The 113399-nt window shown below is 71.3% G+C and carries 97 protein-coding genes (2 of these 97 only partly in view); 53 read left to right on the top strand and 44 right to left on the bottom strand.

Annotated features, from left to right (window positions below; genetic code table 11):
- Together VM685_RS17735 and VM685_RS17730 are read right to left on the bottom strand one after the other, a co-directional pair.
- A protein-coding gene (locus VM685_RS17735) for an SDR family NAD(P)-dependent oxidoreductase (protein WP_325461510.1) crosses the window boundary here: on the bottom strand, window positions 1-791 show its 5' portion. 64 nt of this gene lie to the left of the window's left edge; the window shows 791 of its 855 coding nt (coding positions 1-791); it begins with the start codon at window positions 789-791; its stop codon lies beyond the left edge, outside the window.
- Between the two features lie 9 nt (window positions 792-800).
- Entirely contained in the window at window positions 801-1592 is a 792-nt protein-coding gene (locus tag VM685_RS17730; RefSeq protein WP_325461509.1) for an SDR family NAD(P)-dependent oxidoreductase, read from the bottom strand.
- A gap of 146 nt (window positions 1593-1738) precedes the next feature.
- On the opposite strand from VM685_RS17730, the gene VM685_RS17725 reads away from it, so the two are divergent.
- From VM685_RS17725 to VM685_RS17715, 3 genes are all read left to right on the top strand, one after another.
- On the top strand, window positions 1739-2947 hold the full coding sequence (locus VM685_RS17725; protein ID WP_325461508.1) for an acyl-CoA dehydrogenase family protein: 1209 nt from the start codon (window positions 1739-1741) through the stop codon (window positions 2945-2947).
- A 20-nt stretch (window positions 2948-2967) separates the two neighbouring features.
- Window positions 2968-4218 carry an acetyl-CoA C-acetyltransferase gene (locus tag VM685_RS17720; protein WP_325461507.1) on the top strand — a complete coding sequence of 417 codons (1251 nt, stop codon included), beginning with the start codon at window positions 2968-2970 and terminating at the stop codon, window positions 4216-4218.
- 87 nt (window positions 4219-4305) lie between these two features.
- Window positions 4306-6519 (top strand): tetratricopeptide repeat protein, encoded by a 2214-nt coding sequence (locus VM685_RS17715; RefSeq protein WP_325461506.1) that lies wholly within the window; start codon window positions 4306-4308, stop codon window positions 6517-6519.
- Here VM685_RS17715 and VM685_RS17710 read toward each other — a convergent pair.
- From VM685_RS17710 to guaD, 3 genes are read right to left on the bottom strand one after another with little or no spacing between them, the layout of a single operon-like run.
- Entirely contained in the window at window positions 6501-7820 is a 1320-nt protein-coding gene (locus tag VM685_RS17710; protein ID WP_325461505.1) for an NCS2 family permease, read from the bottom strand. The genes VM685_RS17715 and VM685_RS17710 overlap by 19 nt on opposite strands.
- Window position 7821: 1 nt before the next feature.
- Window positions 7822-8835, bottom strand: coding sequence for an adenosine deaminase (locus tag VM685_RS17705; protein ID WP_325461504.1), 1014 nt, complete (start codon window positions 8833-8835; stop codon window positions 7822-7824).
- A 3-nt stretch (window positions 8836-8838) separates the two neighbouring features.
- The gene (guaD, locus tag VM685_RS17700; RefSeq protein ID WP_325461503.1) at window positions 8839-10155 is read right to left on the bottom strand and encodes a guanine deaminase; all 1317 of its coding nucleotides are present in this window, start codon (window positions 10153-10155) and stop codon (window positions 8839-8841) included.
- 182 nt (window positions 10156-10337) lie between these two features.
- Between guaD and VM685_RS17695 the strand changes: the two genes are divergently transcribed.
- The 4 genes from VM685_RS17695 to upp all read left to right on the top strand — a co-directional run bounded on the left by VM685_RS17695 (window position 10338) and on the right by upp (window position 13766).
- Window positions 10338-10496, top strand: a complete 159-nt coding sequence (locus VM685_RS17695) for a hypothetical protein (RefSeq protein WP_325461502.1) — start codon at window positions 10338-10340, stop codon at window positions 10494-10496.
- Window positions 10497-10622: 126 nt separating this feature from the next.
- Window positions 10623-11879 (top strand): GTP cyclohydrolase II, encoded by a 1257-nt coding sequence (locus tag VM685_RS17690; RefSeq protein WP_325461501.1) that lies wholly within the window; start codon window positions 10623-10625, stop codon window positions 11877-11879.
- A gap of 130 nt (window positions 11880-12009) precedes the next feature.
- On the top strand, window positions 12010-13125 hold the full coding sequence (locus tag VM685_RS17685; RefSeq protein ID WP_325461500.1) for a DUF1688 family protein: 1116 nt from the start codon (window positions 12010-12012) through the stop codon (window positions 13123-13125).
- Window positions 13126-13136: 11 nt separating this feature from the next.
- Window positions 13137-13766: a uracil phosphoribosyltransferase gene (gene upp, locus VM685_RS17680; protein ID WP_325462038.1), complete on the top strand. Its 630-nt coding sequence runs from the start codon at window positions 13137-13139 to the stop codon at window positions 13764-13766.
- 4 nt (window positions 13767-13770) lie between these two features.
- On the opposite strand, the gene VM685_RS17675 is transcribed toward upp, so the two are convergent.
- Entirely contained in the window at window positions 13771-13932 is a 162-nt protein-coding gene (locus VM685_RS17675) for a hypothetical protein (RefSeq protein WP_325461499.1), read from the bottom strand.
- A 403-nt stretch (window positions 13933-14335) separates the two neighbouring features.
- On the opposite strand from VM685_RS17675, the gene VM685_RS17670 reads away from it, so the two are divergent.
- Window positions 14336-16177: a PBP1A family penicillin-binding protein gene (locus VM685_RS17670; RefSeq protein ID WP_325461498.1), complete on the top strand. Its 1842-nt coding sequence runs from the start codon at window positions 14336-14338 to the stop codon at window positions 16175-16177.
- Between the two features lie 61 nt (window positions 16178-16238).
- Window positions 16239-17522 carry an MFS transporter gene (locus tag VM685_RS17665; protein ID WP_325461497.1) on the top strand — a complete coding sequence of 428 codons (1284 nt, stop codon included), beginning with the start codon at window positions 16239-16241 and terminating at the stop codon, window positions 17520-17522.
- A 10-nt stretch (window positions 17523-17532) separates the two neighbouring features.
- Here VM685_RS17665 and pobA read toward each other — a convergent pair whose 3' ends face one another.
- From pobA to VM685_RS17610, 11 genes are all read right to left on the bottom strand, one after another.
- Window positions 17533-18711, bottom strand: a complete 1179-nt coding sequence (pobA, locus tag VM685_RS17660; protein WP_325461496.1) for a 4-hydroxybenzoate 3-monooxygenase — start codon at window positions 18709-18711, stop codon at window positions 17533-17535.
- 4 nt (window positions 18712-18715) lie between these two features.
- Window positions 18716-19555: a class III extradiol dioxygenase subunit beta gene (locus VM685_RS17655; protein WP_325461495.1), complete on the bottom strand. Its 840-nt coding sequence runs from the start codon at window positions 19553-19555 to the stop codon at window positions 18716-18718.
- Entirely contained in the window at window positions 19555-19941 is a 387-nt protein-coding gene (gene ligA, locus VM685_RS17650; protein ID WP_325461494.1) for a protocatechuate 4,5-dioxygenase subunit alpha, read from the bottom strand. The genes VM685_RS17655 and ligA overlap by 1 nt, the downstream gene beginning before the upstream one ends.
- A gap of 1 nt (window position 19942) precedes the next feature.
- Window positions 19943-20842, bottom strand: a complete 900-nt coding sequence (locus tag VM685_RS17645; RefSeq protein WP_325461493.1) for an amidohydrolase family protein — start codon at window positions 20840-20842, stop codon at window positions 19943-19945.
- On the bottom strand, window positions 20839-21861 hold the full coding sequence (locus tag VM685_RS17640) for an amidohydrolase family protein (protein WP_325461492.1): 1023 nt from the start codon (window positions 21859-21861) through the stop codon (window positions 20839-20841). The genes VM685_RS17645 and VM685_RS17640 overlap by 4 nt, the downstream gene beginning before the upstream one ends.
- Window positions 21858-22727 carry an NAD(P)-dependent oxidoreductase gene (locus tag VM685_RS17635; protein WP_325461491.1) on the bottom strand — a complete coding sequence of 290 codons (870 nt, stop codon included), beginning with the start codon at window positions 22725-22727 and terminating at the stop codon, window positions 21858-21860. The genes VM685_RS17640 and VM685_RS17635 overlap by 4 nt, the downstream gene beginning before the upstream one ends.
- Window positions 22724-23812 (bottom strand): 4-oxalomesaconate tautomerase, encoded by a 1089-nt coding sequence (locus tag VM685_RS17630; protein WP_325461490.1) that lies wholly within the window; start codon window positions 23810-23812, stop codon window positions 22724-22726. The genes VM685_RS17635 and VM685_RS17630 overlap by 4 nt, the downstream gene beginning before the upstream one ends.
- A gap of 4 nt (window positions 23813-23816) precedes the next feature.
- The gene (locus VM685_RS17625) at window positions 23817-24506 is read right to left on the bottom strand and encodes a 4-carboxy-4-hydroxy-2-oxoadipate aldolase/oxaloacetate decarboxylase (protein WP_325461489.1); all 690 of its coding nucleotides are present in this window, start codon (window positions 24504-24506) and stop codon (window positions 23817-23819) included.
- Window positions 24506-25447: a Gfo/Idh/MocA family oxidoreductase gene (locus tag VM685_RS17620; RefSeq protein ID WP_325461488.1), complete on the bottom strand. Its 942-nt coding sequence runs from the start codon at window positions 25445-25447 to the stop codon at window positions 24506-24508. Before VM685_RS17620 ends, VM685_RS17625 begins: the two co-directional genes overlap by 1 nt.
- 152 nt (window positions 25448-25599) lie before the next feature.
- Window positions 25600-26085: an RcnB family protein gene (locus VM685_RS17615; RefSeq protein ID WP_325461487.1), complete on the bottom strand. Its 486-nt coding sequence runs from the start codon at window positions 26083-26085 to the stop codon at window positions 25600-25602.
- Between the two features lie 97 nt (window positions 26086-26182).
- A complete protein-coding gene (locus tag VM685_RS17610; RefSeq protein WP_325461486.1) occupies window positions 26183-28678 on the bottom strand; it encodes a TonB-dependent receptor in 2496 nt (831 codons plus the stop codon).
- Window positions 28679-28865: 187 nt separating this feature from the next.
- Here VM685_RS17610 and VM685_RS17605 point away from each other — a divergent pair, with 187 nt between their 5' ends.
- The 7 genes from VM685_RS17605 (at window position 28866) to VM685_RS17575 (ending at window position 40573) form a co-directional block, all read left to right on the top strand.
- Window positions 28866-30425 (top strand): AlkA N-terminal domain-containing protein, encoded by a 1560-nt coding sequence (locus VM685_RS17605; protein WP_325461485.1) that lies wholly within the window; start codon window positions 28866-28868, stop codon window positions 30423-30425.
- Window positions 30406-30939 (top strand): methylated-DNA--[protein]-cysteine S-methyltransferase, encoded by a 534-nt coding sequence (locus tag VM685_RS17600; protein ID WP_325461484.1) that lies wholly within the window; start codon window positions 30406-30408, stop codon window positions 30937-30939. The genes VM685_RS17605 and VM685_RS17600 overlap by 20 nt, the downstream gene beginning before the upstream one ends.
- 133 nt (window positions 30940-31072) lie before the next feature.
- Window positions 31073-31297 (top strand): hypothetical protein, encoded by a 225-nt coding sequence (locus tag VM685_RS17595; RefSeq protein ID WP_325461483.1) that lies wholly within the window; start codon window positions 31073-31075, stop codon window positions 31295-31297.
- 150 nt (window positions 31298-31447) lie between these two features.
- Entirely contained in the window at window positions 31448-34483 is a 3036-nt protein-coding gene (locus tag VM685_RS17590) for a polar localization protein TipN (protein ID WP_325461482.1), read from the top strand.
- Entirely contained in the window at window positions 34480-35460 is a 981-nt protein-coding gene (dgcA, locus tag VM685_RS17585) for an N-acetyl-D-Glu racemase DgcA (RefSeq protein ID WP_325462037.1), read from the top strand. Before VM685_RS17590 ends, dgcA begins: the two co-directional genes overlap by 4 nt.
- A 177-nt stretch (window positions 35461-35637) precedes the next feature.
- Window positions 35638-37437: a CIA30 family protein gene (locus VM685_RS17580; RefSeq protein ID WP_325461481.1), complete on the top strand. Its 1800-nt coding sequence runs from the start codon at window positions 35638-35640 to the stop codon at window positions 37435-37437.
- Window positions 37438-37528: 91 nt separating this feature from the next.
- On the top strand, window positions 37529-40573 hold the full coding sequence (locus tag VM685_RS17575) for a TonB-dependent receptor plug domain-containing protein (RefSeq protein WP_325461480.1): 3045 nt from the start codon (window positions 37529-37531) through the stop codon (window positions 40571-40573).
- Between the two features lie 71 nt (window positions 40574-40644).
- Here the strand turns inward: VM685_RS17575 and VM685_RS17570 are convergent, their stop codons facing one another.
- The gene (locus VM685_RS17570) at window positions 40645-41358 is read right to left on the bottom strand and encodes a TetR/AcrR family transcriptional regulator (RefSeq protein WP_325461479.1); all 714 of its coding nucleotides are present in this window, start codon (window positions 41356-41358) and stop codon (window positions 40645-40647) included.
- A 452-nt stretch (window positions 41359-41810) separates the two neighbouring features.
- On the opposite strand from VM685_RS17570, the gene VM685_RS17565 reads away from it, so the two are divergent.
- From VM685_RS17565 to VM685_RS17555, 3 genes are read left to right on the top strand one after another with little or no spacing between them, the layout of a single operon-like run.
- Entirely contained in the window at window positions 41811-44552 is a 2742-nt protein-coding gene (locus VM685_RS17565) for a TonB-dependent receptor domain-containing protein (protein ID WP_325461478.1), read from the top strand.
- Window positions 44553-44584: 32 nt separating this feature from the next.
- The gene (locus VM685_RS17560) at window positions 44585-45898 is read left to right on the top strand and encodes an MFS transporter (RefSeq protein WP_325461477.1); all 1314 of its coding nucleotides are present in this window, start codon (window positions 44585-44587) and stop codon (window positions 45896-45898) included.
- A 35-nt stretch (window positions 45899-45933) separates the two neighbouring features.
- Complete coding sequence (locus VM685_RS17555) at window positions 45934-47487, top strand: hypothetical protein (RefSeq protein WP_325461476.1); 1554 nt, start codon at window positions 45934-45936, stop codon at window positions 47485-47487.
- On the opposite strand, the gene VM685_RS17550 is transcribed toward VM685_RS17555, so the two are convergent.
- Complete coding sequence (locus VM685_RS17550) at window positions 47484-48698, bottom strand: DUF3089 domain-containing protein (RefSeq protein WP_325461475.1); 1215 nt, start codon at window positions 48696-48698, stop codon at window positions 47484-47486. The genes VM685_RS17555 and VM685_RS17550 overlap by 4 nt on opposite strands.
- A 166-nt stretch (window positions 48699-48864) precedes the next feature.
- Here VM685_RS17550 and VM685_RS17545 point away from each other — a divergent pair, with 166 nt between their 5' ends.
- Window positions 48865-49578: a DUF4112 domain-containing protein gene (locus VM685_RS17545; RefSeq protein ID WP_325461474.1), complete on the top strand. Its 714-nt coding sequence runs from the start codon at window positions 48865-48867 to the stop codon at window positions 49576-49578.
- 39 nt (window positions 49579-49617) lie between these two features.
- Here the strand turns inward: VM685_RS17545 and VM685_RS17540 are convergent, their stop codons facing one another.
- The 3 genes from VM685_RS17540 to gcvA form a co-directional block, all read right to left on the bottom strand.
- Entirely contained in the window at window positions 49618-50136 is a 519-nt protein-coding gene (locus VM685_RS17540) for a VOC family protein (RefSeq protein WP_325461473.1), read from the bottom strand.
- A 68-nt stretch (window positions 50137-50204) separates the two neighbouring features.
- Window positions 50205-50627 (bottom strand): GlcG/HbpS family heme-binding protein, encoded by a 423-nt coding sequence (locus VM685_RS17535; protein ID WP_325461472.1) that lies wholly within the window; start codon window positions 50625-50627, stop codon window positions 50205-50207.
- A gap of 131 nt (window positions 50628-50758) precedes the next feature.
- On the bottom strand, window positions 50759-51694 hold the full coding sequence (gene gcvA, locus VM685_RS17530; RefSeq protein ID WP_325461471.1) for a transcriptional regulator GcvA: 936 nt from the start codon (window positions 51692-51694) through the stop codon (window positions 50759-50761).
- Between the two features lie 180 nt (window positions 51695-51874).
- On the opposite strand from gcvA, the gene VM685_RS17525 reads away from it, so the two are divergent.
- From VM685_RS17525 to VM685_RS17500, 6 genes are all read left to right on the top strand, one after another.
- A complete protein-coding gene (locus VM685_RS17525; protein WP_325461470.1) occupies window positions 51875-54100 on the top strand; it encodes a TonB-dependent receptor in 2226 nt (741 codons plus the stop codon).
- Between the two features lie 30 nt (window positions 54101-54130).
- Window positions 54131-54700: a VOC family protein gene (locus tag VM685_RS17520; protein ID WP_325461469.1), complete on the top strand. Its 570-nt coding sequence runs from the start codon at window positions 54131-54133 to the stop codon at window positions 54698-54700.
- Window positions 54701-54710: 10 nt separating this feature from the next.
- Complete coding sequence (locus tag VM685_RS17515; protein ID WP_325461468.1) at window positions 54711-56093, top strand: MFS transporter; 1383 nt, start codon at window positions 54711-54713, stop codon at window positions 56091-56093.
- 31 nt (window positions 56094-56124) lie between these two features.
- The gene (locus VM685_RS17510; RefSeq protein WP_325461467.1) at window positions 56125-56721 is read left to right on the top strand and encodes a carboxymuconolactone decarboxylase family protein; all 597 of its coding nucleotides are present in this window, start codon (window positions 56125-56127) and stop codon (window positions 56719-56721) included.
- Between the two features lie 25 nt (window positions 56722-56746).
- A complete protein-coding gene (locus VM685_RS17505) occupies window positions 56747-57037 on the top strand; it encodes a putative quinol monooxygenase (RefSeq protein ID WP_325461466.1) in 291 nt (96 codons plus the stop codon).
- A gap of 203 nt (window positions 57038-57240) precedes the next feature.
- On the top strand, window positions 57241-60201 hold the full coding sequence (locus VM685_RS17500) for a TonB-dependent receptor plug domain-containing protein (RefSeq protein ID WP_325461465.1): 2961 nt from the start codon (window positions 57241-57243) through the stop codon (window positions 60199-60201).
- On the opposite strand, the gene VM685_RS17495 is transcribed toward VM685_RS17500, so the two are convergent.
- The gene (locus tag VM685_RS17495; RefSeq protein WP_325461464.1) at window positions 60198-61547 is read right to left on the bottom strand and encodes a dicarboxylate/amino acid:cation symporter; all 1350 of its coding nucleotides are present in this window, start codon (window positions 61545-61547) and stop codon (window positions 60198-60200) included. The two genes, VM685_RS17500 and VM685_RS17495, sit on opposite strands and share 4 nt — an antisense overlap.
- A 157-nt stretch (window positions 61548-61704) precedes the next feature.
- Between VM685_RS17495 and VM685_RS17490 the strand changes: the two genes are divergently transcribed.
- Window positions 61705-62457 (top strand): sulfite exporter TauE/SafE family protein, encoded by a 753-nt coding sequence (locus tag VM685_RS17490; RefSeq protein ID WP_325461463.1) that lies wholly within the window; start codon window positions 61705-61707, stop codon window positions 62455-62457.
- 3 nt (window positions 62458-62460) lie between these two features.
- Here VM685_RS17490 and VM685_RS17485 read toward each other — a convergent pair whose 3' ends face one another.
- On the bottom strand, window positions 62461-63987 hold the full coding sequence (locus VM685_RS17485) for an NAD(P)/FAD-dependent oxidoreductase (protein ID WP_325461462.1): 1527 nt from the start codon (window positions 63985-63987) through the stop codon (window positions 62461-62463).
- Window positions 63988-64163: 176 nt separating this feature from the next.
- On the opposite strand from VM685_RS17485, the gene VM685_RS17480 reads away from it, so the two are divergent.
- Both VM685_RS17480 and VM685_RS17475 read left to right on the top strand, forming a co-directional pair.
- Window positions 64164-64664, top strand: coding sequence for a DUF3237 domain-containing protein (locus VM685_RS17480; RefSeq protein WP_325461461.1), 501 nt, complete (start codon window positions 64164-64166; stop codon window positions 64662-64664).
- Between the two features lie 8 nt (window positions 64665-64672).
- Entirely contained in the window at window positions 64673-65140 is a 468-nt protein-coding gene (locus VM685_RS17475; protein ID WP_325461460.1) for a MarR family winged helix-turn-helix transcriptional regulator, read from the top strand.
- Here the strand turns inward: VM685_RS17475 and VM685_RS17470 are convergent.
- Together VM685_RS17470 and VM685_RS17465 are read right to left on the bottom strand one after the other, a co-directional pair.
- The gene (locus VM685_RS17470; RefSeq protein WP_325461459.1) at window positions 65128-65790 is read right to left on the bottom strand and encodes a carboxymuconolactone decarboxylase family protein; all 663 of its coding nucleotides are present in this window, start codon (window positions 65788-65790) and stop codon (window positions 65128-65130) included. The genes VM685_RS17475 and VM685_RS17470 overlap by 13 nt on opposite strands.
- Before the next feature lie 29 nt (window positions 65791-65819).
- Complete coding sequence (locus VM685_RS17465; RefSeq protein WP_325461458.1) at window positions 65820-66950, bottom strand: hypothetical protein; 1131 nt, start codon at window positions 66948-66950, stop codon at window positions 65820-65822.
- A 57-nt stretch (window positions 66951-67007) separates the two neighbouring features.
- On the opposite strand from VM685_RS17465, the gene VM685_RS17460 reads away from it, so the two are divergent.
- The 4 genes from VM685_RS17460 (at window position 67008) to VM685_RS17445 (ending at window position 71638) form a co-directional block, all read left to right on the top strand.
- Window positions 67008-68612, top strand: a complete 1605-nt coding sequence (locus VM685_RS17460; protein ID WP_325461457.1) for a long-chain-fatty-acid--CoA ligase — start codon at window positions 67008-67010, stop codon at window positions 68610-68612.
- Complete coding sequence (locus VM685_RS17455; protein WP_325461456.1) at window positions 68609-69340, top strand: SDR family NAD(P)-dependent oxidoreductase; 732 nt, start codon at window positions 68609-68611, stop codon at window positions 69338-69340. Before VM685_RS17460 ends, VM685_RS17455 begins: the two co-directional genes overlap by 4 nt.
- Before the next feature lie 82 nt (window positions 69341-69422).
- Window positions 69423-70361, top strand: coding sequence for a DUF808 domain-containing protein (locus VM685_RS17450; protein WP_325461455.1), 939 nt, complete (start codon window positions 69423-69425; stop codon window positions 70359-70361).
- 5 nt (window positions 70362-70366) lie between these two features.
- Window positions 70367-71638 carry a DUF6880 family protein gene (locus tag VM685_RS17445; RefSeq protein ID WP_325461454.1) on the top strand — a complete coding sequence of 424 codons (1272 nt, stop codon included), beginning with the start codon at window positions 70367-70369 and terminating at the stop codon, window positions 71636-71638.
- Between the two features lie 3 nt (window positions 71639-71641).
- Here the strand turns inward: VM685_RS17445 and VM685_RS17440 are convergent, their stop codons facing one another.
- Together VM685_RS17440 and VM685_RS17435 are read right to left on the bottom strand one after the other, a co-directional pair.
- Window positions 71642-72220 carry an NAD(P)H-dependent oxidoreductase gene (locus VM685_RS17440; protein ID WP_325461453.1) on the bottom strand — a complete coding sequence of 193 codons (579 nt, stop codon included), beginning with the start codon at window positions 72218-72220 and terminating at the stop codon, window positions 71642-71644.
- 67 nt (window positions 72221-72287) lie between these two features.
- Window positions 72288-72773, bottom strand: coding sequence for a MarR family transcriptional regulator (locus tag VM685_RS17435; RefSeq protein ID WP_325461452.1), 486 nt, complete (start codon window positions 72771-72773; stop codon window positions 72288-72290).
- Window positions 72774-72898: 125 nt separating this feature from the next.
- On the opposite strand from VM685_RS17435, the gene VM685_RS17430 reads away from it, so the two are divergent.
- Window positions 72899-73951: a hypothetical protein gene (locus tag VM685_RS17430; RefSeq protein ID WP_325461451.1), complete on the top strand. Its 1053-nt coding sequence runs from the start codon at window positions 72899-72901 to the stop codon at window positions 73949-73951.
- Between the two features lie 3 nt (window positions 73952-73954).
- Here the strand turns inward: VM685_RS17430 and VM685_RS17425 are convergent, their stop codons facing one another.
- From VM685_RS17425 to VM685_RS17375, 11 genes are all read right to left on the bottom strand, one after another.
- On the bottom strand, window positions 73955-74647 hold the full coding sequence (locus VM685_RS17425; protein WP_325461450.1) for an alpha/beta fold hydrolase: 693 nt from the start codon (window positions 74645-74647) through the stop codon (window positions 73955-73957).
- Window positions 74648-75595 (bottom strand): 2-hydroxyacid dehydrogenase, encoded by a 948-nt coding sequence (locus tag VM685_RS17420; RefSeq protein ID WP_325461449.1) that lies wholly within the window; start codon window positions 75593-75595, stop codon window positions 74648-74650.
- Window positions 75592-76890, bottom strand: coding sequence for a phosphopyruvate hydratase (gene eno / locus VM685_RS17415; RefSeq protein ID WP_325461448.1), 1299 nt, complete (start codon window positions 76888-76890; stop codon window positions 75592-75594). The genes VM685_RS17420 and eno overlap by 4 nt, the downstream gene beginning before the upstream one ends.
- Window positions 76887-77891, bottom strand: coding sequence for an aminoglycoside phosphotransferase family protein (locus tag VM685_RS17410; RefSeq protein ID WP_325461447.1), 1005 nt, complete (start codon window positions 77889-77891; stop codon window positions 76887-76889). The genes eno and VM685_RS17410 overlap by 4 nt, the downstream gene beginning before the upstream one ends.
- A gap of 7 nt (window positions 77892-77898) precedes the next feature.
- A complete protein-coding gene (locus VM685_RS17405) occupies window positions 77899-78282 on the bottom strand; it encodes a nuclear transport factor 2 family protein (protein ID WP_325461446.1) in 384 nt (127 codons plus the stop codon).
- Window positions 78283-78313: 31 nt separating this feature from the next.
- A complete protein-coding gene (locus VM685_RS17400) occupies window positions 78314-78922 on the bottom strand; it encodes a VOC family protein (RefSeq protein ID WP_325461445.1) in 609 nt (202 codons plus the stop codon).
- Between the two features lie 106 nt (window positions 78923-79028).
- Entirely contained in the window at window positions 79029-80423 is a 1395-nt protein-coding gene (locus VM685_RS17395) for an MFS transporter (protein WP_325461444.1), read from the bottom strand.
- Window positions 80420-80917, bottom strand: a complete 498-nt coding sequence (locus tag VM685_RS17390; RefSeq protein WP_325461443.1) for a nuclear transport factor 2 family protein — start codon at window positions 80915-80917, stop codon at window positions 80420-80422. Before VM685_RS17390 ends, VM685_RS17395 begins: the two co-directional genes overlap by 4 nt.
- Before the next feature lie 61 nt (window positions 80918-80978).
- Window positions 80979-83171 (bottom strand): TonB-dependent receptor, encoded by a 2193-nt coding sequence (locus VM685_RS17385; RefSeq protein ID WP_325461442.1) that lies wholly within the window; start codon window positions 83169-83171, stop codon window positions 80979-80981.
- A gap of 172 nt (window positions 83172-83343) precedes the next feature.
- Complete coding sequence (locus VM685_RS17380) at window positions 83344-83715, bottom strand: EthD domain-containing protein (RefSeq protein ID WP_325461441.1); 372 nt, start codon at window positions 83713-83715, stop codon at window positions 83344-83346.
- 91 nt (window positions 83716-83806) lie between these two features.
- Window positions 83807-84256 carry a MarR family winged helix-turn-helix transcriptional regulator gene (locus VM685_RS17375; RefSeq protein WP_325461440.1) on the bottom strand — a complete coding sequence of 150 codons (450 nt, stop codon included), beginning with the start codon at window positions 84254-84256 and terminating at the stop codon, window positions 83807-83809.
- Between the two features lie 267 nt (window positions 84257-84523).
- Here VM685_RS17375 and VM685_RS17370 point away from each other — a divergent pair, with 267 nt between their 5' ends.
- From VM685_RS17370 to VM685_RS17360, 3 genes are all read left to right on the top strand, one after another.
- On the top strand, window positions 84524-87163 hold the full coding sequence (locus VM685_RS17370; RefSeq protein WP_325461439.1) for a TonB-dependent receptor: 2640 nt from the start codon (window positions 84524-84526) through the stop codon (window positions 87161-87163).
- A 4-nt stretch (window positions 87164-87167) separates the two neighbouring features.
- Window positions 87168-88541, top strand: a complete 1374-nt coding sequence (locus tag VM685_RS17365; RefSeq protein ID WP_325461438.1) for an MFS transporter — start codon at window positions 87168-87170, stop codon at window positions 88539-88541.
- Window positions 88542-88647: 106 nt separating this feature from the next.
- A complete protein-coding gene (locus VM685_RS17360) occupies window positions 88648-90825 on the top strand; it encodes a TonB-dependent receptor (RefSeq protein ID WP_325461437.1) in 2178 nt (725 codons plus the stop codon).
- Window positions 90826-90833: 8 nt separating this feature from the next.
- On the opposite strand, the gene VM685_RS17355 is transcribed toward VM685_RS17360, so the two are convergent.
- A complete protein-coding gene (locus tag VM685_RS17355) occupies window positions 90834-92108 on the bottom strand; it encodes a Rieske 2Fe-2S domain-containing protein (protein WP_325461436.1) in 1275 nt (424 codons plus the stop codon).
- 102 nt (window positions 92109-92210) lie between these two features.
- Between VM685_RS17355 and VM685_RS17350 the strand changes: the two genes are divergently transcribed.
- The 16 genes from VM685_RS17350 (at window position 92211) to VM685_RS17275 (ending at window position 108148) form a co-directional block, all read left to right on the top strand.
- Window positions 92211-93371: a Gfo/Idh/MocA family oxidoreductase gene (locus tag VM685_RS17350; protein WP_325461435.1), complete on the top strand. Its 1161-nt coding sequence runs from the start codon at window positions 92211-92213 to the stop codon at window positions 93369-93371.
- Window positions 93368-94360, top strand: coding sequence for an ABC transporter substrate-binding protein (locus tag VM685_RS17345; protein WP_325461434.1), 993 nt, complete (start codon window positions 93368-93370; stop codon window positions 94358-94360). Before VM685_RS17350 ends, VM685_RS17345 begins: the two co-directional genes overlap by 4 nt.
- A gap of 12 nt (window positions 94361-94372) precedes the next feature.
- Window positions 94373-94834 (top strand): MarR family winged helix-turn-helix transcriptional regulator, encoded by a 462-nt coding sequence (locus VM685_RS17340; protein WP_325461433.1) that lies wholly within the window; start codon window positions 94373-94375, stop codon window positions 94832-94834.
- Complete coding sequence (locus VM685_RS17335; RefSeq protein ID WP_325461432.1) at window positions 94834-95541, top strand: glutathione S-transferase family protein; 708 nt, start codon at window positions 94834-94836, stop codon at window positions 95539-95541. The genes VM685_RS17340 and VM685_RS17335 overlap by 1 nt, the downstream gene beginning before the upstream one ends.
- Before the next feature lie 99 nt (window positions 95542-95640).
- Entirely contained in the window at window positions 95641-97545 is a 1905-nt protein-coding gene (locus VM685_RS17330; RefSeq protein ID WP_325461431.1) for a methyl-accepting chemotaxis protein, read from the top strand.
- Window positions 97538-99058, top strand: a complete 1521-nt coding sequence (locus VM685_RS17325) for a chemotaxis protein CheW (RefSeq protein ID WP_325461430.1) — start codon at window positions 97538-97540, stop codon at window positions 99056-99058. Before VM685_RS17330 ends, VM685_RS17325 begins: the two co-directional genes overlap by 8 nt.
- Entirely contained in the window at window positions 99055-100149 is a 1095-nt protein-coding gene (cheB, locus tag VM685_RS17320) for a chemotaxis-specific protein-glutamate methyltransferase CheB (protein WP_325461429.1), read from the top strand. The genes VM685_RS17325 and cheB overlap by 4 nt, the downstream gene beginning before the upstream one ends.
- Entirely contained in the window at window positions 100140-100748 is a 609-nt protein-coding gene (locus tag VM685_RS17315) for a HEAT repeat domain-containing protein (protein ID WP_325461428.1), read from the top strand. The genes cheB and VM685_RS17315 overlap by 10 nt, the downstream gene beginning before the upstream one ends.
- Window position 100749: 1 nt before the next feature.
- Window positions 100750-101601, top strand: coding sequence for a protein-glutamate O-methyltransferase CheR (locus VM685_RS17310; protein ID WP_325461427.1), 852 nt, complete (start codon window positions 100750-100752; stop codon window positions 101599-101601).
- Window positions 101594-101983, top strand: coding sequence for a response regulator (locus VM685_RS17305; protein WP_325461426.1), 390 nt, complete (start codon window positions 101594-101596; stop codon window positions 101981-101983). The genes VM685_RS17310 and VM685_RS17305 overlap by 8 nt, the downstream gene beginning before the upstream one ends.
- Window positions 101980-104157 (top strand): chemotaxis protein CheA, encoded by a 2178-nt coding sequence (locus tag VM685_RS17300; RefSeq protein ID WP_325461425.1) that lies wholly within the window; start codon window positions 101980-101982, stop codon window positions 104155-104157. The genes VM685_RS17305 and VM685_RS17300 overlap by 4 nt, the downstream gene beginning before the upstream one ends.
- Window positions 104154-104396: a hypothetical protein gene (locus VM685_RS17295; RefSeq protein WP_325461424.1), complete on the top strand. Its 243-nt coding sequence runs from the start codon at window positions 104154-104156 to the stop codon at window positions 104394-104396. The genes VM685_RS17300 and VM685_RS17295 overlap by 4 nt, the downstream gene beginning before the upstream one ends.
- 76 nt (window positions 104397-104472) lie before the next feature.
- The gene (locus VM685_RS17290) at window positions 104473-104856 is read left to right on the top strand and encodes a response regulator (protein WP_325461423.1); all 384 of its coding nucleotides are present in this window, start codon (window positions 104473-104475) and stop codon (window positions 104854-104856) included.
- Window positions 104853-105512, top strand: coding sequence for a chemotaxis protein CheC (locus VM685_RS17285; RefSeq protein WP_325461422.1), 660 nt, complete (start codon window positions 104853-104855; stop codon window positions 105510-105512). The genes VM685_RS17290 and VM685_RS17285 overlap by 4 nt, the downstream gene beginning before the upstream one ends.
- A complete protein-coding gene (locus VM685_RS17280; protein ID WP_325461421.1) occupies window positions 105499-107454 on the top strand; it encodes a PAS domain S-box protein in 1956 nt (651 codons plus the stop codon). Before VM685_RS17285 ends, VM685_RS17280 begins: the two co-directional genes overlap by 14 nt.
- 73 nt (window positions 107455-107527) lie before the next feature.
- Window positions 107528-108148 carry a chemotaxis protein CheX gene (locus VM685_RS17275; RefSeq protein ID WP_325461420.1) on the top strand — a complete coding sequence of 207 codons (621 nt, stop codon included), beginning with the start codon at window positions 107528-107530 and terminating at the stop codon, window positions 108146-108148.
- Here VM685_RS17275 and cobA read toward each other — a convergent pair.
- The 4 genes in view from cobA to nirB are tightly spaced (at most 5 nt apart) and all read right to left on the bottom strand, a layout consistent with a single transcriptional unit that may run on beyond the window.
- Window positions 108126-108896 (bottom strand): uroporphyrinogen-III C-methyltransferase, encoded by a 771-nt coding sequence (gene cobA, locus VM685_RS17270; RefSeq protein WP_325461419.1) that lies wholly within the window; start codon window positions 108894-108896, stop codon window positions 108126-108128. The two genes, VM685_RS17275 and cobA, sit on opposite strands and share 23 nt — an antisense overlap.
- Window positions 108886-111537, bottom strand: a complete 2652-nt coding sequence (locus VM685_RS17265; RefSeq protein WP_325461418.1) for a molybdopterin-dependent oxidoreductase — start codon at window positions 111535-111537, stop codon at window positions 108886-108888. Before VM685_RS17265 ends, cobA begins: the two co-directional genes overlap by 11 nt.
- 5 nt (window positions 111538-111542) lie before the next feature.
- The gene (gene nirD / locus VM685_RS17260; protein WP_325461417.1) at window positions 111543-111881 is read right to left on the bottom strand and encodes a nitrite reductase small subunit NirD; all 339 of its coding nucleotides are present in this window, start codon (window positions 111879-111881) and stop codon (window positions 111543-111545) included.
- On the bottom strand, window positions 111878-113399 hold the 3' portion of the coding sequence (nirB, locus tag VM685_RS17255) for a nitrite reductase large subunit NirB (RefSeq protein ID WP_325461416.1). Its footprint extends 932 nt past the window's final position; only the last 1522 of its 2454 coding nucleotides appear in the window; the start codon falls outside the window, past its right edge — the gene reads right to left on this strand; it ends in the stop codon at window positions 111878-111880. Before nirB ends, nirD begins: the two co-directional genes overlap by 4 nt.

Below are 113399 nucleotides of genomic sequence, written 5' to 3'. Positions count from 1 at the left end.
GACAGGGCCGGGCGGTTCTCGATCAGGTCGCCGATGGCCCAGGCCATCCGTTTCTCGTCGGTGGCGCGGTCGACGTCGTTGTCCGGGCACAGGATGTAGAAGTCGCCGCGGCCCAGGCTCTCCAGCATGAAGTCCACGACCTGATCGGCGGTCCAGGCGGCCGGCGGCTTCTGCTTGGCGCCGGTGATGCCGGTGAAGGTGAAGCCCGGGATCAGGAGGTGGGCGCTGATCGGGCAGCCGTCCGTGCTGCGCAGCTCGTGCTGCAGCGCCTCGGTATAGGCCTTCAGCGCGGCCTTGGAGACATTGTAGGCGGCGTTGCCCGGCGGGGTGGTGATCCCCTGCTTGGAGCCGGTGTTGATCACGAAGGCCGGGCGGCGGGCCTCCACCATCGCCGGCAGGAAGGCCTGCACCCCATTGATCACGCCCCAGAGGTTCACCTCCATGAGGCTGCGCCACGCGTCGAGGTTCTGCCAGGTCCCGCCGGGGTTCAGGCCGACGCCGGCGTTGTTCATCAGCACGCCCACGTGGCCGAAGTGCTGCAGGGTGAGGTCGCGCAGCCGCTGCAGGTCGGAGGCCTTGGCGACGTCGGTGGGCACGGCGGCCACGCGGCCGCCGGCCTCGCGGATCGACGTCTCGGCGGCGCGGAGCTTCTCGCCGGACAGGTCGGCCAGCACCACGGGCATGCCCATGGCGGCGAAGCGGCGCGCGGCCGCCAGGCCGATGCCGCTGGCCGCGCCGGTGATCACCGCGGCGCCGCCGCCTGTGAAGGGGGGAAGGTCGGTCTTGCTCATCGGCCCAGCCTAGCGCGGCGGCATGCGGATCGCGCCGTCCAATCGCACGGTCTCGCCGTTGAAATAGCCGTTGCGCAGCATGGTCAGCGCCAGGTCGGCGTACTCCTCCGGGTGGCCGAGGCGGCGCGGGAAGGGGACCGACCGCGTCAGGCCCTCGAAGATCTGCGGCGCGCGGTCCTTCACCCCCAGCATCGGCGGCGTCGCCATGATGCCCGGCAGGATGGTGTTGATCCGGATGCCGTCGCTGGAGAGGTCGCGGGCGATGGTGAGGGTCATGCCCTTGATCGCCGCCTTGGCGGCCGAATAGGCGACCTGGCCCACCTGGCCCTCCTCGGCGGCCACCGAGCCGGTGTTGACGATCGCGCCGCGCTCGCCGTCGGCGTTGGGCTCCAGAGTCGCCATGCCGGCCGCGCTCTTCACGATGCAGCGGAAGGTGCCGACGGTGTTCAGGCCCAGCACCCACTCGAAGTCGGCGACGTTGAACGGCTTGATCTCACCGGTCTGCTTGTCGCGGGAAATCGTCTTGCCGCCCCGGCCGCCGCCGGCGCAGTTGACCAGGATACGCTCCTGGCCGTGGGCGGCGCGGGCCTTGGCGAAGCCCGCGTCGACGGACGCCTCGTCCATGACATTGACCTCGCAGTAGAGGGCGCCGATCGCCTCGGCGGTTCTGGCCCCGTTCTCGCGGTTGAGGTCGAAGATCGCGACCTTCACGCCAAGGTCGCGCAGCGCGGTGGCGGTGGCCCGGCCCAGGCCGGACGCCCCGCCGGTGACCACGGCGGCGACGGAGCTGTCGAGTTTCATCTTGCCGTTTCTCCCTGTGAACCTTTGCCCTGCGGCATAGCACGCGCTCAGCCTTCCCCTGCGGCCGGAGGGCGCCCTAACGGCGCCTGCAGTTGGGGTTATGGTCGGCGCAGTTTTTGATTTGTGAGACCGGACGGAGAGACCGAATGGCGGATTTCGGCGGCGACGTGGAGCTCGAGGCGTTCCGGGCGGAGGCGCGCGCCTGGCTCGACGAGAACTTCCCCAAGAGCCTGAAGGGCCAGGCCGGCCTGGCCATGGCGATGATGGAAGGGCTGAAGCCCACCGGCGACCTGGCGCTCTGGAAGGAGCGGATGGGCGCGAAGGGCTGGGGCACGCCAACCTGGCCGACGGAGTACGGCGGCGGCGGCCTGTCGACCGCCCAGGCCCGTGTGCTGCAGCAGGAGATGGGCCGGGCCGGCGCGTTCAACCCGCTGACCTTCGGCATGGGCGTGACCATGATCGGCCCGACCATCCTCGACTACGGCACGGACGAGCAGAAGAAGAAGCACATCCCGCCGATCGTGCGCGGCGACGTGCGCTGGTGCGTCGGCTACTCCGAGCCCAACGCCGGCTCCGACCTCGCCAGCCTGCAGATGCGCTGCGAGGACGCGGGCGACCACTGGAAGATCAACGGCCAGAAGACGTGGACCAGCGGGGCCCAGTGGTCCGACTGGTGCGGCGCGCTGGTGCGGACCGATCCGTCGGCGAAGAAGCACGAGGGCATCACCTTCATCCTGATCGACATGCACCAGCCGGGCATCGAGCCCAGGCCGATCTCGTTGATCAGCGGGGCCTCGCCGTTCTGCGAGACCTTCTTCACCGACGCCGTGGCGCCGAAGGACGCGGTGCTGGGCAAGCTCAACGAGGGCTGGACGGTCGGCAAGCGGCTGCTGCAGCACGAGCGGGCCAGCCAGACGGCGGCGTCCGGCGGCGGCCGCGCCGCGGCGATCGAGGACATCGCAAAGCGCTATGTGGGCGTCGACGAGAAGGGCCGGATCGCCGACGGCGAGCTGCGGGTACGCATCAACCGCCACCTGATGGACGCCCGGGCGCACAACCTGACGCTCGCCCGCGCCATGGCGGAATCCAAGGGCAACGGGGCCACCAACGCGGCCTCCGTCCTGAAGAATTCCGCCACCAGCGTCGCCCAGACCCGCGCCGAGCTGCTGCTCGAGATCATGGGCCACCAGGGCCTGGGCTGGGAGGGCGACGCCTTCTCCGCCGACGAGGTCGAGGCGGTCCGCAGCTGGCTGTGGGGCAAGGCCATGTCGATCTACGGCGGCTCGTCCGAGATCCAGAACAACATCATCTCCAAGCGGATCCTGGGGCTGCCCGACAGCACCCAGTCCGCCTGAGCGTCATCGAAGGAAGCACCATGTCCGAAGCCCTGATCATCGACGCCTGCCGCACGCCGCGTGGCATCGGCAAGGTCGGCAAGGGGGCGCTCGCCGAGCACCACCCGCAGCACCTGGCGGCCACCGTCCTGGCGGCGATCGCCCAGCGCAACAGCCTCAACACCGCCGAGGTGGACGACATCATCTGGGGGACCTCGTCCCAGCGCGGCAAGCAGGGCGGCGACCTCGGCCGCATGGCGGCCCTGGACGCCGGCTACGACACCCGCGCCTCGGGCGTGACGCTCGACCGGTTCTGCGGTTCGGGGATCACGGCGGTGAACCTGGCGGCGGCCCAGATCATGTCGGGCATGGAAGACCTGGTGATCGCCGGCGGCACCGAGATGATGAGCTACACCGCCGCCACGGCCAGCATGCAGGGACCCGACGGTGGCCCGGCGCTGATCGACAGCGGCAACACGCGCCTGCGGGCCAAGCACCCGCAGAGCCACCAGGGCGTCTGCGCCGACGCGATCGCCACCATGGAGGGCATCTCCCGCGAGGCGCTGGACGAGCTCGCCTATGTGAGCCAGCAGCGGGCCGACAAGGCGATCCGCGAGGGCCGCTTCGACCGCTCGCTCGTGGCGGTCTACCGCGAGGACGGCTCGGTGGCCCTGGACCGCGAGGAGTTCCCGCGCCCGCAGACCACGCTCGAAGGGCTGGCCGCGCTGAAGCCCTCGTTCGAGGCCATGGCCCGCGCGCCGCTGAACGAGCAGGGGATGACGCTCGCCGGCCTCATCAACCAGGTCTATCCGGACCTGGAGATCAAGCACTTCCACCATGCGGGCAACTCGTCCGGCGTGGTTGACGGGGCGGCGGCCGTGCTGCTGGCCTCGCCGGAATACGCCAGGAAGAACGGCCTGAAGGCCCGGGCGCGCATCGTCGCCACGGCGAACGTGGGCGACAGCCCCACCCTGATGCTCAACGCGCCGGTGCCGGCGGCGAAGAAGGTGCTGCAGAAGGCCGGCCTGACGCCCGACGACATCGACCTGTGGGAGATCAACGAGGCCTTCGCGGTCGTGGCCGAGAAGTTCATCCGCGACCTCGGGCTCGACCGGGAAAAGGTCAACGTCAACGGCGGGGCCATGGCGCTCGGCCATCCGATCGGCGCCACCGGCTCGATCCTGATCGGCACCGTGCTCGACGAGCTGGAGCGCCGCGACCTGAAGCGCGGCCTGGTCACCATGTGCGCCGCCGGGGGCATGGCGCCGGCCATCATCATCGAGCGCGTCTGACCCGACGAAGTCCTCGACCGGCGAAACGGCCCTCGCGCAAGCGGGGGCCGTTTTCGTATGAGGGACTCCGGGAGGAGTCGCGGCGGCATGGACGAGAAGGCAGGGGGCTCGGACGCCGCGGCGGAGCGCGCGAAGGTCGTCGCACTGATCCGCGCCGGCCGCCTCGTGGAGGCGGAGGCCTGCAGCCAGGCGGCGGCGGCGCGAACACCGCAGGATGCCGAGCTATGGGGCCTGCGTGGCGTGGCCCTGCGCAGGCTCGGCCGGCGCAACGAAGCGCGGGCGGCGTTCAAACGGGCGCTGCAGCTGCGGCCCGAGGATGCGGCGGTGCGCTACAGCTACGGGCTGCTGCTGATGGAGATCGGGGACTTCGTCGCAGCGGAGGCGACGTTCGCCACCCTCCTGGCGGCGCAGCCCGGTGCGTCCGAAGTGCACCGTCAGCTTGCGCGGGCGCGGGTGAAGCTCGGGCGGACCGAGGCCGCGCTGGCCAGCCTGCGCGAGGCGGTGGCGCTCGATCCCAAGGCGATGGACGCCTGGCTCGACCTGATCGGCGTCAGTGCGGATGGGGCGGACGGCGCGGGCGCCGAGGCGGCGTTCCAGGCGGCCGCCGCCGCGAACCCCGGCGAGCCGCGACTGCTGCGGGCCTGGCTGATGGCCCTGAAGCGCCTCGGCCGGCCGAGGGACGCCGAGGCCTTCCTGCTCGAGCGCCTGCCCGGACTGGACGCGGGGGCCTGGGCGCATTTCGAGCTGGCGCTGCTGGTCCGGGACCCCGGCGCGGCGCTCGACCACCTGCGACGCGCCGTGGCGCTGGAGCCGGGCAATCTCGACTACCGGGCGGCGCTGAGCGCCCACCTCCAGGCGTCCCGCACGGCCGACGAAGGCGCGCGGGTGGAGGAGAGCTACCGGATAATACGGGAGGCGCTCGACCGCGGCGAGGCGTTCGGGGCCGGCCACGCCCAGGCCGCGGTGGAGGCGCTGCAGCGGGTCTGCGCCTTCGACGACGTGGAGCGGCTGGGCGACTTTCGCGCGCTCGGGCGCCTGTGGGCTTCGGCCGGCCTCCATGCGGCGCTGCTGCGGCAGTTGCCCCGTGTGCGGACCGACGAGGACCGGCGGGAACTGCTCGAGCAGCACCGGATCTGGGGGCGGGCGGCGGAGGCCGAGGCGGCGCGGCGGCCGATCCGCCGTGCGGGACGGGCGGCGGCGGGGGAAAGGCTCCGCGTCGGCTTCCTCTCGTCGGTGCTGCGCGGGCACGTGGCGGCCTATTTCGCCCTGCCGCTGTTCGAGCACCTGGACCGCTCGCGGTTCGAGGTCTTCTGCTACGCCACGCATCGGGGCCCGGAGCATCCGGTCCAGGCCCATATCGCCGAGCGCGTCACGGCCTACCGCTGGGCGCCCGATGCGCCGGCACGCGATGTCGCCCAGACCATCGCCGACGACGGCCTGGACGTGCTCGTGGAGATCGGCGGCTCGACGGACGGCAACCGGCTTGCGGCGCTCGCCTATCGTCCGGCCCCGCGTCAGGCGAGCTGGCTGGGCTATCCGCACTCCACGGGGCTGGCGACCGTCGACCACCTGATCTGCGACCCCTATTGCCGGCCGCCGGACCCCGGGCTGCTGGCCGAGCAGCCGCTGGTCATGCCCGCGACCTGGCTGACGCTCGCGGAGGAGGCTTTCCCGCTGCTGCGCCCGATGCGCGCCGAGATTCCGGAGGACCGGAACGGCTTCGTCACCTTCGGCACGGCCAACAGCCCCTACAAGTTCACGCCCATGGTGCTACGGGCCTGGGCGCGCGTGCTCGCCGCCGTGCCGGGCTCGCGCTTCGCCTTCGTCCGGCCGGAGGCGGGCGCTCCGACCTTCCGGCGCAATGTGCTGGCGGCGTTCGCCGAGCAGGGCGTGGACGAGGCGCGCATCGACTTCCATGCCGTGCGCGGCCAGCACATGGCCTACTACGACGAGATCGACATCACCCTGGACACCTTCCCGCTGACCGGCGGCACGACCACGGCCGAAGCGCTGTGGATGGGCGTGCCCGTGGTGAGCCTCGTGGGCCCGGCGATGTTCGAGCGGCTGAGCTATTCGCTGCTGACAAACGCGGGGCTTGTGGACCTCTGCGCCTGCGACCTGGACACCTACCACGCCACGGCAGTGGCCCTCGCGGCGGAGCCCGAACGGCGGCGGCGGCTGAAGAGCACGCTGAGGGGCGAGATCCGCTCGGGCCCGCTGGGCCGGACGGAGGACTTCGCCCGCGACTTCTACGCCCTGCTTGCCCGCGCCGCGGGGCGCGATCACCCGGCCGACATATAGGCGAAGCGGGCCAGGAACAGGGCGGCCAGCGCATAGAGCAGCCAGTCGGCCGGGCTCGTGCGGCGGGCGACGAGCTTGAGGATGGCGTAGGCCAGCACGCCGAAGGCCAGGCCGTTGGCGATGGAGAAGGTCAGCGGGATGGTTATGAGCGTCAGGAAGGCTGGGATGCCGACGACCGGGTCCTCCCAATCGATCTCCGCCAGCGGGGCCATCATCATCGCGCCCACCAGGATCAGGGCTGGGGCGGTGGCGGCGGCGGGCACGAGCTGCGCCCAGGGGGCCACGAACAGGGTCGCCAGGAAGAGCAGGCCCACAACGATGGCCGTCAGCCCCGTCCGGCCGCCGACCGAGACGCCCGAGGCGCTCTCGATATAGCTGACGACGGTGCTGGTGCCGGCCAGCGAGCCCACGACCGTCGCGGTGGCGTCGGCCAGCAGGATGCGGTTGAGGCGCGGGATCGAGCCGTCGGGGGCCATCAGACCGGCGCGCTTCGAGACGGCGACCAGGGTGCCGACATTGTCGAACAGGTCCACGAACAGGAAGACGAAGAGGATCTCCAGCAGGGCGAAGCCGAAGCCGTGGCCGCCGATCCCGAGCGCTGCGGGGATGTCGAGCTGGAAGGCCGTCGAGGTCATGGCCTCGACGCTGTAGGGCTGCGGAGTCCACTGGGCGAGGCCGAGCGCCCAGCCGAGAACCGCGGTTACGACGATGCCGATCAGAATGCCGCCGCGCACCTTCAGCACCTGCAGGGCCGCGACGATCACCAGGCCCAGGATGGCCAGGAGCGCGGTCGGGCTCTTGATGTCGCCCAGACCCACGATCGTACCGGGACTGGCGGTGACGATGCCGGCGCTGCGCAGGCCGATGAACGCGATGAACAGGCCGATGCCGGCGGCGATGGCGGCGAACAGGCTGCGCGGGATGGCGTTGACGATGAGCTGGCGGACGCCTGCGAAGGTCAGGACCAGGAAGGCGACGCCGGAGATGAAGACCAGCCCCAGCGCCGTCTGCCAGGGCACGCCCATGGCCCCCACCACGGTGAAGGCGAAATAGGCGTTGAGGCCCATGCCCGGCGCGAGTGCGATCGGATAGTTGGCCAGGAAGCCCATCAGGAAACAGCCGACCGCGGCGGCCAGACATGTGGCCGCGGCGACGCCGGCCACCGGCATGCCGGCCTGGCCCAGGATCGCCGGGTTGACCAGGACGATGTAGGCCATGGTCAGGAAGGTGGTGAGGCCGGCGAGCACCTCGGTGCGGACGCTCGTCCCGCGCTCGGAGAGCTGGAAGAGCCGCTCCAGCACCTCAGGCCTGCGCCACGTAGGCGTCGATCGCCGCCAGATGGCGCTGCTTCTCCTCAGGCTCCAGGAAGGCGCCGGTGAAGCTGTTCTTCGCCAGGGTGACGAGCTCGTCGCGGGTCAGGTCGACGGCTCCGGCGACCTGCACCCAGTTGTCGCCGAGGTAGCCGCCGAAATAGGCCGGGTCGTCGGAGTTGACGGTGGCGTGCAGGCCGAGCGCCAGCATGCGCTTCAGCGGGTGGGCCTTCAGGTCGTCGACGACGCAGAGCTTCAGGTTGGACAGCGGGCAGACGGTCAGCGTCATGCCCTCGCGGACCAGGCGCTCGACGAGCTTCGGGTCCTCCAGGCTGCGGTTGCCGTGGTCGATGCGGTCCACGTGCAGCACGTCGAGCGCCTCCCAGACATACTCCGGCGGGCCCTCCTCGCCGGCGTGGGCGACGAGCTTCAGGCCGCGCTCGCGGGAGGCCTGGAAGGCGCGGGCGAACTTGGACGGCGGGTGGCCGACCTCCGACGAATCCAGGCCGACGCCTGCGATGCGGTCGAGATAGGGCTCGGCCTGCCGGAGCGTCTCCAGGGCGGCCTCCTCGGGGAGATGGCGCAGATAGCAGAGGATCAGCCTCGAGGTGATCCCGAGGCTGATCCCGGCCTCGGCCATTCCCGCGAGCAGGCCGTCGGCGACGACGGCGAACGGGACGCGGCGGTCGGTGTGGGTCTGAGGATCGAAGAACAGCTCCACGTGGCGGCAACCGTCGGCGGCCACGCGGCGGAAGTAGGCGAGCGCGAGGTCCCTGAAGTCCTCTTCGGTCAGCAGGACCCGGGCGCCTTGGTAGTAGATGTCGAGGAAGTCCTGCAGGTTCGAGAACGCGTAGGCGGCGCGGACCTCCTCCACGCTCCGGAAGGGCAGGGCGACCCTGTTGCGCCGGGCCAGCTCGAACATCAGCTCGGGCTCGAGGCTGCCCTCGATGTGCAGGTGGAGCTCGGCCTTCGGCAGGCCGCGGATAAAGGCGGTAAGGTCGCTCATGGCCTAATCCTTAGCGCCATCGCGCGCGTGCGCCAGCCGGCCCATGAGGTAGGTGCGCTCCACCACCCGGTCGTCGCCCAGGATGGAGAGCGCGAAGAGCTTGTCGCGCAGCGACCGCGCCGCGGCGGCCCGGCGGGCGAGGAGGGGCGTGGCGGCCGGGTCGAGGACGACGAAGTCCGCCTCCCTGCCGGGGGTCAGGCTGCCCACCCGGTGCTCGATCCTGAGGGCCCGGGCCCCGGCCAGGGTGGCGAGGTAGAAGGCGTGCAGCGGGTCCAGCGCCTCGTGCTGCAGCTGGCCGACCTTGTAGGCCTCGCCCATGACGTGGAGCAGGGAGAAGCTGGCGCCGGCGCCGACGTCGGTGCCGAGCGCCACGCGTGTCCCGCAGGCGCAGGCCTGCTTCAGCGAGAACAGCCCGGAGCCCAGCATCAGGTTGGACGAGGGGCAGAACGCCGCCGAGGCTCCGGCCTCGGCCAGGCGGCGCAGGTCCGCGGCGTCGGTGTGGACGCAGTGGGCGAAGACCGAGCGAGGGGTGACCAGGCCGAAGCGGTCGTAGACGCCGAGGTAGCTGCCGTGCTCGGGGAACAAGCCCTCCACGGTGGCGATCTCCTCAAGGTTCTCGCTCATGTGGGTGTGGACGAGGATGTCGGGGTGGGCGGCGGCGAGCTCGCCGGCCATGGCCAGCTGGGCGTCGGAGGAGGTGACCGCGAACCTCGGCGTCACGGCGTAGCCCAGCCGGCCGCGGCCGCGCCAGGCGCGGATCAGGGCCTCGGAGTCCGCCCGGCCGCTCGCCACCGTGTCGCAGAGCGCCGGAGGCGCGTTGCGGTCCATCAGCACCTTGCCGCCGATCAGCCGCATGTTGCGGGCCAGCGCCGCCTCGAACAGGGCGTCAACGGACGTGCGGTGGACGGTTCCGAAGACCAGGGCGCTGGTGGTGCCGTTGCGCAGCAGCTCGTCGAGGAAGAAGGCGGCCGCCGCGTCCGCATGCGCCCGGTCCTCGAAGGCCTGCTCCACCGGGAAGGTGTGGGACGCCAGCCAGTCCAGCAGGCGCGCGCCCCAGGCGGCGACGACGTCGGTCTGCGGATAGTGGATGTGGGCGTCCACGAAGCCGGGCGCGATGATCCGGCCGGGCAGGGCCTCCACGGCCGTGCCCTCGGGCAGGCCGCCGGCGAGCTCGTCCCAGGCGCCGAACGCGGCCACGTGGCCGTCCTCCACCAGCAGCAGGCCGTCCTCGTGCCAGACGACCGCCTCGTCGCCGGCGATGGACGGGTCGTCCAGCAGGTGCAGGAGGCTCGCGCGGAAGGCCTGGAGGTTGGTGCTCACCCGAGCGTGATGCGCACGCGCGCGGTGAAAGGCAACGGTCGCGCCCGCTCCGGTTTATCCCTGCATGTGGTTCTTCCTGCTCTTCGGCTCGCCGCTCGGCGCGCTTTCCCTCCTGACCGAATTCCGTCCCGCCCGGAGCCCGGCCGTCCCGCCGGAGCCCGGCGACTGACGCGGAGGCCGCCATGACCGATCCGGCCCAGCCCAACCTGCCACGCGAGGACGAGAGCTCCGCCGGCGAGAACCTGTGCCCGAAATGCGGCGGCAGCGGCCGGCTCGAGGGTCAGCCGTGCCCGGAGTGCGACGGCACGGGGAAGGTGACCGAGGGCATCGGCGGCGCCTGAACGCTCGCCGACCGCCGTTCAGCATTTCTTGCCAAGTCCGGAGCCTAGGATCACAGTTCGCTCTCAAAGGCCCCGCGCCGGCGAACCGGCGCGGGGCCTTCTCGATTCTGGAGGTTCTTCAGACACATGTCCGGAAACAGGACATCCCACATCCGGCTCACCTCGCACCCCGGCGCGGGCGCGGCGAGCCGCTTCCCGATCCGCTGGGACGCGCCCACGGCGCGCGAACGCGGGCCCGTGGTGGCCACCGCCAACGCCGGCTCCGACCGCAACGCGATCGGCGCCCACGGCGGCGCCTATTCGGTCTACCGGGCGCTCGCCATCTCGGCCGGGGCCATGAACCCGCTGGCCCGCCCCGAGCTCAACAACACCTACCCGGTGGTGGAGATCGGGCCCCATCCGCAGTGGAGCGAGCCCGGCCGGATCGTCAGCCTCGACCCCTGGGGCCACCGGGTGGCGGAGGACTTCGCGCCGGAGCTGGCCGAAGGCGTCGACATCCGCCCGACCATCGCCGTCACCAAGGCGCGCATCGACCTGCCGGAGATCCATGAGGCCATCGCCAAGGGCCGGCTGAAGGTCGATGGCGAGGTGGTGCACGAGGGCGGCGACGTCTCGGTGACCAAGGCCGCGATCGATCCGGTCTGGTGGCTGCCCGGCATCGCCGAGCGGTTCGAGGTGGACGAGCAGACCCTGCGCCGCACCCTCTTCGAGCAGACCGGCGGGATGTATCCGGAGCTGGTCACCCGGCCGGACATCCAGGTCTTCCTGCCGCCGATCGGGGGCATCACCCTCTACATCTTCGGCGACCCGACGAAGCTCGGCGACCGACGGGTGAGCCTGACCTGCCGGGTGCACGACGAGTGCAACGGCTCCGACGTCTTCGGCTCCGACATCTGCACCTGCCGGCCCTACCTGACGCACGGCATCGAGGAGTGCGTGCAGAGCGCCCAGACCGGCGGCACGGGGCTGATCGTCTACAACCGCAAGGAGGGCCGGGCGCTGGGCGAGGTGACCAAGTTCCTGGTCTACAACGCCCGCAAACGCCAGCCGGGCGGCGACCAGGCGGCGACCTATTTCGAGCGCACCGAGTGCGTGGCCGGCGTCCAGGACGCGCGCTTCCAGCAGCTGATGCCCGACATCATCCACTGGCTGGGCATCCGGCGGATCGACCGGTTCGTGTCGATGTCCAACATGAAGTACGACGCCCTGGTCCACGGCGGCATCGAGATCGGCGAGCGGGTGCCGATCCCCGACTGGCTCGTGCCGCCCGACGCCAGCGTCGAAATGGAGGCCAAGAAGGCCGCCGGCTACTTCACGCCCGAAGGCCCGCCCTCGCAGGACGACCTGACGAAGGTGGTCGGGCGCGACCTGGACAAGTTCTGAGGCGCAAGCCCTCCAACTCCGCTCATCCCCGCGAACGCGGGGACCCAGGTGTTTTTCTTCAAGGAGCGCCGGCGTGTCCGGAATGAACACAACAAGCCTGGGTCCCCGCGTTCGCGGGGATGAGCGGGAAATGGTGAAACACCTCCTGACGGCCCGCGCCGTCCGCGAGACCGCGCATGAGTTGCTGGCCATCGCGCTGGCCGAGGGGCTGGCCGAGTGGCGCGTCGACCTCGGCCGGCTGGACGCCGCGGCCGACCTCACGGCCGAGACCGTGCGGACCAACTACCCGGACCTCAAGGTCCCGTTCCATGCGCGCTGGCGGCACTTCAGCGCGAACGGCCGTGACCTGTGGGCGGAGGCAGAGAAGCCGACCGCCCCGGCGGCGCTCGGGCGGGCCGGGTTCGACCTGGTGATCCCCTCGGTCCTGCTGGACGCCGGCGCCGGCCCGGCGTGGCGGTACCGCGACGCCACCGGCGCGGATCTGGCCCGGTCGGAAGGCCTCGGCGTGGCCTCGCTGCGGATGTGGGAGTCGGGCGCGCTCGACGACCTGTCAAAGGTGACCGCCGCGTCGGTGGCCGAGCACTTCCAGGTGTCGGACGACAATCCGCTGGTCGGCGTCGACGGCCGCGCGGCCCTGCTGCGGCGCCTGGGCGAGACGGTCGGCAGGCCGGCCCGGCTGTTCGACCTGATCGCGGCGCGCGCCACGGACGGACGATTGCCCGCGCCGGTGATCCTCGAGGTGCTGCTGAAGGAGCTCGGGCCGATCTGGCCGGGGCGGCTGAGCCTCGCAGGCGTTCCGCTCGGCGACTGCTGGCGGCATCCGGCGGTGGAGGGTTTCGTGCCGATCCACAAGCTCAGCCAGTGGATGAGCTATTCCCTGATCGAGCCGCTCCAGTGGGCGGGGATCGAGGTGACCGACCTCGACGGCCTCACGGGGCTGGCGGAATACCGCAACGGCGGGCTCTTCGTGGACACGGGCGTGCTCGTGCTGAAGGATCCCGCCGACCGGGCGCGCGAGCATCCGGTGGACGGGCCGCTGGTGGTCGGCTGGCGGGCGCTGACGGTGGCGCTGCTGGACCGGCTGGCGCCCCTGGTGCGAGAGCGCCTGGGCGTCAGCGCCGAGGCCTTCCCGCTGGCCCGGGTGCTGGAGGGCGGCTCCTGGGCCGCGGGGCGGCGGATCGCGCGGGAGCTGCGCGCCGACGGCGGGCCGCCGCTGAAGATCCTGAGCGACGGGACGGTATTCTGATGGGGACGAAGATGAAGGGCGTCACGGTCGTCGACCATCCGCTGGTCCGGCACAAGCTCACCCTGATGCGGAAGAAGGACACCTCGACCAAGAGCTTCCGCCAGCTCCTGAAGGAGATCGGCAGCCTGGTCTGCTACGAGGTGACCCGCGACCTGCCGCTTGAGACGGTGGAGATCGAGACCCCGCTGATGCCGATGAGCGCGCCGACCATCGCCGGCAAGAAGCTGGTGTTCGCCGCCATCCTGCGCTCAGGGATGGGCATGCTGGAGGGGATGCTGGAGCTGGTGCCCGCCGCGCGCGTGGCGCACGTGGGCCTGTACCGCGATCCGGTGACGCTGGGCTGCGTGGAGTACTACTTCAAGGCGCCGGCCGACCTGGCCGACCGGCTGGTGATCGTGGTCGACCCGATGCTGGCCACCGGCAACACCGCCATCGCGGCCATGGACCGGCTGAAGGAGGCGGGCGCCCGGGACATCCGCATGGCCTGCCTGCTCGCCTCCCCGGAGGGGATCTCGAACTTCCACGGCCACCATCCGGACGTGAAGGTCTGGACCGCCGCGATCGACGAACGGCTCAACGACCACGGCTACATCCTCCCGGGCCTGGGCGACGCCGGCGACCGGATGTACGGCACCCGCTAGGGCGTCAGAACACCGGCAGGGTCAGCTTCAGCACCACGACGCAGGCCGCCAGCGACCACATCACCGTGCGGCCGATCAGCCTCTGGCGGTTCGGCGAAGGTCTCCTGTGGGGGGCGGGGTTCGGCATGGCGGCGATCGGGGTCTTGGGGCTGGCGACAGGGCTCATATGAGCCTTCATGGCCGAGCTTCAATGAGCGGCCATGCAGAGCCGGTATGCGTTTTTCGCAGAGGCCGCTGTGACCTGGAGCACAGGGGCGACAGGCGCCGGCGCCGCTTTTCTGGGCGCCTGGCGAATCCTGTCCCGGGATCGGCGCGGCGCGCTTGCGGCGGGCCCTGAGTCCCGGCCACTCCTTGGGCGTCCCGTCAGGGGCGTTTCCTCCCTAGACTTCGGGCCGCGCGGGGCCGCGCGGCCTTTCTTTTTGCCCCCGGGCGTCTCCACCGCGACTGCACACCGCGTGGCCGAGGCCTGCATTACCGCGAATTATGTTGGCCGGCGTCGCGTCCCCGGCGAGAAGGGGGCGCGTGTCGACCGGCGCTTGAGGGAGCGCCGCTCTGGAGAGCCTGTCCGCGTGCTTACCCTGCTTGCCTCCGCCTCGGTCCTCGCCGCCGGACCGTCGCTCGCCGCGCCCGAGCTGCCCGTCCTGCCGCCGATCCGGCGCGAGGCGCAGATCACCTATGTGGACCGCACGGGCGCCGTGATCGGCGTGCGCGGCGGCCGCTTCGCGCCGCCCGTGGACCTGGCGAAGCTGCCCGCCCACGTGCCGGCCGCGTTCGTGGCGATCGAGGACCGCAGGTTCTGGGAGCACACCGGCTTCGACCCCCGCGGCATCGCCCGGGCGATCGTGGTGGCGGCCGGCGAGGGGCGGGCGACCCAGGGCGCGTCCACCATCACCCAGCAGCTGGCCCGCCACCTCTACCTGAGCCAGGACCGCACCCTGGAGCGGAAGGCGACCGAGCTGCTCTACGCCGTGCAGCTGGAGCGGACCTACAGCAAGCGCCAGATCCTCGGCATGTACCTGAGCCGGGTCTACTTCGGGTCCGGCGCCTACGGCCTTGAGGCCGCGGCCCAGCGCTATTTCAACAAGCCCGCGGCGAAGCTGACCATCGCCGAGGCGGCCATGCTGGCGGGCGTCCTGAAGTCGCCGGTGAACTACCACCCGATCGAACAGGCCGACGCCAGCTGGAGCCGGGCCAGGCTGGTCATGGACATCATGGTCGAGACCGGCGCCATCACGCCCGCCCAGCGGACCCAGGCGGCGGCCAAGAAGCCGACCGTGTGGAAGACGGCGCCCAACGCGCCGGCGCAGTACTTCATCGACTGGCTGGACGGCGAGACCCGCCGGCTGGTGGGCAATCCCAAGCAGGACCTGGTGATCGAGACCACCCTCGACGGCCAGCTCGAGCGCGCCGCGGCCAGCGCCGCGCGCCGGGTGGTGGGCGCCAGCGTCCCGGCCGCCGCTCAGGCGGCGGTGGTGTCCGTGGACGGCGCGGGCCGGGTGCGGGCCATGGTCGGCGGCCTCGACTATGCCAAGGCGCCCTACAACCGCGCGGCCGTGGCGAAGCGCCAGGCGGGCTCGGCCTGGAAGCCGTTCGTCTACCTGACGGCGTTGGAGGCGGGCTGGACGCCGGACATGCCGGTGGTGGACGAGCCGGTGACCATCGGGACCTGGAGCCCGCAGAACTACGACGAGGGTTTCCAGGGCCCCATCACCCTGGAGCGGGCCGTCGCCTCCTCGGTGAACACCGTCGCGGCGCGCACCGCCGACCTAGTGGGCCGCCCCGCGATCGCCCAGACCGCGCGCCGGCTGGGGATCGCGTCCAGCGTCAACACCGACCCGGCCATGGCGCTCGGCACCAGCCTGGTGACGCCGCTGGAGATGACCCAGGCCTATGCGGTGTTCGCCAACGGCGGCCATCGGGTGCAGGCCTACGGCATCGAGCGCATCCGCACCCCGGCCGGCAAGCTGCTCTACCAGCGCCGGCCGCCGACGTGGACGCCGGTGACGGCCAATCCCGCGCTCAGCAACCTGAACCGCATGCTGCGGGCGGTGATCACCACCGGCACCGGCCAGCGGGCGGCCTTCCCGGGATACGACCTGGCTGGCAAGACCGGCACCACCTCGGACTACAAGGACGCCTGGTTCTGCGGCTACACCGGCGGCTTCGCGACCTGCGCCTGGATGGGCCGGGACGACAATGCGCCGATGGGCCGGATCACCGGCGGCGGCGCGCCGGCCGAGCTTTGGAAGGCGGTCATGACCACGGCGGTCAAGCGCCTGCCGATGCAGCCGATCCCGGCCGGCCGCGCCCCGCCGCCCCCCGAGCCGCAGATCCTGCAAGCCTCCGCCCCCGAGGCGGCGGAGTCTATCGAGGAGCCCGACGCCGAGACGGAAGTCCCCGCCACCAACTGACGCGGCCTTGACCCGGGGCGTTCCTGCGGCCAAGCCGGAAAGAACCTTGGGGGAGGGGAACATGACGATAGCGGCGGCGCCGGGCGGCGCGTCTCACCGGCGGATCCTGGCGGCGAGCCTGGTGGGGACGGCGGTCGAGTTCTACGACTTCTACATCTACGCCACCGCGGCCTCCCTGGTGTTCGGTCACCTGTTCTTCCCGAAGGCCTCGGTGTCGGCGCAGCTGATGAGCGCCTACGCCACCTTCGCGCTGGCCTTCTTCGCCCGGCCGATGGGCGCAGCCTTCTTCGGCCACTTCGGCGACCGGATCGGACGAAAGTCGACGCTGGTGGCCTCGCTGCTCCTGATGGGCGGATCGACCGTCGCCATCGCCTTCCTGCCGACCTACGAGACGGCGGGCTGGCTCGCGCCCTTCCTGCTGTGCGTGCTGCGCTTCGGCCAGGGCTTCGGCCTGGGCGGCGAGTGGGGCGGGGCGGCGCTGCTGGCGGTGGAGAACGCGCCGCCGGGCTGGCGGGCGCGGTTCGGCATGTTCCCGCAGCTCGGCGCGCCGGTGGGTTTCATCGCCGCCAACGGCCTGTTCCTGATCCTCGGCTGGCTGCTGACGCCGGCCCAGTTCATGGCCTGGGGCTGGCGGATCCCGTTCCTGCTGAGCGTCGTCCTCGTCGGCGTGGGCCTGTGGGTGCGGCTGAAGCTGACCGAAACCCCGGCGTTCGCCGCCGCGCTGAAGGCGGCCCCGCCGCCCCAGGTGCCGTTCGCCGAACTGTTCCGCCGGCATGCGCTGGCGACGCTGGGCGGGACCTTCGCGGTGGTCGCCTGTTTCGCGATCTTCTACCTGACCACCGCCTTCGCGCTCGGCTACGGCACGACCAAGCTGGGCTACGGCCGCGAGACCTTCCTGGGCGTGCAACTCGGGGCCATCGGCTTCATGGCCGCGGGCATCGTGCTCGCCGGCTACTGGGCCGACGCCACCTCACCGCGCCACGTCCTGATGGCGGGGTGCATCCTGACGGTCGGGACCGGGGTCCTGCTGGGGCCGATGCTGGGCTCGGGCTCGCTGTTCCTGATCTGGGCCTTCCTGTCGCTGGGGCTCGTGATGATGGGCCTGGTCTATGGTCCCCTGGGCGCCTTCCTGCCCAGCCTGTTCCCCGCGCGGGTCCGCTACACGGGCGTCTCGATGGCGTTCAATGTCGGCGGGATCCTGGGCGGCGGCCTGACCCCCATGGCGGCCCAGGCGCTGGCCGACCGCGGTGGGCTCACGCCCGTCGGCCTCTACCTCAGCGCCGCGGCTCTGATCAGCTTCCTGGCCCTCATGGCCCTGAAGCCGAAGCCGGACGCGCTCGACTAGCCCCCGTGCCTCAGGCGAAGCGGCCGACGTAGTTCTCGGCGAACAGGGTCTGGGCGGCGCGGGATGTGCGGAGCTGGTCGAGTTCGGCGCGCTGCAGCTGCAGGTCGAAGGGATCGGCGCCGGCCGCGCGGTGGGTGAGCCCCGTGAACCACCAGGAGAAGCGCACCGCCTTCCAGGCGCGGGCGAGGGCCCGGCCGGAATAGGTCGCGAGCAGGCTGGCCCCGCCGCCCTTGTGCCACGCGATCAGGGCGTCGGCGAGCAAGCCCACGTCGGCGGCGGCGAGGTTCAGGCCTTTGGCGCCCGTGGGCGGGACCACATGGGCGGCGTCGCCCGCCAGGAACAGTCGGCCCCACTGCATCGGCTCGATGACGTGGCTGCGCAGGGGGACGATCGAGCGCTCCAGCGCATAGTCGGGCGTCAGGTGGGCGGCGGCGTCGGGCCCCAGCCGCCGGGCCAGCTCCTCCCAGAACCGCGCCTCGGGCCAGTCCTCCAGCGCGTCGTGGGCGTCCACCTGCAGGTAGTAGCGGCTTCGGGTCGACGAGCGCATGGAGGCGAGCGCAAAGCCCCGCGGGCTCTCGGCGTAGATCAGCTCGGGCGCGCAGGGGGGCACGTCAGCCAGCACCCCGAGCCAGGCCGCGCTGCCGTGGCGCTCGAAGAGGTGGGTGACGCCCGTCGGGAGGGCGGCGCGGCTGGCGCCGTGCTGACCGTCGCAGCCGGCGACGTGGTCGCAATCGATGCGGTGGTCGACGCCGTGCTTCTCCCAGGTGACGTAGGGCCGCTCGCCGTCGAGGTCGTGGAGCAGGACGTGCTCGGCCTCGTAGACGATGGGCGAGAGGTGGGCGTCGGCGGCGGCGAACAGGTCGTGGGTGATCTCCGTCTGCCCGTAGACCGTCACGCAGTCGCCGGTGAGCTCGCGCAGGTCGATGCGGAAGCGGCGGCCGTCCACAGCGAGCTCGACGCCCTCGTGCACAAGCCCCTCGCGGTGCAGGCGTCCGGCGACGCCGGCCTTCTCCAGCAGGGCGACCGTGCCGGGCTCCAGGACCCCGGCGCGGATCCGGGCCTCCACGTGGGCGCGGGTCTGCCGCTCGAGGACGACGCTCTCCACGCCGCCCAGGCGCAGGAGCTGCTGCAGCAGGAGGCCGGCGGGCCCCGCGCCAATGATGGCGACCTGGGTGCGGTCGCTGTGCACGCGGCTAGGCGTTTTCGAGGATCAGGTGTCCCACCGCCGTGTTGGAGGCGGGCACGTGGTAGAAGCGGTGGGCGACCCGGACCTTCTCGTCCAGCGCGCCGCGCATGATCAGCCACATGACCAGTTCGATCCCCTCGGAGCCGGCCTCGCGCACATAGTCGATGTGCGGGACCTTCGACTGGCCCACTGGATCATCAATCAGCCGGTCGAGGAAGGCGTTGTCGAAGTCCCGGTTGATCAGGCCCGCCCGGGGCCCCTGCAGCTGGTGGCTCATGCCGCCGGTGCCGAAGACCACGACCTTCAGGTCCTGCGGGAAGCTCTCGACGGCCTTCCGGATCGCCCTGCCGAGGTTGAGGCAGCGGTTGCCGGTGGGCGGGGGGTACTGGACCACGTTCACGGCCAACGGGATCACCTTGCACGGCCAGGCTTCGGGCTGGCCGAACATCAGCGACAGCGGCACGGTCAGGCCGTGGTCGACGTCCATCCGGCTGACGATGGTCATGTCGAACTCGTCGAGGATCAGGCTCTCGGCCAGGTGCCAGGCGAGTTCCGGATGGCCCTGCACGACCGGCACGGGGCGCGGACCCCAGCCCTCGTCGGCCGGCTGGAACTCGTCCGCGCAGCCGATGGCGAAGGTCGGGATCAGCTCCAGCGAGAAGGCCGAGGCGTGGTCGTTGTAAACGAGGATGACGACGTCCGGCTTCTCCCGGGCGATCCAGGCCTTGGAGGCCTCGTAGCCGGCGAACACCGGCTGCCAGTAGGGCTCGCCGGCCTTGCCGTTGTCGAGGGCCGCGCCGATGGCGGGCACGTGGCTGGTGGCGACGCCGGCGGTGATCCTGGCCACTAGCGCGGCTCCTTCTTCGAGCGGTTGCCCTCGATGGAGCGGCCGCCCTTCAGCATCATCTCGGCGTACTCCGGCTGGGTGACGCCGCTCATGAGGGCGGCGATCTGCTGGAAGGAGAGGCCGTCGGTCGCGGCGATCTTGGAGGTGAAGTAGATGTTGCCGCCCAGCGCGATCATGCCGTTCCAGTCGCGGTCCAGGACCGCCTGCTTCTGCGCCTCCGTCATCGGCCAGCGGTCGAGGTAGGCGCGCTCGTCGGCCTTGAAGGCCGCCCGGTTCTCCGCCTTCATCAGCGACATGCAGAACTGGTTGAGGTGGAAGCCGCGCCGGGACTGCTCGGCGTCGAAGACCGTGGTGCCCGGGATGTCGTGGTAGGGCTTCTCGGTCATCTCAGTCGGCCCAGTAGAGGCGCATGGGATTGTCCACCAGGAGCTTGCGCCGGAGCTCTTCGGTGAGCGCGAACCTGGGGATCTGGTCCACCAGGACCCCGTCGTCGACCATGTGGCCCTTGAGGTTCGGGTGCGGCCAGTCGGTGCCCCAGAGCACACGGTCGGGGAAGGTCTCGACGATCTCACGCTGGAACGGGACCACGTCGCCGTAGGGCGGGCCCGCGAGGCTCAGCCGCTCGGGACAGGAGACCTTCGACCAGACGTCCTCGTCCTCCGTCATCCAGTCCACGAAGGCGCGCCACTGCGGGTGGTCGGTCCCGAGCCGGACATCGGGCCGGCCCATGTGGTCGACCACGACCTTCGTGGGCAGGGAGGAGAACAGCGGCTTCAGCTCCGCCAGGTCCGGGGCCTCGAAATAGACCACCACGTGCCAGTCGAAGGGGGCCACCTTGTCGGCGATGCGGCGCAGCACCTCGTGCGGGGTGAAGTCGGCCAGCCGGCGCAGGAAGTTGAACCGCACGCCGCGAATGCCGGCCTCGTGCAACTCGGCGAGCTCCGCCTCGGTGATCTCCTCGCCAACGGTGGCGACGCCGCGCGCCAGGCCGTTCGCCGCCTTCACGGCGTCCACGGTCGCGCGGTTGTCCTTCCCGTGGCAGGTGGCCTGGACGATCACGTTGCGCGAGAAGCCCAGGTGGTCGCGGAGCGCGAAGAGCTGGGCCTTGGACGCGTCGCAGGGGGTGTACTTCCGCTCGGGGGCGAAGGGGAATTCGGCGGCGGGCCCGAACACGTGGCAGTGGGCGTCCACCGCGCCGGGCGGCGGGACATAGGCGGGCGTCTTCGGGCTCTGATGCCAGACCAGCCAGTCCGGATCCATCACCTGGGGCCTGTCGGCGACGCTCATCGGCCCTGGGCCTTCAGGATGGCGTCCAGCCGCGGGTAGACGCGCCGGGCATTGCCCTCGAACACCTTGTGCTTGTCCGCCTCCGGGATCGACAGGGCGTCGATGTAGCGCTTGGTGTCGTCGAAGAAGTGGCCGGTCTCCGGATCGATGCCGCGCACCGCGCCGACCATCTCCGAGCCGAACAGGATGTTGTCGATGTCGATCACCCGGAACAGCAGGTCGATGCCCGGCTGGTGGTAGACGCAGGTGTCGAAGAACACGTTCCTCATCACGTGCTCGCGCAGCGGCGGCCGCTTCAGCATGTCGGCCAGGCCCCGGTAGCGGCCCCAGTGGTAGGGCACGGCGCCGCCGCCGTGGGGAATGATGAAGCGCAGCGTCGGGAAGTCCTTGAAGAGGTCGCCCTCCAGGAACTGCATGAAGGCGGTCGTGTCGGCGTTGATGTAGTGGGCGCCGGTGGCGTGGAAGTTGGCGTTGCAGGATCCCGAGACGTGGACCATGGCCGGCACGTCCAGCTCGACCATCTTCTCGAAGAATGGATACCAGGCGCGGTCGGTGAGCGGCTGGCTCGTCCAGTGGCCGCCGGAGGGGTCCGGATTGAGGTTGCAGCCCACGAAGCCCAGCTCGGTGACGCAGCGCTCCAGCTCGGCGATGGAGTTGGCGATCGGCGCGCCCGGCGACTGCGGCAGCTGGCAGACGCCCACGAAGGTCTCGGGGAAGAGGTCGACCACCCGCTTGATCAGGTCGTTGCAGCGCCGGGTCCAGGCCTGGCTGACCGCCTCGTCGCCGATGTGATGGGCCATGGTGGAGGCGCGCGGCGAGAAGATGGTCATGTCCGCGCCGCGCTCGCGGATCAGGCGCAGCTGGTTCTTCTCGATGGTCTCGCGGATCTCGTCGTCGGAGATCTCCGGATAGGCGGGGTCGATGTCGCCGCCCCCCTTGAAGGCGGCCTTCTGGGCGTCGCGCCAGGCGTCGTGCGGCGCGGGCGCGGTCGTGTAGTGGCCGTGGCAGTCGATGATCACGGGGCGAGGTCCCTGTTGATGGCGTCGAGCATGGCGGCGAGGTCGCCGGAGAGCGCGCCCCGGTGGTGCGCGGCCCAGTCCTGCCGCTCCGCGATCGCCTCGCTCATGGTGGGGGGCAGCCCGGCCTCGGCCACCGTGCGGGCGGCCTCGCGCATCTCCTCGGCGCGGCGGGCCCCGTGCTCCAGCGAGCGCGAGATCATGTACTGCGCCGTGCGGTTCCAGTCGGGCAGCGGCAGCAGGTCGGAGAGCGAGTCCAGCACCACCTGCTCCACCCCGTAGTGGCGGGCGGCCAGGAGGGACTCTGTGAGCAGGGCCTCGACGCCCTTGATCATCACCGAGCGGCAGAGCTTGGTCGCCGCCGCCTGGCCGATCACCTCCGAATAGGCCGTGGCGCCGGCGAGGCCGAGACCGTCGGCGGCCTGCAGGAAGGCGCGGGCGTGCGGACCGCCCAGCAGCATGGGCGAGGCGATCCGCTTCGGCGGGAACGGGCTCATCACCGCGGCCTCGACGTAGCGGCCGCCGGCGGCGTGGATGGCGTCGGCCGAGGCGGTCTTCTGGCCCGGCGAGCAGGAGTTCAGGTCGAGGAAGAAGGCGCCGGGTTCCAGGCCGGGGCCGACGCTGCGGGCCGCCTCCAGGTCCTGCGCGGCGGTCACCGCGCTGATCACCAGCCGGGCGCCGCGGGCCGCGTCGGCGGCGTCCCGACCCTGGCGGACCGGCTGCCGCGCCAGCGCCTGGCTGGGCGCGGAGGCCGTATCGGCGAAGGCGACGTCCCAGACGGCGAGCTCGGCCTTGCCGGCGAGGTCCTCGGCCAGGATCTGGCCCACCTCGCCGAAGCCGATCAGGGCGATGCGGGAAAGGCCGCTCACCGCGAGCCGTCCCAGACGGCGCGGGGCACATAAACCTCGCCGCGCATCAGCCGCCGCGCGGTGCGCAGAAGGGCGGCGCGGCGAACCTTGAGGGCGCCTTCCTCCATCGCCGCCTCCATGGCGACGGTGAAGAAGCCCGTCGGGTGCTCCACGTCGATCGAGCCGGGGTCGGTGACCTGCGCCACGCCCTCGGCCACCGAGCCCGGCAGGACGCAGGCCGTGGCGACGCTCACCGCCCCGAACACGCCGATCGCCTCGTGAACCCGGTGCGGGATGAAGTTGCGGGTCGAGACCGCGCCGCCGTTCCGCGGGGGCGCGATCAGGCACATCTTCGGCACGGTCTTCTTCGCCACGTCGCCGAGGTTCATCATCGGGCCGACCTGCAGGCGGATCGCCTCGACCCGGGCCTTGAGGGCGGTGTCGGCCTCCAGCTCTTCCGGCGTCTCGTAGCCGCTCTTCCCGAAGTCCGCGGCGCGCATGACCACGACCGGCATGCCGTTGTCGATGGCGGTGAGCTCGATCCCGTCGACGATGTCGCGGGCGTTCCCGGTGGGGAGCAGGGCGCCGCAGGACGAGCCGGCGACATCCAGGAAGTCGATGGGAATGGGCGCCGCCGTCCCCGGAACACCGTCGATGCGCGCCTCGCCGTCGTAGCGCACCCCGCCGCCGGGGGTCTGGATCGCGGCGGCGGCCAGGCTCTTGGTGTTGAGCATGTTGATCCGCACGGTGGTGACGCCGTCCTCAGCCGCGACCAGGCCCTCCTCGATGGCGAACGGGCCGACCCCGGCCAGCAGGTTGCCGCAGTTCTGGCCGGCGTCGATGCGCGGCTCGTCCACCACGGCCTGGAGGAACAGGTAGTCCACGTCGGCGTCGGGATGGGTGGAAGGGCCGACCACGGCGATCTTGCTGGTCAGCGGATGGGCCCCGCCCAGGCCGTCGATCTGCCGCGGGTCGGGAGAGCCCATGGCGGCCAGCAGCACGGCGTCGCGGGTGGCGACGTCCGCCGGCAGGTCCTGGCTGCGGAAGTAGAGGCCCTTGGAGGTGCCGCCGCGCATGACCGTGCAGGGGATCGCCGTCTGGGTCATGGGTTCAGCCTTCCGGCGCCTCGTCGACGTAGCGCAGGCCCTTCTCGGCGAGGCGCTCGCGCATGCCGTAGATGTCCAGGCCGAGCTCGCCGGCCTCGAAGCGGGCGCGCTTGTCGCCCTCGTTGGCCTCGCGCTTGCGGGCCGCCTCGGCGACGGCTTCCGCCTCGCCGCGGCGCACCACGCAGACGCCGTCGTCGTCGGCCACGATCACGTCGCCGGGGTTGATGAGCGCGCCGGCGCAGACCAGCGGCAGGTTCACGTCGCCCAGGGTCTCCTTGACCGTGCCCTGGGCGAAGATCGCCTTCGACCAGACCGGGAAGCCCATCTCGGTCAGCACCGCCACGTCGCGGACGCCCGCGTCGATGATCAGGCCGCGCACGCCGCGCGCCTTCAGGGACGTGGCCAGGAGGTCGCCGAAATAGCCGTCCTCGCAGGGCGAGGTGGGCGCGACCACCAGCACGTCGCCGGCCCGGCACTGCTCCACCGCCACGTGGATCATCCAGTTGTCGCCGGGCGCGACCGAGCAGGTGACCGCCGACCCGGCGATCGCCGCGGGCCGATAGATGGGCCGCATGTAGCTGGCCAGCAGTCCCTTGCGCCCCTGCGCCTCGTGCACCGTGGCGACGCCGTAGCCGGCCAGGGCGTCGACCACGGCGGGCTCGGCGCGGCGGATGTTGCGGACGACGAGGGCCATCAGAGGAGGCTCTTCTCGATGACGTCGAGGGTGCGGTAGGCGGGCAGCACCTGGGCCACCGAGCCGTTGGGCTCGCGGCCTTCGCGGATGGCGGCGAAGAACTCCCGGTCCTGCAGCTCGATGCCGTTCATGGACACGTCCACCCTGGAGACGTCGATCGGCTGTTCCTTGCCGTCGACCAGGTCGTCGTAGCGGGCGATGTAGGTGCCGTTGTCGCAGATGTAGCGGAAGAAGGTGCCGAGCGGCCCGTCGTTGTTGAACGAGAGGCTGAGGGTGCAGATGGCCCCGGAGGCGACCTTCATCTGGATCGACATGTCCATGGCGATGCCGAGCTCCGGATGCATCGGCCCCTGGACCCCGCGGGCGACGCTGACCGGCTCGCCGGTCTGGTAGCTGAACAGGTCCACGGTGTGGGCCGCGTGGTGCCACAGGAGGTGGTCGGTCCAGGACCGCGGTTGGCCCAGCGCGTTCAGGTTCTTGCGGCGGAAGAAGTAGGTCTGCACGTCCATCTGCTGGACCTTCAGCTCGCCGGCCCGGATGCGCCTGTGGACCCACTGGTGGGACGGGTTGAACCGGCGGGTGTGCCCGGCCATGGCCACGAGGCCCGAGCGCTTCGCCACCTCGGCCAGCCGCTCGGCGTCGGCCAGGTTGTCGGCCATCGGGATCTCCACCTGCACATGCTTGCCGGCCTCCAGGCACTGGATGGCCTGGGCGGCGTGCATCTGGGTGGGGGTGGCCAGGATCGCGGCCTCCACGCCGGGCTGGGCGAGCGCCTCGGCGAGATCGGTGGTCCAGTGCGGGATCGAGAACCGCTCGGCGACCTCGCGGGTGGAGTCCGGGCTGCCGCCGGCGAGGCTCACGACCTCGAGGCCCTCGATCTTCTGCATCGCCTCGAGGTGCTTGATCCCGAAGGCCCCTTGCCCGGCCATGACGACTTTCACGGTCGCGTCTCCCTAGGTGTCGCCGGTCTCCGCCGGCTTCCGAGATCGACATACTACGCAGAGCCGGCCCGGTAAGCGAAAGGGACCGCGGCGGGGAGGTCGCCGCGGTCCCGAAGAGTTGGCCCGCTTGAGCGGAAGGAGGGGCCTCGCTGCTACCAGCGGCGATCGTAGCGGTCGTAGCGATCGTAGCGGTAGTCGCGGTGGTCGTTGTCGTTCAGGGCGTCGGCGATGATCAGGCCGATGATGCCCGTGGCGATGGCCGCCATGACGATGTCGCCGTTGTCCGAGCGGTAGTAGCGGTAGCCCGGACGCGGCGGCGGCAGCCGGTAGCGGTGGTAGTCGCTGATGTAGTACCCGCGGTTGTTGTAGTACGGGTAGCGCTGGCCGGTGCGCCAGCGGTTCGAGCGATGGCCATAGGCGTGGCCGCGGCGGTTGTCGTAGCGGTCGTACTGGTCGGGGCGGCCGTCACGGTCGCGGTCGCGGTTCCATTCGCGGCGGTCGGGGCGCCCGTCGCGATCGGAGTCGCGCTCGTAGCGGCCGTAGCCGTCATAGCCGCCATATCCGTAGGGCTGGGCGGAGGCCGCGGCGCCGGCGAAGGTCATGGCGGCGGCGGCGGCGATCAACAGGGCTTTCTTCATGGCGGTCTCCTCAGTTGAAGGGAGCTTCGCACAGCCTCGCTGAACGGACCTGGGCCGGGTCGTTCACCTGGGCTTCAGGTCCCTGAACGGCCAGGCCTCAGAAGAACAGCTTCCGCACGCTGAGCCGGACCGTCCGGCCGAGCGGGTCGATCAGGTCCGGCTGGTAGCTCACCGGCGTCACCCCGGCGGCGTCGCGGACCTCCAGCCGCTCGTCGAACAGGTTGTCGACCGACAGCGTCGCCCGCGTCCCGCGCAGCCAGCGCTTGCCCCTGGCCCAGGGCTGCTGGCCCAGGTCGGCGAACAGCCGCACGTTGACGGTGGTGAGGTCGGAGAACTCCAGGTCCCGGCCGCCGAAGCGCGCGCCGTTCACCTCGGTGCCGCTCTGCCAGCGGGCGGTGACCCGCGCGCCGAGGCCGTTCTTGGAATAGCCCGCCTGGGCTTCCACCTCGTGCCGCGGCTGGCCGCCGCCGGAACCGACCGCCGAGCCGTCGAGCAGGTCGAGCACCGGCACGCCCGGCCGGATGAAGATCTCCTCCTGCAGGCGGACCGTGTGGAAGACGGCGAGCTGCAGGGCGCCGGCGCCGCGTCCGCCGAAGCCGCCGCCGCGGAAGCCCCCGCCGCCTCCGCCGGGCCCCCGGCGGGGTCCGTCGCCTCCGGCGCGCGGGCCGGCGCCCTCGGGCGGCGGGCCGCCGGCGGGAGCCTGGGCGCCTTCGCCCTGGGCGGCGCGCTGGCGCGGGAACCCGCCGGGTGGGCGCGTGGGCCCGAGCGGCTTGGAGTAGTGGAAGCCCCAGCGGACCTCCTCGCGGTCCTGCCGCTCGAAGTTCACCGGCCGGCTGTCGATCCGTTCAAGCTGTCCGGCCACGCGGCGGAAACGGCCAGGGAACGCCCGCTCGATCTCCGCCGTCGCCGTCGGGAATGACGCGATCACGTCGTTGATGCGGGTGCGCACATAGTCGGCGCGGAAGGTGAGGTCGTGGTCGTCCAGCGGCTTCCAGTTGACCCCCAGCTTCACGACGCGCCGGTTGTCGGCCAGCAGGAACGGGTTGCCCCCCTCGACGCGGGTGACCTCGACCGTCTGGCCCGTGAGGTAGTCGAAGACGCGCACGTTCTCGGTCTCGATCTCCGGGTCGCCGAGCTGCTGCATGGTCGGCGCGCCGTCCTCCTCTGTGATCGACGCGATGACCCGGAAGTCCTCGAACGGCGACCAGTTCAGGCCCGCGCCCACGGTGGTGAGCGTGCCGAAGTCGGAGAGCTCCTCGACGGCGGCGTTGAGGTTGGCCGACAGGTTGCCGAGCGCGCCGAGGAACTCGCCACGGCGGGTGAGGGGGATGTCGAGGTTGGCCTGGGCGCGGGCGATGTCGCGCGACAGGTCCGCGTCCCGAAGCTCGCCGCGGCGGACGGATTCGCTTTCGAGCTGGCGGGTTTCCAGGCCGACGGTGAAGGCGGTGGTCACCTGGCCGGCGGGCAGCTCGAACAGGGAGCCGTTCACCAGCGCCTCGGCGTCGGCGGAGGTGACGACGGAGCGGGCCTGGTCGGGCGCGCGGTAGGCGAAGGTGTCCGGGTCGATCTCCCGCTCGGTGACCGTCTGGCTCTCGCTGCGGTCGGCGTTGGCGGTCAGCGACCAGCGCCAGCCGGAGACCGCACCGTTGGCCGCGGCGCCGAGGTGGGCGCTCCAGGTGTCGCCCTGGCGGGTCAGTACGTCGAGGCCGAACGGATTGGCGGGCGGCAGGACGAGGCCGCCGGCGGCGAGGCCCAGCCGGCCTTCGCTCTCGGTCATCTCGAGCCGGCCGTTCAGCGTGCCGGAGACACCCTCGGCGAGGGGCCGCGTCAGGACCGCGTTCAGCGAGGCCTGGTTGGACTCGCCGAGCAGGGTGCGGAATGGCGCCTCGTCGGGGGCGCCGGGCACGAGGTCGTCGGCCGGGCGGATGTTCCGCTCGCTCTCCAGCAGCGGGGTCGAGCGGGCGGCTTTCAGGTCCACCTGCAGGCGGGTGTCGCGCTGGATGCGCAGGGCGTTGACGTTGGCGTCGAAGCTCTCGCGGCCCCCCTCCGTCGCGACGCGGACGCCAGCCTCGGTGGTCAGCGCGCGGAAGCGGGGGCGCAGGACGAAGTTCACGACCCGCTGGTCGGCCCGGTAGCCGTACTTCAGCGCGACCTCCTCGGGCAGGATGTCGACCCGGAGGATCGCTTCCGGCGGCAGGTCGCGGATCTCGGCGAAGGAGGAGATGCGCTGGCCGTTGACGAGGGTGATCGGCCGGCCGCCGCCGCGGCCCCGGGCGCTTCCGGTCTGGGGCGCGAGGGCGTCGAGCAGTTCCGCGACGGAGCTGACGCCGAGCGCGCGGATCTCCCGCGGCCCGAGCTGGATCTCGGGCGGGATGTCGCCGACGACGGCGCCGCGCTGTTCGCGCGTCTCGGCGACGACGACGAGCTCCTCGACGACGGCGTCGACGTCCTCGTCGGCGTAGGGCGCGGCCGGCGGGGCGGCGGGAGCGGTCGCCTGGGCGAGGGCCGGGCCGGCGAAAGCGACGGCGGCGGCGCAGCTCATCAGCGACAGCCGGAGGCGCGCGCCCGCGCCGGGCGTCTTCTGCTCGATCACTCTCTCTACTCTCCTCGGTGACTTGGGCGCCGGCGCCGCGGCATTCCCTCGGCCGCTGAAACTCGCGAGCATCGGAAGGGATCACGCGCGCTTCGCCCTGGTGTGTCGGCTACGTATCCATGCGTTGCAGAAATGCGCCGGACCCGTGGCGCTTCACCGTCCGAAAACCGCCAGCGCCCGCCCATGAGTGTCCGAAAACCGCGAGACTTGCCGCGGCGAGGCGCGCATCTTCGCCGTCATGGACATGGATTTCGCAGCCTGCCGACGCGCCTTCCTGACCCGGGACCCCCGGTTCGACGGCCGCATCTTCGCGGGCGTGAAGACGACCGGCATCTACTGCCGCCCGATCTGCCCGGCCAGGACGCCGAAGGCGGAGAACATGACCTTCTTCCCGACCGCCGCGGCGGCCCAGGAGGCGGGCTTCCGCCCCTGCCTCCGCTGCCGGCCGGAATCCTCGCCGGACCTCGGCGCCTGGCGCGGGACCTCCAACACGGTGAGCCGTGCGCTCGCCCTGATCGAGGCGGGGGCCATGGACGCCGGCGACGTGGAGGCGCTCGCCGACCGGCTCGGCGTCGGCGACCGGCAGCTGCGGCGGCTGTTCAAGCAGCACCTCGGCGCCTCGCCGGTGGCGGTCGCCCAGACCCGCCGCGTCCTGCTCGCCAAGCAGCTGATCCACGAGACCCAGCTGCCGATGAGCGAGGTCGCCCTGGCTTCGGGGTTCGGTAGCGTGCGGCGGTTCAACGAGACGTTCCAGCAGCTGTTCGGCCGCCCGCCGGGCGTCCTGCGCCGGAGCCAGGCGCCGGAGGCGAGCGCCGCGGCCGGCGGCATCACGGTCCGGCTGCCCTATCGCGCGCCCTACGATTGGGACGGGATCATCGGCTTCCTGAGCGCGCGGGCGATCCCCGGCGTGGAGGCGGTGGAGCCGCGGCGCTACGCCCGGACCCTCGCCGTGGACGGCGCGCGCGGCGTGGTCGTCGTGACCCCCGGCGCCGGCGACTACCTCGTGGCGGAGATCAGGTTCCCGAGAGTGCAGGCCCTGCCGGCGGTGATCGCCCGCGTGCGCCGGGTCTTCGACCTCGCCGCCGACCCGGCCCTGATCGGCGCCCACCTCAGCCAGGACCCGGCGCTCGCGCCGCTCGTCGCCGCGCGGCCCGGCCTGCGCGCGCCCGGTGCCTGGGACGGCTTCGAGCTCGCGGTGCGGGCGATCCTCGGCCAGCAGATCACCGTCACCGCCGCCCGCAGCCTCGCCGCGAAACTCGTGGACGCCTACGGCGAGCGGATCGAGGATCCAGCCGCCCTCGCGCTCGGCCTCTCCTGCGTCTTCCCGACGCCGGACCGGCTCGTCGGCCAGGATATCGCCGCGCTCGGCATGCCCCGGGCCCGCGGCGCGGCGCTCGAGGCGCTCGCCCGGACTGTCGCCGACGACCCCACCATTTTCACGCCCCGGGCCGACTTGGAGAGCGCGATCGCCGCGCTCTCGGCCCTGCCGGGGGTGGGGGAGTGGACGGCGCAGTACATCGCGCTTCGGGAGCTCCGCGAGCCCGACGCCTTCCCGCACGCCGACATCGCCCTGATGCGGGCGCTCACCGACGACGAGGGGCGGCGGCCGACCGCGCAGGAGCTGCTCGCCCGATCCCAGGCGTGGCGGCCCTGGCGGGCCTACGCCGCCCAACACCTGTGGGCCGCCGACGCGGTCCAGCCGCAGCAGATCAAGAGGACGAAGACCGATGCGAAACGCGCAGCCTGAGACGCTCACCCTGGACCGCCTGCAAACGCCGGTGGGAACCGCGCTCCTGGTCACCGACGAGGACGGGGTGCTGCGCGCCTTCAACTGGACGGACTACGAGCCGAAGATGCTGGCCTGGATCGCCCGCCACTATCCGAAGGCCCGGCTCGGAGAGGGCCGCTCGCCTGTCCGGCCGGCGTTCGAGGCTTATTTCGCCGGCGACGCCCGCGCGCTCGACCGCACGCCGTGGAAGGCGTCGGGCACGGCGTTCCAGCTGAAGGTCTGGGAGGCGCTGTGCACCATCCCGGCCGGCGAGACCCTGAGCTACCGGGGCCTCGCCGAGCGGATCGGCCGGCCGAGCGCCGTGCGCGCCGTTGGCCTGGCGAACGGGGCGAACCCCGTGGCGGTGGTCGTGCCCTGCCATCGGGTGATCGGGACCAACGGCTCGCTGACCGGCTACGGCGGCGGCCTGCCGCGCAAGAAGTGGCTGCTGTCCCACGAGGGCGCGAGCTTCCGGGAACAGCTTGCCGCCTGAGGCCGCCGGGGCGGGCGCGCGTACCTGAACGCCGCTAACCTTTCGAATAATTCATGCGTCCGGTAGTCGCACACTGGTAACGCTTCCCGTATAACCAGGGTCGACGGAATCGCATCGTGGCGGGGAGGTACCGATGTCGACATTGACGGACATGGTCGCCGCCGTGGTGATGCATTCTTCCGCCGTCGCCTTCTCGCATTTCGGCGTCTCGGTGGAGCCGCTGCAGGTGGAGAAGCCCCAGGCGCCGGTGGAGCGGGTGATCGCCCGCACGCCCCGCAAGGCGGCCCGCGCCGCGAAGCTCTCGGACTGTCCCGAGACCCGCCGCCTGCAGCAGGGCGCGACCGTCGTCCGGGCCTGAAGACGTCCCGCGCAAGCCCTTGCGCGGCCGCGACAATCCATACCTGACCTGAGGTTTTCCACAGGCCGCTGTTTGCGTCCGCGCGGCCGGCGGGTAATCCTTCATGGCGGGCCCCGCGGGGCTTGCGTGAACGGAAGGGGACGGCCGCGCATGAAGATCCGGGGACGGCGGGCGCCGACGGATTTCGGAGCTTCCGGCGACGAGGCCAGGCTGGCGGCGAACGCCGAGCCTGCGCGCGAGGCCGTGACCGAGCCGCTCGTCGCGCCGGTGACCGAGGCCGTCCCGCCGCTCGAGCCGCCTCGCGCCGGCGCCGAGGTGACGGCGAGCGGAGCCCGCCCGCCCGCCCGGCGGCCACAGTCCCTCGGCGAGGGTCCTGCGCCGGCGGAGGTCCGCGCCCCGCCGGCCTGGCCGATCTATCTCACCGCGCTTGCGGTCTCCGTCCTGTGGGCCGTGGCCCCGATCGCTTTCGCGGTCGGCTACCGGAGCAACGTCGCGCCGCTGACCGACGACGTCTTCGCGCTCGCCGTCTTCGCCCTGCTCGCCATCGGCCCGGCCGCCTTCGTCTGGGGCGCGGCCTACATGATCCGCCAGGGGCAGAAGCTTTCCGCCGAGGCGAGGCGGGCCAAGGCGATGGCCGAGGACATGCTGGCCCCGGCGCTCAGCGCCGCGGCCCGCGCCGGCCACGTGGTGCAGGGCGTGCGTGACGAGATCGCCGCGGCGGGGCTCGCCGCCGACCAGGCCCGGGAGACCCTCCTGGCGCTGCGGCAGGCCATGGCCGAGGAGACCCTCAAGCTCACCGACGCCACGCGCACCTCGGTGCGCACGGCCCAGGACCTGGCCGGCGCGCTCGGCAAGGAGCGCACGGAGATCGGCGCCCTGGCCGAAAGCCTCGACGCCCGGGCGGCGCAGGTGGCCGACGTGATCGGCGAACACGCCCGCAGGGTGGTGGACGCGACCGACGCGGCCGGGGCGCGCCTGAAGAGCGCCGAGGCGGAGATCGCAGAGACGCTGGAGAGCCGCGCGGCGCAGATGGCCGACATCGTCGGCGAACAGGCCCGTCGCGTCGTCGAGGCCACCGACACCGCCGGGGCGCGGCTGAAGGCCGCCGAGGCGGAGATCGCCGAGACCCTGGAGAGCCGCACGGCCCGGATGAGCGAGACGATCGACGGCCAGGCGCGCCGCGTCCTGCAGGCGGCCGACGAGGCCGCGAACCGGCTGAAGACGACCGAGGCCGAGCTCGCCGAGACGCTCGACGCCCGCGCGGCCAAGGTCACGGAGGCGATCGGCAGCCAGGCCCGCATGGTCGCCGAGGCCGCCGACGTGGCCGAGACCCAGCTGCGCGAGGCCGAGGCCGTGCTCGCCGCCCGCGCCGCCGACCTGGCCGCCGCGGCCGGAGAGGTGGGCGACGCCGCGCGCACCGCCGGCGAGGACCTGACCCGCCACATCGCCCGGCTGGAGACCGCCGGCACGGGCGTCGCCGACCAGATCCGGGCCGTGGAGGGCGGGCTTTCCGACCATCGCGCGGCGCTGATCACCCTGTCCCAGGCGCTGCGTGCGGACCATCAGGGTTTCGCGGCTGAGGCTCAGACCCACGCCGAGACGCTGGCGGAGTTCATCAGCCAGGCCCGTCTGTCGGCCGCCGAGATGAGCGAGCGGGCGACCCGCGGCAGCGAGACGCTGAAGGCCCTGATGGCCGACGCGGCCGAGCAGTTCCGCGACCTCGCCGAGACGGCGCGCGCCGAGCGCGAGGAGTTCGGCCAGTCGACCCTGCAGTCGCTGGACGCCGTCTCCCAGGCCGCCGCCGAGCAGCGCGCCCAGCTGGAGGCCCAGACCCGCGCCGCCATCGACGCCCTGGCCAAGGCGGCCGAGGAGACCCGCGAGGCCGCCGCCAGCCACGCCGCCACCGCCCGCGAGCAGGTGGACCAGCTGTCCGAGGCCGCCTTCACGGCCGGCCAGAAGGCCAACCAGGTGTTCGAGGCCCGCCTCGCCGAGGCCCGCGCCCTCGTCGAGCAGTCGTCGCAGATGGTCGAGCAGGCCGGCGTCGCCACGGCGAAGAAGCTGGACGAGGGGGCCGCCGCCGCCCGCGCCACCCTTGCGGAGCTGGGCGCCATGCTGGGTGAACTCGAGGAACGCGCGCAACGCCTGCCCGCCGCCGCCCGCGGTCAGGCCGAGCAGGTCCGCGAGACCGTCGTCCAGGGCATGGACGAGCTGATGGAGGCCGCCCGCCGCACCGCCGAGGAGGCGCAGGCGATCGACGCGGCCTTCCAGGAGCGTGTCCGCCGCAACTTCGAGATGCTGAGCGAGGCCGTTCGCCTGATGGGCTCGGTGGCCGCGACCCCGCCCGCGCCGCTGACAGCCGCAGCGCCGGCCCGCCCCGCGACTCCGCCGCCGACCTTCTCCGCGTCCGCCGCCTTCACGCCGACCCCGCGGCCGGTCCGCGCCCGGACGCCGGAGCCCGCGCCGCCCGCGCCGGAGCCCGAGCCGCCGGCCATCGAGCCGGAGGTCGTCGAGGCCGCCGCCGAGGCGCCGCCGCTGGAGGCCGTGGAGCCCGAGGACTTGGTGCTGGACGAGATCGCCGAGCCGACGCCAAGGCCGGCAAAGGGCAAGGCCAAGGACGAGCCGGAGAAGGCGTCCGGCACGCCGCTCGCCGCGCGCCTCGGGCTGCGGCCGCGCCTGAAGCTCACGCCGACCGCCACCGACGAGGAGTTCAGCCAGGTGTTCGAATCGGCCGCCGGCCGGCCGGTCCCGGAGCCAAAGGCCGAAGGCGACGGCGAGGGCTGGACCTGGAAGGACCTGCTGTCCTCCATCGACGGCGGATCCGCGGAAGGCGAGGCGCTGGAGCAGACGCTGGGCGCGGAACTCGCGAAGATGGGCGTCGACCCGGAGAAGCTGTTGCCCAAGCCGCGCATCGACGAGATCGCCGCGGCCGTGCAGGTCGGCGACCTGGATGGGGCCCGGCAGGTGGTGAAGCGCCTGGCTCCGGCCGCCACCCGCCGCATCGTGCGGCGCCTGTTCACCGACGAGGCGCTGCGCGGCCAGGTGACCGGCTACATCCGCCGCTACCAGGGCCTGGTGGATGACGCCGTGGTGCGCGATCCGGAGGGCTTCCTGATGGCCGAGCTGCTCGGGGCCGAGGCGGGCCGGCTCTACCTGCTGCTGGACGCGGCCGTGGGGGACATGGCCTGAGGCGTCTTGCCGTCCGCGAGGAGCGCTGGCCGCTCCGCGAGGCCTTCGTCATCGCCCGCGGGGCCAAGACCGAGGCGCATGTGGTGGTCGCCGAGATCGCCGAGGGCCCCCACGTCGGCCGCGGCGAGGCGGTGCCCTACGCCCGCTACGGCGAGGAGATGGCCGGCGTGCTGGCGGAGATCGACTCCGCCCGCGCCGCGATCGACGCCGGCGCCGACCGCGCCGCCCTGCAGGACCTGCTGCCTGCAGGCGCCGCGCGCAACGCGCTGGACTGCGCCCTGTGGGACCTCGCCGCCAAGCAGGCCGGCGTGCGCGCCTGGGAGCTCGCCGGACGGCCGCGGCTGGATCCGGTGAAGACCTGCTACACCCTCAGCCTGGACGCGCCCGAGGCGATGGCCGAGGCGGCGCGGCGGCACGCCCGCCGGCCGATGCTGAAGCTGAAGATCGGCGGCGCCGACGACCTCGACCGGGTGGAGGCCGTCCGCGCGGCCGCGCCCCGCACGCGGCTGATCGTCGACGCCAACGAAGGCCTGAGCTTCGAGGACCTGACCCGGCTCGCACCGGAGCTGGCGCGGCTGGACGTGCAGCTCGTGGAGCAGCCCCTGCGGGTCGGCGAGGACGCCGTGCTGGAGGGCTGGGAGAGTCCCGTGCCGCTCTGCGCCGACGAGAGCCTGCACACCCGCGCCGAGCTCGCCGACTGCGCCCGCCGCTACGCCTGCGTGAACATCAAGCTCGACAAGGCCGGCGGCCTGACGGAGGCCCTTGCCACCGCTGTCGAGGCGCGTGCGCGCGGCCTGGAGGTGATGGTGGGCTGCATGGTCGCCACGTCGCTCGCCATGGCGCCGGCGATGATCGTCGCCCAGGGCGCGCGCTTCGTGGACCTGGACGGGCCGCTGCTGCTGGCCCGCGACCGCCAGCCGGGCCTGGCGATTACCGGCTCCATGATCGAGCCCCCGCCGGCCGCCCTCTGGGGCTGACGCCGCTCTGCGAACCTCGGTCGCCCGCCTGGAGGCGCCGCTGCCGGGATAACACCGTGTGGGGCGGAATTGTCGCAGTGGGGCAGGATTTGTCCCTCGGCGGCTTGCGGACATGCCTCCGCTGGAGTGAATGAACCCCGTCCGGACCGCGAGGGCCGGGGAGTCGGGGGATTTTCGATGTTGCGTTGGACGAAACTTGCGCGGGCCGCGGGCGTGATGGCGATGGGCGTCGTCCTGGGCTCGGCCGCGCAGGCCCAGTCCTCCGGCGAGGCCACGGCGATCATGGGCGCGACGGTGTTCGACGCCACCGGCGCGGCGCCCCGGATCGCCAACGTCGTGATCCGCAACGGCCGCATCGCCGCCGTGGGGCCGAAGGTCCGTGCGCCACGCGGCGCCAGGGTCATCGACGCCAAGGGGCTGGCGCTGCTGCCCGGCTTCTTCGACGTGCACACCCACTGGACGCCGGCCGGCGCGCCGGCCGTGACCCCGCAGATCGCCAACGCCTACATCGCCGCCGGCGTCACGACGGTGAACGACTTCCACCAGTCGCCGGAGAGCTGGGCCCCGCGCCGGCAATGGCTGTCGACGCTCTACGCCCCGCACGTGAACATGACCGCCCGCACCTCCACGCCGGGCGGCCACGGGGCGGACTGGGCCGACCAGAACACGACGAAGTGGGTGAACACGCCCGAGGCCGCCCGCCAAGCGATCCGCGAGCTGGTCCCCTACAAGCCCGACGTGATCAAGGCCTTCGCCGACGGCTGGCGCTACGGCACGGCGCCGGACAACACCAGCATGGACGTGGGCACGCTCGCCGCCCTGGTGGACGAGGCCCACAAGAACAACCTCAAGGTCGGCACCCACACGGTGACGGTGGACCGTGGCGCGGTGGCCGCCCGCGCCAAGGTCGACTTCATCGCCCACAGCCTGCAGGACCGCGAGATCGACGCCGAAACCGTGGCGCTCATCAAGCAGGCCGGCACGGTCTACGCCCCGACGCTCGCCGTCTACGAGCCGGTGAAGCCAGGCCAGAAGCCGCCGGAGAACCCGCAGGAGCCGCGCTTCCAGCAGTCGGTGCGCAAGTTCGGCTACGCGCTGAAGAACGTGAAGGCGCTCTCCGACGCCGGCGTGCCGATCGCGCTCGGCACCGACGCGGGCATGCCCAACACGCCGCACGGCGTCTCCACGCTGCGGGAGATGGAGCTGCTGGTGCAGGCGGGCCTGACGCCGGCCCAGGCGTTGATGGCCGGGACGGCGAACAGCGCCCTGGTGCTGGGGCTGATCGAAGACCGAGGCACCGTCGAGGCCGGCAAGCGGGCTGACCTGGTGCTGGTCGCCGGCCGCCCTTGGGCCGAGATCTCCGATGTGCGCAAGACGGTGCGGGTCTTCATCGACGGCCGGGCCGTGCACGGTCCCGGCGTGACCCTGCCGAAGGCCAATTCCGAGGCCGCCATGCCGGTGGTCCGGGTGAAGGCGCTCGTGGACGACTTCGAACGCGCCGACGGCCGCACCAACCTCGACACCCTGCGCACCGACGACATGGACGGCGGCATCGACCGCACCGTGCAGGTCAGCCAGGTGATCGACCGCGCGGGCGGCGGCAAGGCGCTGGCGCTCGCGGCCCGCATGGCCGTGGAGCCCGATCCGCAGGCCGCCGTGATCCTGCCGCTGACGCGCGGCTCGGTGCAGCCGGCCGACGTCACGGCCTTCCGCGGCGTGCGCATGGAGCTGCGCGGCGACGGCGGCCCGTACAAGGTCATGCTCAACACGCTGAACGGCCGCTGGGCCGCGGAGGTGAAGGCCGGTCCCGCCTGGACGACGGTCGAAGTCCCGTTCAGCGCGCTCGCCCGGATGGCGGGCCGGGGCGCAGGGGCGGGCCCGTGGACCGGTACTGACGTGGTCGAGGTCGAGGTCGGCGGCTCGCGCGATGGCGGCCGCAGGCTGTGGCTCGAGCTGGACAACGTGACTTTCTACTAGCGGTCAGGGAGCCGCACATCCTGAGGATCCCGCGGGGGAAGACGGCGCAGACCGTCCCGCGGCGACCGGACTGAAACGAGGGGGTACCAGAATGAATATCGGAGTTTCGCTGCGCAGCCTGATGCTGGGCACGACCGTCCTGTGCGGCGTCGCCATGGCCGGCCAGGCCGTGGCCCAGACGGCGGAGGAGACCGCCGTCGAGGAGATCGTCGTCGTCGGCTCCCAGATCGAAGGCTCGAAGGTGACGGCGGCCCTGCCGGTGACGGTGGTGGGCCAGGAGCAGATCGAGACGATCGCCGCCACCTCCGGCGACGACCTGTTCCGCTCGATCCCGCAGATGGGCGACGTGAACTTCAACTCGGCCTACCTGCCGAACTCGTCGAACTCGGCGCGTGGCGACGTGGGCTCGGTGAACCTGCGCAACCTGGGGGTCGGCAACACCCTGGTCCTGCTGAACGGCCGCCGCGTGGTGGCGCACCCGACCAGCCGCGCCGACGAGAACCTAGTGCCGGTGCTAACCTACAACACCAACGCCATCCCGGTGTCCGGCCTGCAGCGGCTGGAAGTGCTGCGGGACGGCGCCGCGGCGCTCTACGGATCCGACGCCGTGGCCGGCGTGGTCAACACGGTGCTGCAGACCAACTTCGAAGGCCTGCAGGTGGAGGCCCAGTACGGGGCGGCCGAGGGCACGCACCTCACCGAGACCGAATTCAACGTCCTGGCCGGCAAGAACTGGGACCGCGGCAACCTCACGCTCTCGCTGAGCTATGTTGACCGCACGGCGCTGAACGCCTTCGACCAGGACTACACGTCCTCGGCCGACCGGCGCGGCTTCTTCGCCGGCACCGCCTATGCGACGGCGGGCGTGCTCGACTCGCGGACCACCACCATGCCGTGGGCCTCGCTGCAGACGGTGGGCAACGTCGCGGTGCGGCAGGGCACGCGCTCGATCACCTCCAGCGCCGGCGCCTTCCACATCCAGCCCACGACGAGTGCCGGCTGCACGGCCACGCTCGGCGCCGGCTACTGCATCGACGACGCCGCGCCGGCCACCAGCGGCGACGACCGCAACCTCCGCTTCGACCCGAACAGCTTCAACACCTCGGTCATGCCGGACACCGAGCGCTTCAATGCGTTCCTGAGCGGCAATTGGGACCTGACCGACGGCATCGAGGCGTTCGGCGAGGCCGGCTACTACAGCGCCGTCACCCGCAGCGTGCAGGGGCCGACGGCCACCCTGACCTCGCTGCCGCTGACCATCCCGGCCACCAACTACTGGAACCCGTTCGGCCCGACGGTCTTCGCCAACGGCCAGGCCAACCCGAACCGCCTCGCCGGCACCACCGCGCCGGCGGCGGGCCTCGGGGTGACGCTCCGCGGCTACACCTTCGCCGACGTGGGCCCGAACATCGTCGACGTGAACCTGTCGCAGACCCGCTTCCTGGGCGGCGTGCGGGGCGAGCGGTTCGGCTTCAACTGGGAGAGCGCGCTGCTCTACTCCCACGCCAGGGCCAAGGACGTCTCGGACGGCATCAGCGCCACCCTGCTGCAGCAGCAGCTCGCGCTGTCCACGCCCGACGCCTACAACCCGTTCAACGGCGGCACGGCGGACAACCCGAGCGTCGGCGACGCCACGCCGTCCAGCCAGGCGGCCATCGACGCGATCAGCATCGAGACCCAGCGGATCTCCACCAGCTCCCTGATGCTGGCCGACCTCAAGGTCTCCAAAGCCGACCTCTTCGCCCTGCCGGGCGGTAACCTCGGCTTCGCCGCGGGCCTGGAATGGCGGCGCGAGACCCAGCAGGACGACCGCGACCCGCGCCTCGACGGCACGATCCAGTTCCGCGACGCTGTGACCGGCATCCTCTACGGCAACGACCTGATCGGCTCCTCGCCCTCGCCCGACACCAAGGGCAAGCGCAAGGTCACCTCGGCCTACCTCGAGTTCGCGGTCCCCGTGGTCTCGCCGGAGATGGCCATCCCGTTCGTGCGCAACCTCGAGTTCCAGCTCGCCGGGCGCTATGAGGACTTCTCCGACGTGGGCGACGTCGCCAAGCCGAAGGTCGCCGGCGCCTGGGACATCTTCGACGGCCTGCGGCTGCGCGGCTCCTGGGCGCAGGGCTTCAAGGCTCCGAACCTGGAACAGATCAACGCCACCCTGGTCACCCGCTCCAACACCCGCACGGACTGGATCCGCTGCGAGGCCGACCTGCGGGCCGGGCGGATCGCCAGCTTCAACGCCTGCTCGCGCTCCAACGCCACCACGGCGCGGCGCGCCGGCAATCCGGACCTGAAGCCGGAGGAGAGCGAGACCTGGGGCGCGGGCGTGGTCTTCCAGCCGCGGTTCCTGCCGCCGGAGGTCGGGAACTTCACCTTCACCGTCGACTACTGGCGCGTGAAGCAGGAGGGCATCGTCGGCCTGTTCGGCGAGGGCAACGCGCTGATCCTCGACTACCTGGAGCGCGTCCAGGGCCGGTCGAACCCGAACGTGGTCCGCGCCGCGCCGACCGCCGACGACATCGCCGCCTTCCAGAACACCGGCCTCACGGCGGTGGGGTCGGTGCTCTACGTGAACGACCAGTACCAGAACCTGCTGCCGCAGGAGGCCCGCGGCGTGGACTTCGGCGTGATCTGGAGCCTCGACACCGAGCGCTTCGGGAACTTCGACGTCAACTTCAACGCCGCCCACCTGATCAAGTTCTACCGCTCGCCCTCGCCGGACATCGCCGCCCTCATCGAGGCGCGGTCGGCGGGCACGATCAACGCCGGCACCACCATCACCGGCGGCGGCGACCTGATCCGGCAGAACGGCCGGCCGGAATGGAAGTGGTCGGCCTCGCTCAACTGGCGCTACGGCCAGTTCGGCGTCGGCGCCTTCACCCAGTACATCGGCGACGTGGAGGAGACCGCCCTCGTCGACAGCGCCGGGACGCCCTGGGTGATCGACAGCCAGGTGACCGCCAACCTCTACGCCCAGTACGAGTTCGTCGACGGCTGGGCGAGCGACACGCGCCTGCGGGTGGGCGTGCGCAACCTCACCGACGAGAAGCCGCCGCTGTCCTCCAACGGCTACTTCGGCGAGCTGTACCAGCCGTACAGCCGCTACTGGTACGTGAGCGTCCGCAAGACGTTCTAGGACGGAAGCGTCGGCCCCGCGCCCGGCTCCCAGGGAGTCCGGGCGCGGGGCGGCGCGTTTCGAAGGCTCCCCTATGTGGCGGGAGGTTTCGGCGTTCGCTGGCAGATGGCGCGGATGCCGGAGGCGATGAGCACCGGGAGCCGGTCGGCGATCGCGATCATGTCGCTCGAGGAGACGCGGCCGCCGGAGAGATGGTCGATCCGTCCCGTCTGGCCGAGGGAGAAGGTGAAGGCCCCGGTCAGGAAGTGGTACCCCCAGTAGATCTCGTCCTCCGAGGCGTCCGGGAGGATGACCCGCATGTCCGCGATCAGTTCGCGCGACACATGGTCGAAGGTCTCCGACATCAGCTGGTCCAGCGCCCCGCGGGAGCTGTTCACATAGGCCACGATGGCCATGTAGTTGCGCCAGCCCTCGTCCTCGGCGGCCTTCTCCAGGGAGGGGCGGACGAAGGCGTCGATGATGCCCTCGAGCGTCATGGCGCCGCCGCTGGCCCGCCGGTACTCGGCCATGGCTTTCAGGCGCAGATCGTTGATCAGCGGACCGCGGCGCTTGAAGACGGCGCGGAACAGCCCCTCCTTGTCGCCGAAGTAGTAGCGCAGCAGCGCCGTATCGACGCCGGCGTGCTGGGCCACCTCGCTGAGAGGGACGCCGTAGCCCCGCTCGGCGAACAGGGCCTCGGCGTGGTCCATGATCAGCGCCGTGGACGCCGCGCGCCGCGCCGCCTGCACCTTGCCGGCCGTGCGCCGGGGCCGCCGCTGGACGGCCGGACTGTCGGGTCTGGTCACTCTGCCTGTTTCGCCGCTCGGGCCGGATCTTCCGCCAACCTACCGCCCCTCTGTCAGCGTCTGCGGGCCGGCTGACAAGTCGTGGCGTGCGCGCGCCAGCCGATCCTGCAGCCGCTGCAACATATTCCCTCTATCGGGAATGAATTGACAAGGGGCGCGGCCGAGATCATCGTTCGACCCACAAGAGGCAGTAGGGCAGGAGCCACGATCGAGCGCCGCTGAACGGCGCCGTCGCTGGAAACGATCAGGTCGACGACAGGAAGACCGGCGCGCCGGTCGTCCGTGCGGGGCGCCGCGAGGCCGTTCGCGCCCGTCGATCCGTCATGCCCGCCCACCGGCCTCGCGCGGATCTGCGGCGATAGGGCCGCGGCAGGGAGGGGAACGTGCGGCGGACAACGAGCGAGGCAGGCGCGGACGGGGACTGCGCGAAGGGGGCGGCGAGGGGACTGAGGTTGGCCCTGCTGTCGTGCGCAGCCTGGGAGATCGCGCCCGCGGCCCTTGCGCAGACTGCGCCGGCGTCGGCGAGCGTGGAGGAGGTGGTGGTGACCGGCTCACGGATCGCCGCCGATGGCTTCCAGCAACCCACGCCGGTCACCGTCCTGGGCGCGGCCGAGATGCAGCGCGACATGCCCACCACGGTCGCCAACTACCTCAATACGCTGCCGGCGTTCGGCGCGCCGGTGTCGAGCGCCAATCCGGGGCCGGGCGTCTCCGGCGGCGGGGCCTCGCTGCTGAACCTGCGGAACCTCGGCGTCACCCGCACCCTGGTGCTGCTGGACAACCGCCGCGTGGTGAGCTCCTCGCCGGGCGGCGGGGTGGACATCAACACCCTGCCCACCGGCCTGATCCAGCGCGTCGAGGTCGTCACCGGCGGGGCCTCGGCGGCCTGGGGCGCGGATGCGGTGGCGGGCGTCGTCAACTTCGTCCTGAACCATGCCTACACCGGCCTGACGGTGGACGCCTCCACGGGCATCTCCGAGGAGGGCGACAACTGGACGGCGAAGATCGGGGCGACCTACGGGCGGGCGTTCGCGGACGGGCGCGGCCACGTGCTCGCGGCGGGCGAGTTCTCCCGGGCGCCGGATATCGTCCGGATCGGCGAGCGGGACTGGTGGCGCAACTGGGCGGTGGTGCCGAACCCGGCCTTCCGCGCCGGCAACGGCCAGCCGGTGCGGATCACCGTGCCCTTCGCCGGGCCGGCGGAGCTGGCCGAGGGCGGGGTGATCACCTCCGGGCCGCTGCGGGGCACGCAGTTCGTGGGGCCGAACGGGACACCCGCGCCCTACAGCTTCGGCAACAACGCCGGCGTGCTGCAGTGGGGCGGGGACGCCGCCTACGGCACCTCGCGGATGCGCAACCTGACCAACGGCCTGGACTACGGGACGCTGTTCACCCACGTGCGCTACGACCTCACCGAGCGGGTGACGGTCTACGGGGAGGCCTCCTACGGCCGGTCGGTCGTGCAGACGGACTCGCTCTACTACAACCGCGGCGGCAACCTCACGCTGCGGACCGACAACCCCTACCTGGACCCGGGCGTGCGCAACCAGCTCGCCGCGCTGGGCCAGACCTCCTTCAACATCGGCAAGATGTTCACCGACACGGCGCCGCCCGGCAGCCGCAACGAGCGCACCCTGTGGCGCGGCGTGATCGGGGCGGAGGGCGAGTTCGGCGAAAGCTGGAAATGGGACGCCTACTACCAGCACGGCGACTTCCACGTGGACACGCGGACCTACAACAACCCGCTGGTTCCCCGCTTCAACCAGGCAGTGGATGCGGTGCGGGACCCGACGACCGGCCGGATCATCTGCCGTTCGACCCTGACCGCGCCCAACAACGGCTGTGTGCCGCTGAACGTGCTGGGCAACGGCGTGGCCTCGCAGGACGCGATCGCCTGGGTGTTCGGCACCGTACCCTACCAGATCACCGACCTGCGACAGGACGTGGTCTCCGGCAGCCTGAACGGGGAGTTGTTCGACCTGCCGGCCGGGCCGGTCTCGGTGGCGCTGGGCGGGGAGTACACCCGCGAGGAGGCCGAGGCGACGCAGGATGCGGCCTCTGCGGCGCGGCAGTACTTCACCGGCAACTTCCAGCCGTTCGAGGGCGAGCGGAACGTCAAGGAGGCCTTCGCCGAGACCGTCGTTCCGGTGCTGCGCGACCTGCCGCTGATCCGCAGCCTGGAGCTGAACGCCGCGGCCCGCCTGACCGACTACAGCACCAGCGGCTCGGTCACGACCTGGAAGCTGGGGGCCTCCTGGCAAGTGAGCCCGGACCTGCGCCTCCGGGTCACCCGCTCGCGGGACATCCGCGCGCCGAGCCTCTCGGAGCTGTTCACGCGGGGCTCGACCGGCACCCAGTTCGTGTTCGACCCGCAGACCAACCGGCAGGTGTCCGTGCTGGCCAACACCACGGGCAATCCGGCGCTGACGCCGGAGGTGGCGAAGACCTGGACGGCGGGGGTGGTCTACCGGCCGTCCTGGGCGCCGGGCCTGGGCTTCTCGGTGGACTACTACGACATCCGCCTGACTGATGCGATCGCCGCGGTGACCGCGCCGCAGACCGTGCTGCTGTGCTTCGGCGCGGCGCCGGCGCTGTGCAACAACATCATCCGGGACGCGTCCGGGACCATCACCCAGATCAACCTGCTGCCCACCAACGTGGCCTTCCTGGAGACCTCCGGCTGGGACGTGGAGGCGAGCTACCGGCGCGAGCTGGGGCCGGGGGCGGTGTCGGTGCGGGCGCTGGCGAGCTACCTCAGCAAGCTCGACCGGGTGGACCCCGACGGCACCGTCCGCCAGCTGGCCGGCGCGATCGGCGACTTCTACGGCGGCCAGCCGAAATTCAAGGCGCAGGTCTCGGCGACGTGGGACCAGGGGCCGTTCTCGGGCACGGCGAAGGTGCGGGTGCTGGGTGACGCGAAGCTCGACAGCGCGTGGGTCCACGGCGTGGACGTGGACGACAACACCGTGCCGCGCATCGGCTACCTGGACCTGCGGGCCGCCTACCGGTTCACGATCTCGGGGGCGGATTCCGAGCTGAGCCTGGCGGTGGACAATGTGCTGGACACCGACCCGCCGCGGGTCTCGGCGGTGCCGAGCACCGTGCCCTACGTGGTGGTCGCCCCGCACACGCGGCTTGATCTCTACGACGCCATCGGCCGGAGCTACCGCGTCGGCCTGAGGGCGCGGTTCTGAGGCCGCGCCGGGCGCAGGGAGACGGGGGGACGATGACACAGCCCAGGAGCAGCAGGTCGATCTACAAGGTGGCGCTGACGGCCGCGGCCGGCGCCACCATCGAGTGGTACGACTTCTTCATCTACGGGACGGCGGCGGCGCTGGTCTTCCCGAAGCTGTTCTTCCCCGCCGACATCCCGCCGTTCGCCGCCCAGATCGCGGCGTTCTCGACCTTCGCGGTGGGCTTCATCGCCCGGCCCCTTGGCGGGGTGGTGTTCGGCCATTTCGGCGACCTGTTCGGGCGCAAGCGGGCGCTGGCCATCGCGCTGCTGGTCATGGGCATAGCGACGGCGGCGATCGGCCTGCTGCCGTCCTACGCCACCGCGGGCGTGCTGGCGCCGGTGATGCTCGTCCTCCTGCGCTTCGTGCAGGGGCTGGCCGTGGGCGGGCAGTGGGGCGGGGCGGCGCTCTTGGCCATCGAGAGCGCGCCGGCCGAGCGGCGGGGCTTCTACGGCAGCTTCGTCCAGGTCGGCGTGCCCCTGGGCGTGCTGCTGGCCAACGTCGTCTTCCTGGTCGTCGGGGCCCAGATGGAATCGGAGGTCTTCCTCGCCTGGGGCTGGCGCATCCCGTTCCTGATCAGCCTGGCCCTGGTGGGCATCGGCCTCTACGTCCAGTTCCGGCTGGAGGAGTCGGCGGAGTTCGGGGCCGCGGTGAGCCCGACGGAAGGGCCCGCGCCGGAGGCCCTGGCGCGCTCGCCGATCATCGCGGTGATCCTCAGCCACCCGCGGGAGATCCTGCTGGCCGGCGGCGCCTTCGTGGCCAACAACACCTGCTTCTACATCGCCATCACCTACGCCGTGGCCTACGGGACCTCGACGCTGAACCTGTCCCGCGACCTGATGCTGGGCGCGGTGATGGCCGGCAGCCTAGTGATGGTCCCGGCCCTGATCGCCTGCGGCTGGATTTCCGACCACTGGGGGCGGCGGCCGCCGTTCATGCTGGGCGCGGCGCTCACGGGCCTGTGGGCCTTCGCCTTCTTCCCGCTGATCGAGACCGGCGCGCCGGGGCTCGTGGCGCTCGCCATCGGCGTCGAGCTGGTGCTGATCAGCCTGATGTACGGGCCGCAGGCGGCGCTGTTCGCCGAGCTGTTCCCGGTGGAGGTCCGCTACTCGGGGGCCTCGCTCGGCTACCAGCTCGGCTCGGTGGTGGGCGGCGGCTTCGCCCCGATCATCGCCACGGCGCTGTTCGCGCGCTTCGGATCGACGCAGCCGATCGCCGTCTACCTCGCCGGGATGTGCGCGATCTCGCTCGCCTGCACCGCGATGCTGAGCGCCCGGGCGAGGGCGGAGCGGCTACGGGCCGCATAGGACAAGACACGCGGGAGGAGGGCCAACAGATGGGCATGCCGCGAAGGACAGTGCTTTGGGGACTGGGCGCCATGGGCGGCCTGGCGGGGCTGCCGGCCCGCGCGCAACCCGCGGCGGCGCTCACCCGGCCGAACCCGGCGTGGGTGATCTCCGAGGAGGAGGCGGTGGCCTGGCACCGGCTGAAGGACAGTCACGGCCCGACGCTCACCGGCAGCCCGTCCTGGCGGGCGTTCATGCAGTTCCTCGAGGGGAAGCTCGGCGAGTACGGCTGCGTGGACATCCACCGCTCGTCCTGGACCTTCAAGCGGATGGTCACCAGCATGTGGCCGGACGACTCCAAGTGGGGCCTGGTCTCCAATGGCCGGCCGGTGCGGGTGGCGAACGTGGGCGCCAACTGCGGGGCTACGGGGCCGGGCGGCGTCACGGCCGAGCTCGTCCTGTGGGACCCCGACGCCAAGCCCGACGTGAAGGGCAAGATCGTGGTCTTCCGGCCGCGGCCGCGGCCGGAGTTCCGCGAGGCGTTCAGCAACAGCGACTACGAGTACATGACGCCCTTCGACAGCTGGCCCGCGGAGGGCCGGCCCGTCCCGCAGGCGCAGAACGGCACCGGGGCGATGGCCGCCAAGGTCTGGGACGACATGACCGCCTCGGCCAACTTCATCGCCGAGATCCGCGAAGCCGGCCCGGCCGGGGTGGTCTTCGCCATGAACCTCAACCGGGCGCTCACCGAGGGGCTCTACACCTTCCCCGTCCCGACGGACTACGGCTTCCCCTCGGTCTACCTCGACCGCGCGGTGGGCGACGGCCTGGTCGCCGACGCCCAGGCCCGGCGGTCCGCGAGGATCCGGGTGGAGGCCGAGCGGGTGGACAGCGAGGCCTACCAGCTCATCGCCTACCTGCCGGGGAAGGACTACGGCACGGACAGGGACGAGCAGGTTCAGCTCCGCACCCACACCGATGGGCCCTCGATCAGCCAGGACGATGGCGCGCTGGGGCTGCTCGCGGTGGTCAAGTACATGGCCCGCATCCCGCGCGCCGAGCGGCCGCGGTCGCTGATGATCGAGATGGACTGCCGCCACTTCATGCCGGGCCTGGAGCGCGCCTGGCCGGCCCAGGACTACTTCGTGAAGAACCCCCGCGCCCGGGACAAGGTCGTCGCCATGATCGCCATGGAGCACCTCGGCCAGATCGAATACGTGGAGGACGGCGACGCGATCCGGCCGACGGGCCGATCCCTGCCCACCTGGCTCTACGCCACCACCAACCAGGCGGTGATCGACTACGCCTACAAGGCGGTGCGCGAGAACGGGGTGCGTTCGGCGGTGATCCGCTCGCCGGGACGGCCGGGCGTGAACGGCAAGTCGCAGGGGCCGTGGTACGGCATGGGCAGCGGCGCGCGCTATCTCGGCATCCCGGGCTACGGGGTGCAGGGGGACCTCGGAGCCTACTGGGCGCACTCGGCGCGGCTGAACCGGTTCGACGCCCGCAGTTTCCGGCGGCAGATCGCGACCTTCTGCCAGCTCACCGGCTTCCTGATGAGCTCGGACCTCGGCCGGCTGCAGGCCCCGAAGGTCGAGCGGCCGGCCTAGCCGCCGCCCCGCGCGGCGTAGGCGCGCGCCTGCCGGCCCACGATGCGGATGAGGTCGCCCATGGAGTGGTCCACGTCGATCAGGTGGAGCCCCCAGGAGCGGTCGACGCCGGTGGAGCGGATGATCTCGCCCGCCACCTCGTCGGTTCGCGGGTCGCTCGGATCCGCGTTCACGTGCAGCTCGAGGTAGTCGAAGTCGCCGTTGGAGACGCAGCGGGTGGTGATCAGGCCGGGCGTCTTGACGAACGGCGTGGCGATCGGCCTGACCGGCCGGACCCAGTCGGGCTGCGCATAGCCGCCGGAGCCGTTCAGGAAGCCCCGAGTGAGGAAGTAGGACTCCGGCTGGCCGGAGCCGCCCGCCAGCCGCGCCGGATTCACGCAGGCGACCCGCAGATCCTTCTGCGCCCGGCCGAAGCGGGCGTTCGGCGGCGGCGGAACCCGGTCGCGGAAGGTGGCGTAGCTGATCACGCAGCCCAGCTGGTCCTCCGCGCGGCAGAGCGGAATCGACGAGAAGGTCCCGCCCACGTCCCGTCCCGGCGGGACGAGCACAGGGGCGCCCAGGACGAGGGCCGAGACGAGCCGGCGCTGCACGGGCTTGCTCTCGACCTCCTGGGCGAGCAGGCGCGCGATCATCGCGCCGCCCTGGCTGTGGCCGATCAGCACGACGCCGCGGCCGTTGTTCTCGTGCTCCAGGTACCACCGCCAGGCGTCGACGACGTCGCTGTAGCCGCCGCGGCCCGGCGGCGGGCGTTCGCCCACAGGGGCCGGCCCGCCGCCGGACATCCTCAGCGCCCGCAGGGTGCCCTGGCGGTAGAGGGGCGCGAACTGCCGGCAGACCTTACCGAAGCGGGCGAACTGCAGCTTGATGTCGTCCCACTCCATCTCGTCCGCGACGAAGTCCGACTGCCAGGTCGGATCCATGGAAACCGTCGGATAGACGAAGAAACAGTCGATCCTCGGGGCCTTGGCCGGCGAGAAGCGCTCCACCGTCAACCTGCCCGTCGGCGCGACCACGGTCGCGTCGAGATCGACCCGGCAGCGGTTCTCCACAAGGTCCGGTCGGCAGAGCCACAGGGCGGGATCGCCGTAGTCGGCGTGCGCCACGGTCGGGTCCGGCGCCTGCGCCGCCACCGTCAAGGGGGCCAGGATCGTCGCCAGCAGCACCGCGCAGGCCAGCCCTGCGCCGCGCGCAAGCTCAGAACGGATTCCCATCGGCGCGCTCCCTCGGCTCTCGTTGGTCTCGAAGGAAGGTTGCGCCGTCGCCGGACGGCCTGTCAATTTCATCCCTCACGCAGGAGTGAATGATGCGAGAAGGCGACGCGCCGCCGGCGGCGAGCGCCGCCGGGAGCCGGGGCGCAGGGCGGCGCGTTTCCTTGCCATGGACGATCCCGCCCGCGACCGCGCGCACCGCGCCTGGCGCTCCGCCGAGCGCATCCGCAAGCTCTCCGACCGCGTCGTCGGCGTCGGCCCGTTCGGCGTCGGCCTCGACGGCGTGCTCTCGTGGGTGCCGGGGGCGGGAACCCTCTATTCGGTGGGGGCCGGCGGCCTCCTGCTCTACGAGGCCGTGCAGGCCGGCGCCTCGAAGGCGACCATCGCCCGCATGGCCGCCTACCTTGCCCTGGACAGCGCGAGCTCCGGCGTGTGGGGCATAGGCTCCATCATCGACACCTTCTTCACCGGCCACGCCTTTGCCGCCCGTCTCTTCGAGCGCGCAGCCGACTCCCGCGCGAGCGTCGGCAAGCGGTTCAACCTGGCCGCGGCCTATGAGGCGACGGGACGTCTGCCGGAGGCGGTGACCATCTACCGCACGCTGGTGGACGACGGACAGTACGTGACCATGAGGTCCAACCGGCCGATGAACAATCCGGACGTCCCGGTCCGCCGCTACAACATCGCCGAGGAGTCTGCTCGCCGTCTGACCCGGGTCATGGTGGAGAACCCGCTGATGTTCCCGCAGCAGAGCGGCGGCGCGCTCGCCGCGACCGGCTTCGCAACCCCGGTGGCCGCGACGGTCGGCGGCACGACCACCTCGGGCCGCATCTCCGACGCTCAGGCGATGCAACTGGACCGCCTCGCCACCGGCGGGGAGTGATCTTCCGGGCGGTCGGGTTCGTCCCGGCCGCCCCTTCGCTCAGCTATTCGCCGGCGCCAGGCGCACGTCCGCCGGCGTCAGGGCTCGCGTCCAGGCGGCGAACTCGAGGCGGATTCCGTCCGGGTCATGGAAGTAGATCGAGCGGATGAAGACCGGGTCCTCTCCGGGGAGGGGCTCGGCGTCGCGGTGCTCCACGACCTCGGTCACCTCCACGCCGCCCTCGCGCAGTCGCTGGCGGTAGATGTCCAGGTCCTCGGGCGCGACGTTGATCGCCAGGTGGTTCATCGAGCCGTGGGCCGAGACGCCGCCGCCGCGCGGCGCCTGCACGACGCCCGGCTGGGCCTCCGGCGCTTCGGGGAACCAGAAGAAGGCGATGGTGGAGCCGCCGCCCACGTCGAAGAAGAAGTGCTGGCCCTTGCCGCCGGGCAGCTCGAGCGTCTTGACCAGCGGCATGCCGAGGACGTCGCGGTAGAAGCGAACCGTGGCGGCCATGTCCCGGGCCACCAGGGCCACGTGGTTGACGCCCCTCAGGTCGAACTTCGGATTGGCCGGCCGCATGCTCACCTCCGCCCGCGCCCGCGCAGTCTGCGGCATACGGCGTGCGGCGCAAGCAACCTCAGGTCGGGTCAGCCCAGCGCCGCCAGCGCCGCCTCCGCCACCTGCATGTCCTGGTCATAGTGGCCGCCGCTGACGCCGAGGCCGCCAACCACCGCGCCGTCCACCTGCACCGGGTAGCCGCCGCCGAACACCACGAGGCGGGGCGTGTTGACGATGCCGTGCAGCAGGGGCGGGTCGTCCTTGATGAAGTCGAACCAGCCGTGGGTCGGGATGCCGAAAGAGACCGCCGTGTAGGCCTTGTCCTGGGCGATCTGGACGCTGAGCAGGGCCGCGCCGTCCATGCGCGAGAAGGCTTTCAGCACGCCGGACTCGTCGACCACGGCGAGCACCATGGGGATGCCCATTTCGCGGGCCTTGGCCTCGCCGGCGCGCAGCAGCTGCTCGGCCGCCTCGGCCGTGATCGATGTCTTCGTCAACGTCTTGGCGGCCACGTCCGTCCTCCTGCCCCGCGGCCGCCGCCCTCTGCCGGGGCCTCGCCTGACCTTGCCGATCGGTAGCGGACGACCCGGCGGAAGCTCCAGGCAAAAAGATTTGCCGGGCGCCTGAAAACAATTTGGCGGCCTCAGGCGGGGAGTGGTTCGGCAGGCAGCCTGAGTTCGGCCCGCAGCCAGGCGCGGAAGGCCTGCAGCCGGTCCATCCGCGCGGCGCCCGGCGGGTAGACCAGCCAATAGGCGATGCGGCTGGTCACCTCGATGGAGAAGGGCGCCACGAGCAGGCCGGACTCCAAGTAGTCGTCAACCAGCGGCCGGCGGCCGATCGCTACGCCCATGCCCTCGACTGCGGCCGTCAGTGCGAGCTGGACCGTATCGAACCGCGGGCCGTGGCGGGCGTCCACCTCATGCAGGTCCCAGCCGGCCGCGGTGGCGGCCTGCAGCCATTCGGGCCAGCCCTCCGGGGTGCGTGAGACGGTGATCAGGGTCTGGCCGGCGAGGTCCTCAGGCGTGCGGATCGCGTGCGGTCCCCGCAGCAGCGAGGGGGCGCAGACCGGGAACATCACCTCGGGCACCAGCCGCTCGGCGGCCATGCCGGGCCACGCGCCCTCGTGCAGCCCGCCGCGGATGGCCACGTCGGCGCCGAGGTGGCGCAGGTCCAGCGGCTCGCCGAACTTGCCGGCGGTGTTCACCTCGATTTCGATCTGCGGGTGGTCGGCGTGGAACTGGGAGAGCCGCGGCACCAGGAAGTTGGAGGCGAACGAGGGCAGGCTGTTCACCACCAGCCGCTCACGGCCGCACTCGTGGTTCAGCCGGTCGGCGCCCTCGTGCAACAGGTCGAAGGCCGCGGTCACCGAGCTCAGGAACTCCGCGCCCCGACGGGTGAGCTGCAGGACGCGGGCGGTGCGGGCGAAGAGCTCCACGCCCAGGTGATCCTCCAGCGCCCGGATCTGATGGCTGACGGCCGCAGGGGTGACGTTGAGCTCGTCGGCGGCCTCCCGGACGTTGCCCAGCCGGCCCACGGCCTCGAAGGCGCGCAACGCGGTGAGGGGCGGCAGACGCCTCATGAGCGGACCCGAAGCTCGACGTGGCTCATGAGCAAAGAGCTACGACAAATCCAATTTGCTTAGAATCCAAATTTTTCTGCTTTGGCCGCCGCGAGGGCGTCCGCCTAGCATCCTCCCCAACGAGATAAGGACCGGGACACCCGGTCCGCAGGGGGGAATGGACCGATGAACATCAGGGGTTTGCTCAGCACTGCTTCCCTGGCCGCGCTGGTCGGCGCGACCGCGATCCCGGGCGCAGCCCAGGCGCAGACGCCGGCGCCCGGCAGCGAGATCGAGGAGGTCGTGGTCACCGCCCGGATGCGGGCGGAGTCGCTGCAGGAGACGCCGGTCGCGGTGACCGCGATCACCGGAGCCCAGATCGAGAAGATGGTCGTCCAGGACCTCTCCGATTTCACCCGGGCGGCCCCGAACTTCACAATCGAGGGCGTGGGCGCGATCCACCGCAACGCCTCGGTCGCCTACTCCCGGGGCATCGGCTACCAGGGCGTCGACCAGGCCATCGACCCCAGCGTCGGCATCGCCGTGGACGGGGTGTTCTACACCCGCAACATCGGCGCGCTGCAGAGCACCTTCGACATCCAGCAGGTGGAGCTGCTGCGCGGGCCGCAGGGCACCCTGTTCGGCAAGAACACCACCGGCGGCGTGGTCAACATCACCACCAAACAGCCGGCCGACCACTACACCTTCAGCGCCCTGGCCCGGGTCGGCAATTTCGGGCGCGTGGACGCCTCCATGGCCGCCGACCTGCCGGTGAACGACCGGCTGTCGTTCCGCATCTCGGCCACCAGCCAGTATTCCGACGGCTACATGCACAACCTCTACCGGGCGCCGAACGGCCTGAACCCCTCGGAGGAGTGGCTGGCTGGCGACGACGTCAAGGCGGTCCGCGGCGCGGTGAAGTGGCGTCCGACCGACGAGCTGACCCTCAACCTGAGCGCGGCCTATGTGAAGGACCGCAGCGACTCCGTGGGCGGGGTGAACGCCTCGTTCCCGACCGACGCCCTGTCCCGGGCCGGCCGCCCGGGGTTCGGCTTCCCCGGCGGGCCGACCGACCCGTTCGTGGCCATGCGCAACTTCCCGAGCGGCGACTACCAGGACACCTGGGCCGGGACCCTCAACGCCACCTACGAGGGGCAGGGCTACCGCATCGTCTCGATCAGCGGGATCGTGCGCAGCTCCAACCTCTCCTACAGCGACTTCGACGTCACGGACCTGGCGTTCTTCGAGACCCTGGCCACCAAGCGGCACAAGCAGCTGTCGCAGGAGGTGCGGATCGAGTCCGCCACGGACGGTCCCCTCCAGTGGGTGGCCGGGGGGTACGCCGGGCATACCGACTGGGACACGACGCAGATCTTCTTCCTGGCTTCGGTGACCGAGGAGGGGGCCGAGCAGAAGGACAAGACGGCAGCCGGCTTCGCCCAGTTCGACTTCAGCCTCACCGAGCAGCTGACCCTGACCGCCGGCGGCCGCTACACCTGGCAGGAGAAGGAATTCACGCGCTTCCTGCAGGTGCCCGTCGCGCAGTTTCCGCGGCCGCCGCTGCGCGCTGCGGAGGAGTGGTCGGACTTCACCTACCACCTTGGCGCCAACTACCAGATCAATGACGACGCCATGCTCTACGGAAGCTATTCGACGGGCTTCAAGAGCGGCGGCTTCAACTCCCGCGCGGCCACGGCTTCCGCGATCGGTCCCTTCGATCCCGAGAAGGCCAAGGCCTGGGAGATCGGGCTGAAGTCCGACTGGTGGGACCGCCGGCTGCGGCTGAACCTCGCCGCCTTCTGGAACAAGTACGAGGACCTGCAGGTGTCGATCTTCCGCCCCGCCGCGAGCGGCACGGGCGAGGAGCAGGTGGTGGCCAACAACGCCGACGAGCGGGCGCGCGGGGTCGAGGTCGAGCTCACGGTGCTGCCGGTTCCGAACCTGACGCTCAACGCTTCGGTGGGCTATCTCGACGCCGAGTACACCAGCTTCGTGGCCAACCTCACCGGCCGGCCCGCCAGCGCCACCAATCCCTGCGGCGGGACCATCGACCGCTCGCAGAAGGGCCCCTGCTATCTGGAGCCGACCCGGGTGCCCGACTGGACCAGCCGGATCGACGCGACCTACGACATCGAGCTGGCGGGCGGCGGGCGCATCTCGCCGTTCGTGGCCTGGTCCTACGAGGACGCCCACTTCACCGACACCTTGAACGCCCCGCAGGGCTTCCAGAAAGCCTACCACGTCTGGGACGCCAGCCTGACCTACGAGGCGCCCTCGGGGCGCTGGCAGGCGACGCTCTGGGGCAAGAACCTGGGCGACGTGGCCCACCGGCTGTCGGTGGTGCCCACCGCCGGCGTGCTCACCCAGCTCTATTTCGCCGAGCCCCGGACCTACGGCGTCGAGCTCCGGATGGTCCTGGGCGAGTAGGCGCGATCCGGCGCGCCAAGGAGGACGACAATGGCCGAAGACCCGATGCGCTACTGCGGCGTGAACCACGTGGCCCTGGTCTGCCGCGACATGGCTGAGACGGTCGACTTCTACGAGAACGTCCTGGAGATGCCGCTCGTGAAGACGATCGATCTGCCCAACGGGCGGGGCCAGCACTTCTTCTTCGACTGCGGGGGCGGCGACACCATCGCCTTCTTCTGGTTCCCCAACGCGCCGGCCTACGCGCCCGGGATCGCCTCCATGCACCCGGACTACCAGAAGGTGGGCTCGCAGACGGCGCACGCGTCCATGAACCACCTGGCCGTGTCGATCCCGCTCGAGAAGTTCGACGAGTACGCCGAGCGGCTGCGGAAGAAGGGTGTGGCGCTGCGGGTCCTCAACCACGACGACGGGGAGAACCACTCCTCGGAGGTGGTGTCCGACAAGACCTGGATCCGGTCCATGTACTTCCGGGATCCCAACGGCATCCACATGGAACTGGCGGCGCTGACCAGGGCCTACGGCCCCCAGGACATCCGCCACGATCCCTTGAACGCCCAGGGCGAGCGCGTGCCGCGCAAGTCCCGCGCGCCCGCCTGACGGAACCCTCATGAGCACGTCCGAAGCGGCGGCCCCTCCGGTGGGCCTGGCGGCGCCTGCGCCCTTTCCGAACCGGGCCTACGCCTGGTTCGTGGTGGGGGCGCTGTCGCTCGTCAACATGGTCTCCTACGTGGAGCGGCAGATCCTCACCCTGCTGTTCACGCCGATCAAACGCGACTTCCAGCTCACGGACACCCAGGTGAGCCTGCTGGCCGGCGCGGCCTTCGTGATCTTCTACGTGCTCTTCGGTCTGCTGTTCGGCCGGTTGGCGGACCGCTCCAACCGCAAGCGGATCATCATGGCCGGGGCGGTGTTCTGGGGCCTGGCGACCACCGCCTGCGGGCTGGCGCAGAACTTCACCCAGCTGTTCCTGGCGCGGATCTCGGTGGGGGTGGGGGAGGCCTCGCTCGGGCCTTCGGCGCTCTCCACCATCAGCGACTACTTCCCGCGCGAGCGGCTGGCGCGGGCGATCAGCTTCTACACCGGCTCCCAGTACGTGGGCGCGGGCCTGGCCCTGGTGGTCGGCGGCTTCGCGATCCAGATCGTCTCGGGCCTGCCGCCGCTGGAGGTCCCGTTCGTCGGGCCGCTGCGGCCCTGGCAGATGACCTTCCTGATCGTGGGCCTGGGCGGGCTCCTGGTGCTGATCCCGATGTCCTTCGTGCGCGAGCCGGCGCGGCGGGGCGTGGCGAAGGCGCCGGCCCCCGGCGGCAAGGCCGACCGCTCCCAGCTCCTTGGCTTCCTGGGCGCGAACCGGCGGATGTTCCTGGCCCATTTCACGGCCTTCTCGATCAGCTCGATGCTGGGCTTCGGGACGGTGGCCTGGGCGCCGACCTTCTTCATCCGGGTCCACGGCTGGGCCCCGCAGGACATCGGCTATGTCTATGGCGCGATCCTGGCGGTGATGGGCTGCGCGGGCGTGCTGGCGGGCGGCCGGATCGCCGAGTGGATGGAATCGAAGGGCGTCGCCGACGCCTACTTCGTCCTGCCGATGATCTCGCTCTCGGCCACGGCGGTGTTCTTCATCTCGGCCATGTTCGCCCCGACCGCCGAGCTGTCGCTGGCGCTGATCTTCTGCTCGACCTTCCTGTCGAGCTTCCCGGTGTCGCTGATCATCACTGCCCTGCAGGCGGTGGCGCCGAACCAGCTGCGCGGGCAGCTCGTGGCCCTCTACTACTTCATCGCCAACGTCCTGGGCGTGGCGTCGGGGCCGACGGTGGTCGCCCTGCTCACCGACTACGTCTACCGCGACGAGATGGCGGTGGGCCTGTCGCTGGCCACCGCCAGCGCGGTGATCACGCCCATCGTGGTGACCATCCTGGCGCTCGGCCGCGCGGGCTTCCGCGACAGCCTGGCGCGGGCCGCCCAGCTCTACGCCGCGCCGGCGGGCGCGTGAGGGCGGCCGTGACCCTTTCCGGAGCCCGACGATGCCGCGACTGAAGCAAGTCTCCCGCGCGGAGGCCCCGCCCGAGGTCCTGCCGTTCTACGAGCAGATGTTCGGCGACCGGGACCCGGTCGCGGAGCCCGGCACCGCCACGGGCACGCCCGGCGACTGGTGGACGGTCTGGGCCAATGTGCCGGGGATCCTGAAGGCCTTCAGCGCCTATCCGATGCGCGACGCGCCGCTGGACGCCCAGCTTCGCGAGCTGGCCATCGTGCGCACCGGCTATGCCAGGGCCAGCCAGTTCGTCTTCTCCCAGCACTGCAAGGCGGCGCGGCGGGCCGGCGTTCCGGAGGCCAAGATCCAGGCCATCCCGTACTGGACCGTGGCCGAGGTGTTCACGCCGCTGGAGCGGGCCGTGCTGGCCTATGTCGACGGGATGATCCTCGAGGGCGGTCGGGTCCACGACGAGGTGTTCGGCCGGCTCCGGGCGGGCCTGCCCGACGACCAGATCCTGATGCTCACCTACGTGGTCAACATGTACCAGCTGCACGCCACGGCCACGAAGGCGCTCCGCCTCGAGTACGACGACGTGCCCGAGCGGGTGGTGGAGATCCCCGAGCCGGCCGGTCCGGCGCGCTGACCCCCTTCTTGAGACGGAGAGTTCGATGACCATCGGAGTGATCGCGCGCGTGAAGATCGCGCCGGGCCAGGAGCAGGCCTTCGAGGCGCTGTTCGCCGAGCAGGCGGAGCAGGTGCGCGCCAACGAACCGGCCAACCGGCTCTACCGGCTGTTCCGGGACCGGGCGGAGCCGGGCGGCTACATCGTCATGGAGATCTACGACGACGAGGCGGCGCTGGAGGCCCATCGCGCCGCGCCGCACATGCAGGCGAACCGCCCGCGCATGGCCCCGCTGCTGGGGGGCAAGACGGTGGTCGAGATCTACGACGCGGCCTGACGGGACGGCCTCGCGTCAATCCGGACTGGCGGCCCTTCCTTCCCTTTCTGGCCGCCGCATGGCCCAGGGAGCGCAGGCTCCCTGGGTCCTTCTTCCGGCTCCCGCGCACAGCGCTCGCGTCCGCCTGCGCAACTCAGCATAGTGGGTGGATGTGATTCACGTCCGCCGCCCCGCAGAGGCGGCGACCAGGGGGAGCACCCAAGATGTCGAGACTTCGCGCCAGCCTGCTGTCCGCCACCGCGCTCGCGGGGCTCCTCGCCGTGCAGGCCGCGCCGGCCGCCGCCCAGGAATCCGAGGTCGGCGAGGTGGTGGTCACCGGCAGCAGGATCGCGCGCCAGGACTATGTCTCCGAGAGCCCGATCGTCACGGTGAACTCCGACCAGATCGCCGCCGTGGGTTCGGTGACGGTGGAGAACACCCTGAATCAGCTGCCGCAGTTCACGCCGTCGAACGGCGCGGGCACCAACTCCACCAACTTCGTCACCACGCCCGGCCAGGCCTACGCCAACCTGCGGGGCCTCGGACCCACGCGCACCCTGGTGCTGATCGACGGCCGCCGCGTGGTCGCTGGCAACCCGAACAACGTCGTCGACCTCAACACCATCCCCACCTTCCTGGTGGAGAACGTCGAGACGATCACCGGCGGCGCCTCGGCGGTGTACGGCTCCGACGCCGTGGCCGGCGTGGTGAACTTCCGCCTGAAGCGGAACTTCGAGGGCCTGCAGGTCGACGCCCAGTACGGCATGACCGATCGCTCCGACGCCGAGCAGGGGACGGTGTCCGTGGGCTATGGCCGCGAGTTCGCCGAGGGGCGGGGCCACATCGCGCTGGCTGGGACCTGGGACAAGCGCGAGGGCCTGCTGGCCGCCGACCGCGACTGGTCGGCTGTGGGCTACACGGTGCTCACGACGGGCCTTGCGCCGTCGGGGGCGGCGACCATCCTCGAGGGCCGCTACGATCCGGCGTCGAACGCCGGCGGGGCGGGCAACCTTCCGAGCCAGGCGGCCCTGAACGCGGTCTTCGGCCAGTACGGCGTGGCGGCGGGCGCGGTGGCCCGCAACTCGAACATCGGCTTCAACGCCGACGGGACGCTGTTCACGACGGCGCCGGTGCGCAACTTCCGCGGGGAGCAGACGCCGGGCTTCTCGCCCACCAGCTACACCTTCAACTCCGCGGGCTACCGCTACCTGTTCCTGCCGCTGGAGCGCTGGAGCCTGTTCGCCAACGGCCGGTTCGAGGTGAGCGACACCATCGAGGCCTACGGCACGGCGAGCTATGTGACCTACGACGTCTCGCGCCAGCTCGGCCCGGCCTCGGCCTCCGACGGCGCGCCTCCCGGGCCGGACATCGTCGTGCCGGTGACCAATCCCTTCATCCCGGCGGACCTGCGCACCCTGCTGGCCTCGCGCAGCGACCCGACGGCGGCCTTCTTCCCCCGCCGGGCCTTCAGCGAGGTGGGCGGGCGGCTCTCCGAGAACACCTACGAGACCCTGCAGATCGTCGGCGGCCTGCGCGGCGAGCTGGGCTTCCGGGACTGGAAGTGGGACGCCTACGCCAGCTACGGCCGGATGGACCACCGGGAGGACCAGTCGGGCAACGTCAGCCGGGCGGCCATGCGCGAGCTGACCTTCGCGCCAGACGGCGGCGTCGCCATCTGCGGCGGCTTCGACATCTTCGGCGCAGGCCAGGTGAGCCCCGGCTGCGCGCGCTACATCGCCCGCGCGGTGGAGAACGACACCGAAATCCAGCAGCAGGTCTACGAGGCCAACCTGACCGGCGGCCTGTTCGACATCTGGGCCGGCGAGGTGAAGTTCGCGGCCGGCCTGCAGTACCGGCAGGACGAGTTCGACTACAGCCCCGACCTGCTGCTGCAGGGGCCCGACATCGTGGGCTTCAACCCGGCCGTGCCGGTGAACGGCAAGATCAAGTCGAAGGAGGCCTATGCCGAACTGCTCGTGCCGCTGCTCGACGGCGGCGAGGGCGGCATGGATCTCGACCTGTCGCTCGGCGCGCGGGTGGCCGACTACAACACAGTGGGGACCACGGAGGCCTACAAGGCCGACGTGCTGTTCCGGCCGGTGCGCAGCGTCCTGTTGCGCGGCGGCTACCAACGCTCGGTCCGCGCGCCGAACATCGCCGAGCTGTTCTCGCCGGTGTCGCTGGGCTTCTCCAGCATCGGCACGCCCGGCCTGACCACGACCGCGGGCGACCCCTGCGACGTGCGCTCCTCCTACCGCAACGGCCCGAACGCCCAGGCGGTGCGATCGCTCTGCCTCGCACAGGGCGTGCCGGCGGCGATCGTCGACAGCTACCAGCAGGCGTCCACCCAGGTGGAGATCCTGGGCGGCGGCAACCCCGACCTGCAGGAAGAGGTCTCCGACAGCGTCACCGTCGGCATGGCCTGGTCGCCGGCCATCGACCAGCCGTTCGTCCGTCAGTTCCGCATGTCGCTGGACTGGTACCGCATCGAGATCGAGGACGTGGTGGGCACGCTCAGCGTTCCCACCATCACCGGCGGCTGCTTCAACACCGAGGGCAGCAATCCCGGCTTCTCGGCGGACAATTTCTACTGCGGCCTGTTCAGCCGGCTGGGCTCGGGCAACATCACCAACGTCCAGGTGAACCAGGTGAACCTGGCGGCCTGGAAGGTCTCGGGCGTGGACTTCCAGCTCGACTGGGCTTTCGACCTCGCCGACTTCGGCCTGCCGGAGCGGCTCGGCCGGCTGGAGAGCAACCTGGTGCTTTCGCACCTCGACACCTTCAAGAAGCAGGCGCGGCCCGGCGCGCCCTACCTGGAGAACGCCGGCACGATCGGCGGCGACCTCTCCGGCGGGGCCTATCCGGAATGGAAGTGGGTGGCGTCCTTCACCTGGCGCGTGGAGCCGGTGCGGGTGACGTTCCGCTGGCGGCACATCGATTCCATGCTCGACTTCCGCAACGTGCCGGTCTTCTCGCCGACCGCGGTGAACCCGCCGACCTACAACGCCTACGACCTCGTGGGCTGGTGGGCGCTGAACGAGAAGGTGAGCTTCCGGCTGGGCGTGAACAACCTGACGGACAAGGAGCCGCCGCTGTTCACCAGCTACTCGAACTCCAACACCGATCCGTCCACCTACGACGTGCTTGGGCGGCGCTACTTCGTGGGCGTGTCGGCGCGGTTCTAGGCCTGGAGCACCGGCTCGGGCCCGGCGACGGCGTCGTCGGGCTCTCGCCGGCCTTCGTACACCGCCTGGTCGAGCAGGCCCTGCCGGCGGGCGACGAGGGTCGGGACGAGCGCCTGGCCGGCGACGTTCACGGCCGTGCGGCCCATGTCGAGGATCGGGTCGATGGCGAGCAGCAGGCCCGCGCCCTCCAGCGGCAGGCCGAGCGTCGAGAGCGTCAGGGTCAGCATGACTGTCGCCCCGGTCAGGCCGGCGGTGGCCGCCGAGCCGATCACCGAGACGAAGACGATCAGCAGGTAGTCGGTGACCCCCAGCGGCAGGCCGAAGAACTGGGCCACGAAGATCGCCGAGATCGCCGGATAGATCGCCGCGCAGCCGTCCATCTTGGTGGTGGCGCCGAGCGGCACGGCGAAGGCGGCGTAGGCCCGCGGTACGCCGAGGCTGGTTTCGGTCACCGTCTCGGTGACGGGCAGGGTGCCGATCGAGGAGCGCGAGACGAAGCCCAGCTGGATCGCCGGCCAGGCGGCGCGGAAGAAGCGGACGGGGCTCAACCCGTGGAGGGCGAGCAGCGCCGGGTAGACGACGAACAGCACCAGCCCGAGGCCGATGTAGACGGCGAGGGTGAACTGGCCGAGCTGGCCCAGTGCGTCCCAGCCGTACTTCGCGACGGCCGTGCCCAGCAGGCCCACGGTGCCGACGGGGGTCAGGCGGATCACCCACCAGAGCACCTTGCGGACCACGGCCAGCGCCGAGGCGTTGAAGGCCAGGAACGCCTTCCCGGCCTCGCCCGCCTTCAGGGCCGCCGCGCCCACGACCAGGGAGATCACTAGGATCTGCAGGACGTTGAACGAGACGCTCGTGGTCGCCGAGCCGTCCGCGAGCTTGGTGGAGGCGGTCAGGCCCAGGAAGTTGGCCGGGACCAGGCCGGTCAGGAAGTCGAGCCAGCCGCCGGTGGTGGCCGGGGCCTTGGCGTCGGCGGCGACGACGCCGGCGTGCAGGCCGGGCTGCAGCAGAAGTCCGAGGGCGATGCCGATGCCAACGGCGATCAGGGCGGTGATCGCGAACCACAGCAGGGTTCGCCAGACGAGGCCCGCGGCGTTCTGCAGCTCGCGCAGGTTCGCGATGCTGGCGACGATGGCGGTGAACACCAGGGGCGGCACCAGGGCGCGCAGGAGCTGGATGAAGCTGGAGCCGGTGATGCGCAGGGCCTCGGCAAGGGCGAAGCCGGGCTCGCCCTCGTCCGCGCCGAGGCTGCGGGCCAGGAGGCCCAGCGCCAGGCCCACGACCATGCCGGCCAGCACCTGCCAGCCGAAGCTGCCGATGAACCGGGACGAGCGGGCCGAAGCCATGGGCGATCCTTCCTGCCGCTGGGGCGCAGGCGCATCTCTACCGCCGGGGTAGGAGAAACCGCGCCGCCGAAATTCTGCGGCCGTCCCCAGAACGCCTGGGCGCCCGGAAACGGCCCCGGCGTTGCCGCATGGCGCGGCGCCGGCTAGGCCGGGGGCGATGCTCACCGATCCGGTCTTCTACCTGCTGGCGATCCCGGCCGTGGCGCTGATGGGCCTGGCCAAGGGCGGGTTCTCCGGCGTGGGCGCCATGTCCATGCCGCTGCTGGCGCTGGCGATCTCGCCGGTGCAGGCCGCCGCGATCCTGCTGCCGATCCTGATCGTGCAGGACGCGGTCAGCGTCTGGGCGTTCCGGCGCGACTGGGACCGGAAGATCCTCCTGGCGATGATCCCGGGCGCGCTGGTGGGCATCGTCGCGGGCTATCTGCTGGCGGCGAAGGTCTCCGCCGAGGCGATCCTGGCGGTGCTGGGGGCGATCTCGATCCTGTTCGCGGCGCAGCGGCTCTGGGCGTCCCGCGGCGGGCGGATCGCCGCACCGGCCAATTCGCCCGGCTGGGTGGGCGCGCTGTTCGGCGTGGCGGCCGGGTTCACCAGCCAGATCGCCCACGCCGGCGGGCCGCCGTTCCAGATGTACGTCCTGCCGAAGAACCTGCCGCCCGCGTCGCTGATCGGCACGACGGCGATCTTCTTCGCGACCATCAACTGGCTGAAGGTCCCGGCCTACGCCGCGCTCGGCCAGTTCACGCGCGAGAACCTGCTCACCGCCGCCGCGCTCACCCCCCTCGCCATCGGCACCACCTTCGCAGGCGTCTGGCTGGTGCGGCGGGTGGAGGCCGAGCGGTTCTACACCCTGATCTACGTGCTCATGATCCTCGTCGGCGGCCAGCTCCTCTGGGAGGCCTGGCGCGCCTGAGGCCTATTCCGCGGCGACGGGCGTGCGGGCCGGCGCGCCCTCGTAGACGAAGCAGGCCTCGTCCAGGTCGATGGCCGGCAGCTCGTCCTTCTCCGCCCAGTAGTCCTGGGTGTGCTGCCACTCGGGCTTGTCGCCACGGCGGGGCAGGAGGTGAAGGCCGCGCATCAGGTAGCCCGGGTTGAAGTTCTCTGGGTCGATCCACGGCAGGAGCGGCATGTCCCTGTCCTCAGGCCGCAGCGCCACGGTGACCTTCTTCGCGCCCTTGCGGTCCATGTGGCCCAGCAGGCGGCAGACGAAGTCGGCGATCAGGTCGGCGCGGAGCGTCCAGCTCGCCCGGAAGTAGCCGAACACCCAGACGAGGTTCGGGACGCCGGTGAACATCATCCCGCGGTAGGTGACGCTCTGGGAGAAATCGAGCGGCTTGCCGTCGACGGTGAAGGCGATGTCGCCCAGGACGTTCAGGTCGAAGCCGGTGGCGGTGATGACCACGTCGGCCTCCAGCACCTTGCCGGACTTCAGGAGGATGCCGTTCTCCACGAAGCGGTCGATCTCGTCGGTGACCACCGAGGCCTTGCCGGCGCCCACGGCGCGGAAGATGTCGCCGTCGGGCACGAAGGCGATGCGCTGGCGCCAGGGCCGGTAGCGCGGGGTGAAGTGCTCGGCGGTGACCTCGGGGCCCACGAAGGCGCTGACGCCGGCCAGCAGCTCCTGCTTCACCACCTCGGGCTCGTGGAAGCTGCGCTGGGTGAAGGCGGCCTGGTCGTGCAGGATCTTGCGGCGGACGATCTCGTGGATCCACGCCTCCTCGACGTCCAGCTCGCGGAGCTGGTCGGCCAGCTCGATGGCGTTGCGGCCCGGGACGAAATAGGTCGGCGAGCGCTGCAGCATGGTCACGTGGGCGCAGGAGTCGGCGATGTTGGGGATCAGGGTCGCGGCCGTCGCGCCCGAGCCGATCACCACCACCTTCTTGCCTTCCAGCTGCGGGTCGTCGGGCCAGGTCTGCGGGTGGATGATCCGGCCCTTGAAGTCGGCCATGCCGGGCCATTCGGGCGTGTAGCCGGCCGACTGGCGGTAGTAGCCCTGGCACATCCACAGGAAGTTGGTGGTGAAGGCCACGCGCTCGCCGGTGTCCTCGCGCACCGCGTCGACGGTCCAGAGGTTGGCCTCGCTGGACCAGCTGGCGTCGAGGATCTTGTGGCGGTAGCGGATGTGCGAGGCGAGGTCGTTGTCCTCGATCACCTCGCCCATGTAGCTGAGGATCTCCTCCGCCGTCGCGATCGGCGGGCCGACCCAGGGCTTGAAGCGGTAGCCGAAGGTGTAGAGGTCGCTGTCCGACCGGATGCCCGGGTACTTGTGGGTAAGCCAGGTGCCGCCGAAGCTCTCCAGAGCCTCCAGCACCACGAAGGTCTTGCCCGGGCACTGCTTCGTCATGTGGTAGGCCGCGCCGACGCCGGAGATGCCGGCGCCCACGATCAGCACGTCGAAATGTTCGGCCGCCGCAGCGGTGGTGGCGAGTGGGCTCGCGTTCATGTCCTGCCTCCCTGGGCCTTGTCGTTCCCGCCACTCTCGGCGAAGCACGCAGGGCCTCCTTGATCGACGTCAAGCCAAACTGAACGTTGATAAGGAATCAAGCTGCTTCTTGTCGCTCCGGCGGGTTTCCAGCTTCAAGCCAATGTGTAGACTCCTAAGCAATTGGAGGGGAAACCATGGCGAATCCGGGACCGGAAGCGCTCGCGGCGCGGCTGCTCTGCGAGGTGGACATAACGCTGGTGGACGACGCGCCCGTGCCGCTCGGCCGTTCGCCATGGCGGAACCGGCGGGTCAGCTACATCGCCGGCGGGACCTTCCGGGGCCCGCGGGTGTGCGGCGAGGTGCTGCCGGGCGGCGGCGACTGGTCGGAGCTCGGGCAGGACGGGGAGGGGAACGCCGTCACCCTCATCGACGTGCGCTCGGCCTGGCGCACGGACGACGGGGTGCTGGTCTATGTCACCTACTCCGGACGGCTTGTGATCCCGGCCGAGGCGTTGCCGGACTTCCGCGATCCGGCCAAGGTCGAGGCGATGGATCCCTCGCGCTACTACTTCCGCATCCAGCCGGTGTTCGAGGTGGCCGACGGCCCCTACGGCTGGCTGAACGCGACCGTGGCGGTGGGCTACGGCCACCGGACGGCGAAGGGCGTGCGCTACCGCGTCTTCGCCCTCGACTGAGGTAGAGCTTGAGCGACGACGTCAGCGGTCCGCCGCACCTGATCCTGGAGCTGATCAGCGCCTTCTACTGGTTCGACGAGGGACTGCAGAACTATCTGCGGGCCCGCGGCTGGCCGGAGATCACCCGGCCGCAGTCGATGCTGATGGCGAACCTGGCCCTGGGCCTGCACCGGCCGTCCGACATCGCCCGGCGGCTCGGCGTCAGCCGCCAGGCGATCCACGTCACCCTCGGCCAGATGGTGGAGAAGGGCGTGCTGGAACTGGTCGACGACCCCGACAACCGCCGCAACAAGCTGGTGGAGCTGACCCCGGTGGGCGAGGGCATGCGCCGCGACGCCCAAGCGGCCATGCGGGTGATGGTCGAGGAGCTGGAGCGCCGGATCGGCGCGCGCAAGGTCGCGCAGCTGCGCCCCGGCCTCCTGGCGGACTGGGGCGAGCCGCTTCGGTTCGACGCGGAGGGGCGTCAGCTCTCCTGACGGCTCCAGGCCTGGCCGGCCCAGTCGGAGACCAGGTCGCCCTCGCCGGGGACCGGCACCTCGCGGATGCGCTCCTCGACGTTGTCGTATTCCAGCTTCAGCGCCTTGCACATGATCGCGTGGGTGACGTAGCCGCACACATGGTAGGTGAACTCCAGGATGTCCTCGTCGGAGAGGACCTGCTTCACCGCCGCGAACACCCCGTCCGGCGTGCGGCCGCGCTCCAGCACCAGGCAGTCGGCGTAGGCGAGGAGGGCGCGCTCGTCCTTGCTGTAGACGTCCGAGACCTGCCAGTCGGGGATCGCCGCGATCTTCGCCTCGTCCAGCCCGTTGCGGCGGGCGGCCTTGCAGTGCTGGGAGAAGACGAACTGGCTGCCGGCCACGTAGCCGGCGCGCAGGATGCCCAGCTCGCGGATCTTCGGATCGAGCTTGGAGACGCTCTTGTCGGTGAACATGCCGAACATCCCGAAGTGGGAGGTGGCGTGGTCGAACACCGGCGGGGAGAGGGCGAACACCGTCCACCAGTCGCCGGGCGTTCCGGTGGCGGTGCCGGGCTCGGCCACCGGGTCACGCTCGCCGAACAGCCGGTCGTAGTACTTGAGCACGTTGGGCGGCGCCTCGGCGCGCGGGACCTGTCTCAGGCGGGGCATGCGGTCGTCCTCCCTCAGATTCTTGCCGGTCAGAGCCGGGCCCTGGCCCAGTCGCAGACCAGCGACGCGGCGGTGTTGCGGACCTCCGGGCTGTCCTCGAAGTAGTGGGCGCCCGGGATCAGCTCGAGGGTCTTGTCCTTCGAGCCGATGAACGAGTGGATGTCGCGGGCGTCCTGCGGGAAGACGCCGGTGTCGGCCATGCCCTGCACCACCAGCGCCGGCAGCTCGAACTTCTGCAGGTGCGGCTTGCCCTGGCACTTCGAGGTCTCGAGGCTCCACATGGAGAGCCAGGTCTTGAGGTTGTTGGCCCGGCCGATGGAGGGCGTGCGGTTCGCCACCGCCGGATGGCCGCGGTAACACATGGGGGTCGGCCGGTCGGACGGGTCGATGGTCCCGTCCATCATCCGAAGGTCGCCCCAGCAGCGGAACATCGGGAACAGCCGGTCGGGGATGCCGGCCTCGTTGAGCCGCTTCAGCTCGGCCTTGGCCCAGTCGGTGATGCGCTGGTTCCGCGCGTTCTGGGCGGCGCGGTATTTGGCAATGAATTCCTGGGAATAGGGCGGCTTGTTCGCCTCGCTGAACGGGTCGAGCTCGGGGTCGGTGGGCACCGGGTCGAACTCGTCGACCACCGAGGCGTCCATCCAATCGGTCAGCACTTCGGGGCGGCCCTGGTGGGCGTTCAGGGAGACGTAGAGGTCGGCCCTGGGCAGGGTGGCGTAGGCCTCCCGCGCCGCTTCCGGCAGGAGGTCGGTCATGGTCGGGCTGATCGCCTCGCCCTGGTAGGCGCCCATCAGCGAGCCGCCGCCGGAGTTGCCCAGAATGATGATGGTCTCCACGCCCTGCTCGCGCAGCCAGCGCATGCCCACCCCGATGTCCAGGATGGCGTGCTCCAGCAGGAACTGGTCCTCGAAGCCCCGGTAGCGGGTGTTCCACCCCAGGAAGCCGAAGCCGCGCGTGGCGATGTAGGGGGCGATGTAGTGCTCGGAGAAGTCCACGTTGTAGTGGGTGGCGATGAACGCCGCCTTGGGCTTCTGACCCTTCGGCGTCCAGTAGATGCCCTGGCAGGGGTGCCCGCCGGCCATGATCCGCGGCGCGGTCGGCGAGGGGAAGCCCAGGAACCGGGTGTCCACCTTCGCCAGGAGCTCGCTCAAGCCTTCCATCGTCTCTCCCCCTGGTCTTATAGTTCGGTATCTAAGCAATAGAGGCGACGTGGCGTCATGCAAGACCTGATGCAGGACATCCCGCTCACGCTGGACCGGATCATCGACCACGCCGCCCGCTGGCACGGCGGGCGCGAGATCGTCAGCCGCGACGCGGAGGGGCGGGTCAGCCGCACGACCTACGCCGAGGCGCACGGGCGCGCCAAGCAGGTGTCCAATGCGCTGATGGCTGAGGGGATCGCCCGCGGCGACTGCGTGGCGACCATGGGCTGGAACGGCTACCGCCACTTCGAAGCCTGGTACGGGACGATCGGCATCGGGGCGGTGCTGCACACCCTGAACCCCCGGCTGTTCCCCGAGCAGATCGTCTACATCGTCAACCACGCCGAGGACCGGCTGATCCTGGCCGATCGCGCCTGCAAGCCGCTGATCGACCAGCTGCTGCCGCAGTGCCCGACGGTGGAGAAGGTGATCTACCTCGACGAGGCGTTCGACGCCTGGATCGCGCCGCACTCCGCCGAATGCGCCTGGGGCGGGTTCGGCGAGCGGACGGCGGCGGGGCTCTGCTACACCTCGGGCACGACGGGCAACCCGAAGGGCGTGCTCTACGGCCACCGGTCGAACTACCTGCACTGCATGATGACCCTGCAGGCCGACGCTCTGGCGCTGTCGGCGCGGGACACGGTGCTGCTGGTGGTGCCGATGTACCACGCCAACGCCTGGGGCGTGGTCTACTCGGCGCCGGCCGTGGGGGCGAAGCTCGTCCTGCCCGGCCAGAGGATGGACGGCGCCTCGATCCACGAGCTGCTGGAGACCGAGGGCGTCACCTATTCGGCCGCCGTGCCGACGGTCTGGCAGATGCTGCTGACCCACCTGAAGGAGACCAACGGCCGGCTCTCCACCCTGCAGCGGGTGACCATCGGCGGCTCGGCGGCGCCGGAGAGCCTGATCCGCACCTTCCACGACGACTATGGGGTGGACGTGGTCCAGGGCTGGGGGATGACCGAGACCTCGCCGCTGGCCACCGTCTCGGTTCCCGACGCGGAGGTGGCGAAGCTCTCGTTCGAGGAGCAGGTCCCCTACAAGCTGAAGCAGGGCCGGCTGCTGTGCGGGCTGGACCTGAAGCTCGCCGACGACGCGGGCGATCCCCTGCCGCACGACGGGCGGACCTTCGGCCGGCTGATGATCAAGGGGCCGACCATCGCGGCCGGCTACTTCAAGGCCGAGGGCGGCCAGGTGCTGGACGAGGAGGGCTTCTTCGACACCGGCGACGTCTCGACCATCGACCCGGACGGCTACATGCAGATCACCGACCGGGCGAAGGACGTGATCAAGTCCGGGGGCGAGTGGATCAGCTCGATCGAGGTGGAGAACATCGCCATCGGCCACCCCGCCGCCGAGCTGTGCGCCGTGATCGGGGTGGCGCACCCGAAGTGGGACGAACGGCCGATCCTGCTGGTCAAGCTGAAGCCCGGCCAGACCGCCACGCGGGACGACTTCCTGGAATTCCTGGACGGCAAGATCGCCCGGTGGTGGACGCCCGACGACGTGGTGTTCGTGGACGACATCCCGCTCGGCGCGACCGGCAAGATCGACAAGAAGCTGATCCGCCAGCGCATGCAGGGATACGCCCTGCCGTTCCCCGTGGAGCCGGCGCGATGAACGTCGAGGGCAGGGCCGCCCTGGTCACCGGCGCGGGCTCCGGCATCGGGCGGGCCACGGCGGTGATGCTGGCGGAGCGGGGCGCGGCGCGCGTCTGGCTGCTGGACCGCGACGAGGCCGGGGCGCGGGAGACGGCGGCGCGGCTGGACGCGCTCGGGTGCGAGGCCGTCGTGCGGGCCTTCGACATCACCGACTTCGCGGGGCTGGAGGCGGTGTTCGCCGAGGCCGAGGCGCGCGGCGGCCTCGACATCGTCTTCAACAACGCCGGCATGGTGGTGGGCCTGGAGCTCTTCCCGGAGACCAGCGCCGAGCGGATCCACGCTATCGTCGACCTGAACCTGAAGGCGGTGATCTTCGGGACCCAGTTCGCGGTCCGCCAGATGCGGCGCCGCGGCGGGGGCGTGGTGATCAACACCTCGTCGGGGGCGGCCCTGCACACCTCCTTCCGCGACTGGCTCTACACCGCCACCAAGGCTGGCGTGCTGGCCTTCTCCAAGTCGTGCCTGCCGCTGAAGGAAGCCTGCAACGTGCGGGTCAACGCGGTGCTGCCGGGACTGGTGGACACGCCGATCCTGAAGACCACGGGCGACGGCGAGCTGGCCGACTGGATGGCGCCGATCCTGGCCGCCAACACCGCGCTGCCGCCCGAGGCCATCGCCGAGGCGGTGATCCGCATCGTCGAGGACGACGCGATGGCCGGCGAGAGCGTCGAGGTCCGCGGAAGCTAGGAACCCGAGCCGAGAAGCAGGCTTTACCGCCGGGCCCGGAGCCCTTAGCGAGCAGGGTCCCCTAGAGACCGAGGAGCCCTGAATGGCCACTGGCCTTGTCGCCCTGCTCGACGACGTCGCCGCGATCGCGAAGCTCGCCGCCGCCTCCCTGGACGACGTGGCCGGCGCCGCGGGCAAGGCGGGCGCCAAGGCGGCCGGGGTGGTGGTGGACGACACGGCCGTGACCCCCGGCTACGCCATGGGCTTCACGCCCGAGCGCGAGCTGCCGATCGTCTGGAAGATCGCGCTCGGGTCGCTGAAGAACAAGTTCCTCTTCCTGCTGCCGGGCGCCCTGCTGCTGGCCGCCTTCGCGCCGTGGGCGGTGACGCCGATCCTGATGGTCGGCGGCGCCTACCTCTGCTTCGAGGCGGTCGAGAAGATCGTCGAGGCCGTGAAGGGCGAGGAGGTCGGCGACGATCCCGGCGAGCTGGCCCTCAGTTCCGAGCAGCTGGAGAAGGAGAAGGTGCAGGGCGCGATCCGCACCGACCTCATCCTGTCGGGGGAGATCATGGCCATTTCGCTGGCCACCGTGGCGGACCGACCCTTCCCGATCCAGGCCGCCTCGCTCGCCCTGGTGGGCCTGCTGATCACCGTCGGCGTCTACGGCGTGGTCGGGCTGATCGTGAAGATGGACGACATCGGCCTGCACATGTGCAAGCGACCGGGAACGCTGTCCAAGAGCGTCGGAGAGGGCCTGGTGCGCGGCATGCCCGCGGCGCTCGCCTTCCTCTCCACCGTCGGCACGGCGGCCATGCTGTGGGTGGGCGGCGGGATCATCGTGCACGGCCTGCACGAGTTCCACCTGACCCCGATCCCGGGGATCGTGGACCAGCTCGCCCATGGCGCTTCCGCGGTTCCCGGCGTGGGCGCGATCACCGGCTGGCTGGTCACCGCGGCCGCCGCCGCGGTGGTGGGCCTGGTGATCGGCGGCGTCGCGGCCGGCGCCCTGCACCTGTGGCACGCCCGCAAGGGCGCGCACTGAGCGGCGTGAAGCGTCCCACCGTCGCCAGCCTCAAGAAGGTCACCGCCGAGAACCTCGCGGGGCTCGGCGCTGAGCGGCTGGCCGAGATCCTCGTGGGTGTGGCGAACACCCGGCCGGAGCTGAAGCGGCGCCTGCGGATGGAGCTGGCCGCGGCGCAGGGCGCCGAACACCTCGCGCTCGAGATCGACAAGCGGCTGGGGTCGCTGGAAACCAGCCGGTCGAAGGTGTCCTGGCGCCAGCGGGCGACCTTCATCCGCGATCTGGACGCGCTGCGGGACCTGATCGCCAGTCGGCTGGGGCCGCTCGACCGGGACGCCGCCTTGTCCCGGATGTGGCTGTTCGTCGACGTGGCGTCCCGCGTGAACCTGCGGGTCCGCGACCGCGACGGCTCGATGGCGGCGGTGTTCGACCGCGCGGCCAGCGACGTCGGCGCCCTGCTCCGCGAGACCGAGGCGACGGCGGCGGCCGAGGCGCTGGCCTCGGCCGTGGCGCGCCATCCCGCCGGCTGGGCGGGCTGGCTGCCCCGGGTCCTCGAGGGCGCCCCGCCGGATCTGGCTCAGGCCGCGCTGCGGAGCCTGAGCGCGCGGCAGGGCGCGACGGCGGCCTGGCTGCCGCTCATCCGGGCGCTGGCCGACGCCGCGGATGACGCCGACGCCTATCGCTCGACATTCACCGCCGAGGCGCTGCGCACGCCTTCCGTCGCCGCCGAGGTGGCCGAGCGCCTCCTGCGGGCGGACCGCGTCGAGGAGGCCGGGCAGGTGCTCGAGGCCGCGGCCGCCAAGCCTGGACGAGGCTGGACCGGCGCCCGCAGCCGGCCGGCGGAGCCCGACTACGACTGGGAGACGGCCTGGATCGAGTATCTCGACCGCTCGGGGCAGGGCGAGGTTGCGCAGCAGGCGCGCTGGGCCTCGTTCGAGCGCACCTTGTCGGCGGAACGGGCCAAGGCCTTCACGCGTCGGCTGAGCGGCTTCGATGACGTGGAGGCGGAGGGCCGCGCCTTCGAGCGGGCCGCCGCGCACGAGGACTTCCAGCGCGGCCTGCAGTTCCTGATGGACTGGCCGGCGCTGCCGGAGGCGGCGCGCATGATCCAGGACCGGGCCGAGGAGATCCGCGTCGAGGACGAGCTGGCGCAGCTCTGGGCCGCGAAGCTGCGGATCCGCCACCCGGCCGCTGCTCACCTTTTGCTGCGGAAGGCCGCCGCCGCGGCGTTCCGGCGGCGCGACTTCGCCACCTGCGACCGGCTCACCCAGGAGGCCGACTCGATCGTCCTGCCGTAGCCGCTAGGGCCGCAGCCGGTCGGCGAGGAAGATCACCCGGTTCACCATCAGCGGCAGGAGCTGCTTGGGCAGCGGCTCGACGAGCTCGGCGCCGTCGAACGCCTTTTCGGCCAGCGGCACCAGCACCTGTTCGGTGGCCACCAGGGTCTGGATGGTGCCAAGGATCTGGCGCAGCGCCAGCAGCCCGCGCAGCCCGCCGAACGGCCCGATCGAGGCCGACATGATCCCCGCTACCTTGCCGCGGAAGGCGGGGAGCGCCACCAAGGTCTCGCCCGGTCGGGGCCGCGAGGCCCAGTCGATGGCGTTCTTCAGCACGCCCGAAACCGAGCCGTTGTACTCCGGGGAGGCGATCAGGAAGCCGTCGTGCTCGATGAACAGCCGGCGGAGCTCGTCGGCGCCGGGCGGGAAGGCGTTGGCCTCCAGGTCGCCGTCGTAGAGCGGCAGGTCGAAGTCCCGCAGCCGGACGGAGGTCACCTCGGCGCCCTCGCCGCGGGCGATGTCGGACGCCACGTCCACGAGGCGCTGGTTCAGCGAGCCCTCGCGCGTGCTGCCTGCGAAGGCGAGCAGCTTCACCCCGGCCATCGTCCCCTCCCGGTTCCTGATCTAATTGCTTAGATATCTATCCGATGGGCGGCGCGCCGCCAACGGGTCAGGCGGAGGCGTCGGACGGCGGGGCGTCCACCTCGGGGGCGAGGTTGCGGCCGACGTGCTGCAGGAGGCGGCGCAGGGTGGCCACCTCTTCGGCGCTGAGTCCCTTGAGCGCGATCTCGTTGACCTCGGCCACGCAGGGGGCGAGCACGGCCTGCAGCTTCTTCGCCGCGGGCGTCAGGAAGACGTGGATCTTGCGCCGGTCGTCCTCGCTCTGCTTGCGCCGGACGAAGCCGCTTTTCTCAAGGCTTTTCAGGGCAGTTACGGTAGTGGGCTCACGCATGCCCACGCGCCGGGAGAGCTCGCGCTGGGTGAGCCCGTCCTCGCGCCACAGGACCCGCAGGAAGCGCCATTGGCCGGCAGTGACGCCATGGGGGAGGGTGCGCTTCTCGAGCGCCCGCGAGAAGCTGCGGAAGGCGATGCGGCTCAGGTAGCCGATGGAATTGTTCGGGTCGGCGTAGAAGTCCGCCGCGGTCGCCTTGTCCATGCCGCATCCTTCGCACCTGAAGCGTTGGGGATCAACGTGGGGGAGCGAACGGCCCCGATTGACACTCCTCCGCGCGCCTCCTAGCAAAGTATAGAATTCTAAGTAATTGCCTGAGAGGGGGGACGTTGGACAAGCTCGCTGGCCTGCCGCTGCTGCCGACCACCATCGTGGGGAGCTATCCGCAGCCCGAGTGGCTGATCGACCGCGAGGGGCTGAAGAGCCGCCTGCCGCCCCGGGTCCGGGCGCGCGAGCTGTGGCGTATCCCCGAGCCGATGCTCGCCGACGCCCAGGAGGCGGCGACCCTGGTGGCGATCAGCGACCAGAAGCTCGCCGGCATCGACATCGTCGGCGACGGCGAGATGCGGCGGGAGAGCTATTCCAACCGGCTGGCGACCGCCCTGGACGGCATCGACATCGACCAGCCGGGCACCGCCATCGACCGGACGGGCAAGGCCAATCCGGTGCCCAGGGTGGCCGGCCCGATCCGCCGCCGGGGCCCGATCGAGGCGCAGGACGCCCGCTTCCTGAAGGAACGCGCCGGCGGCTGGGTGAAGATCACCCTGCCCGGCCCCTTCACCATGACCCAGCAGGCGCAGAACGACCACTACCCGGACGACGCGGCCATGGCGATGGCCTACGCCGCGGCGGTGAACGAGGAGATCCACGACCTGTTCGCCGCCGGCGTCGACGTGGTTCAGCTCGACGAGCCCTACCTGCAGGCCCGGCCGGAGCAGGCCCGCGGCTACGCCATCGAGGCCATCGAGCGGGCGCTGGACGGGGTCAAGGGGATCACCGCCCTGCACGTCTGCTTCGGCTACGCCCACGTCCACCAGGGCGCGGCCAAGCCCAAGGCCTACGAGTTCCTGGCCGAGCTGGACCGGTCCAGCGTGGACATCATCTCCATCGAGGCGGCGCAGCCCAGGCTCGACCCGGCGATCCTCGCGGAGCTGCCGTCCAAGCGGATCATGTATGGTGTGATCGACCTCAACGATCCGGCCGTCGAGACGCCGGAGCTCGTCGCCGAGCGGATTCGCGAGGCGCTGCCCTACGTGGACGCCGAGCGGCTGGTGATCGCCCCCGACTGCGGGATGAAATACCACCCGCGCGAAGTGGCCTTCGGCAAGCTGAAGGCCATGGTGGACGGGGCGAAGATCGTCCGCGGCGAACTGGGCGGCTGAGGCCTAGGCGCCGGCCAGCCACTCGCTCAGCAGCCGGGTCACCGTCAGGGGCTTCTCCAGGGTGGCCAGGTGGCCGCAGTCCTCCACCACCGCCAGGCGCGCGTGGGGGATTCCCTCGACGATCTCGGTCTGGTGGGCCTCGGTGGTGATGCCGTCCTGGCGGCCCCAGACGACCAGGGTCGGGCAGGCGATCCGGGAAAGCGTCGGGCGGCTGTCGGCGCGGGCCATGATCGCCCGCTGCTGGCGCAGGAAGGTCTCCGCGCCGGTCTCGGCCGCCATCCGGCGCACCACCGAGAGCAGGGGCTCGTCCTCCCGGCGGGCGGGATGGACAAGGATCGGGATGCGTTCCTCCACCACGTCTTCGAACTTCCCGGCCTCGACGAGGCGGATGTAGCCCTGCCGCCGTTCGGTCTGGGCGGGGCCGTCGTTCGGGGCGAGGGTGGCGAGCAGGGCCAGGCTCCGGATGCGCTCCGGCTGGCGGCGCATCACCTCGAAGGCCACGAAGCCGCCCATGGCCTGGGCCACGAGGTCGAACCGATCGGGCGCCGCGGCCAGCAGGCGCTCGGCCATGCCGCCGATGGTGTCGTCGCGGGTATGGTCGGCGAAGACCAGCTCGTGGCGCTCGCGCAGCGCCGGGACCTGCGGGGCCCAGACCTCTTCCGTGAGGAGCTGGCCGGTGACGAGGACGACGGCCATTCAGACCACCTGGTTCAGGAGCGGGGCGCCGTCGCGCAGCCGGCGACAGTTGTCGAAGGCGGCCTCCAGGCTGCGGGCCAGGGTCTCGGGCGTGAGCCAGGCCACGTGGGGGGCCAGCACGACGTTCGGCAGGGCGAGCAGCGGATCGGCGGGGTCCACGGGCTCGCCGTTGAAGACGTCCAGGCCGGCCCCACCGAGCTGGCCGGCGGTCAGGGCCTCGCAGAGCGCCTGCTGGTCCACCAGCTCGCCGCGGGCAGTGTTGATCAGGATCGCGCCGCGCTTCATCCGCCAGAGCGCCAGCCCGTCGATGACGCCCCGCGTGTCCTCCGTGAGCGGGATGTGCAGGGAGAGGATGTCGGCGCGCTCCACCACCTCGGCCAGGTCGCAGAAGCGGCCCACGGCGTCGGTCCTCGCGGTCCGGGCGGTGTAGATCATCTCCGCGCCCAGCGCCTGCAGGGCCGGGGCCAGTCGCTTCGGGACCTCGCCGTAGCCTACGAATCCGATCGTGCGACCGGAGATTTCGCCCACGCTGTCGAGGACGGCGAGGTCCGGCTGCCAGCCGTCGCCTGCGCGGACCAGGGGGTCGAAGTAGGTCACCCGGCGCAGCACGGCCAGCATCAGGGCGAGCGTCATCTCCGCCACCGCCTGGCTGTTCACGCCCGGCATGTTGGCCACCGCGACGCCGCGTTGGCGGGCCGAGGCGAGGTCGATGGTGTTCACGCCCACGCCGAGCTTCTGGATCAGCTTCAGCCGCGGCGCCTGGTCCATCATCTGCGCGGTCACCGGCTTCAGCACGTGGAGCATGACGTCGGCGTCGGCGAACTCGCGGGCGAAGGCCGCATCGTCGGTCTCGTCCACGACGGCGGTGTCGACGCCGGCTTCGGCGGCCTGGCGGGCGAGCTCGGCCCGGAAGCCCTCGCTGGCGCGGTAGTGCAGGACGGCCTTCATCTGATCCCCCGGCCCACGGACGCCGGCAGGGCGCCCGCGCCGGCGTAGACCGCGTCATCGCCCATCTGCTCCTCGATGCGAAGCAGCTCGTTCCACTTCGCCATCCGCTCGGAGCGGGTAAAGGAGCCGACCTTGAGCTGGCCCGCGTCCCAGCCGACCGCGAGGTGGGCGATGGAGACGTCCTCGGTTTCGCCCGACCGGGCAGAGACGATGGCCGCCCAGCCCAGCGCCTTCGCCGCGTCGAGCGCGGCCTTGGCTTTCGTCACAGTGCCCGCCTGGTTGACCTTCACCAGCACGGCGTTGCACGCGCCCGCCTCGGCGGCGCGGGCGACCCGCTCGGCGCTCGTCACCAGGAAGTCGTCGCCGATGATCTGCACCCGCTCGCCGAGCCGCCGGGTGGCGAGCGCCATGCCGGCCGTGTCGTCCTGGCCGACGGGATCCTCGATGGAGAGGATCGGGAAGCGCGCCGCCCAGCCGGCGACCCGCTCGACCATGGCCTCGGAGGTGAGCTCGGCGCCGTCCAGCGGCAGCCGGTAGCCGTCGCCGTGGGAAAGTTCGTTCGCCGCCACGTCCAGGGAGATGAAGACGTCCTCGCCGGCCCGGTGGCCGCTGCGGTCGATGGCGCAGGCGAGGGTCTCCAGGGCCTCCTCGTTGGAGGCGAACAGGGGCCACCAGCCGCCCTCGTCGGCGACGCCCGCCAGCCGGCCGGTCTCCTCCATGATCGCGCCCGCCGCGCGGTAGACGTCGGCGGTGATCTCCAAGGCGCGGCGCACGCTCGGCGTGCGCGGGCACATGACCATGAAGTCCTGCACGTCTGTCCGGCGGCCAGCATGCGCCCCGCCGCCGAAGATCTGCACCTCGGGTAGGGGGATGCGGACGGCGCGGCCCTCGGCCAGCCAGCGCCACAGCGGCTGGCCCTCCGCCGCCGCCGCGGCGTGGAGCGCGGCCAGGGAGACGGCGACGGCGGCGTTGGCGCCCAGCCGGGCGAAGTTGGGTGTCCCGTCCAGTTCGGCCAGCACCGCGTCGAGGCCCGCCTGGTCGCAGACGTCGCGCCCGGCGAGCGCGCGGGAGACCTCGCCGTTCACCGCGGCGACGGCCCGGTCGACGCCGAAGCCGCCGAAGCGCTCGCCGCCGTCGCGCAGGTCGATGGCCTCGTGCGCGCCCCGCGAGGCGCCGGCCGGCGCGCAGGCGCGGCCCCATGCGCCGCCGGCCAGGGTGATCTCGGCCTCCACGGTGGGCCGGCCGCGGCTGTCCCAGATCTGGCGGCCGCGGACGGTGGCGATCTCGTGCTTCATGGAGCTCCCAGTCGGTCGTGGATCTCGCCGGCCGCGTCGGCGAACCGGAGCGCGGGCCGCGCGAGGAGGGCGGATGCGGCGTCGCGCACCCGCGCCTTGGCGGCCTCGGTCGTGAGGTATTCCACCGGCGACTTGCCGTCGATGCGGGCCAGCAGGAGGGCGGCCAGCAAGGGCGCGGCGCGCGCCTCCAACGCCTCGGCCGGTTCCCAGGCGACGCCCTTGAGATAGGCGCGGACCAGGGCGTCGAAGGCCGCGGCGTAGGCGGCGGCGTGTTGGGGCTGCCAGACGGCCTTGAGCAGCAGGTGGTTGGCGCAGAAGGCGATATCGAAGGCCGGATCGCCGTACCAGGCGCACTCAGCGTCGAGGAACACCGGCCCGTCGGGGCCGCCGAGGATGTTCTTCGGGCTGACGTCGCCGTGCACCAGGGCGCGGCGCGTGGCCAGCGTGGTCTCCGCGATGGCGCCGAGGCGGCTGCCGAGCGCCGGATGGGCGGCGGCCGTGTGGGTCAGGTAGGGCTCGATCCGCAGGCTCACGAACATGGCGTCCGTGGCGAAGGCGCGGGCCAGGTCCGGAGCGTCCGCCGTCCCGGCATGGACCCGCGCGAGCGCGCGCCCGACGGCGGCGGCGAAGGCGGAATCCACCCGGCCCGCGGTCAGCTCCGCCTTCCAGACCGGGTGCGAGGCGGGTTCGAACCAGGTCATGGCGAAGAGGTGGCGGCGGGTGTCCTCGGCCAGGACCTCCGGGACGATCGGCCCGCGGAGCGGCCGCACCGCGCGGAGCCAGGCGGCCTCGTTGGCGGAGCGCTCCACCGGCGCACGCCAGTCGGCGGCGACCTTGAGCTGGGCCAGCGCCCGCTTCACGCAGACCGGCCCGCGGGCCAGGTCCACGCGGAACACGTCGCTGGAGACGCCGCCGGCGAGCGGCGTCACCGCCGGCGCCTCGGCAGGCCCGGCGAGGCCCGCCTCGCGCAGCCAGGCCGTGATCTCCTCCGCAGCCCCCATGGGGGCGTCAGAAGGTCTGGCGGAAGAGGGCCACGTGGGCGCTGTCGAGGTACTCGTCCAGCCGCGCGATCTTCCCATCGCGCATCCGGCAGATGATCGCCGCGGGCAGGCTCACTCGGCTGCCGTCCTTGCGGGTGCCCCACAGCACGTGCTGCTGCACGAAGCCGCCGGGGAACACCTCGAGCTGGCGGTTGTCGTACACCCGGTCGCTGATCCGCCCGACCATGCCCTGCAGCGTGGCCACGTTCTCCTCGCGGCTCTGCACCTTGTCGTCGAAGTTGTGCCAGATGCCCACGTCGGGCGTGTAGCTGTCGCGCACGGTATCGACGTCGCCCTGTTCGATGGCGTCGAAGAACCGCTTGGCGAAGGCGCGCACGGCGGCCTCGTCCATGGTCGTCCTCCCGATGGTGATCGTGTCCGGCCTATTCGGCCGGTTGCAGCTTCCGGCGCTTGGCCAGCGGCACGATCACCGTCTCATCGCGGATGCCGTCGGCGGTCATCGGGGCGTGGGCCACGTCGTCCTCGTCGAACGGCTTGCCGACCCAGGAGGCGAACTCCAGGCAGACCCCGTCCGGATCGAAGAAGTAGACCGAGCGGACGAAGACGTCGTCGGTGACCTCCTCGCTGGAGGCGGTGGGCGAGTTGTCGTGGTTGAGGACCTTGGAGACCGCGATCCCCTTGTCCTTAAGCCGCTGCACGTACTCGTCGAACTTCTCGGCCGGCACGTCGAAGGCGATGTGGTTCATCGAGCCGTGGGCGGAGGCGATGTTGCCCTGGGTCGGCAGGTTCGCCGGCGACGAGCGGCCGGGCTCGGCCGGCGGGGCGTCCTTGAACCAGAAGAAGGCCAGGCTGTCGCCGTTGCCGATGTCGAAGAAGAAGTGCTGGCCCAGGTCCCGCGGCAGGTCGAGGGTCTTGATCAGCGGCATGCCCAGCACGTCGCGGTAGAACTTCACCGTCTCGGCCATGTCCTTGCAGACCAGCGCCAGGTGATTGACCCCCCGGATCTCGAACTCGGTGTTCCTGTTCGCCATGACTTCCTCCACGTCTTTCGCCGTCTGACGCCGCTCAGCCGAGCGGCTCTGCGGCGCCGCCAAGCCCCGCAGCCGGAGCTTAGCCAATACTTCGGTATTTAAGCAATCATACGCCCTTAGCCTGCAAACCGTCAACTTCGTTGATGGTGACGAGGACCCCGCCGGACGCAAGTTCGCGCCTCGCGTGGCGCGCCGCCAGCAGGAAATGGGTCCCGGCCCAGAAGAAGAGCAGGACCACCGCCATGAGGGCGAAGCGCACCCCGTCGACCGACGCCGCCTCGCACGCGGGTCCCGTGGCCGCAGGCCCGCCGCGGCAGGCCCCGGCGTAGCCCGGGCCGAAGCTGCGGGCGGCGAAGGCGTCGCTCAGGGCGCCGGTGGCGACCGGGCCCAGCATCATGCCGATGAGGCTGGTCGAGAGGCCGAGGAGGGCGATCGCCGAGGCCCGCATCCTGGGCGTCACGAGGTTCTGGGTGATGGCGAACGTCGGCGCGTACCAAGCGGCGCAGAACAGTCCCGGCAGCATCAGCGCCACGACCGCCACCCAGACTTCCGTCTGGGCGAAGCCGATCAGGTATCCCGGCGCCGATATGAACATGCAGGCGGCGGGCAGCCAGCCGTAGAAGCGCAGGTCGCGCTTCACCAGGCGGTCGGTCAGCAGGCCGCTGAAGAGGTATCCGCCAGTGACGGAGATGCCGTTGATCAGGGCGAAGAGGTAGGCGGCGTCGGTGTAGCTGAGCTGGAAGGCGCGCACGAAATAGGGGTGCATGAAGCTGATCACGCTCGCCCCGATGAAGTTTGTCAGGATCGCTGCAACCAGCACATGGCGGAAGGTGCGGCTGCCGGCGAGGCGGCGGACCACCGCGGAGAAGGGGGGCACTTCGGTGTCGGTGGCGCCCTCGGCGTGGCCCCGCACCGGCTCCTTCACCGTGAGGCGGGTGAGGACGGCCAGGACCAGGCCCGGCAGGCCCACCATGAGCAGCGCCATGCGCCAGCCGTGGGCCTGGGCGAGGACGGCGCCGCCAATCCCGCCGACGACCAGCCCGAGCGGCGTGGCCAGGCCGAGGATGCCGATGGCGGAGGCGCGCCTCCGGGGTGGGTAGTAGTCGCCAATCAGGGAGTGCACCGGCGCGGTGGCGCCGGCTTCGCCCACCCCCACTCCGATGCGCGCCACGAGCAGCTGGCTGAACGAGCCGGCCAATCCGCAGAGCGCCGTCATGATCGACCAGCACGCGACCGAGACGCTGATGATGGTGACCCGGCTGTGCCGCTCCGCCAGCCTCGCCACCGGCAGGGCCAAGAGGCCGTAGAGAAGGGCGAAAGCCGCCCCGCCGAGCAGCCCGAGCTGCAGGTCGGATATGCCCAGGTCGTCCTTGATGGCCTGGCCGACGGTGTTGAGGATGGTCCGGTCCACGAAGGCGAGCGTGGAGATCGCTAGCATCAGCGCCAGCGCCCATCGCCTGTCGGCGCCCGCGCCGCGGTCGAGGGGGAGCGCGGCGCTCATTGCCCTTCGGGCGTGCGGCTGGGGGCGAGCTCGCGGGCGCGGGCGAAGGCCTGTTCGAACGCCGCGTCTCCGCTCTGCCGCCCGGCGAGGCGGAAGGTGCACTTGCGGATCTTCCAGGCGCTGTCTTTGCGGACCAACTCGTGGACATAGACGCCGCAGGCGTGCGCGCCGTACTCGCGGCCGGCGTCGTTCAGGAAGTGCATGGCGTTGACGTAGGAGGTGCAGACCGCCGTCTCGCCCGACACCCTGAACGTCAGGTTGGAAATCATGTGCAGGGTGGCGTCGAAGCCGTAGAGCGACTTCAGCCGCGTCACCCACGCCTCCGCGGGCATGTCGTCGTTGAGCGAGCCCATCGAGCTGTAGTCGATGTGCACCGGGTCCGTGAGGATCGACCGCAGCAGGTTCCAGTCGCGGCTGTCGATCGCCGTGGCGTAGCCCAGGACGACGTCGCCTATCTCGGCGCGCTGGGCCAGCTGTTCCGGGCTGAGCGCCATCGGAAGTCTCCGGTTCTGGTGGGGGGACGTCGGGGCGCGGGCCCCGACGCCGTTAGAGGGCCTAGAACTCGAGGGAGGCCTCGAGCAGGACGGTGCGCGGCTCGTCCAAGAACTTGTGCACGCGCGGATCGGCGGTAAGCGGCGCGGGCAGCAGGAACGAGAAGTTGTAGGTCCGCTCGTCAGTGAGGTTCTTGCCGACCAGGGCCACCTCCCAGCCGCTGTCGACGTGGCCGAGGGCGAGCCGCGCGTCGATCTTGGTGTAGCCCTTCTGGACGCCGTAGACGGTGCTCTGGTTGTCGGCGTTGTAGTACTTCGAGCGGTAGGCCAGCCCGATCGCAGACGAGAGCTGGAGATCCTCGGTGAGCGCCGCCTTGTGGGCGATCTGCAGGTTGCCCGTCCACTTGGACGAATAGGTGAGGGGGGCGCCCGCGATGTTGTTCGCCGCGATGCTGGCGGGGTTGGCTGGATTGCATTCCATCACCGGCTGCCTGGCTAGGCAGGTGGAGCCCGGGAAGTCGTCGTACTTGGCGTCCTGGTAGGCCCCCGACGCGGTGACCTTGAGGCTGGTCACCGGCTGCCAGAGGAACACCGCCTCGACGCCGCGTGAGGACGCCTGGGCGGCGTTCTTGGTCACGAAGGCGCTGATCGTCGGGTCGTAGATCGAGCTCTGCAGGTCCTTGAAGGTGGTGTCGTAGACGGAGACGTTCAGGACGATCCGGCCGTCGTTCAGCGTGGACTTGATGCCGGCCTCGTAGTTCGTGGATTTCTCCGGCTTGAAAATGAAGGTGGAGTCCACCGTCCCGAACGAGTTGCTGACGAAGCCCCCGGACTTCGAGCCGCGACCGTAGACGGCGTAGAACATGATCGCGTCAGTGAGGTCGTACTGCACGGTCACCGAGGGATCGAGGTAGTCCTCGCTGAGCTTGCCGCGCGCCGAGGTGATGGCCCGCTGGGGCCGTCCAGAGTCGAGATAGGTGTCGTAGGCGCCCTTCTTGTCGGTCTGCGTCCAGCGCAGGCTGCCGATCAGGCGCAGGTCGTCGGTGACGTTGAAGGTGCCCTGGCCGAACAGCGAGTAGGTCTTCGCCGTCTGTTCGAACTCGGAGTGCTGGCGCCCGGCGAGCGTGCCGCCCAGCATGTTGTAGGCGAGGTAGTAGCCCAGGTCGTAGGTGCTGCGGTCGACGTAGGCGCCCACCACGTACTCCAGGCGCTGGCCGACCGGCGAGAGCAGGCGAACCTCCTGCGAGACCTGCTCGAACTCCTCGGGCATCCGGTTGGAGTAGAGCGCCGGGACATCGGTGCTGTAGACGTTCGTCCGTTCGGCGTCGTAGTGCGAATAGCCCGTCACCGTGGTGACCGTGTGATCGCGCCAGTCGAAGTTGGCCACGACCGAGCCGTTGGTCGATCGGACCTTGTTGGCTTCCGGATAGCCGAAGGGATTGCCGTCAGAGTAGCGGACGGTGGTGACCGGACCCGCGGCATTGGGCGGGCCAAGGACGATGTTGGCGCCGCGGACCTGGGAGTCTGAATATTCGAGCTTGGCCGTGACGTCGACCGCCTCGCTGGGCTCGTAGCGCAGCGAGGCGCGTGCCAGCCGCTGCTTCTTACGCGGGTCGTTGTAGCCAGTGTTGACGTTGTGGATCCAACCGTCCTGGTCGAGGAACTTGACCGCCAGGCGGGCGCTCAGGGTCTCGCTCAGCGGGCCGGAGACGAAGCCCGAGATCTCGGTCCCGTCGAGATCGAAGTTGTAGGCCCCGGCGACGCGTCCCTGGAAGGTGCGGGTCGGCCCGGCGGTGACGATGCTGATGGCGCCGGCCGGGGTGTTCTTGCCGAACAGCGCGCCTTGCGGCCCGCGGAGGACCTCCACCCGCTCGATGTCGAAGAACGGCGCTTCGAACTGCTTGCCGCGGCCGGCGTAGATGCCGTCCTTGTACATCGAGACCGACTGGTCGAAGGCGAAGTTGGCCGGCGCGGAGCCGAACCCGCGGATGTAGACCACGTCGGCCGCGTTCAGGCGCTGGACGTAGACGTTCGGCACGGAGTTCATCAAGTCGTGCAGGTCGGTCTGGTGGTAGTCCGCGATCTGCTCGCCGGTGACCACCGACATCGAGATCGGCACGTCCTGCATGTTCTGTTCGCGCTTCTGCGCGGTGACCACGAGTTCGTCGAGCGCCGTTTCCTGCGCCAGGACGGGCGTCGCCATCGCCAGTGCGATGGCGGTGGTGAGGCATAGGTGACGGCTGAGCAGATTGGACATGTGTTTCCCCTGATGAGTTCGGCCTGGAGCCGTGCGGGTCTGCGCCCGCCTAAGGGAAACTGTCAGTTAGGTTGACGACACTGTCAATGAAGTTGACGGGATGACTTAGCGTCACCTGGCGTAAGCTACGGACGTCGCGCGTTTTATTCTCTCGAGCTCGCTGTAGCCGAGCTTAGTTATCAATGATCACATGTTCATAACCGAAGGCCACGGTCGCGCGGCTCATGTCGCAGAAGCGGAGCTCGTCGGCGATCAGTTCGCGCGCCGCGGCCTGTCCCTCCGGAGAGGCGGCGGCGGCCATGCGGTCTTCCTCGCTGTCCCACCAGATCTCCACCACGCCGTCGTGGGGCGGCTGGCAACCGCGCGACTGGGTGATCATCCGCGCGATCTCGTAGTCGCCAGCGTGCAGCTGCACATAGCGCCGTATGCGCAGGGCGCCCGCATGCTTTACGGCCAGGGGGGCATGCACATTGCGCCAGTAGTCGAGGAACGCCTCGCGGGTCAGCTCGGGGCGTCGATAGACGGCGAAGGACATCTTGAACATGCGCGCTCCTCACGGGCCCCCGGCGGGGCGCGCATGTTGGAGCACGGATTACCAGTTCGTCAATTTCGTTGACGGGAAATCCCCGGCCGGCTCAGTCTTGAGCGAAATTCAGTGGCGGGCCCCAGTCCTCCGCCAGCAACTGGGCGGCCTGCGCGACGCGCTCGGCGCCCAGCCGGCGGGACAGTTCCTCCGTCATGATCCGGATCGCGCGCTGAGCGTCGAGGCGCATGGTTTCGCCAAGCGGCGTCGGCGTGACCAGCTTCATGCGCCGGTCGTCCGGATCGTCCTTGAGGGCCACCATGCCCAGCTCGATCATCTGGTTGATCGTCGTGTGCACGGCCTGGCGGCTGACGCCCATGCTGCGGGCGATGTCGGACGGGCGCCCAACGCCTGACACGACGTTGGCCATGACCATCGACTGAGGTCGCGTCACCTCGGGCCAGCCGCGCGAGCGCAGGTAGTTCTGGAGGCTCTCGTCGCACCAGTAGAACGCCTGCAACAGGGAGAGCAGGAGGGGCTGGGTCTGTTCGCTCGGGGTCACGCCGTCCGTCCGGAAATCGTCCGGTTTGAGTGCGGCGGTTCTGCCTGAATGTCAAAACGGCAGGGCCGCGCCGGCTGCCGTCCGGGGACCACAAAAAGCCGTCTTTTGCGTCGGCCAAAAAGCTTCTATATCTAAGCAATAATACCGCCGGCCGACCCGAACCGTCAACGTCGTTGATGGTCGGGTCAGGACCGGAGCAGCCGGCGACGTCCGGCAAAGGATAGGACCGGCGGCCCATGCCGCCGGCAGAAGGGGAAGGAGACCGGGATGTCGCGTGTCGACGCCTCGCGGGGGCATGCCCGCCGCAATCGTCAAAGGGTTCTGGCGGGGGCCTCGGCCGTCGCCCTCATGGTCTGGGCGGGCGCGGCCGCGGCCCAGGACACGTCCACGGTGGGCGAGGTGGTGGTGACCGGAAGCTACATCCAGCGCCCGGTGAAGGACACGCCGAACCCGGTGTCGGTGCTGGGCAGCGACGAGCTGCAGAAGCAGTCGGTCCTGACCTCGGACTACCTGTTCAAGAACCTTCCGATGGCCAACGGCGCCCGTTCGACGCCGGACAACACCAATGCGCCCTACCAGCTGGGGATGGCGAACATCAACCTGCGGGGGCTGGGCGTCGCTTCGACGCTGACGCTGGTGAACGGTCGCCGGCAGGTGGTCTCGCCGGTGCCGCTCGACGACGGGTCCAGCTTCGTCGACATCAACACCATCCCGCTGATCATGGTCGACCGGGTGGAGATCCTGCAGAACGGCGGGTCGGGCCTCTACGGCTCGGACGCCGTCGCCGGCGTCGCCAACTTCGTGATGCGCAAGCGCTTCGAGGGCCTGGAGCTGCGGGCGCAGTACCAGTCGACCTTCAAGGACAGCCAGGAGGACATCAACCTCGGCGTGGTCGGCGGCCTGTCCGGCGACAACTGGGACTTCGTGGCCGGGATCGAAGGCCTCTACCGCACCCCGCTGGCCCAGAACGACCGGCCCTTCGCGGCTCACAAGATCCGCTCGGCCCTGGGCTTCCCCGGCGCCTTCCGGCCGCTGACCGCGGCCTTGCCGACCATCGATCCGAACTGCGCCCGGCTGGGCGGCATCCCGACCCCGTTCGTGCCGAACACCAACCTCGGCCTCTGCGGCTCGGACCTTTCGGAAGCCTTCAAGCTGATCTCGCCGGAGCAGCGGATCCTCGGCTACGCGACCGCCGAGTACCGGCCCAGCGACAACCACACGCTCTATGCGGAGCTGGGGATCGCCCACAACGAGGCCAAGCTGTTCTCGTCGCCGTCCTACTCGAACCTCACCTTCCCGGTGATCCCGGCGAACAACCCGGGCAACCTGGTGGCGAACGGCGGGTTCGGCGTGCCGGTGGTCTTCTACGGACGGCCGCTGATGTACATCAATTATCCCGCGAACGAGCAGCGGCGCCGCTCCGACATGGTGCGCGCGGTGGCGGGCGCCCGGGGCGAGAGCTTCATCGACGGCTGGCGCTACGACGCCTCCTACACCTTCGCCCAGCAGCTCTATTCGCCGACCAATATCCGCGACACGCTGGAGGACCGGTTCAACGCCGCCCTGAACGGCGTCGGGGGCCCCAACAACAACCAGTTCTTCAACCCGTTCGGGTCGTCGATCACCAACCCGGCGCTCGCCAACGACCCGCGGGTGATCGACGACTTCACCGCCGACTCCTGGCGCAAGTACAAGGGCCGGATGCATTCGGTGGAGGGCGTCCTCACCGGCGACCTGTTCGACCTGCCGGCCGGCAAGGTGGCCGCCGCGGTGGGCGCGCAGTTCCGCCACGAGAGTCTCGACTTCGCCTCCGACCGCGACCAGCAGACCGGCAACTTCATCTTCCTGTTCTCGGGCCCGGACTTCGAGATCTCGCAGAAGGTGTGGGCCGTGTTCGGGGAGCTGGCGGTCCCGATCGCCGAGAACCTCGATCTGCAGCTGCAGGCCCGCTACGACCACTATTCCCGCGTCGGCGGCAACTTCAGCCCGCAGGCAGCGCTGCGGTGGGAGCCGCTCGACAGCCTGGTGATCCGCGCCTCGGCGGGGACCAGCTTCCGCGCGCCGTCGCTGTCGCAGATCTCCTCGATCTCGACGATCAACAACGCGGTGGTGGACCCGTTCAACCCGAGCCTGATCCCGTTCTTCACCCAGATCCTCACCGTGCCGGGCTCGGAACTAGAGCCGGAGACGGCGAAGAACTTCGGCCTGGGCGCGATCTGGAACCCGCACTCGCAGCTCAGCTTCACGCTGGACTACTGGCGCTACGATTACGAGGACCTGATCGTCAAAGAGAGCTTCCAGGCGATCGTCAGCGCCAACCCGAACGATCCCAGGATCACCCGCGCGGGCGGCGACCCGCGCGGCCTGATCCAGCAGGTGCGGGTGAGCTTCGTGAACCAGAACTCGGTGGTCGCCGACGGGATCGACTTCTCGGCCACGGCCAACCAGGAGTACGAGCTCGGCCGCCTCGACCTGACCCTGCGGGGGACCTACCTCAACAAGTACGAGACCACGATCGCGGGGCGGAAGCAGGACATCTCGGGCAAGCGCAACTTCGAGAACTTCGCCCGCTCGCTGCCGAAGCTCCGGCTCTCCGCGATCGGCTCGTTCGCTGCGGGGCCGCACACCTTCACGACGACGGTCAATTACATCTCCGCGTACGAGGAGAACTTCACCGCGCCCGGCAACGCGTTCGAGGGCTACGAGTACGACGCGCTGGCCACCCTGGACCTGCAGTACCAGCTGTCGCTGGACGCCTGGGACGCCGACATCGCGGTGGGGGTGATCAACGCCACCGACCAGTACCCGCACAGCTCGGTCATCTCGAGCGACCTGCAGGGCTTCGACCGCTTCGTCTACGACCCGCGTGGCCGCCTCGGCTATGTGCGGGTGAGCAAGCGGTTCTAGGGCGATGGGCGCGCCGGAACTCAGCGAGGCCGCCGGCGCGACGGCGGGGGCGAAAGGGGACGCTCCCGCCGGCTCCGCCCCCACCAACTCGGCGTATGGCTACTACGTCGTGGGCGTCCTGATGGTCGCCTACATGTTTTCCTTCATCGACCGGACGCTGCTCAGCCTGGTCATCGACCCGATCCGCAAGGACCTGGGCCTCTCGGAAACCCAGATCAGCCTGCTGGCCGGCTTCGCCTTCGCGGCCTTCTACACCCTGCTCGGACTGCCGTTCGGACGGTGGGTGGACACCCGCGGGCGGCGCAACCTGATCGCCATCGGCATCGCGCTCTGGAGCCTGGCCACCGTCGCCTGCGGCCTGGCCAACTCCTTCTGGCGGCTGTTCGCGGCGCGGATGGCGGTGGGGGTGGGGGAGGCGACGCTCTCGCCCGCTGCCTATTCCATCATCCCGGACTATTTCACGCCGCAGCGCCTGGGCTTCGCCATGGGACTCTACTCCTGCGGCGTCACCCTGGGCGGCGGCGTGGCCATGCTGGTCGGCGGCGTCGTCGTGCAGTGGGCGACGACCGCCCAGCCGGTGCTGCCGCTGGTGGGGCAGGTGTCGGCCTGGAAGGTGCCGTTCCTGGTGGTGGGCATTCCGGGCCTGCTGGTGGCGCTCCTGGTGCTGCTCACCGTCAAGGAGCCGCCCCGGCGGCTGGAGCGGGGCGGGGGCGCGTCGGTCGCGCCGAAGATCTCCGAGGTGGTCGCCTACCTGTGGGCGCATCGCCGGGTCTTCGTCCCCCTGTTCGCGGGCTTCTCCGGCATCGTCATCACCGGCTACGCCTTCAACGTCTGGGGGCCGGCCTACTTCATGCGGGTGCACGCCTTCCAGCCGGCGCAGGTGGGGCTGCTCTACGGCGTGGGCTTCGGGGTGTTCGGCACGCTCGGCGTGCTGGCCGGCGGGGCCCTTTCGGACCGCGTGGCCAAGGGCGGGAAGCACGATGCGCCGCTTCGGGTCTCCATCTGGTCGGCGGTGATCCAGGCGCCCCTGTTCATCGGGGCCTATCTCGCGCCCTCGGCGACCGTGGCGGGCGGCCTGTTCATCGTCGCGCTCTTCTTCGGCAGCGTCTACGGCGGGCTGCAGGCCGCGGCCATCCAGGCCCTGACGCCCAACCGCATGCGCGGCCAGGTGGCGGCGCTGTACCTCACCATCGCCAACATGATCGGCCTGGGCCTCGCCCCCACCTGGACGGCCTGGATGACCGAGAACGTCTTCGGCGGACCGCAGGACGTGGGCAAGTCCCTGGCGCTGACCACCGCCATCTCGCTCAGCGTCGGCGTGCTGCTCCTGACCCTCGCCCTGAAGCCGGCCCACCGGCAGATCGAGAAGCTGATCTAGGCGGCTGCAAAGAAGCTTAGAATTCTATGTATTCTGGTGTAGCCTCCCGCCCATAAGAACGCCGCGCCTCATCAGGCGACGGGGACGACATGGGGAGGCTATCGTGATGACCACGCGTTATGCGTCGGGCGTGTCCGTGGGCGCGCTTGCAGCGGCCCTGCTCGTTTCGGGCAGCGCCTTCGCCCAGGACCGGGCGGCCGAAGTCGAAGAACTGATCGTCACCGCCCAAAGGGTGGAGGAGAACCTGCAGGAGGTGCCCGTCGCGGTCACCGCCTTCAGCGCCGCCGCGCTCGAGCGCTCCAACATCGAGACCTTGGGCGACATCGCGCTCCGCACCCCCGGCTTCAGCATGGGCCAGGTGGACCCCATCCAGCAGAACTTCGCCATCCGCGGCATCGGCTCGGCCCAGGGCATCAGCCAGAACGCGGGCGGCGACCCGTCGGTGGTGGTCTTCGTGGACGGCGTCTACGCCGGCCGCGGCGGAACGCCGGACCTCGATGCGCTCGACCTGGAGCGGGTGGAGGTGCTGCGCGGGCCCCAGGGCACCCTGTTCGGCAAGAACACCGTGGGCGGCCTCGTCCAGTTCGTGACCCGCAAGCCGCAGGCCGAGACCTCGCTGCGCGTGCAGGGCCAGATCGGCAACTACGACCGCCGGGCGGTGAACGTGCGCGGCAACGTGGCGCTCGCCGACAACATCTTCCTGGCCGCCGGCGCCTCGATCAAGACGCGCGACGGCTACGAATTCAACGAGACCACCGGCAACGACGTCAACGACGAGGACCTGAAGACCGGCCACCTGGCCCTGCGCTTCACGCCCACCGACGCCCTGGACGTGGTTCTGGCCTTCGACGTCACGGACCAGGACCAGAAGGGCAATCCGCGGGACAACATCTGCGACACGACCCTGCGCGGCGGCGTGCACTGCGTCGGCGTCAATCCCGATCCCCGGGTGATGAACGCCTGGACCGACGGGAAAATGCGCCGACTGGTGAAGACCTACCGGGCCGAGGTGAACTGGGACACGCCGTTGGGCGTGGTCACCTCGCTGACCGGCCTGCGCGACGTGAAGCTGAACTACGTCACGCCGTTCTTCTCCAATCCGGTCAATCCGCCCAACCAGATCGAGTCCACCGAGACGGGCCACGAGAAGAACCAGCAGTTCAGCCAGGAAATCCGGCTGGCCTTCGGCCTGATGGACGACCGGCTGCGCGGGCAGGTGGGCTTCTACTATCTGAACGAGGACAACAACCGCACCCACTGGCTGCTGCAGCAGTTCCCGGCCCCGGCCCAGACCGGGTTCGCCGTCTATCCGCAGACGGTGGACGCCAAGAGCACGGCGCTGTTCGGCCAGGCGAGCTTCGACATCCTGCCGACCCTGACCGCCACGGTGGGCGCGCGGATGACCTGGGAGGAGAAGGAGGGCCACTTCATCGGCCGCAAGATCTCGGGGCCCGGGCAGCCGCCGCCGCTCAGCGCGGACTACGACGTCGCCGCCCAGGAGAAGTGGGACGCCTTCACGCCGAGGTTCGCGCTCGACTGGCAGCCCACCGAGGACGTGCTGGTCTATGCCTCGGCGGCGCGGGGCTTCAAGAGCGGGGGCTTCCAGGGGATCGCCGGCAACGGCGCCAGCCAGGCCACCCCCTACGATCCCGAGTTCGCCTGGAGCTACGAGGCGGGCGCCAAGACCCAGTGGCTGGACGACCGGGTGCGGCTGAACCTCTCGGTGTTCCGCACCGACTACGAGGACCTGCAGGTCAGCCAGCTCGTGCCCCTGTGCTGCGTGGTCGTCGGCAACGCCGCCACGGCCAAGATCGAGGGCGCGGAGCTGGAGTTCGTCGTCCGGCCGCTCGAGGGCCTGCAGATCGACGGCAGCTACGCCTGGCTCGACGCCAAGTTCGAAAGCTTCGCCACCGGCGCCACCGGCAATTTCACCGGCAACCGCCTGCCGCGTTCGCCGGAGGACAAGGTGAACCTCGGCGTGCAGTACTCCACCGACCTCTCCGGATGGACCGCGCTCGGGCGCGTCGACTACTCCAACCAGTCGAAGATGTACTTCGAGGCGTCCAACATCCCGACCCAGAAGCAGCAGGGCTACATCAACTGGGACGCGCGCGCGTCGCTGACCTCGCCGGACGACCGGTGGGAGGTGGCGGTGTGGGGCAAGAACCTCTCGGACGAGCTGGTGGCGACCTATGTCACCGCGTTCGCGCCCTACCGTCAGGTGCTCGTGCCCTACACGCCACCGAAGACCTACGGGGTGACGCTCACCTGGCGGATGCAGTAGTCCGCGGGCTACTCCGCCGGCTCGGCCTGGCGGGCGTTGCGGGTCGCGAACGTCCGCCAGTCGGCGCTCTTGGGCACCACGCCCTCGAAGGAGGCGACGTCGACCTGGCGGGTTCTGGAGGTCGTTCCGATCGCCGGCTCGCCCTTCTGCACCGCCCTGGCGGCGGCGACCATCTGGCGGCGGAACTGGATGATGGCCACGTCGGACGCGCCGAGGTGATCGGCGGAGCGGTCGGCGATGGGGCCCATGCTCTCCCACATGGCCATGTCCTGGAAGGGGATGCCCTCGATGCCGGTGAAATCGCCGGCCTTCATCGCCGCCCGGTCCTGGCCGTAGGCGTTCCCGGCATGGCGGCGCTTGGTCCAGTCGGGGTTGAGGTCGACGCCGGGCGTGGCGGCGCAGAACCGGCGCCAGGCGTCCTGGTCGATGCCGCCGGTGGGATGCCAGGCGATCCAGTAGAACATGCAGTTCACGTCATCGACCGGCACCAGCATCTGGGCGAGGTTGTAGCGGTCGTTGGGCGGGATCAGCACCGTGAACGGCGCGATGAAGATCGTCGTGCGGATGTAGACGTGGGTTTCCGGGTTCACGATCGGCCGGCGGATCGCGGCGTAGTGGAAGCCGTAGTCGGTAAGCTCCGCCTCGAGCCTGGGCGCCTTGTCGTTGGAGGGGCGCAGCCAGGCCGTCTCCGTCGCCGTGCAGCCGGTGACTTCGGCGGTCGGCATGTTCGTCGAATGCAGGCTGGAGGAGTGGGCGGAATCGATCGCGCCCTCCAGCACCTGCGCCCAGTTGCAGGCGGCGTGGATCTTCACGATCGAGATCTTCGTCTCTGGTGTCGGCACCCAGGCCGGCGTTTCGAAGGGGCGCACCGCCTCGGGGTCGCCCATCCAGCACCAGATGAAGCCGCCGGCCTCGTGCGCCGGGTAGGCCCGGGCGCGGAGGTTGCGCATCCGGCTGTCCGCGGGCTCGGAGGCCATCTCGACGATCTCGCCGTCCACGGCGAACTTCCAGCCGTGGTAGAGGCAGCGCAGGCCGCACTCCTCGTTGCGCCCGTAGACCAGCGAGGCGCCGCGGTGCGGGCAGCGCTCGTCCAGGACGCCGACCCGGCCTTCGGTGTCGCGGAACACCACCAGGTCCACGCCCAGCAGGCGGCTCTTCAGCGGCGCGCCGTCGGCCTCGACCTCCTCGCTCATGCAGGCCGGCAGCCAGTGCTGGCGCATGATCTGGCCCATCGGGGCCTCGCCTTCGACGCGGCAAAGGAGGTCGTTGTCGGCAGGTCTCATGGCTTTGTCCGGAGCGCGCGGAGGCGCCGTTGATAAGACTTAGATATCGAAGTAATTTACCCCCCGAGGCCCGCAGTGTCCAGCGGCGGCGACGGGAGAAGCATGGCTGACCGCATCCTCCGCTTCGGCGTTATCGGGCTCTCGCGGGGCTTCGTGCTGAGCCGGCCGATGTTCCTGAAGGACCCGCGCGTGCGTCTCGTGGCGGCGGCCGATCCGCGCACCGAGGCCCGCGCCGCCTTCGAGGCGGAGTTCGGCGGGCGCGCCTATCCGGACGCCGAGGCGCTCTGCGCCGACCCGGAGGTGGAGGTGGTCTACATCGCCTCCCCGCACGAGCTGCACGCGGCGCAGGCTGAGGCGGCGGCGCGGGCCGGCAAGCACCTTCTGGTCGAGAAGCCCATGGCGCTCACGCTGGAGGCCTGCCGCGCCATGCGCACCGCCGCCGAGGCGGCCGGCGTGGCCCTGCTGGCGGGCCCCAGCCACGGCTACGACGCGCCGGTGGTCCGCGCCGCCGCGCTGATCGGGAGCGGGCGCTACGGACGCCTGCGGATGATCAGCATGATCACCTACACCGATTTCCTCTACCGCCCCCGGCGGCCGGAGGAGCTGGAGACGGCGAAGGGCGGGAGCGTGGTGTTCAGCCAGGCGGCGCACCAGGTGGACGTGGTCCGCCGGCTGGCCAGTGCGCCGGTGACCAGCGTCCGCGCCCAGGCCGGCGCCTGGGACCCGCGGCGCCCGTCGGAGGGCGCCTACCAGGCCTTCCTGACCTTCGCGAACGGGGCGACCGCCAGCCTCACCTATTCCGGCTACGGCCGTTACGACACCGACGCCCTGATGGGCTGGACGGGGGAGCTGGGGCAGGCGCGGGACCCGGCCGACTACGCCGGCGCGCGCCGCCGGCTCGAAGGCGCCGACGAGGCGGAGCTGAAGCGCCTGCGCGCGTACGGCTCGGGGCCGCTGCCGGAACCCGCCACGCCGGCCGGCCACGAGCACTTCGGCTTCGTGCTGGCGAGCTGCGAGCGGGCGGACCTGCGCCTCACGCCCTCCGCCATCGAGGTCTACGGCGAGACGCGGGAGACGGTCGAGCTGCCGCCGCCGGCCGTTCCGCGGCAGGGTGTCGTCGACGAGGTCTGGGGGGCGGTGGTCGAGGGGCGGCCGCCCGTCCACGACGGCGCCTGGGGCGGGGCCAATCTCGCGGTCTGTCTGGCCCTGCTAAGGTCCAGCCAAGAGGGACGCGAAGTCCCCGTCACGGAGGAAACGCCATGAGCCGGCTCAGCCTGACGCTCGCCTGCTGGGACTACGACCGCACGCGCGCGCTCGCCGATGGCCGCGTCCGGCCCGAGGGGATCGACCTCAACCTGATCCCGCTGCACGTGGAGGAGACCTTCTTCCGCATGCTGCGCGGCCGCGAGTTCGACGCCGCGGAAATGTCGCTGTCGTCCTATGCCGTATCGCTGATGCGCGACGATCCGGCCTTCGTCGCGATACCCGTCTTCCCGTCCCGGTTCTTCCGCCATTCCTGCATCTTCGTCTCCGCGAAGAGCGGGATCCGCGAGCCCAGGGACCTCGTGGGAAAACGGGTCGGCGTGCCGGAGTACCAGATGACGGCGCCGGTCTGGATCCGCGGGATCCTGTCCGACGAGTACGGCGTCGATCCGGCGGGCGTCAGCTACTTCACCGGCGGCGAGGAGGAGCCGGGCCGTGACGAGAAGCTGAAGCTCGACCTGCCGGCGCAGTTCAGCGTCACGCCGATCCCGGCGGGCAAGACGCTTTCGCAAATGCTGGCGGACGGCGAGATCGACGCCCTGCACACCGCGCGGACGCCCTCGACCTTCTATAGCCGGCCCGACGACGTGAGGCGGCTGTTCCCGGACTTCGTGGCGGTGGAGAAGGCCTACTTCCGGCGCACCGGGATCTTCCCGATCATGCACGTCATCGCGCTTCGGCGGGACGTGTACGAGGCCAACCGCTGGATCGCCCAGTCGCTGTTCAAGGCCTTCGCGGAGGCGCAGGCGATCGCCTACGAGAACCTGCGCGTCACCTCGGCCATGATCTCCATGCTGCCGTGGCAGGTGGCGGCGGTGGAGGAGGCGGTGGCGGAGCTCGGGCCCGACTGGTGGCCCTACGGCTTTGCGAAGAACCGCGCCGTCCTCGACACCTTCCTGCGCTACCACCACGAGCAGGGGCTATCGAGGCGCCGGCTGCAGCCCGAGGAGCTGTTCGCCCCCGAGACCTTCGAAGCCTTCAAGATCTGAGGAGGAAACCGCATGGACCTTTCCCCCGACGAGAGCCTGGGCTTCCAGGTCCGCCGCTGCCACCGGGCCTTCGACCGGCTCCTGAACGCCTACCTGGGGCCGCGGGGCCTGAGCTCGGGCTTCTGGTACTTCCTGCGCGCGCTCTGGCAGGAGAACGGGGCGACGCAGAAGCGCCTGTCGCAGCTCAACAACGTCACCGAGCCCACCACCGTGACGACGCTGAACGCCATGGCCCGCGGCGGCCTGGTGCGGCGCGAGCGCGACGCGGCGGATGGGCGAAAGCTCAACGTCTTCCTGACCCCGCGGGCCGAGGCGCTGAAGGGCGAGCTGATGCCGGTGGCCTACCGCATCAACGAGGTGGCGGGGGCAGGCGTCAGCCCTGAGGACCTCGCCACGACACTGCGCGTCCTGCGACGGATGAGCGAGAACCTGACCCGTGAAGCCGCGGCCGTGGCCGCCGAGGAGACCGCCTGATGATCACGCTCTACGGGGGCCCCACGCCCAACGGCCGCAAGGTGGCCATCATGCTCGAGGAGCTGGATCTGCCGTTCGAGTACCGCTGGGTCGACATCATGGCCGGCGACCAGCTCACGCCCGAGTTCCTGGCCCTGAACCCGAACAACAAGATGCCGGTGATCGTCGACCCCGACGGGCCGGACGGCGAGCTCGTCTTGTGGGAGTCCGGGGCCATACTCTGGTACCTGGGCGAGAAGCACGGCCGGCTGATCCCGAAGGACCCGCGGGGCCGCGCGATCTGCCACCAATGGCTGATGTTCCAGATGTCTGGGGTGGGGCCCATGTTCGGCCAGAACGCCCACTTCGCCTTCTACGCGAAGGACAAGCACCCCTATTCCATCGAGCGCTACGGCAACGAGGTGAAGCGGCTGCTGCGCGTGCTGGACGGCCGCCTGGCCGGGAGCCGCTACCTGGCCGGCGAGGACTACACCGTGGCCGACATCGCCACCTATCCCTACACCCTGCGCCAGGCCGAGGCCCGTCGCGCCGAGCTGCCGAACCTGGCCCGCTGGTCCGATGAGGTGGGCGCTAGGCCGGCGGTCCAGCGCGGGATGGATATCGGCCGGCAGGACGTGCGGAAGGAAACCATCGAGGGCGGGCTTGCCGGGCTGACCGACGAGCACCGCTCGATCCTGTTCGGGGATCGTCAGTACGCGTCTGGATAGGGCGGCGCCCATTCCGCGGACCTGCGATCCGCGATAAGGGGAAGACCGTCCCGCGGAGCGCGGCTAGGGTGCCGCCCACGCTGTCCGTGCGAGTTCTCCATGGCCCTGGTCAAGACATCCAAGATCGGCGCGTCCGCGCCGCAAACGAAGGCCGAGGCGCCGGCGGCGAAGCCCCCGCGCCCGCCGCGCCGGGGCGCTAGCCAGGACAAGCTCTCCGAGCGCGTCGCGGCCGCCACCGAGGAGCTCGCGGCCGGTCTCGCCGAGGCCTCCGCCGCGGCCGAGGAGCTGCGCCGCGCCATGGAGCAGATCGCCAGCGGCGCCGAGGAGGCCGCCGGCGGATCGCAGGAGCAGGTGGCCGCCATCGGCCAGGCGGTGGACAACCTCAGCGCCGCGCGCGCCCAGGCCGAGGCCTCCCGCCGCCGCACCGAGGCGCTGCAGGTGCTGATCGCGGAGGGCGCGGTCCAGATCACCGCCTCGGTCCGGGCCATCGAGCGCAATGCGGAGCGCCAGGGCGCCTCGCTGGCGGTCATCGCCGAGCTGGAGCGTCGTGCGCAGGACATCGCCGAGATCACCCGAACCGTCAGCCGGATCTCCGACCAGACCAACCTGCTGGCGCTGAACGCCGCCATCGAGGCCGCCCGGGCCGGCGACCACGGCCGCGGCTTCGCGGTGGTGGCCGAGGAGGTCCGCGCGCTCGCGGAGACCTCTGAGAAGAGCGCCCAGGACGTGCAGGGCCTGGCGGACGCGATCCAGTCGGATGTGCAGGGCGTGGTGAGCGCCGTCCACGCCGCCGCCGCGGCGGCCGCCGAGCAGGCCAGGGCCGGCGGCGCGGTGGTGACCTCGCTCAACGCCGTGCGGGCCGACCTGGCCCGCATGGCCGAGGGCAGCCAGGACACGCTCACTGCGGCGCTGGAAGCCGAGCGCGCCGCCACCGAGGCGCAGCGCGGCGCGGAGCAGGTGGCCACGGCCGCCGAGGAGCAGTCGGCCGGCGCGGCCGAGGCGCAGACCGCCATCCAGCAGCAGGCCGAGTCCCTCGAACAGGGCCAGATCGCCGCCCAGCAGCTCGCCGTTCTGGCGGAAGGCCTCCGCGCCGGGCGGACCGACGCCTCGGTGGCCGAACAGATCGCCGCCACCGCCGAACAGCTCTCGGCGACCGTGCAGGAGCTCTCCAGCGCCGCGACGGAGATCATGGCCGCGGTCGACCAGATCAGCCGCGGCTCGCAGCAGCAGGCCGCCGCGACCCAGCAGACATCCGCCGCCCTGGCGCAGATCGAGGCCGGGGCCCGCAAGGCGCAGGACAACGCCCGCGTCGCCACCGAACAGATCGAGGCGGCCGACGGCGCCCTCACCCAGAGCGCCGACGCGGTGGGCGGTCTGGTGTCGGGGGTCGAGGCGAGCCTCGACGGCGCGCGCGCGAGCCTGGACACCATCGTCCGGCTCGAGACGGTCGGGCGGCGCATCGGCGCGATCGTCGACGAGATCAACCTGCTCACCGTGCAGACCAGCATGCTCGCCGTGAGCGGCTCGGTGGAGGCGGCGCGGGCAGGGGATTCCGGCCGCGGCTTCGCGGTGGTCTCCAGCGACATCCGCACCCTGGCCCGCGACGCCGCCGGCAGCGTCGGGCGCGTCAAGGAGACCGTCACCGGCGTGCTCGACCACATCGCCGCCCTGCGCCGGGACCTGGAGCAGGCCATCGCCGCCGCCGACATAGAGGTGCAGAACAACCGCGGCGTGCTGGGCTCCATCGAGGCCATCCGCGCCGACGTGAGCGCCCTGCGCGACGTCTATGCGACCATCCGCTCGGGCGCCGATGCGATCCTCGGGGCCGCCGTGCAGACCGCGTCCGGAGCCCGGCAGATCGCCGCCGCCGCGGAGGAGGCCAGCGCGGCCGCCCGCCAGGCGGCGACGGCCGCCACCCAGCAGGCCCGCAGCGCCGAGGACCTCGCCGCGGCGATCGAGGAGATCGCCTCCCTCGCGGACGAACTGAAGCAGCAGAATGGCTGATCCCGGCGCCGCGGCGGAGGCCCGGTCCGGCGCGCTCCGCTTCCTGACCTTCCGGATGGGGGAGCGCCTCTACGCCCTGCCCGCCGAGGAGGTGGCCGAGGTCATCCGCATTCCCGCCGTGGCGCGCCTGCCGCAGGCGCCCAAGGGGCTGATGGGCCTGGCCAACCTGCGCGGCTCGGTGCTGCCGGTGGCCAGCCTTCGCGGCCTGCTCGGCGAGGGGACCGAAACGGGGGCCGCGTCCCGCGCCGTGGTGCTGGACGGCGCCTCGCCCGTGGCGCTGGCGGTGGATTCCGTCGAGGCGCTGGTGAGCGTCGAAGCCGACCGGGTCGAGACCGCTCCGGCGAAGATCGTCGCCGAGCCGGGCGAGCGCCTGCGGGGCGCGTTCCGGACCGCGGGGGACGGGCCGGTGGCCAGGGTGCTGGACGTCGCAGCTCTCCTGGAGACCGCGTTCGCCCGAACCGCGCGCCCTGAGCGACGGACCGGAGCGGCGGCGGCCGGACGCTTCGCCGCGGAAGGTCCAGAGGCGGAGGCGGCCGTCGAGAAGCTGGTGACCTTCGACGTCGCCGGCCAGGAGTTCGCCCTGCCGCTGGGGGCGGTGCAGGAGGTCATCACGGCTCCCGAGACCGTCGCCGCCGTGCCGCGCGCGGAGGCCGTGGTGCTGGGCGTCGCCGCCCATCGGGACGCCCTCCTGCCGCTGCTGTCGCTGCGCAGCCTGCTGGGCTTCCCGGCGACGGCGGCCGACGGGCGCGAGAAGGTGCTGGTGACGTCGGTCGGCGGCGTTCTGGTGGGCCTGGTGGCCGACCGGATGCGGGCCATCATGCCGGCCGATCCCGCCTGCCTGGAGCCCACGCCGCCGATGCTGGCCGCGCGCACCGGCGGAGAGAGCCGGATCAAGGCGATCTACCGCGCCGAGGGCGGGCGGCGGCTCATCTCCATCCTCAGCCCCGACCAGCTTTTCCGGGAGGACGTCATGCAGCGACTGGGTGGGGACGCAGGCACAGCCCAGATCTCGGCTGCGAGCGATGCCACCACCGCGCGTCAGCTCCAGGTCCTGGTCTTCCGGCTGGGCGAGGACGAGTTCGGCCTGCCGATCGATGTCGTGGACGAGGTGGCGCGGGCTCCGGAGAAGGTCACCCGCGTTCCCAAGACGCCCAAGTTCCTGGAAGGCGTGATCAACCTGCGCGGCGAGGTGCTGCCGGTGGTGGACCAGCGCCGACGTTTCGACATGCCGCCGCTGGAGGCCGCGGAGGGCCGCCGGCTGGTGGTGGTGCGCACCGAGCGCCACCGCGCCGGCCTGATCGTGGACAGCGTCTCGGAGGTGCTCCGCACGTCCGAGGACGCCATCGAGCCCGCGCCGCATCTGGCCGGCGAGATCACCCGGCTCGTGCACGGCGTCGTCAACCTTGAGGAGGCTGGGCGCATGATCCTGCTCCTCGATCCCGCCGAGCTGCTGACTCGCGCCGAGCGGGGCCTGCTGGACGCCTTCCAGACGGACGTGCAGGCCGCCCCGTGATCCGCCTGCTTGTGGTGGACGACTCCGCCCTCATGCGGAAGCTGCTCGTCCGGGTGTTCGAGGCGGAGGCCGACTTCGAGGTGGAGGTCGCGCGCGACGGCCTGGACGCGTTGGAGCAGCTCAGGACCTTCGCGCCGGACGTCATCACCCTCGACGTCCACATGCCCGCCATGGATGGGCTCGCCTGCCTGGATCGGATCATGATCGAGCGGCCCTGTCCGGTGGTGATGGTGTCGTCCCTGACGGCGGCGGGCGCGGAAGCCACCCTGGAGGCGCTGCGCCTGGGCGCGGTGGACTTCGTGGCCAAGCCGGCGGGAGCGGTCTCCCTGCGGCTGGACGAGTTCGCGCCGGAGCTGGTGACCAAGGTGCGCGCCGCCGCGGCCGCCCGGCTGCCGGCCAGCCTGCGCCTGCGGGACCGGGTTCGCCACCGGATCGGCGCCGCGCCGGCTCCCCGCCGCGCCCGCAGGAGCGCGGCCGAGCCGGGCCCGCCCGTCCGGCCCATGTCCGGAGAAGGCCCGGGCCTCGTGCTGGTGGGAACCTCGACCGGCGGACCGCCGGCGCTGGAAGCCCTGCTGACGCCGTTGCCCGCCGAGTTCCCCTGGCCGCTGGTGATCGCCCAGCACATGCCGCGCAGCTTCACCGGCCCCCTGGCGCGGCGCCTGGACAGCATCTGTGCGTTGTCGGTGGTGGAGGTCGTGGAGCCCACGCCGTTGCGGCCGGGGACGGCCTACATCGGCCGGGGCGACGCCGACGTGATCGTCACGCGCCGCGCCGGCGAGCTGGTGGCCATGGTGGCGCCCGGACTGCCCGGCTATCCGTGGCGGCCGAGCGCCGACCGGCTCGTGCGGACGGCGATGGAACAGATGGCGGCGGAGCGGCTGGTGGGGGTGCTGATGACCGGCATGGGCGACGACGGCGCGGCGGCCATGGCCCTGCTGCACGGCAGGGGCGGGCGGACCATCGCCGAGTCCGAGGAGACGGCGGTGGTCTGGGGCATGCCGGGCGAACTGGTGAAGGCTGGCGGGGCGGAGTTCGTCGAGCCCCTGCCGAAGATCGCCGACCGGCTCATGAGGCTCGCGACATGCCCCTGATCCGCAAGGACCCCCCGCCAAAGGCGGAGACACCGTCCGATCCCGCAGCCGCGACCGCCCGGCTGACCGGCGGCACGGCCGAGGAGCGCTGGGCCGCGGCCCGCGAGCTGGGCGGCGCGCCCGGCGCCGTGGACGCCCTCGGCTCGGCGCTCGGGGACGAGGCGGACCCCCGGGTCCGCGAGGCCATATTCACCAACCTCGTGCGGCTCGGGACCTCGGAGGCGGCGGCCGCGGTCCTGCCGCACCTGCGGGCCGACGACGCCAACCTGCGCACCGGCGCGCTCGATGCGCTGCGGGCGATGCCGACGGCCTCGGCCGCCCACGTGCCGGCGCTGCTGACCGACGCCGACGTCGACGTCCGCATCCTGGCCTGCGAGCTCGTCCGTCACCTCTCCTCGGAGGAGGCGACGCGCCTGCTGTCCGACGTCCTGGCGCGGGAGCCGGAGGTGAACGTCTGCGCCTCGGCGGTGGACGTGCTGGCGGAATGCGGCGGCCCGGCGGCCCTGCCGGCGCTGCAGGCCTGCGCGGCGCGCTTCCCGAACGAGGCCTTCCTGCGCTTCGCCATCCAGGTGGCCGCCGAGCGGATCGGCGGCCCCTAGCGTGCCTGAGCCGGAGCCCGTCACCGAGGAAGAGTTCCGCAGGCTCTGCGACTTCCTCTACCGCCGCACCGGCATGGTCTTCACCGAGACCAAGCGCTACTACGTGCAGCGCCGGGTGACGGAACGCATGGCGGCCACCGGCGCCACCTCCTTCCCCAGCTACTTCGCCCGCCTGCGCAGCGACCTGCGCGGCGAGGTCGAGCAGTTCATCAACGCCTTCACGGTCAACGAGACCTACTTCTACCGCGAGGACCACCAGCTCCGCTGCCTGAGCTCCGACCTGCTGCCGGAGCGGGTGCGCGACAAGCGCCGCGGCGATCCGGTGCGGATATGGTCGGTTCCATGCTCCACGGGGGAGGAGCCGTATTCGCTCGCCATCTGGCTGCTTGAGAACTGGTCCGACGTGGACACCTGGGACATCGAGATCGTCGGCTCCGACATCGACACGCGCGCCCTGCAGGCTGCCGAGGCCGGGGAGTTCGGCAAGCGGGCGCTCATGCGCCTGCCACCGGAGATCGTCGAGCGCTACTTCGAGCTGATCGGCGAGGACCGCTGGCGGATCATCGACGACCTGCGCGGCTCGGTCCGGTTCACCGCGGTGAACCTGGTCGACCCTGAGGAGACGCGGCCGCACGGCAGGTTCGATGTCATCTTCTGCCGGAACGTGCTGATCTACTTCGACGAAGCGTCGCGGCGCCTCGCGGCGGAGAACCTTTACGAGAACCTGCTGCCCGGCGGCTTCATCTGCCTGGGCCACACGGAGTCCATGAGCCGCATCTCGCCCCTGTTCGAAGTCAGCCGCTACGCTGACGCCATCGTCTACCGCCGGCCGAGGGAGGCGCCGCATGGCTGACGCCGCCAAGCCCCGGATCCTGGTGATCGACGACGCCAGCCTGGTGCGGATGTACTACCGCGACGCGCTGGAGCGCGCCGGCTACGAGGTGGACGAGGCGCTGAACGGCCTGGAGGCCCTGGAGCGGCTGCTGGTCAGCCCGGCCGACCTGCTGATCGTCGACGTGAACATGCCGCAGATGGACGGCATCAGCTTCCTGAAGGTGCTGCGCCGGCAGGCGTTGCCGACAGCCGGCATCCCGGCTGTCGTGGTGAGCACGGAGGCGGGTCCGCAGGACATGGCCGCCGCACGGGGGGCGGGGGCCAACTACTACCTCATCAAGCCGCTGACGCCGGAAGCGCTCGTCGAGCATGTCGCCCTGATGTGCGGGCCAGCGGCATGAACGAGTTCCTCGAGCAGTTCCTGGTGGAATGCCGCGAGCTGGTCGAGCAGGCCACCGACGACCTGCTCGCCCTGGAGGAGAACCCGCGCGAGGCGGAGCGGCTGGATGGGGCCTTCCGCGGGTTCCACACGCTGAAGGGCGCGGCGGGGATCGTGGACTTCGCCGCGATGGCCCGCGCGCTGCACGCGGCGGAGGACGTGCTCTCGGCGGCGCGGGCCGGCGAAGCGGCGGTCACCCCCGCGCTGATCGGCGACTGCCTCACCGCGCTGGACCAGGTGGCGCAATGGCTGGAGGCAATCCAGGCCACCGGCGAGCTGCCCGTGGGCGCGGAGGTGGAAGCCGAGGCCGTGGTTCGCCGGTTTGCGCGGCCCGCCGCCGGGGTCTCAGCGGCGCTCGAACCCGCGGCCGACTGGCTGGAGGCGCTGCTCAGCCGGCACGGCGAGGCGGCCGGACGGGCGCGTACGGCGCTGCGCTACGCGCCGGACCGCGACAGCTTCTTCCGCGGGATCGATCCGCTGGCGCTCATGGAGAGCCTGCCGGGGCTGCTGGCGCTGGAGTTCGCGCCGGCCGGTCCCTGGCCGCCGCTGGCCGAGCTCGATCCCTTCGCCTGCCGGCTGGTCTTCATGGCGCTGCTGGAAGGCGAACCGGACGCCGCCCGCACCGCCCTGGCGAGCGTCGCGTCCGAGACGGAGCTTCGCGCCCTGGGTGCAGAGGACGCGCGTTCGTCGACCGCCGAGGCGCTGCTCGCGGCCCAGGTGGCCATGCTGGGCGAGGCTTCTCCGGAAGGCCTGCCGGGGCGGATCGCGTCGGCCGGACGGGTGGCGGCGAGCGTCCTTCGCCGGGAACGGCGGTTCGGCGACGCCGAGGCCCTCGAACAGGCCCTCGGGCGCGCCCTCGAGGCGAACGATCCCCGGCCGCTGCGCGAGGCGATCGAGGGCGCGCTGCAGGGCGAGCTGCCTTCCGTCGAGGCCGAGGTGCAAGGGGCGCGCGGCGCGCCCGAGGCCGCGACCCGGGCGCTGCGCGTGGACGTGGAGCGCGTGGATGCGCTGGTGAACCTCACCGGCGAACTCACCGTGGCCAAGAATGCGCTCGCCCATGCGGCCGCCCTGGCGCAGGCGGGCGGCGATCCGACCGCGTTGGCCGAAACCCTGAAGGCCCAGCACGCCCAACTCGACCGGCTGGTCAGCGAGCTGCAGCGGGCGGTGCTCAACATCCGTGTCCTGCCGCTGCGCCACGTCTTCCAGCGCTTTCCACGGCTGGTGCGCGAAATGGTGGTGGGGCTCGGCAAACCCGCGCGCCTGGTCACGGAGGGCGACGCCACCGAAGCCGACAAGGCGGTGGTCGAGGCGCTGTTCGAGCCGTTGCTGCACGTGCTGCGCAATGCGCTCGACCATGGGGTGGAGCCGGCGCAGGAACGGGCCGCCGCCGGAAAGCCGCCCAGCGCCACCATCGTGCTCCGCGCGCACCGCGATGGCGACCAGGTGGTGGTCGAGGTGGAGGACGACGGCCGCGGCATCGACGTGGCGCGGGTCCGCGAGGTCGCCGCCCGGCGTGGCGTGGCCGATCCGGAAACCCTCGCCGCGATGAGTGACGAGGACGCCATCGACCTGGTCTTCGCCCCCGGGTTCTCGACCGCGGCGCAGGTCACCAGCGTCTCCGGGCGAGGCGTCGGGATGGACGCGGTGCGCAATGCGATCGAGCGCCTCGGGGGACGCGTGCGGATCGCCAGCCGGGCGGGCGAGGGGACGACCGTGCGCTTCCTCCTGCCATTCACGGTGATGATGAGCCGGGTGATGACCGTCGAGGCCGGCGGTCAGGTCTTCGGCATTCCGCTGGAGGCGGTGATCGAGACGGTCAGGATCCCACGCGACCGGATCGTTCCGGTGGGCGCGGCCCAGGCCTTCGTGCTGCGGGAGCGGACGGCGCCTCTAATCGACTTGGGCGAGGTCCTGGGTGGGCCGGCGGCGGTGGCGGGTGGCGAGGCGAACGTGGTCGTCGCCTCTGCGGGCGGCCAGATGGTGGGGCTGCGCGTCGATCGGCTGGGCGAGCGCATGGACGTCATGCTGAAGCCGATCGGCGGCTTGCTCGCCGGCGCGCCGGGCGTGGCCGGGGCCACCCTGCTGGGCGACGGGCGCGTCCTCCTGGTGCTCGATGTGGCGGAACTGCTGCAATGACCGTGCGAACGACCGACGCGGGCGAGGTGGCGCTGGTCGGCGCCTGCCCCAGCGAGGACGCCGAGCCTCTGCTGCAGGCGCTTCTGGAGCATCCGGGGGCGGCGGTGGATCTTCGCGGCTGCGACGGCGCCCACACAGCGGTGGTCCAGGTGCTGCTGGCGGCGCAGGCGCCGGTCCGCGGGCCGGCGGCCGGGGCCTTCCTGCGGCAATGGGTGGAGCCGCTGCTGAACGCGCGCTAAGAAGGAACTGCGCCGCCGTGGCGCCCATACCAGCTGTTTGCGTTCCGCGCCGTCACGGCCGGAGCCGGGGAATTCAATGGCTTACAAGGTTCTGATCGTCGACGACAGCAAGCTGGCGCGCATGGCTGTCGCCAAGACCCTGAACAGCCTGCGGCCGCAGTGGGAGCGGGTGGAGGCCACGAACGCCGACGAGGCGCTGGCGCTGGCCCGGCAGTCGTCCTTCGACATCGCGCTCCTCGACTTCAACATGCCCGGCCGGGACGGGCTCAGCCTCGCCGCCGACCTGCGCGGCCTCCAGGCGCAGATGCCGGTGGCGGTGATCTCCGCGAACCTGCAGCACGAGGTCGTGAGCCGGGCCAAGGAGATCGGCGCACATTTCCTGCCGAAGCCGCTGACCGAAGACGCGATGCGAGCGTTTATTACGGAGGCCGAACAGCGGCTGACGAGCGCAGGCCGGTGACCCTCCAACAGACCACGACCCTTTCCGAGCTCGAGCTCGACGCGCTCACGGAGCTGGTGAACATCGGCGTCAGCCGGGCGGCGACGAGCCTGCGCGAGCTCGTGGGCGAGCAGGTCCTGCTGTCCGTGCCCAATGTCCGCCTGGTGAGCCGCGCCGACGCGGTCGCGATCCTGGGCGAGCGCGAGGCCAGCCGGCTGGTGGCGGTCCACCAGGTCTTCGAAGGTGACATCACCGGCCGCGCCCTGCTGATCTTTCCCGAGAAGAACAGCCTGGAACTGGTCCGCGCCGTCACCGGCGGCGACCTGCCGCTCGACGACATCATCGAGCTCGAGCAGGAGGCGCTGGCGGAGACCGGCAACATCATCCTGAACGGCTGCCTGGCGACCATCGCCAACATGCTGCGACGCAGCCTGAAGATCTCCCTGCCGGAGATCCTCCGGGGCCAGGGCGCCGACCTGTTCGAGCTGGAGCCGCCGCCGACCTCCGGCGATGTGGTGATGTTCCTCTACATCAACTTCGCGGTGCGGGAGCGGGACATCCGCGGCTACATCGCCATGCTCATGGACATGCCTTCGCTGGCGGCTCTGCAGGTGCTGCTGGGCGAGTTCATCGAGCGCGCAACCGGCGACGCCGTCGTGCCTCATGCTCCTGGCTGATCGCGACCTCACGGCCGAGGTCCTCGACGCGCTCGACAGCGGTCTGATCGTCCTCGACGCGGAACGTCGGGTGATCGCCTGGAACGCCTGGATGACCTGGGCCAGCGGCCTCAGCGCCGACGAGGCGCGCCACCGGCCACTGCCGGAGCTCTTCCCGCAACAGCGCCTGGGCCGGCTGGGTGCGGCGATCGACGAGGCGCTGGAGGTGGGCGCCTCCAGCCTGCTGACCCACGCCCTGCACCCGACCCTGCTGCCGCTGAGGACCCGCGCCGGACGTCCCCTGATCCACGACGTGGCCGTGCGTCCGGTGGGCGACAAGCCGTTCACGCGCTGCGTCGTGCAGATCGCCGACGTCACCACCGCGGCGGAACGCGAGCGGGTGCTGCGGCAGCGCCAGAACGCCCGCTACGATGCGGTGGTGGAGAGCGCGCAGGATCCGATCCTGACGTTCGACTCCGATGGACTGATCCAGCTCGCCAATCCGGCCGCGGCCGAGGAGTTCGGCTATTCGCGCGAGGACCTGGTGGGCCAGCCGCTCGCCCGGTTCCTGCAGAACCCCGACACCTGGACGGCGGCGTGGCCCGCCCTGCTGGGCGGCCGCGCCGTGGCCTGGCCGCTGGAGCTGGTGGTGCGGCGCAGGGACGGCTCGGCGAGCTATGTGGACGCGTCGGCCTCGCGCTGGTTGAGCGACGCGCGCATCTACGTCACCGCGATCCTGCGCGACGTGAACCAACGACGGGCCGCCGAGGCCCAGCTTCGCCAGCTCAACGAGACGCTGGAGGAGCGGGTCCGGGAACGGACCGCCGAGCTGGAGCGGGCCCACGAGCAGCTCCGCCAGTCGCAGAAGATGGAGGCCATCGGCCAACTGACCGGCGGCGTGGCCCACGACTTCAACAACCTGCTGACCCCGATCCTCGGCGGCCTGGACGTCGTGAAACGTCGCGGCGTGCCCGATCCCCGCGCCCTGCGCCTTATCGACGGGGCGCTGCAGTCGGCGGAGCGGGCGAGAATCCTGGTGCAGCGGCTGCTGGCCTTCGCACGGCGCCAGCCGCTGCAGGCCACCGCCGTCGACGTCACGGGACTGGTGCAGGACATGACCGACCTGCTGGCCAGCACCCTGGGGCCGCGGGTGCGGGTGGTGGTGGACGTCCCCGAGGGCCTGCCGCCGGCGCTCGCCGACCGCAACCAGCTGGAGATGGCGCTCCTGAACCTGGCGGTGAACGCCCGCGACGCGATGGAGGACGGGGGCACGCTGACGGTCAGCGCCCGCTCGAGCGAGGCCAAGCCCAGCGGGCGGCTTCGCCCCGGCCGCTATGTGCGCCTGGCGGTGTCCGACACCGGCGCCGGCATGAGTCCCGAGACCCTGAGCCGAGCCATCGAACCGTTCTTCTCCACCAAGGGGATCGGCAAGGGCACCGGCCTCGGCCTTTCGATGATCCACGGGCTCACGGCCCAGCTGGGCGGGACCCTGGAGCTCTCGAGCACGCCGGGCGTGGGCACGACCGTGGAGATGTGGCTGCCGGTGGCGCGGACGGAGCCGACGGATACGCCCGTGGCCGCGACGGAGGAAACGGCGCCCGGGGCCGGAGTCGTCCTGCTGGTGGACGACGAGGACCTGATCCGCACCTCGACGGCGCAGATGCTGGGCGACCTCGGCTACGCCGTGGTGGAGGCCAGCTCCGCCCGCGCGGCGCTGCGGTTGCTGGACGATGCGCGCATCGACCTGGTCATCACCGATCACCTGATGCCGGGTATGACCGGCACGGAACTGGCGCGGGAAGCCCAGGCCCAGAGGCCGAACCTGCCGGTGCTGATCATCTCCGGCTATGCGGACCTGGAGGACGTGGCCCCGGACCTGCCGCGGCTGACGAAGCCGTTCCTCGAGGCCGAACTCGCGGCCGCGCTGGCGGCGCTCGCCCGCAACGGCCAAGCTCGGAGTTGATTTTTTGCGTAGGCGGGCGGCATATCCGGCCGGCTAATGGCCGCCGCGAGCCCGACCTGGAGCCAAGTGATCCGTGAGCGAGACCCGCTCCGCCCAACTGAACGAACTCCAGACCGACGCCCTGGCCGAGCTGGTCAACCTGGGTGTGAGCCGCGCTGCGCTCGCCCTGCGCGAGATGGCCGGGGAGGAGGTCGTGCTAACCGTGCCGGCGATCTCGACGGTGAGCCCCGAGCAGGCCGGCGAAATGATCGGCGGCGCGCGCATCGGCCAGTTGGTGGCGGTGGAGCAGTCCTTCGACGGCGAGGTCTCCGGCCGCGCGCTGCTGATCTTCCCGGAGAGCAACAGCCTGGAGCTCGTGCGCGCCGTGACCGGCACGGAGGCCACGGCCGACCAGCTGGCCGACGTGGCGCCGGAGGCCTTGTGCGAGACCGGCAACATCCTGCTGCAGGCCTGCCTGGGCACCATGGCCAACATGCTGCACAGGACGCTCGGCATCTCGGTGCCGCACCTCGTTCGCGGCCGGGCGGCCGACCTCTTCCCACGCGCCCCGAAGAGCGTGGTGCTGTTCATCTACATCAACTTCTCGCTGCGCGGCCGGCGGGTCCGGGGCTACATCGCGCTGCTGCTCGACCTGCCCTCGATGAAGACGCTCAAGGGCCTGATCGACGAGTTCATCGCGCGCGAGACGGAATAGCCGGACGGGCTTCCGCCGCGGCCGTCATCGCCGCCAGCACATCCCCCACGACCACCAGAGCCGGCCCCTCGCCGGGCGCCAGCATCGCCTGGGCGAGGCCGAGCAGCGTGCCCTCGAAGGCCGCCCGCGCGGCCGGTCCGCCGACGTTCTCCAGGATCGCCACGGGGGTCCGGGGCGAGCGGCCGGCGGCGATCAGGGCCTGGGCGATCCGGGGCGCGGTGTCGCGGCCCATGTAGACGGCGAGGGTCGCCTCCGGGTCGGCCGCCGCCGCCCAGTCGGCCTGAACGGCGCCGGCTTCCAGCCGGGCGGTGGTGAAGACCACGCGGCGGGCCTGTCCGCGGTGGGTGAGGGGAAAGCCGAACTGGGCGGCCGCCGCGCAGGCGGCGGTGACGCCGGGCACGACCTCGGTGTCGACGCCATGGGCGTGGAGGAAGGCCGCCTCCTCGCCGACCCGGCCGAAGATCGACGGGTCGCCGCCCTTCAGGCGCACGACCTTCAGCCCCCGCCGGGCCAGGCGCAGCATCAGCCGATTGATGGTCTCCTGCTTCAGGCTGGTCCGCCCGGCCCGCTTGCCTGTCTGGATCTTCACGCAGGCGGCCGGCGCCAGCGCCAGGACCTCCTCCGCAACCAGGGCGTCGTAGAGCAGGGCCTCGGCGCCTTCGATCGCCCGCAATGCCCGGATCGTCAGCAGGTCGGCTGGGCCGGGACCGGCGCCCACCAGGCGCACGGGATGGCGATCATGCGGCATGGCGGACCTCCTTGGCGGGCAGCAGGCGGGCGATCTCGGGGCGGCAGGAGCCGCAGGCCGCGCCCGCGCCGGTGGCCTCGGCCACGGCGTCGAGCGTGACGGCGCCCGCGCCGATCGCGGTGGCGATGCGGTCGGCCCGCACGCCCCGGCAGGCGCAGACGATGGGCCCGGTCTCCAGCGGCCGGCCGGGCGGGCGGCCGATCAGCAGGGCCGAGCGGGCGTCGGCGTCCAGGGGCCCGGCCGCGAACAGCTCGGCCAGCCAGTCGCGGGGCGGCAGTCTGCAGGCGGTGGTGAAGAAGAGCACCCGGTCGAGCCGCCCGTCGGCGCCGAGCCAGGCCTCGCGCAGGCCCCCGGCCCCCGGGTCCTCGAAGCGCAGGACGTCGACGCCCGCACCGCGCGCCAGCGCCTTGCGCAGCCGCTGCCGCTCGGTCTCGTCGCCCCGGCCGGCGAGCTCGTGCAGCTGGCAGGCGCCTTGCGGGATGCGCCGCCAGACGAGGTCCAGGCCGGCCGGCGAGCGCCAGGCCTGGCGGGCGAGGAAGAAGCCCCGCCAGGTCTCGCGGTAGGGCCGGACCAGGGCGGGCGTATGCTTGAACTCCGGCTGGCCGGAGCGGGGATCGAGCCGCGCGGCGACCAGGGGATTGGCCCGGCCGTGGGGGGCGAAGGCCTCGGTCCAGTGCATGGGCATGAAGATCGAGCCGGGGCGCTGCCGGTCGGTGAGGCGGGCGAGCGCCACGGCCTCCCCATGGGCGGTCCGCACGCGGGTCAGCGCGCCCTCCGCGACGCCGAGCGGCTCGGCGTCGGCCGGATGGATCTCGACGTAGGGCTCCGGCGCGTGGCGGCAGAGGTCGGGCGCGAGTCCCGTCCGGGTCAGGGTGTGCCAGTGGTCGCGGACGCGGCCGGTGTTCAGGGCCAGGGGGAAGGCGCCATCGACCGCCTCGGCGGGCCCGAGGGCCGGCGCCGGGACCATCCGCGCCCGGCCATCCGGCGTCTGGAAGCGGCCGTCGGTGAACAGCCGGGCCGTGCCGCCAGCCGGGGTCACCGGCCACTGGACGGGCTCCAGGGCGTCGTAGGCCTCCGGCGTCAGGGCCGCCAGCGGGCCGAGGTCCAGCATGCGATCGCGGTTCTCGTAGGCCGTGAGGCGGGCCCATTCGCGGAACACCTGCGCCGGCGAGCGCCAGGAGAAGGCGTCGGCGAAGCCCATGGCGGCGGCGACGTCGGCGACGATCCGCCAGTCGGCGCGGGCCTCGCCCGGGGGATCGAACAGGCGCCGCTGGCGGCTGATGCGGCGCTCGGAATTGGTGACCGTGCCGTCCTTCTCGCCCCAGGCGAGCGCCGGCAGCTTCACGTGGGCGAAAGCCGTCGTATCGGTCTCGGCCATGCAGTCCGACACGACCACGAAGGGGCAGGCCGCGAGCGCGGCGCGGACGCGGGAGGCCTGGGGCAGGCTCACGGCCGGGTTGGTGGCCATCACCCAGACCGCCTTGATGCGGCCGGCGGCGACCGCCTCGAACATCTCGACCGCCTTCAGGCCCGGCGCGGCGGCGACGCGGGGGGCGCCCCAGAAGCGGGCGACGCGGGCGCGGGAAACCTCGTCGAAGTCCATGTGGGCGGCGAGCGTGGTGGCCATGCCGCCGGTCTCGCGTCCGCCCATGGCGTTGGGCTGGCCGGTGATCGAGAACGGGCAGGCGCCGGGCTTGCCGATGCGGCCGGTGGCGAGGTGGGCGTTGAGGATCGCCGAGCCCTTGGCGACGCCCTGGGCCGACTGGTTCGCGCCCATGGAGAACAGGCTGACGGTGCGCGGCGTCCGGGCGAACCAGCCGAAGAACCGCTCCAGGTCGGCGAGGGGCACGCCGCAGTCGGCGGCCACGGCGGCCGGCGACTGGTCGCAGCGGGCGAGCTCGGCCTCCACCTCGGCGAAGCCGGCGACATGCTCGGCGACGTAGACGCGGTCGACCGCGCCGCGGCGGATGAGGTCGGCGAGCAGGCCGTTCCAGAGGCGCACGTCGGTCTGCGGCGCGATGGCCAGATGGAGGTCGGCGCCCTCGGCCGTGTCGGTCCGGCGGGGATCGATGACTACGTGCCGCTGGCCGCGCGCCCGGGCGGCTTCCATGCGGCGGAACAGGACGGGATGGGTCCAGGCGGCGTTGTGGCCGGAGAAGACCACCAGGTCGGCCAGCTCCAGGTCCTCGTAGCAGCCCGGGACGAGGTCGGCCCCGAAGGCGAGCTTCTGGGCCACCACCGCCGAGGCCATGCAGAGCCGGCTGTTGGTGTCGATGTTGCCGGAGCCGATGAAGCCCTTCATCAGCTTGTTGGCGGCGTAGTAGTCCTCGGTGAGCAGCTGGCCCGAGACGTAGAAGGCCACCGAGTCCGGGCCGTGCCGGGCGAGGGTCTCGCGGAAGCGCCGGGCGACCAGGCCGGCAGCCTCGGTCCAGGACGCCCGGCGCTCGCCGATCATCGGATGCAGCAGCCGGCCCTCGAGCCCGACCGTCGCGCCGAGCGCGGAGCCCTTGGAACAGAGGCGGCCGAGGTTCGCCGGGTGCGCGGGATCGCCGGCCACCAAGAGGTCGCGGCCGCTGGCCTGGGCGGCGATCCCGCAGCCCACCCCGCAGTAGGGACACGCCGTACGCACCGTCGCCGCCATGAGCGTCAGCCGCGTCCCAGGAGCAGGCGGCCGTCGCGCACCTCCAGCGGGGCCACGTGGGCGCAGCCCTGGCCGCGGTCGGCCCCCATCAGCTCGCCGCTGGCGAGATCGATGGCCCGACCGTGCAGCGGGCAGGTGACCGCGTGGCCATGGACGATGCCCTGGCTGAGCGGGCCGCCCTTGTGCGGGCAGCGGTCGCGCAGCGCGAAGACCCGGCCGTCGCCGGTGCGGAAGATGGCGATGTCGCCGTCCGGGGAGGGGACGCGGCGGGCGCCGCGCAGGGGGATGTCGGTGACCGCCCCGACGTCGGTCCAGCTCATCGGGTCTTTCACGAGCGCGTTCATGCGGGGGCGAACTCCAAGCGGCGGGAAAGCGGGTTGAACTCTTCGGCGTCGCGGCCGGCGACGCGCTCGGCCCAGGGGTCGATGCGGGAGAAGCGCTGGGAATAGGCGATGCGGTCGTAGAGGGCGCGGCGGCGGTCGGGATCGGCGACCTCGGCGCGGATCGCATCCAGGCCGACGCGGTCCATCCACTTGTAGATCCGCTCCAGGTACCAGGCCTGCTCGCGGTAGAGCTGGGCCACGGCGCAGATCGTCCAGACCGCCTCGTCCTCGCTGGCCACCTTGGTGAGGAGCTCCGCGCCCTTGATGTGCAGACCGGCGGCGCCGCCCACGTGGATCTCGTAGCCGCTGTCGACGCAGACGACGCCGATGTCCTTGCAGGTGGCCTCGGCGCAGTTGCGCGGGCAGCCGGAGACGCCGAGCTTGACCTTGGCCGGCGTCCAGGAGCCCCACATGAACTTCTCCAGCCTGACGCCGAGGCCGGTGGAGTCCTGGGTCCCGAACCGGCACCAGTCGGAACCCACGCAGGTCTTCACCGTGCGCAGACCCTTGGCGTAGGCGTGGCCGGAGACCATGCCGGCCGCATTCAGGTCGGCCCAGACGGCGGGCAGGTCGTCCTTGCGCACGCCCAGCAGGTCGATCCGCTGGCCCCCGGTGACCTTCACCGAGGGGATGGCGAACTTGTCGACCACGTCGGCGATGGCCCGCAGTTCGGCCGCCGAGGTCATGCCGCCCCACATCCGCGGCACGACCGAGTAGGTGCCGTCCTTCTGGATGTTGGCGTGGACGCGCTCGTTGATGAAGCGGGACTGCTTGTCGTCGCGGTATTCGCCGGGCCAGGCGCAGATCAGGTAGTAGTTCAGGGCCGGGCGGCAGCTCGCGCAGCCGTCCGGGGTGGACCATTCCAGCGCCTGCATGACCGCCGGCATCGACTTCAGGCCCTCGGCGACGATGCGGCGGCGGACCTCGTCGTGGCCCCTGCCCGTGCAGGCGCAGACTGGCTTCGGTCCGCTCTGGGCCTGGAAGGCGTCGCCGAGCGTGAGCTTCAGCAGCTTCTCGACCAGCGGGGTGCAGGTCCCGCAGGAGGCCGAGGCCTTGGTGTGGGCGCGCACCGTCTCCAGCGTGGACAGCCCCTGGTCCGCGATCGCGCGGGTGATCTCGCCCTTGCACACGCCGTTGCAGCCGCAGACCTCGGCCTCGTCGGCCATGGCCGCAACGGCGGCGCTAGGGTCGAGCCCCCGAAGGCCCTCCGTCGCGGCCTGGCCGAACACCAGGGTTTCGCGGATGTCGCCCACCTCCGCGCCGGAGCGCATGAGATCGAAGTACCAGCCGCCGTCGGAGGCATCGCCGAACAGCACCGCGCCGGCGACCTTGCCGTCCTCCAGGACGATCCGCTTGTAGACGCCGCGGCCGGCGTCGCGGAACACGATGTCCTCGCAGCCATCGCCGCCCAGGTGCTTGCCCGCGGAGAAGACGTCGACGCCGGAGACCTTCAGTCGGGTGGAGAGCGCTGAACCCTCG

This window comes from Phenylobacterium sp., from assembly GCF_035539035.1.
Classification (GTDB): Bacteria; Pseudomonadota; Alphaproteobacteria; order Caulobacterales; family Caulobacteraceae; genus Phenylobacterium.
The sequence above is the reverse complement of the archived record's forward strand: the minus strand, read 5'-3'. Positions and strand labels throughout refer to the sequence as shown.

What these genes read in the sequence shown, in the direction of transcription:
- VM685_RS17730 (WP_325461509.1), bottom strand. Translation starts at nt 1,592, where the DNA reads ATGAAACTCGACAGCTCCGTCGCCGCCGTGGTCACCGGCGGGGCGTCC.
- VM685_RS17725 (WP_325461508.1), top strand. Translation starts at nt 1,739, where the DNA reads ATGGCGGATTTCGGCGGCGACGTGGAGCTCGAGGCGTTCCGGGCGGAG.
- VM685_RS17720 (WP_325461507.1), top strand. Translation starts at nt 2,968, where the DNA reads ATGTCCGAAGCCCTGATCATCGACGCCTGCCGCACGCCGCGTGGCATC.
- VM685_RS17715 (WP_325461506.1), top strand. Translation starts at nt 4,306, where the DNA reads ATGGACGAGAAGGCAGGGGGCTCGGACGCCGCGGCGGAGCGCGCGAAG.
- VM685_RS17705 (WP_325461504.1), bottom strand. Translation starts at nt 8,835, where the DNA reads ATGAGCGACCTTACCGCCTTTATCCGCGGCCTGCCGAAGGCCGAGCTC.
- VM685_RS17695 (WP_325461502.1), top strand. Translation starts at nt 10,338, where the DNA reads ATGACCGATCCGGCCCAGCCCAACCTGCCACGCGAGGACGAGAGCTCC.
- VM685_RS17690 (WP_325461501.1), top strand. Translation starts at nt 10,623, where the DNA reads ATGTCCGGAAACAGGACATCCCACATCCGGCTCACCTCGCACCCCGGC.
- VM685_RS17685 (WP_325461500.1), top strand. Translation starts at nt 12,010, where the DNA reads ATGGTGAAACACCTCCTGACGGCCCGCGCCGTCCGCGAGACCGCGCAT.
- upp (WP_325462038.1), top strand. Translation starts at nt 13,137, where the DNA reads ATGAAGGGCGTCACGGTCGTCGACCATCCGCTGGTCCGGCACAAGCTC.
- VM685_RS17675 (WP_325461499.1), bottom strand. Translation starts at nt 13,932, where the DNA reads ATGAGCCCTGTCGCCAGCCCCAAGACCCCGATCGCCGCCATGCCGAAC.
- VM685_RS17665 (WP_325461497.1), top strand. Translation starts at nt 16,239, where the DNA reads ATGACGATAGCGGCGGCGCCGGGCGGCGCGTCTCACCGGCGGATCCTG.
- ligA (WP_325461494.1), bottom strand. Translation starts at nt 19,941, where the DNA reads ATGACCGAGAAGCCCTACCACGACATCCCGGGCACCACGGTCTTCGAC.
- VM685_RS17645 (WP_325461493.1), bottom strand. Translation starts at nt 20,842, where the DNA reads ATGAGCGTCGCCGACAGGCCCCAGGTGATGGATCCGGACTGGCTGGTC.
- VM685_RS17630 (WP_325461490.1), bottom strand. Translation starts at nt 23,812, where the DNA reads ATGACCCAGACGGCGATCCCCTGCACGGTCATGCGCGGCGGCACCTCC.
- VM685_RS17625 (WP_325461489.1), bottom strand. Translation starts at nt 24,506, where the DNA reads ATGGCCCTCGTCGTCCGCAACATCCGCCGCGCCGAGCCCGCCGTGGTC.
- VM685_RS17615 (WP_325461487.1), bottom strand. Translation starts at nt 26,085, where the DNA reads ATGAAGAAAGCCCTGTTGATCGCCGCCGCCGCCGCCATGACCTTCGCC.
- VM685_RS17600 (WP_325461484.1), top strand. Translation starts at nt 30,406, where the DNA reads ATGCGAAACGCGCAGCCTGAGACGCTCACCCTGGACCGCCTGCAAACG.
- VM685_RS17595 (WP_325461483.1), top strand. Translation starts at nt 31,073, where the DNA reads ATGTCGACATTGACGGACATGGTCGCCGCCGTGGTGATGCATTCTTCC.
- VM685_RS17590 (WP_325461482.1), top strand. Translation starts at nt 31,448, where the DNA reads ATGAAGATCCGGGGACGGCGGGCGCCGACGGATTTCGGAGCTTCCGGC.
- VM685_RS17580 (WP_325461481.1), top strand. Translation starts at nt 35,638, where the DNA reads ATGTTGCGTTGGACGAAACTTGCGCGGGCCGCGGGCGTGATGGCGATG.
- VM685_RS17575 (WP_325461480.1), top strand. Translation starts at nt 37,529, where the DNA reads ATGAATATCGGAGTTTCGCTGCGCAGCCTGATGCTGGGCACGACCGTC.
- VM685_RS17560 (WP_325461477.1), top strand. Translation starts at nt 44,585, where the DNA reads ATGACACAGCCCAGGAGCAGCAGGTCGATCTACAAGGTGGCGCTGACG.
- VM685_RS17555 (WP_325461476.1), top strand. Translation starts at nt 45,934, where the DNA reads ATGCCGCGAAGGACAGTGCTTTGGGGACTGGGCGCCATGGGCGGCCTG.
- VM685_RS17550 (WP_325461475.1), bottom strand. Translation starts at nt 48,698, where the DNA reads ATGGGAATCCGTTCTGAGCTTGCGCGCGGCGCAGGGCTGGCCTGCGCG.
- VM685_RS17545 (WP_325461474.1), top strand. Translation starts at nt 48,865, where the DNA reads ATGGACGATCCCGCCCGCGACCGCGCGCACCGCGCCTGGCGCTCCGCC.
- VM685_RS17540 (WP_325461473.1), bottom strand. Translation starts at nt 50,136, where the DNA reads ATGCGGCCGGCCAATCCGAAGTTCGACCTGAGGGGCGTCAACCACGTG.
- gcvA (WP_325461471.1), bottom strand. Translation starts at nt 51,694, where the DNA reads ATGAGGCGTCTGCCGCCCCTCACCGCGTTGCGCGCCTTCGAGGCCGTG.
- VM685_RS17520 (WP_325461469.1), top strand. Translation starts at nt 54,131, where the DNA reads ATGGCCGAAGACCCGATGCGCTACTGCGGCGTGAACCACGTGGCCCTG.
- VM685_RS17515 (WP_325461468.1), top strand. Translation starts at nt 54,711, where the DNA reads ATGAGCACGTCCGAAGCGGCGGCCCCTCCGGTGGGCCTGGCGGCGCCT.
- VM685_RS17510 (WP_325461467.1), top strand. Translation starts at nt 56,125, where the DNA reads ATGCCGCGACTGAAGCAAGTCTCCCGCGCGGAGGCCCCGCCCGAGGTC.
- VM685_RS17505 (WP_325461466.1), top strand. Translation starts at nt 56,747, where the DNA reads ATGACCATCGGAGTGATCGCGCGCGTGAAGATCGCGCCGGGCCAGGAG.
- VM685_RS17500 (WP_325461465.1), top strand. Translation starts at nt 57,241, where the DNA reads ATGTCGAGACTTCGCGCCAGCCTGCTGTCCGCCACCGCGCTCGCGGGG.
- VM685_RS17495 (WP_325461464.1), bottom strand. Translation starts at nt 61,547, where the DNA reads ATGGCTTCGGCCCGCTCGTCCCGGTTCATCGGCAGCTTCGGCTGGCAG.
- VM685_RS17490 (WP_325461463.1), top strand. Translation starts at nt 61,705, where the DNA reads ATGCTCACCGATCCGGTCTTCTACCTGCTGGCGATCCCGGCCGTGGCG.
- VM685_RS17485 (WP_325461462.1), bottom strand. Translation starts at nt 63,987, where the DNA reads ATGAACGCGAGCCCACTCGCCACCACCGCTGCGGCGGCCGAACATTTC.
- VM685_RS17480 (WP_325461461.1), top strand. Translation starts at nt 64,164, where the DNA reads ATGGCGAATCCGGGACCGGAAGCGCTCGCGGCGCGGCTGCTCTGCGAG.
- VM685_RS17470 (WP_325461459.1), bottom strand. Translation starts at nt 65,790, where the DNA reads ATGCCCCGCCTGAGACAGGTCCCGCGCGCCGAGGCGCCGCCCAACGTG.
- VM685_RS17465 (WP_325461458.1), bottom strand. Translation starts at nt 66,950, where the DNA reads ATGGAAGGCTTGAGCGAGCTCCTGGCGAAGGTGGACACCCGGTTCCTG.
- VM685_RS17460 (WP_325461457.1), top strand. Translation starts at nt 67,008, where the DNA reads ATGCAAGACCTGATGCAGGACATCCCGCTCACGCTGGACCGGATCATC.
- VM685_RS17455 (WP_325461456.1), top strand. Translation starts at nt 68,609, where the DNA reads ATGAACGTCGAGGGCAGGGCCGCCCTGGTCACCGGCGCGGGCTCCGGC.
- VM685_RS17450 (WP_325461455.1), top strand. Translation starts at nt 69,423, where the DNA reads ATGGCCACTGGCCTTGTCGCCCTGCTCGACGACGTCGCCGCGATCGCG.
- VM685_RS17440 (WP_325461453.1), bottom strand. Translation starts at nt 72,220, where the DNA reads ATGGCCGGGGTGAAGCTGCTCGCCTTCGCAGGCAGCACGCGCGAGGGC.
- VM685_RS17435 (WP_325461452.1), bottom strand. Translation starts at nt 72,773, where the DNA reads ATGGACAAGGCGACCGCGGCGGACTTCTACGCCGACCCGAACAATTCC.
- VM685_RS17425 (WP_325461450.1), bottom strand. Translation starts at nt 74,647, where the DNA reads ATGGCCGTCGTCCTCGTCACCGGCCAGCTCCTCACGGAAGAGGTCTGG.
- VM685_RS17420 (WP_325461449.1), bottom strand. Translation starts at nt 75,595, where the DNA reads ATGAAGGCCGTCCTGCACTACCGCGCCAGCGAGGGCTTCCGGGCCGAG.
- eno (WP_325461448.1), bottom strand. Translation starts at nt 76,890, where the DNA reads ATGAAGCACGAGATCGCCACCGTCCGCGGCCGCCAGATCTGGGACAGC.
- VM685_RS17410 (WP_325461447.1), bottom strand. Translation starts at nt 77,891, where the DNA reads ATGGGGGCTGCGGAGGAGATCACGGCCTGGCTGCGCGAGGCGGGCCTC.
- VM685_RS17405 (WP_325461446.1), bottom strand. Translation starts at nt 78,282, where the DNA reads ATGGACGAGGCCGCCGTGCGCGCCTTCGCCAAGCGGTTCTTCGACGCC.
- VM685_RS17400 (WP_325461445.1), bottom strand. Translation starts at nt 78,922, where the DNA reads ATGGCGAACAGGAACACCGAGTTCGAGATCCGGGGGGTCAATCACCTG.
- VM685_RS17395 (WP_325461444.1), bottom strand. Translation starts at nt 80,423, where the DNA reads ATGAGCGCCGCGCTCCCCCTCGACCGCGGCGCGGGCGCCGACAGGCGA.
- VM685_RS17390 (WP_325461443.1), bottom strand. Translation starts at nt 80,917, where the DNA reads ATGGCGCTCAGCCCGGAACAGCTGGCCCAGCGCGCCGAGATAGGCGAC.
- VM685_RS17385 (WP_325461442.1), bottom strand. Translation starts at nt 83,171, where the DNA reads ATGTCCAATCTGCTCAGCCGTCACCTATGCCTCACCACCGCCATCGCA.
- VM685_RS17380 (WP_325461441.1), bottom strand. Translation starts at nt 83,715, where the DNA reads ATGTTCAAGATGTCCTTCGCCGTCTATCGACGCCCCGAGCTGACCCGC.
- VM685_RS17370 (WP_325461439.1), top strand. Translation starts at nt 84,524, where the DNA reads ATGTCGCGTGTCGACGCCTCGCGGGGGCATGCCCGCCGCAATCGTCAA.
- VM685_RS17365 (WP_325461438.1), top strand. Translation starts at nt 87,168, where the DNA reads ATGGGCGCGCCGGAACTCAGCGAGGCCGCCGGCGCGACGGCGGGGGCG.
- VM685_RS17360 (WP_325461437.1), top strand. Translation starts at nt 88,648, where the DNA reads ATGACCACGCGTTATGCGTCGGGCGTGTCCGTGGGCGCGCTTGCAGCG.
- VM685_RS17355 (WP_325461436.1), bottom strand. Translation starts at nt 92,108, where the DNA reads ATGAGACCTGCCGACAACGACCTCCTTTGCCGCGTCGAAGGCGAGGCC.
- VM685_RS17350 (WP_325461435.1), top strand. Translation starts at nt 92,211, where the DNA reads ATGGCTGACCGCATCCTCCGCTTCGGCGTTATCGGGCTCTCGCGGGGC.
- VM685_RS17345 (WP_325461434.1), top strand. Translation starts at nt 93,368, where the DNA reads ATGAGCCGGCTCAGCCTGACGCTCGCCTGCTGGGACTACGACCGCACG.
- VM685_RS17340 (WP_325461433.1), top strand. Translation starts at nt 94,373, where the DNA reads ATGGACCTTTCCCCCGACGAGAGCCTGGGCTTCCAGGTCCGCCGCTGC.
- VM685_RS17335 (WP_325461432.1), top strand. Translation starts at nt 94,834, where the DNA reads ATGATCACGCTCTACGGGGGCCCCACGCCCAACGGCCGCAAGGTGGCC.
- VM685_RS17330 (WP_325461431.1), top strand. Translation starts at nt 95,641, where the DNA reads ATGGCCCTGGTCAAGACATCCAAGATCGGCGCGTCCGCGCCGCAAACG.
- VM685_RS17325 (WP_325461430.1), top strand. Translation starts at nt 97,538, where the DNA reads ATGGCTGATCCCGGCGCCGCGGCGGAGGCCCGGTCCGGCGCGCTCCGC.
- VM685_RS17315 (WP_325461428.1), top strand. Translation starts at nt 100,140, where the DNA reads ATGCCCCTGATCCGCAAGGACCCCCCGCCAAAGGCGGAGACACCGTCC.
- VM685_RS17305 (WP_325461426.1), top strand. Translation starts at nt 101,594, where the DNA reads ATGGCTGACGCCGCCAAGCCCCGGATCCTGGTGATCGACGACGCCAGC.
- VM685_RS17300 (WP_325461425.1), top strand. Translation starts at nt 101,980, where the DNA reads ATGAACGAGTTCCTCGAGCAGTTCCTGGTGGAATGCCGCGAGCTGGTC.
- VM685_RS17295 (WP_325461424.1), top strand. Translation starts at nt 104,154, where the DNA reads ATGACCGTGCGAACGACCGACGCGGGCGAGGTGGCGCTGGTCGGCGCC.
- VM685_RS17290 (WP_325461423.1), top strand. Translation starts at nt 104,473, where the DNA reads ATGGCTTACAAGGTTCTGATCGTCGACGACAGCAAGCTGGCGCGCATG.
- VM685_RS17280 (WP_325461421.1), top strand. Translation starts at nt 105,499, where the DNA reads ATGCTCCTGGCTGATCGCGACCTCACGGCCGAGGTCCTCGACGCGCTC.
- cobA (WP_325461419.1), bottom strand. Translation starts at nt 108,896, where the DNA reads ATGCCGCATGATCGCCATCCCGTGCGCCTGGTGGGCGCCGGTCCCGGC.
- VM685_RS17265 (WP_325461418.1), bottom strand. Translation starts at nt 111,537, where the DNA reads ATGGCGGCGACGGTGCGTACGGCGTGTCCCTACTGCGGGGTGGGCTGC.
- nirD (WP_325461417.1), bottom strand. Translation starts at nt 111,881, where the DNA reads ATGAACGCGCTCGTGAAAGACCCGATGAGCTGGACCGACGTCGGGGCG.